Below are 113,848 nucleotides of genomic sequence, written 5' to 3' on the forward strand. Positions count from 1 at the left end.
GGCACGAGGGTCGTATTGCGGTGCAAACCAGTGATACGCGTTGGTGCTCGGACGGCTTTGAGTTCCGCTGTGAGGACGGCGCCAAACTGAGCGTGACCTTCGCCCTGGATTGCTGTGACCGCGAAGCCATCGGCTGGGTCGCGAGTCCGACCGGGTACAGCGGCGATGACATCCGCGACTTGATGCTGGAGAGCGTAGAGAAACGCTTCGGTGATCAACTGCCTGCAACGCCGGTTCAATGGCTAAGCGACAACGGCTCGGCGTACACCGCCGAACAGACACGCCTGTTTGCTCGACAGATCGGTTTGCAGCCGGTGACCACCCCGGTGCGCAGCCCGCAGAGCAACGGCATGGCCGAGAGCTTCGTGAAGACGATCAAACGTGACTACGTTGCGCACATGCCCAAGCCGGATCGAGAAACGGCGCTGCGCAACCTGGCAATTGCCTTCGAGCATTACAACGAGCAGCATCCGCACAGCGCCTTGAACTATCGCTCACCGAGGGAGTTCAGGCGCTTGGCAGCAGCATCAATTTGACGGGGAGTTGGTGTCCGGTTTTGTAGGGGCAAGTCCAGTGCGCCCTAAGGTTATGCATAACAAGTCTTATACCTATCCAAGCCGTTCTCATATGCTTGCGACTCGGGAAATATGCCAACTGAAAACGCTGGGATCTGTTCGCAATGCGAAGTACGGGATGCCAGACGGAGGCTACGTTGATTCAAGCTTTTATGGTTGATGTGGATGGTGTCGTCGTTGATGGTCGCCCCTCCGACGGTGAGGGCTGGGCTTCATCTCTTGAGGAAGATCTCGGGCTAGCAAGCTCAGATCTCCATAAGGCGCTCTTCGAGCCTTACTGGGATGCCATAGTTACAGGCAAGTTATGCCTAGAGGAGAGGCTTGAGTCAGTGCTGGCAGACATTGCTCCGAAACTTTCTCGGCATAGATTATTGAGTTATTGGTTTGAAAACGATGCTCGGCTCAACCTTGGGTTGCTGTCGGATCTGGCCCGTCATCGTCGTCGTGGTGTGAAAGTATTTCTCGCGTCCAATCAAGAACACCTACGCGCAAATTTTTTAATGAAATCGCTTGGTCTGGAGCACTACTGCGATGGCATCTTTTACTCGGCGGCGCTGTCTTGCCGAAAGCCAAGCCTTGATTTTTATAAAAAAATTACCGAACTGTCCGGATTTCTACCGGAAGAGTTACTCTTGATAGATGATACTCAAGCTAATGTTCAAGCCGCACGTGAGTCAGGGTGGAACGCTATTTATTGGACGAAGTCTAGCGACCTTGAAGCGCAGATTAGTGATCTACAAGTAATAGGCAAAGACACACAATGCCCCTCCACGGTATAGCGTGTTGAATAGAGACTGCTCTTAGCTACCTTGCTGTCGGGTAGCTAAGCAGGCGCCCAGCTATGTGGTAGCAGTCGCTCGATCTCGCTGGCCCGCTGCGTCGGCAGCTGCGTCAGCACATCCTTGAGATAAGCATACGGATCATGCCCGTTCATACGTGCCGACTGGATTAGGCTCATGATCGCCGCCGCCCGTTTGCCGCTGCGCAGCGACCCAGCAAACAACCAGTTCGACCGCCCAAGCGCCCACGGCCGGATCAAGTTCTCGATCTGGTTGTTGTCGATGGGCACAGCACCATCGTCCAGGTAGCGCGTCAGCGCTACCCAGCGTTTAAGGCTGTAATCCAGGGCCTTGGCCGTAGCAGAGCCCTCGGGCACAAGTTCGCGTTGGGCCAGCATCCACTCATGCAGTTTTTCAGCAATGGGCACCGCCGTCTCCTGGCGTAGTCGCCAACGGTCTTCATCGCTCATTTCCTTGGCGTGTCGCTCGACTTCGTACAGCCCACCAATCGAGTGAAGCGCCTGCTCCGCCAATTGGCTTTTGTTGGCTACATGCAAGTCAAAGAACTTACGGCGTGCATGGGCCATGCAGCCGATCTCGGTAATGCCCAGCTCAAAGCTGGCTTTGTAGCCGGCAAAGTCATCACAGACCAGCTTGCCGTTCCAGGTGCCCAAGAAATTACGCGCATGTTCGCCAGCACGGCTGGGGCTGAAGTCATAGACCACGGCCTTTAATGCCGAGAACGGCGTAGTGCTGTAGGCCCAGACATAAGCGCGGTGAGTTTTCCTCTCGCCGGGCGCCAGCATTTGTACCGGCGTTTCATCGGCGTGAACCACGCGCTGAGCCAGCACCACTTCGCGCAGCGCATCGACCAAGGGCTGGAGCTGCACGCCGGTTTGACCCACCCACTGCGCCAGTGTCGAGCGCGGTATGGCCAGGCCGGCACGGCCGAAGATCTTTTCCTGTCGATACAGCGGCAGATGGTCGGCGAACTTCGCCACCATCACATGCGCCAGCAGACCGGCAGTGGGGATGCCCTTGTCGATCACCTGCGCCGGTACCGGGGCCTGGATCAGTGTTTCGCACTGCCGGCAGGCCCATTTCCCGCGAACGTGCTGTTCGACGGTAAACACGCCCTGTGTGTAGTCCAGCTTTTCGCTGACGTCTTCACCGATGCGCTGAAGCTGGCAGCCGCACGCGCACTGGGTGTTGTCCGGCTCGTGATGGATCACAGTGCGTGGGAACTGCACTGGCAACGGCGCGCGCTTGGGTTGCTGGCGTGGCTCTGTCTGTGCAGGAGCGGGATGAAGAGTTTTTAACTCGGACTCGATGGCTTCGAGGTCGGTATTGAGCAGGTCGTCGAGCAAGCTGCCTTGCGCCGGGCTGATCTGCTCGCTGCGCTTGGCGAACTTGTGGCGTTTAAGGATGGCGATCTCGTGAGTGAGCTGCTCGATGATCGTTTCATCACGATGGATTTTTCGGCTCTGGGTGTCGACCTTGAACATCAACTGCGCAGCGAATGCACGCAGTTGGTCGGGAGTCATTTGATCGAGATTGGGCGAGGAAGTCATGCCGTGGATTTTACCAAAGCAGATCGCTTGCGGCGGTAGGTCAAGGCGCTAATTACAGCTTCTTAAAGCAGTGTGATTGCACCGCCTGCTCCAACGCGTTGCCAAGGTAGACCGAGCACCAATGCCTGAAGCTGTTCGGTATCCAACTGCATTTCGCTGCCTTGTCGAAGGCCAGGCCAATGAAATTTACCTTGGTTCAAGCGCCGTACAGCTAGCCAAACGCCAATGCCGTCATGTACCAGCACTTTCATGCGGGTAGCGCGGCGATTGGCAAACAGATAAGCGCAGTGCGGCCTCGCCGCACCGAACACCGCGATCACCCTGGCCAACGCCGTTTCAGTTCCGGCGCGCATATCCATGGGCTCGGTGGCGAGCCAGATGGCATCGATGCGGATCATCGCAACAGGTCTCGCAGAAAGGTCGAGCAGGCAGCGGCGCTTTCTGTTGGCCAGTTCACTTTTACGGTACCGCGTGGGTGTGGGATTTCGAGGCAGATCATGGACGGAATGATGTCCGATCGTGGCGCTGACGACGGCAAGGCCACGGGGATAAAGGCAGGTTGCAGGATGACAGTTCTCTGCGATTGCAGCCGAATCCATTTATGGACGAGGTTCGCGTTGAGACTGTGGCTCAGTGCGACGCTGGCAATCGACGCGCCGGGTTGGGCACACTCTTGAACGATTTGGGCCTTGAAGGATTTGGAGTAGGAACGGCGTTGTGGCTGCATGAAATACCCGCTTAGAAGGCTAGAACTGGTGCCCACTTAAATTTAAGTGCACACCATGTCTTGGCTTTGCGGGGCTGGGTAGATGACTTGGCCGGACGCTTACGTAATGTTTAGTCTGCTCCGTTGAGCATCAGCCTGAGGCATTTCAAAAAAAGGGGGCGATACTCCTCCGGTAGCGGTTCCAAGAGTCGTTGCTCCACCTCCGCATCTCTCGGCAGTACGCGTTCCAAAAGCCGAGCGCCTGCAGGCGCAAGGTGGAGTTGATACGCGCGTGCATCGCCGTGAGCGCTGGTGCGTGTGATTAGCTGGTTAGCGCAAAGGCGCTTGACCATATCCGCGATAGTGTTGCGATCCATGAATAGTTGCGAGGCCAGGGCATTCTGGGTCAGGCCGGGGGATTGTGAGATGACAATCAAGGCAGCCTTCTGTCGCGGTGTAATTGATTCAGCCTTAAAGGCTTCATGAAACATTTCTTCTGCCTTGAAATGTGCCCGCCGCAGGAGATGTGAGGGGATGTCCTGAAGGTGAAATGCATCTACAAGTTGCTGAACCTCAGAAGTGAGTGGAGCAGAAACTGAATCCTGTGGGGGCGCAATGGAACGGCTTGAGGACATAGACCGGGCCTTCTGTGGTGGTGCCTATGGCGCAGGCAGCCATTTATGAGGGGAGGCGTACTAATACGCTTTAAGTGGAAGCAGGGTAAGGACCTTCGACCCGTCTTGCAAGGCAGTACCGCCCGAATTGGTTATAAAAAAATACGTATACATACAAAAAATTGCTTTGACAGTTCATTTTTGTAGCAATAGGATCGATCTATATAGGATGTATACGTACATAGAGAGAACAAGAAAATGTCTATCGCTCACGCTCCTCTTAAAGCACCGTCTTGGTTGCCTGTCCCCGTGGAGTCTCTACCAGCACCGCACTTCAAATACAGCCCGATTGTACGTATAGGTTCATTACTTTTCGTTTCTGGCATGGTTGGGCTTGACCGTGAGCAAGGAGGCTTGGTTGCTGGTGGCCTTGAGGTCGAAGCGAGAACGATCTTCGAGAATCTCAAGAACGCTTGCGTGGAGCTTGAGGTGGGCTTTCACCAGTTGATGCTTGTGCGTGTGTACTGCAGCGACTTTACAAAATTCGGCGAATTCAATGCTGTGTGGAATGAATATTTTAAAGACCAACCGCCTCCGGCGCGAACGTCTATAGGAGTATCAGCGCTTCCCCTGAGCGCGCTGATTGAAATGGAGTTCCAATTCGCAATCGATTGATCCTGCCTTCAAAAAACAAATATTAGGAGAAGCGATATGGCAAACGGTGAAATCATCAGTGGCTTCATTGCCCCTCATCCACCTCACTTGGTTTATGGTGAAAACCCTCCGCAGAACGAGCCAAAGTCTACGGGCGGTTGGGAGCAGCTACGGTGGGCATATGAGCGTGCGCGGGCCAGTATCGAGGAACTGAAACCAGACGTTCTTCTGGTGCACTCGCCTCACTGGATCACTTCGGTAGGTCATCATTTCATCGGTGTCGACCATCTTCAGGGTCGGTCGGTCGATCCGATTTTTCCGAATCTGTTCCGTTTTGATTATTCGATCAATTTCGACGTCGAGCTTTCTGAGGCCTGTTGTGAGGAAGGCCGCAAAGCAGGGCTTGTTACGAAGATGATGCGTAACCCCAGATTCCGGCCTGATTATGGAACGATCACTACCCTGCACATGATACGCCCGCAATGGGATATCCCCGTCGTGTCGATTTCCGCGAACAATACGCCGTACTACCTGAGCATGGAGGAGGGGCTGGGGGAGATGGACGCGCTCGGTAAAGCTACTCGTGAAGCCATCCTGAAATCAGGAAAGCGTGCGGTTTTGCTCGCTTCCAATACCTTGTCTCATTGGCACTTCCATGAGGAGCCAGTACCCCCAGAGGATATGTCCAAAGAGCATCCCAAGAACAAGATTGGCTACGACTGGGACATGCGGATGATTGAGTTGATGCGGCAAGGGCGTATGGATGAGGTTTTCCAACTCCTCCCTCAGTTTATCGAGGAGGCTTTTGCTGAAGTCAAATCGGGGGCGTTCACTTGGATGCATGCTGCCATGCAGTATCCGAACCTCCCTGCGCAATTACATGGCTATGGAACGGTGATAGGTACAGGAAATGCCGTTGTGGAGTGGAATTTGGTCAAAGCGGGTCTGGCCAGAATGGCAGGAAAAGCAGCCTAACCGTCCCTTTTTTCAATCAGGTATTAATTCCATGACTATCGTCTCCGCATTTCTTGTACCCGGTAGCCCTTTGCCTCATTTGCGCCCAGATGTCGATAGCTGGAGGCAGTTCAAAGTCGCGATGGAAAACGTGGGCGAAAAGCTGCGTGCGTCGAAGCCCGATGTGGTTTTGATTTATTCAACTCAATGGTTTGCAGTGCTGGATGAAATATGGCTGACACGTCATCGCAGCTTAGACGTTCATGTCGATGAAAACTGGCATGAGTTCGGAGAGTTGCCTTACGACATTCATACTGATGTCGACCTTGCTAACGCTTGCATTGAAAGCTGCCGTGCGGCTGGTGTAAACGCCCGAGGTGCTGATTATGAGAGCTTCCCAATTGATACTGGAACAATCGTTGCCTGTAATGCACTCAAGGTCGGTACCCCGGAGCTGCCGGTTGTAGTAGCTTCTAACAATCTTTACGACAATCAAGCCGCTACTGAGAAACTCGCTGCTCTTGCAGTCGCCTGTATCTCGGAGAAAGGTAAGCGAATAGCTGTCATTGGTGTTGGTGGCCTATCCGGAAGTGTTTTCACTACCGCCGTAGACCCCGTTGAAGACCGCGTAGTGAAAAAAGTTGAAGATGATTGCAACAAGAAGATCCTCAGTTTGATGGAGTCTGGGAACATCCAAGCTTTGAGAGAAGCACTAAATTCTTACGCCAAAGAGGCCAGGGCGGAAATGGGTTTTAAACATTTTCACTGGTTGTTAGGTGCATTAGATGGGCACTTTAAAGGTGCAATAGTTCATCACTACGGTGCTATTTATGGAAGCGGTGCTGCGGTAGTTGAGTTTTCAATCTGATCAAGTTATGTCGATTAAATTTGGCGTAGTAATTCTTCGCTAGCTTTTTTGTTCTGATCTCCCCTTACAAGTCGGGATGACGGGCTCCTGCGCTTTTTTTTCGGCTCGACCCGTTATACCTGACAGCAAGCAATGATGTATGGGTGGTTTATTGAGGTAGTTTATGAAGCAATATCGAAATTTTGTTGATGGCAAGTGGATCGAGAGTACCAAGACCTTCCACGACGTCACGCCCATCGATGGGTCTGTCGTCGCGGTAGTCCATGAGGCTGACCGTGATCTCGTGGACACTGCCGTGAAAGCAGGCCACCAAGCGCTGGAAGGTGAATGGGGGCGCACTACAGCAGCGCAGCGGGTTGATTTGCTCCGCCGTATTGCAAACGAGATGGAACGCAGGCAGCAAGACTTCCTTGAAGCTGAGATGGCTGATACCGGTAAGCCGCTTTCCATGGCCTCTACCATTGATATCCCCAGGGGAATCGCGAATTTCCGCAATTTTGCGGACATTCTTGCAACTGCCCCTGTAGACAGTCATCGGCTGGATCTGCCTGACGGGGCTTATGCGCTCAATTACACTGCCCGCAAGCCATTGGGCGTAGTAGGTGTTATCTCACCGTGGAATTTGCCCCTACTTTTGCTGACTTGGAAGGTTGCTCCGGCTCTAGCGTGTGGTAACGCGGTAGTGATTAAGCCTTCTGAGGACACTCCAGGCACTGCAACCCTGCTGGCTGAGGTCATGGAAGCCGTTGGTGTTCCACCAGGAGTCTTCAATTTAGTACACGGTTTTGGGCCAAATTCTGCTGGGGAGTTCATATCCCAGCATCCTGATATCAGTGCGATCACCTTCACTGGTGAGTCTAAAACTGGCAGTACCATCATGCGAGCGGCAGCGGAGGGTGTGAAGCCTGTTTCGTTTGAATTGGGTGGTAAAAACGCTGCTGTGATTTTCGCGGACTGCGATTTCGAAAAAATGCTCGACGGGATGATGCGAGCCATTTTCCTCAATAGCGGGCAAGTATGTCTCTGTTCTGAGCGTGTTTACGTAGAGCGCCCTATCTTTGATCGGTTTTGCGCTGCATTGGCAGAGCGAATCAAGGCATTGAAAGTCGATTGGCCCCACGAGGCTGAAACCCAAATGGGCCCGCTGATTTCCGCTAAACATCGGGACAAGGTGCTCAGCTACTTCGAGCTAGCACGCCAAGAAGGCGCGACTTTCCTCGCAGGGGGGGGCGTGCCGAGGTTTGGAGACGATCGCGATAACGGCGCCTGGGTTGAGCCGACTGTTATCGCAGGTTTGAGTGATGACGCCCGGGTCATTCGGGAGGAAATCTTCGGGCCAATCTGCCATGTCGCGCCATTTGACTCCGAAAGCGAGGTCATTCGAAGGGCTAACGACACTCGCTACGGCCTTGCAGCAACGATCTGGACTACGAATTTGAGCCGTGCTCATCGTGTTAGCGAATCGATGCGTGTGGGTATCAGTTGGGTCAACACCTGGTTCTTACGTGACCTTCGCACACCTTTTGGTGGCGCAGGCTTGTCCGGTATAGGGCGTGAAGGTGGTATGCATTCCCTCAATTTCTACTCCGAGCTGACCAATGTCTGTGTCCGCATCGATAAGGAGAGCCCTGATGTCTGAGCAAAACGCGAAACTTGCCGCACTGCTGAATGAAGCCGAACTATCCGGGCAGCCCATCGAACCGCTCCGTGGCCATATCGAAGGAGGCGTCGCCCAGGCTTACGCGATTCAGCAAATCAACGTCCAACGTCAATTGGCGGCAGGGCGCAGGGTAACGGGACGTAAGATCGGCTTGACCTCCGCTGCTGTTCAGAAACAACTTGGTGTCGATCAACCTGATTTTGGCACATTGTTCGATTCCATGGCGGTCAACGACGGTGAGGAGATTGTCTGGTCTCGTACGTTGCAGCCCAAATGTGAAGCTGAAGTTGCCCTAGTGATCGAGCGTGATTTGGATCATGAAAACATCACGCTTATTGACTTGATAGGTGCAACTGCCTATGCACTGCCGGCCATTGAGGTTGTGGGTAGCCGGATCGCCAATTGGGATATCAACATTCTGGACACTGTCGCAGATAACGCTTCAGCTGGTCTTTATGTGCTCGGGAACACACCCGTGAAGCTAGAAGGTCTTGATTTGCGACTCGCCGGGATGGTTATGGAACGCGCAGGACAACAAGTTTCTCTAGGAGTCGGGGCCGCATGCCTTGGGCATCCACTGAACGCCGCTTTGTGGCTCGCGCGCACCTTGGTCAAGCAGGGCACCCCATTGAAGTCCGGAGATGTTGTGCTCAGCGGAGCGCTCGGCCCGTTGGTGGCAGCAAACCCCGGCGATGTCTTTGAAGCCCGCATCCATGGGCTTGGCAGTGTTCGCGCTTGCTTTAGTCCGGCCAGTTGAGGAGTCGTTATGAAAATTACCCGAATTGCACAACGCTTGGACGAAGCTGCTGTAAGTGGCAAAGCTACCCCGCAGCTAACTGGTGAGGATGCCGTGACGGTCAGAGAGGCCGCCGAGATTCAGCGTTTGCTGATCGCTCACCGAATCGAGCGCGGAGCTCGTCAGGTGGGACTGAAAATGGGTTTCACCAGTCGAGCGAAAATGGCCCAGATGGGGGTTTCCGACCTCATATGGGGGCGGTTGACTTCGGACATGTGGGTTGAAGAGGGTGGTGAAATCAATTTGGCGCACTATGTCCACCCCAGGGTAGAACCCGAGATTTGTTACCTCTTGGGCAAGCGCCTGGAGGGCAACGTAACACCGTTGGAGGCTTTGGCCGCTGTTGAGGCTGTTGCGCCAGCTATGGAAATCATTGACTCACGGTACCGGGACTTCAAGTTTTCACTGCCGGATGTTATCGCCGACAACGCGTCCTCCTCCGGCTTTGTGGTGGGGGCTTGGCACAAGCCTGAGACTGACGTGAGCAATCTGGGCATGATCATGAGCTTCGACGGGCGCGCTGTTGAACTGGGTACTTCTGCTGCCATTCTCGGATCGCCTATTCGCGCTTTGGTGGCCGCTGCGCGCCTAGCAGCCCAGCAGGGCGAGGCACTTGAAGCCGGCAGTCTAATTTTGGCTGGTGCTGCCACAGCTGCTGTGGCGTTGAAGCCAGGTATCTCAGTGCGTTGTGAAGTACAGAATCTGGGAAGCCTCTCATTCAGCACTACTGGCGAGCGATGAACGACATGGTTAGCAAAACTGATAACTCTGCGAAGCTGGTAGAAGGGAAAGCCAAGCCAATGGGTAGCTTCCCTCACGTAAAACGTGCCGGCGATTTTCTATTCGTTTCCGGAACCAGCTCACGTAGACCCGACAATACGTTTGTCGGAGCTGAGCCAGACGAGAACGGTAGGCCTAGGCCAGATATCGAAATTCAGACCCGTGAGGTAATTTCGAATATCCGAGACATTCTTCAAAGCGTGGACGCAGACCTTAGCGATGTTGTAGAGGTCTGCAGCTATCTTGTAAATATGAATGACTTCGCCGTTTACAATAAAGTGTATGCGGAGTTCTTTGACGCTACAGGCCCCGCGCGTACCACAGTCGCTGTTCATCAACTACCGCACCCTCAGTTGGTGATTGAAATTAAAGTGGTGGCCTATAAGCCGCTCTAATTGATTGTCTCCATTGACGTCGCATAGTTTGTCCCATGCAAATTCAAACTATGCGCGAGAGGATACTTTATGTCTAATGACCGCCTTTCAGTGGCAATTATTGGGTCGGGTAACATCGGAACCGATCTTATGATAAAAATCATGCGCAACTCTAAATTATTAGAGGTAGGTGCAATGGTTGGCATCGATCCGAACTCAGACGGGCTTGCGAGAGCTCAAAGGCTTGGAGTTCCTACAACAGCAGATGGGGTGGACGGACTCATCGATATGCCAGCTTTCCGGGACATTAAAATCGCCTTCGATGCGACTTCCGCTGGCGCGCACGCCGTGCATAACCAAAAACTTCAAGCCCATGGCATAAGGGTGATTGATCTCACGCCGGCAGCGATTGGCCCTTACGTAATCCCGGTAGTGAACTTCGACCGGCACGTGGACGCCCCAAATATCAACATGGTCACTTGTGGAGGGCAGGCCACGATTCCTATCGTGCATGCTGTTTCTCGAATCAGCCCAGTGCATTACGCAGAAATTGTCGCTTCAATTTCCAGCAAATCAGCTGGCCCGGGCACACGCGCCAACATTGATGAGTTTACCGAAACAACTTCCAAGGCAATCCTCGAAGTAGGCGGCGCTGCACAGGGGCGTGCAATCATTATCCTCAACCCCGCCGAGCCGCCATTGATCATGCGGGATACTGTCTACTGCTTCGTTTCAGCGGATGCCAAAATCGGCGCGATCACGGAGTCTGTCGAGCAGATGGTCAAGTCCGTTCAGGACTATGTTCCTGGATACAGGCTCAAGCAGAAAGTTCAGTTTGAGGAAATAGTTGAAGGCAACGAGCAAAATATTCCAGGGCTCGGCTGGACTACCGGTTTGAAGGTTTCTGTCTTCCTTGAAGTTGAGGGCGCTGGACATTACTTGCCATCGTACGCCGGAAACCTTGACATCATGACAAGCGCGGCATTAACCGTTGCCGAGAGAATCGCGGGCACCGACGCCCAAGCTAAAGGGGTCTGAAATGATAGAGCAAGCAAAGAAAATCTATATTTCCGACGTTACCTTGCGTGATGGCATGCACGCCATTCGCCATCGATACACATTGAAGCATGTGTCGCAAATTGCGCGGGCATTGGATGAGGCTGGTGTAGATAGTATTGAAGTCGCGCACGGTGACGGCCTCAAGGGGTCAAGCTTTAATTACGGATTTGGCGCTCATAGCGACTTGGAGTGGATCTCTGCTGCCGCAGATGCTGTTAAGCAAGCCAAGATCGCTACGCTGTTGCTTCCAGGTATCGGAACTGTTCACGATCTGCGAGAAGCCTACGATGCTGGCGCGCGAGTTGTCAGGGTTGCAACGCACTGCACCGAAGCGGACGTGTCTCGACAGCATATTGAGTATGCGCGTGACCTGGGCATGGACACGGTCGGCTTTCTGATGATGAGCCATATGCAAACCCCAATCGGCCTCGCTCAACAGGCGAAGCTGATGGAAAGTTACGGCGCTGAGTGCATTTATGTGGTCGACTCAGGTGGGGCGATGAACATGTGGGACATCGCCGAGCGATTCAAGGCCTTGAAAGATGTCTTAGATACTACGACCCAAACCGGCATGCATGCTCACCATAACTTGAGCCTGGGGGTAGCCAACAGTTTGGTCGCGCTTGAAAACGGTTGTGACAGGATCGATGCAAGTCTTACCGGAATGGGAGCGGGAGCTGGCAATGCCCCGCTCGAAGTGTTCATCGCCGCAGCAGAGCGGATGGGATTGAATCACGGCTGCGACGTTAAGAAATTGATCGATGCCGCTGAAGATATTGTACGTCCGTTGCAAGAACGCCCTGTGCGAGTAGACAGAGAAACTTTGGCTCTCGGTTATGCCGGTGTTTATTCAAGCTTCCTCCGACACGCGGAGACAGCCGCGAAGAAATATAACCTCTCTGCTTTCGACATTCTTGTTGAACTCGGGAAGCGCCGGATGATCGGCGGACAAGAAGATATGATCGTGGACGTGGCCCTCGATATGGTGAAGGCACGAGCGTTACCAACGTAACTGCGTCTGCACATGTTTGTAAGTTATTAAGCGAGTCTGATCAAGAGCCGGCTACAGCCGCAATGCGGCCGGCTCTATTAAATAAATATAAGATCGGTAGATAACCATGCGTGATTGCAAAAGCGTCATCGAAGTGGTGAATTCGTTTGGTTTCAAAAAAATTGTAGGGCCATCAGTTTTGGCATTTTCACAATGGGCAAGTGCAACCGAGGGCGGCGGTTCCATGTATCCCCCTGGTGTTGAATCATGGATGTCTGGAGCCATGCCACCACCAGGTTTTTATGGTGTTGTATACGCACAAAATTACCGGGCTGACGTGCTGCGAGGCAATGACGGGGGGAAATTGCCGGTTGATTTTGATCTGGAAGCAAATGTAGTCGCTCCTCGGTTTATCTGGGTCACCAATCATCAAGTGCTAGGCGGGCAATTAGCATTCCATACCATCATTCCTCTTGTGGATCTTCGGGTTTCGATGGCAGGTGTGAATGATCGCAAGCAGGGTCTAGGTGATATTACGTTCGGGCCGGGACTCGGCTATCACTACAGTCAAAATTTTCATGTTGTTTATGGAGTTGACTTCTACGCGCCCACTGGTCGTTACGATCGTAACGATCTCGCAAACTTCGGCAGAAATTATTGGACAGCTCAGGCAGTTATTGCAATGACCTACGCTGATCCTCACGGACTCAATGCCGATGCCAAAGTCATGTATGGTATTAATGCCAAAAACCGTGATACGGATTACAAATCTGGCCAAGAGTTCATTGTTGACTATGCAGTAGGCTGGGCCGTTGCACCTGGTTGGGTTGCTGGAGTCGGCGGATACTTCTATCAGCAGACAACAGATGATTACTTGGACGGTGATCGGGTCAGTGACAATAAAGGAAAATCTTTCGCAATCGGGCCTGCTGTGAAGTATTCAAACTCCAATGGTTGGTCGTTGACGGCAAAGTGGCAGCGTGAAGACTACGTAAAGAACAGGCCAGAGGGGGACGCATTCTGGTTGAAGTTTGCATTTGCCTATTGATTTATAGCTGTTTTTATTCAAATGGTGATCGCTATTATGTCCTTGCCTCTTTATCGAAACTTTACAACCCAGCAGCAACTCGATGAGCAGTATGATGTGGAGAGATCTGTTCCAGACTTTGGTATGTATGTAAAAAAGTATATTGAAACGAGTGCGCGCACTCGCAATAAAGTGCAATGTTTGTTGGATATTCCTTACGGCGCAAAGGCTGGTCAAACTCTGGATGTTTTCTATCCCGGAGCGCCCACCGATCCTAAACTGAAACCTGCTGTATTTTTTGTTCACGGAGGTTTTTGGAAGGCCACTACAAGCAAGGAATGGAGTTTCGTCGCGGCGGGTCTCAGCAAACTTGGCATCGTTACGGTGGTAGAAAACTATACGCTATGTCCGAACTGTTCTGTTGCAGAGATAGTTGAGGAGCACAAAGGTGCGTACTCGTTTCTTTGGAAAAATGCAGAGCACTTCGGTATAGATCGAAACAGGATCATGCTTGTTGGTCATTCAGTTGGAGGGCACGGAGTAGCAGAGCTATTGTCTACTGATTGGAGGAAACATGACATGCCACGATTGCCTTACGTTGGCGCTATTGCCGTGAGTGGGCTGTTTGATGTCCGTCCCATCCCCCACACATTTGCGGGCCCGACTCTGGGACTTACGGCTGATGCAGCTAAGTCACTCAGTACCAATCTTCGGGTAACAAAGAATTATGTGCCGCTTATGGTAGTGGTTGGTAATCAAGAACCCTCTGAATTTATTCGTCAGTCAGTTGACTATGCAGAAGTATGTTCTGAGAAAGGTTGGGGCGTAGAGATAAACATGGTTGAAAAAAATCACTTCGATATATTGGACGAGTTCTTCCACGGCGAAGGTAGCATGGTTGATTATCTTTGCCGGCGACTGGAGGTGCAGGGCGCGAAGTAGCGCCCAGTAGTCGAGCTTGATTGCATACGGAGTGGCGATCTCTCGAAGAGGACGGGCATACATGAGCCTCGCTGGAGGTTAAGGGTGCCGAGATATTTGACCGTCATTAATTACGCATCAGGTGAAAAAAATGAAAGCTATTCCTGCAACGCCACGCGATACAGATTGGTCGATTTGGTCATTGGCATATTGCCAAGTAGATATGGCAAAAGATTTTTTTGGTGGTGCTGGTATTTTCAGTAATTCCGGTACATGTATCAACCCGATGATTTACACCTTACTCGTCGGTGGGGAGGTCGGGGGAAAGCAACATGTTGTTCTCGTAGATTGCGGTTTTCAAAATGATCATTGGCTTACCCGGTATGCTTTTTCCAGCTGGGAAGATCCCAAGGATGTTCTGGGTCGCGTAGGGTTCTCACCAGAGGATGTGGATACTATTCTGGTAACCCACATGCACTTTGACCACATGGGGAATTTTGAAGCGTTTCCGAATGCTAAGCTTTACATTCAGTTGGATGAATATACGGGGTGGTCTAAAGCTGTATGTTCTTCGCACCAACACGAAACGGAGGAGGAGAAAGAGTGGGTCTTTACCTCATTCGATCCCGCCGACCTGATTCGTGCTGCCCAAGGTATATCAGATGGTCGAGTTAAATTTATTACTGGTGACGAGGAGATTCTTCCGGGGATCACTGCTCGGTTAGCGAAGGATAGTCATACCTTCGGATCGCAATGGTTTGAAGTCAATACTCACAACGGGCCCTTTATTGCCGCTGGAGACATTGTTTATTGGTATTCTAATATAGAACGGATGTGGCCTCCTGGATACCATCAAGGTAACGCCTTCAACCAGATTGATGTCTACCGACAGATGCGTAGCGTGGTAAAAAATAAGTTTGAGCGGATCATTCCGGGACACGATGCGGAGATCTGGAATCGTCACAATACATGGACAGCTCCGAATGGAAATCAAATTGCTGAACTGAATCTGAAGGACGGAGATACATCCCGTCGTCCGGATACCTCTAATCAAAAAATTCTCTTTACGTGAAATTCACCTAGCGACACGGGATTATGTGTCGCTAGGTGCTGACGCGTATCGTTGTCTTTAGGGATGCTCATATGCACCGTCGGAATTTTCTTAATTTTTCATTTCTCACGCTCTCAATGGGATCAATTGGGGCGTGTGTTTCATTTGCTTCAGATAAAAAAGTATTTATGGACTACACTCAGTCCGAGCTTGACGATGCTTATAATCAGGATGTATGGGCTCATCCAGGCTTTGAGCGCACCATTCAGTCCTATGGCGATATCAGCCAGCACGTGAAGAAAAAATATTCATTCAAAACGTTCTCGTATGGTAATAAACCTTCCGAGGTTCTGGATGTTTTTTCACCAAGTGATGCAGGTGTCGCTCCCATACATGTGTTTATTCATGGTGGTGCATGGCGGTTGCTCTCTAAAGATACCAGTTCCGGGCCGGCCCCCGTATTTGTTGAGCGTGGTGGGATTTACGTCGCACTGAATTTTGACAACATTCCTGCAACTACTTTAGCTGGAATGGTCGAGCAGTGTCGTTCTGCACTGTTGTGGGTGTACCGGAACGCAGAAAAAATAGGCGGGGATCCTAATCGTATCACCTTGTCCGGACACTCCTCCGGAGCCCACCTAGCGGGAGTGATGTTGACTACTGATTGGTCTCGATATGGTGTGCCAAAAAAGTTGATCCAAAGTGCAGTGTTAATCAGCGGATTGTGCGAGCTTGAAGCGCCAATGCTCTCCTTCCGTGCTAACTATCTCAGGCTCAGTCCTGCTGAGACGTATGCTTTCAGCCCGATTCATTTCGTGTCTGCCGTCTCCTGTCCGGTATTCATCGCTTGGGGGCAAGATGAAAGTCCAGAGTTCAAGCGTCAGTCGATCACTTTTGCGCAAGCCTTGCAGAGCGCGGGACGCTTGCAGGGCAGCCTTGAGTTGCAAGGTATCGATCATCTCCAGGCGGTGTTGGAGCTAAACGACCCTCAGTCGTCTGTAGCGAGAGTTGCCCTCAGGCAGATGGGGTTGGACTCAAGCCTGGCTGCTGATGATTCTCAGAGCAAGTCCTGAGCCCACTGTGGTATTCCGCTTCCTCAAACAACTGTTATTCATTGATGAGCAATCAACTGTTGTTCCAGCCGCCTCCCAGTGCTTTGTAGAGCCTCACGGCGGCAAGCGATTTAGACGCCTTGCTTGTCGCCAAATCTGACTCGTTAGCGAGTAACGAATTTTGTACAGACAGGACGTTCAGATAGTCTGTTGTTCCCTGCTTATATTGGCTCTGAGCACTGGCCAAGGCTTTTTGGCTTTGAACCACGGCTTCTTCAAGGTGCCGCTCTCTTCTCTGCTGATTTTCCAGCCCCGAGACGGCGTCATCCACCTCGTGCCACGCCGAAAGCACTGTCTTTTGATAGGCCAAGGCTGCCTCCTTTTGTTGACCCTCGCTGAGCTTCAGCATCGCCTTGAGCTTTCCACCTTCAAAAATTGGTATGTTGATTGATGGCCCAAACGCGAATTGGTGCGTGCTCCAGCTACCCAGATCTGACAGTTGATTGGCCTGAAAACCCATGCTCCCCGACAGTGTGATCGAAGGGTAGAAGTTCGCTTTCGCAATGCCGATCGACGCTGTTGCTGCATGTAGCTGCGCCTCTGCGCGGCGTATGTCGGGACGCCGTTGGGCCAGTTTGCTGGGGACTCCCATTGCAATCGTGCCGCTGAGGGAGGGAATTTGTGAACGATCGGCTAATAATGGGTTCAAGCTACTGGGCGGCTGCGCAGTCAATAAACTTAGTGCATTCATCGTTTCAGCTGCTTGTTGCTCCAAGCTCGGTATCCTGGCCTGAATGGATGCCAGCAGTGCTGAAGCCTCTGATACGTCCAGATCGGTTGCTACACCTTGTTGAAATTTGATCCTTGTCAAATTTACTGTTTTACGGGCCGTATCGAGGTTTTGCTCAGTTACCTCCAGTAGCTCTTGAATTCCCCGGAGTTTGATGTAATGAGAGGCAGTTTCCGCCCTTAATGACAGGTCAACCGCCTGCCAGTCAGATTGCGCTACGGTGACTTTCGCGTCTGCCGCTTCCACGGCTCGCTTGACCCGGCCCCACAGATCGATCTCCCAGGTGCTATCGATACCCGTATCCCAAACGTTGAAGTTCTTTTTTCCATCCAACCCTGCAATGTCAGCGAGGCCTTTCTGGCTGCTCCTCCCTCGGTTATAGGAAAGGCCCCCTTCTACCGAAGGTAGGCGATCTGAGGCAACGCTCTGGAAGATCGCTTTACTCTGACTTAAGCGTTCAGCGGCCATTTTTAAATCAAGGTTAGAAGTTGAAACCTGTTCGATGAGCTGCGTCAGGACGGGATCGTGAAACTGTTCCCACCAGTTATTGGCAACATGCTCTTCATTCATCAACTCGTGTGAATCTTGATCTTTCCACACTTGTGGCAGGCCGGTTTCTGGCCGCTTAAAGTCAGGCCCCACCATGCAGCCGCCCAGGGCGAGAAGGCTGGCGATCGCAATTGCCTTGGCTAATTGATCGATTTTATGATCGCGGTTCATTCGGCGCCCCCTCTAGACTCTGTAGCCTGAATGGATGCCTCTACCGACATGCCAACCTTGAGTTTGGAAATCAGTGGCTGATTTTCATCCAGCATGATTTTGACCGGAATGCGCTGTACTACTTTAGTGAAATTCCCTGTTGCGTTATCGGGAGCGATCGGTGCGAACGTGACCCCCGTAGCCGGTGCCAAGCTTTCAACCTCGCCGACAAGTTTATTCCCAGGGAAGGTGTCCACTGTGATCTCGGCGCGTTGGCCAGCATGGACATGGGTGAGTTGCACTTCACGGAAATTGGCTATCACGTAAAACTTTTGCTTTGGGACTACTGCCATCAGCATGTCGCCAGGCTTTACAAATGCGCCCTTGCGGACACTACGCCGTCCGACAATACCGTCGAAGGGAGCTTTAAGTACCGTGTAGGAGACATTGAGTTCAGCTTTTTCAAGCATTGCCTTTGCGTGCTCAAGCTCCGCGGCAGCCGACTGTTCGGTGGCTTCTAATACTTCCACTTGAGTGCGTGCTGAATCGAGCATCGCGTTACGGTTGTTGAGCTGCGCGGTGGCTTTTGCCAATTGTGTACTCGCTTGCTGCGCGTTTTGCAGTGTACCGGCGCCCTGAGCTGCAAGATTTTTGTAGCGCTCAAATTCATGCTTGGCAAATTTGAACTCCGCAGTGTCGGATTCGATGCCTGCTTCGACCTGACGGATCTCAGCTTTCTGGCGTTTCAGCAATGCTGAGGTGTGGTGCATTTCGGCTTCACTGGTCGCGACTTTTGCTCTAGCTGCCGTCAGTTCCACGTTGTAGTCGTCATCGTCAATTAGCGCGAGCACTTGGCCCGCGCTTACTGCCTGGTTATCTTCAACGAGCACATCACGGATGAATCCATTTACTTTAGGCGCGATTAGCGTGAAGTCAGCATTGATGAATGCGTCGTCAGTAGTTTCAACGTGGCTTGAAGATGCAAATGCATAGCCAGCGAAGGCTACCACCACAGCAAGCAGCGCAAACGCCACCGCAGGTGTGTGTGTGGGGAATTTTAAACTTTTCATTGATGTATCCAGAGCTATTTGATGATGGCAGGCGGATAAATACGGGTTGGCAAAATTGCGATCAGGGGAATCATCACAACGCATGCAATGCCTACGTATGTGTAAAGATCAGCAGAGGTAAGCGTCATAACTTGCTCGTGCACGCGGTGTGCAATCTCGCTGACGCTGATCGCCGAGTCGTGCAGCGGTCGGTTACCTAGCTGGTCGACCAAGACGGTCGAGTGGAAGTGCTCGCGGTGGATGGACAGCACCTCAATACCACAGGCTGCGGCAACTCCGGCGAAGCCCTTGAGAGTGTTGAACCAAGCAGACGCAAATGGGCCGTCTTTCGCATCCAGTCCCGTAACAGAGAGCATAATTACGGGAATCACAGCCATAGGTTGGGCGAAGGCTTGGATAATTTGAATCACATAGAAGTTGTCTCTGATCCATTCGCTTGTCATGTGCGAGCCCAAGTAACAGGCGAATGCAAGAAGGGCAAACCCTGCTGCCAGTACATACCTGCAGTCCACATACCTATTGTTCAGCACCGCAACGACCAATGGGATGATCAAAAACTGCGGTACCGCGACGATTAGTAAAGCAGGGGTAGTGTCCAAGGCTCTGTAACCTTGAACTGCAGCGAGATAACTCGATGGAATGTTGATCGTGGCGCCCATGATGAACAGGATGCCGCCTAACGTTATTAGCGAGTGAGCAAGGTTCCGCCTTTTCAACAGCTGCACCTTAAAAAACGGAAATGGGTGATTCCATTCGTTCGCGAGGAACAGTGTCAATAAAGTGAGGCCGCCCAAGATCAGAAACTTAATCAAGTCCGAGTTGAACCAATCCAGCCGCTGGCCTTGTTCCAAACCCAGTACAATCATGATGATCGCCGGTACGCCAAGGATGAAACCTCGCACGTTGAAATCCTTGAAGCGCTCAAGCTTCATCGGATCTTCCGGCATGCCCCAAGACACGAGTGCCATGCTCAACAAGCACATGGGTATTACCTGCCAGAATGCGAACTGCCAGCCTAAGTAATCGACACTCCAACCTGCCAACGGTATGCCGAAGCTTGGGCCGAATGTTGCCGTGAGGGCATAAGCGCCCAGGCCATACAATTTCACGTTCGGAGGCAGATAGCGCAGTGCGACAGACATGAGCATAGGGGGCATTGCTCCACCCATGAGACCCTGCACTGCTCTAAGGGTAAGCAAACTTTCATAGCTCGGGGCAAATGGGCACAAGAATGCAATGATCGAGTAGGTCGCCATCGCAAAAATCACAAACCGTCTGAACGTGAATGTGACTGCACACCAAGGGGCAAATGCCATAGCCGTAACAGAAGTGGCTGCGTAAGTCGCTATCAACCAAGTACCTTGGTCATAGTCGAAGCCCATCGCACCTCTAATATCAGCCATTGCAACTTTAGTAACGCTTTCGTTAAAACCAGCTATCAAAACGGCCAGCAAGATTCCGATCAGTCCTGTAGCAATTTGAATTCCGAATTTAAAGGCCGGAGGCGCGGCTGCTTGTGCGGGGAGAGGATGTGTTAGTGCGTCCATATGGCTACTCCCCAGGCAACTGGCCACATGAGTGCCGGGACATTCATCGCCGGAGTCTCCATTAGTGGTTATTAAGTGCTTCCCACTTTAACCACTTGGATGGAATAACAAAATTGCTAATGCTTTAAGGTTGGATTTCGCTAGGTGGAATCCACTGTCTACTCAGATTTCCGCGCTCACCTCCTTCACTAGCCTGCGGAACCATTGGTGTCCAGGATCGCTGTCTAATCGTGGGTGCCATGCCTGAACGATTTCAACAGCGTCAACGGGCACGGGCAGTTCGAATGTTTTCAGCTTCAGCCCCATACCCTGGATCATCGGCACCAAGTGTTTGGGAAATGTGGGTAGAATCAAATCCGTATTTACTAAGTAGAACAGGGATGCGAGAAGTGATGGCGACACAAATGACACATGGCGAGTCAGGCCTAGCGTCTGCAATTGCTGATCAATCGGGCCACGTGCTCGGCCACGTCTCGAAATGCTGATTTGACTGTATTTAGCAAAAGACTCAGGCGTAATTTCGTTTTTAAAGATGGGATGGTCTTCGCGTGCGATTCCAACGAAGTTCGCAAAAAATAGCTGCTGCAGCTTCGTGTTGGGTGAGAAGTCTCTTCTTCGACTCACGTACAGGTCGATTCTTCCTTCGGCCAAAGCATGATCATCCATGATGCCCTCCGGCACGATGCATAAGCTGCAGTTTGGTGCCTGAACCTGCAATGCAACATTGAGCTTGCGTACGATTTCGCCAAAAGAGAAATCGTTGGTGCGCACGTAAAAAGTTCGATTGAGTTTTGAAGGGTCAACCGGATCTGCAGGAGTGAAGACCTGCTGGGCTCTCTCAACCAATGCCTTAACTGATTCGTGAAGCTCCAAAGCCCTTGGGGTGGGTACGAGGTTGCGGCCAGACCTTACAAGCACAGGATCGCCGATCAACTCTCGAATCTTGGCCAGTGCGCGGCTCATCGCAGGAGGGCTCAGGTGTAAGCGTTCTGCAGCCTTAGTAACCGAGGATTCATCTAGCAAAATATCTAGCGCGATCAGCAGGTTCAGATCAGGTATCGCCATTTTACACTCCGAGGGGCAATTCAAGTTTCCGCCGTGGCCCGTTGGCTCAGCAGGGCGGGTGATCGTTTCTCCTGAGCGAACAGCTAGCTTTCATATGCTGACAGCAGAGGCTTGTGCGGGCTGAACGAGTGCGGCAATTACAAACCTTCAGGCGTGCTGCCAGTGAATCTGTACCAGCAGCGTCACCATAGACGCAAAGGTGGAATATCTACTCCGACGCAGCATAGCGCGCAAGCCAGTGCGCATAGGGCGCTGGCAATACCCAAGATGGACTGTCTTCATCCAGCGCTTTGGCGGCTTGGAAGGCCCAGTGCGGGTTAGCCAAGTGTGCTCTGCCGACCATCACCAAGTCGATCTGTTCATCCTCAAGAACCTTTTCGCAAAGGCGAGGTGAGTCGATTCCACCGGCTGCGGCTACTGGAAGTCCTGCTTCATTTCGCACGCGTTGAGCAATCGGGGCGAGGAATGCGGGCCCCCATGGAACTTGCGTGTCGGGAATGTTGAAGTTAACGCTCACGTTCAGCATGTCCAGCCCCCTCGTTTTCATCTTGCGAACGAGATCGATCGATTCATTGAGGGTCTTTTCGTCTAGGCCATCAAACTCGATCACTCCTAGCCGTGCTGTGAGCGGCAAATGAGGGGGCCAAACTTTGCGGACGGCCTCCAGAGTCTCTAGGATGAAGCGGTCACGTTGCGTGCCACCATATTCGTCGGATCGGGTATTTGCGTAATTTGAAAAGAAGCTCTGCGCCAAATAGCCGTGAGCGAAATGAAGCTCAAGCCATTCGAAGCCTGCAGCGAGTGCACGTTGGGCCGCTTCGATGAAGTCAGCTTGAACGCGTTGGATGTCGTCCTTGCTCATTTCTTTTGGCACCTTCGGCAGGTGGGCACCGAAAGGAACCGCAGAAGGAGCAATCGTAACCCAGCCTTCAGGGTCTTGTTCTTTAATATGGTCGTCCCCTTCCCACGGCCGATTGGCGCTTGCTTTCCTCCCCGCATGGCCAATCTGGATACCAGGAACTGCTCCACCTCGCTTAATTGCTGCAGAGACCCGCGCCATTCCGCGTACGTGGTCATCAGACCAGAGGCCTGTGCAGCCCGGCGTAATCCTGCCTTCAGGCGACACGGCTGTTGCCTCAACGATGACCAGGCCAGCCCCGCCTCGACCCAAAGCAGCATAGTGATTGGTGTGCCATTCGTTAGCGAATCCGTCTACTGCCATGTATTGGCACATGGGGGGGACGGCTATCCGATTTCGAAGTGTTACGGATGTCAGAGTGAAAGGGGAGAATAGTTTGGACATTGGGTTCACTTCGCTTGCTGCGATACTTAATAATGACAAGCCGAGATGAAGAGGCTTCGGCGTGGGTACGCGATCAATTAATAAGTTAACGGTATCCAAAAGGCGCCTGACGATCCTGCTGACCTCGTAGGCGTGCGACGGCATTGATAAACGCGCTAGTCTAAGTGCCAGCTTTAGCTAGTAAATGCCCACTGAAGAAAACCAGTCTTTCTCCAGATGGAATCGTCAATATGTACCACCGCGATCGAGGAGAACTCAGTGAGCGCTTACGTACTGGTAGAGCTTCAAGTAATCAATCCAGAGGCGAAAGCCAGGTACTCAAGTGTCGCAGGTGCGACCGTCAGGTCTCACGGTGGGGAGTTCATCGCGGGTGGTGAGTGGGAGATGCTAACAGGTGATGCTGGTTTGCCGGTCGGCATCATCATTCGATTCCCGGATCGCCAAAGCGCGATGAACTGGTACCACTCTAGCGAATATCAAGCGCTAGTTGCGGATAGGTCTACTGCAATGATCTGTCGATTCAGGCTTCTCAGCTAAGCCCTGCAGTCTGGTTGCCGTCATAGAGCGAAACACGAGGGTTTGACGGGATCATCTCAGACTGACGATAGCGGCAATCAAAAGCCCTCCAGACAGGGCAAAGTGCTCAAGCGCGATCTGCAGGTGCTGTGTCCGTTGCGGCTCCTCGAACTGCCAGAAGGGGTGACCGAACGGAATGCAGAGCAGCGTGAAAACTGCGAGCATAACCGCCCCTAACCAGCTAAGTCCCGCCACATTGGTGATGAGTAAAATGGAGCCGACCAGCTGAGTCGCGATGGTGGCTACCGCCATCAGCTTAGGCGCCATAAGGGATGCCGCGCTCATCTCCTGCACGACAGCAGGGAAGTTGAAAATCCCGAAGATCCCCGCGATCAGAAAGAAAGAAGCTAGCACCACCCGGGCGACAATCATCAGGATAGAACTACTCAAAAGTGATGCTGCAAATTCAGTCATTTACTCCTCCAAAGTGTTCAAGAAATGAACGGTAATATGTATTACCGTTGGTGATGATGTTACCTCACTTGACGGTAATTTGAAATACCATCCTCAAACGCGGCATCATATGGCTGTTGCCTACCCAAGAAATGAGAGCCGAATGACAAAGCCGAAACCCATACCAACACTCTGTAATGAGCGCACAGCCGAGATGCTCAAAGCAGCTACGGAGCTTTTTCTGGAAAAGGGTTACTCAGGTGCATCAATCGACGCCATCATGGGGCGAGCGGGCGGGTCGAAACGCGATCTCTACACTGCTTTTGGTGACAAGGAACGCCTCTTTCGGACGGTGATTGCCCAGATTTGCGACGAAATCATGACCCCTCTTCGTGCCATTCCGGCTCAGGGCACGACCCTTGAGGAAGCAATGCGATCCTTCGGTACGACCTTCCTCACGTTTTTGCTAAGACCGCAGGTTGTTGCTTTGCAGCGCTTGGTGATGAGCGAGGCACAGCGCTATCCTGACTTCGCCAAAGCGTTCGTCCGGTTGGGGCCGGGAGGGGCTTACGAGACCATGCAGCAATTGCTTGAAAGGCGAGCGAAATATGATCAACTCAATATTTCGTCTACTCGAGTGAGTGCCGCCATTTTTTGTGATTCGCTGATCTCAGACCTCCAGTTCAGAGTCGTTGCAGGCCTTGATGTGAGTGCTGAAGATATAAAACAGCGTGTGGACACTGCCGTTTCTATCTTTCTGACAGGGGTAATGGGTAATTGATAGAGCATCACAGCCAGCTCCATTTCTACACTAAGAATTGCTTTGTCAGAGAGGGCTCTGGCGGCCCGACGCTATGCTAAGGTGATGTCACCTGCCGCCCACTGAGTTTCAGGAATCTCCTGAGTGATCACTCGGATACTTTCGACTAGGACGTCAAGTGATTCAGCAATCGCATGAGTGGCATTGATCAACAGCGCGCGTTTTTTTCTTGGCTGCGACCTTCAGCGATTTGAAGCGTGCGAATAGGCATACTCTTTACTCAGCTACAGCATACGCGATATAGCCTTGAGTCCGGTTAGCGCTCTTTGGTTATGGTAAAAAATACTACCGATGTGACTCGAATGTACCTTTAGCCTACCCATCTCTCAAGTGGCGTACTTCAGATACCGGAAAATACATTGGCACTCCGGTAGCGTTCGTTTTAGCTGTCATTTGAATGACATTACCGTTCTGCCAGCCATCCCTGTGGGCCAAGGACTTCATCAGCGTATGGCCAGCAGATACAGGTATTTTCTGGAGCGACCAACTGCCTCGAGGAGAACTCATAGGCATTGCGTTCCCACATTACCTTCTTCCGACCTACCCGGTGGATTTACAGGCGACTTCCTTCCGGAAGCAGGGCAAGCCCATTGAAGGCTGCAGTCCATAAGAACAAAGATGTCCGACCCCAACCCCTATTGTTTGCGTTCTATGAGCAGGCCAGCGTGGGCTGTGGTGGAGCGCGCAGTCTATGGACTTATCCAGCAGATGCACGCCTGGCTACCAATACTTTTGATTTCTGGTCGAACCAATAACGCAGCGCCGACCATGCAAATCTCGACATGCTCTTTTTCTCCGGTGCCCTTAGCCTCTGGGGCGTGTTTGTTGGCAAGGCTGATCTGCCCGGCAATCATGAGGGTGTCTATATTGTTGCTTTCGGCGGCGTTAACCACGGTTCCGAATGTATTATTCGAAGGGTACAGGTTTATGTCATGTGCGTTGGTCAGGATTAGATCGGCCTGTTTATCAGGAGTAAGGCTGCCGATTTTTGTCCTGCAGGCCAGCAAAGGTGGCACCATCCACCGTGGCAGCTTTCAGAAGGCTGTGGGCGGGCAGTGTCGCCTGATGATGTTCTGATCCGCAGCATAGCTGCTGGTGTGTGCCCATGACGCATTGCAAATAAAACGCCGCGCGCATCTGCATGAGCATGTCACCACTTGCCTTTTTCTCACGAGAGGAGCTGTTGGATCAGCAGTGCTCTTTGCTTGAGAGCGAATTGGCTCTGATGGGTGAAGAGCTGGCGGCTTCCCGTGAGAAGATCGCGACCCTGGTCGCTACTGCAGTAACCGATCAAAGAGTATTGTGTGGAAGTGATTATTGAAAACAGCCTTCGAGATGCTGACGGTATCTGATGATGTCCTTCTCGATCTGTGGATTTTTCTCCACGTCATTCGCGATGAAGGAAGGCAACGGTTCTAGTCCTAGAAATTGGTTGGCCTTGTGAAAGTGCAGATAGACGCCCTCTACCCCTACACCATTGAAAAACTGCTTCGAGTCGTCAAAGGCTTCCAGGGGGGCATTCCAGGTTAGGGACAACATATACTTTTTGCCCTGCAAAAGTCCGCCACTGCCGTATTTTTTCGACGAGTCGGTGCGTGATCGGCCATCGTTCGCGTACAAGACGCCATGACCGGCAGTGAACACTTCATCGATATAGCGCTTGATTGTCCATGGCTCCCCCATCCACCAGCCGGGCATTTGGTAAATGATGACATCACTGTTGGCGATTTTCTGTACTTCTTCGTCAACCGAGTACGCGTTGTCGACCACTGTGGTTGTTACATTATGACCGAGTGCGATCAAGTGTTCGGAGGCAAGCGAGGCGAACATGTTGTTGAGTTCGCCTTTCGATATGAGAAATTGCTTGGCGCCGTTGATAATTAATACGTTGCTCATGAGGTTCTACTTTTTGCTCTGAATAATGGTTTATAAATGCGTGCTCATGCGAGGCTTATAATTTCGGTTAGGCGGCTACTAACTGTTTCACGCAGCGTATTGTGTTTTATCGTGGCCGTCTGATCGATGCGGCCCGCATACTCTCAAGGCATCGCGCCCACGCGGTTAGCCATCTGTATGGCTAACCGTTCGCTGCCAGCACCGTTAGGCGAACGCATAACGTGGCCTCTGGCCTGCAATCGGATCAGTCGCGGCTGATCCATGTCGGTGATATGGTCGAGCCTTGGCCCGCTCCGTAAGCAAAGTAGATATTCAGACCGGCCACCGGCTCCAGATATCGAGCGTTTTTCAGAGATCCTGCATCGATAGGTTTGAAACCGATGCTTTCCACGATCTCGCGTACGGTACTCTTGGCTTGCTGGTCATCTCCCGCATAGAAAACCGGCACGATCTGATCGTTGGCAAAGCTTGCTCCCTGAGTCAGAACCTGTGCCAGAACTGTGTTGAATGCTTTGACGACGTGCGCGCTGGGGATCGCATTCGCGATCTGTTCCGCCGCAGAGGTGTCATGACCAATGGTCAATCCCATGTAGTCCGCAGTCAGCGGATTGGTGATGTCAATGACCAGACGACCGTCGAGCGATCCAAGCGTTTTCAGCGCAGTCTCCGCGTCGGCGTACCCTGTCGCGATAATGATCACTGATGCGTCCTGCGCAACGTCTGCAGCGGATACGACGCTGGCCCCTGGGTGAGCGCTTGCAAGTGCTTGAGCTTTGGCCGGATCACGGGATGTTACCTGGACGCGATGTCCGGCGGCGGTAAGTTGCTTGACCAGTCCTGCGCCCATGTTGCCGGCGCCAATGATGCTGATAATCATAGGTAATATCCTCGAGGCTCAGTGTTGTAGAGGTTTGGAAGTTCGCGGATTAAGGCAAATCCGCGGTTGAGGTTCACTGTATTGGGATTGACTTGGTAGATAAATAGGGATCCTATAAACAAATTGTTCAGGAAATCGAGACTGTGGATGTTTTACACGCCATGAGAACCTTCACCGCTGTCGTCGAGGCGGGAAGCTTTGTTGGGGCAATGAAATCTGTGAAGCTGTCGAAGCCTGCTGTGTCACGGCACATCGCAGAGCTTGAGCAGCACTTGGGATGTCGCTTGATTCAGCGCACCACTCGGCGCCTTTCCTTAACGCGGGAGGGGCAGTCTTACTTCCAGCGCTGCAAGGATATCTTGTCAGCAGTACGTGAAGCCGAGGCGGAAGTAGGGGCCACCACGCTTGAGGTGCAGGGCGAGCTTAGAATTGGTGCACCGCAGACTTTCGGTGCCTTGCATCTCTCTGCGCTGTGGGGGCGGTTTGCAGCCTTGCATCCGCAGGTGACTCTCGATCTGGTGTTATCGGATCGAATCGTCGATGTCGTCGAGGAAGGTTATGACTTGGCCGTGCGGATCGCACGGCTCCCTGATTCAAGCCTGATCAGCAGGCCGTTAGCCTATACGCGCATGGTGCTCTGTTCATCACCGGGGTATCTGGCAAGTCGCGATTTGCCTACACGGCCTGAGGATCTCCTGAAGCATGAGATTATTTCCTACAGCTACTGGTCGTCCGGTAATACCTGGCATTTCCAAGGGCCGACCGGTGAAGTGAGCGTAAACCTACACTCGCGCATTCAGGCTAACAATGGTGATACCTGCCGGGCCGTGGCGCTGGCCCATCAGGGTGTTGTATTGCTCCCAGACTTCCTGATCTACGACGACTTACGAACGGGCAGGCTGATAGAGCTGATGCCAGAGTTTCGGGCCTTGGAGCTGGGGGTCTTCGCGGTATACCCGACGCGTAAGCAGTTGCCTTTGAAAGTCCGCAAGCTGGTCGATTTCCTTGTGGAGGAATTCCGGATCCCTCCGTGGAGGGCAAGCCGCGACGAGGAGCACAAGGAGCAGTGAGGACAGTGGCGCTCACTCCGCGGTCACTGCCACTGTTTACCTCTGGTGTTATTGCGGGCGCGGGGTTGATTCTTCTCTACAACATCTTGGCCGCCCTACGGCTCTCCTTCAATCAGCCGAACATCCGTTCGATGATATTGTACTGCCGCTATTTATGGCGGTCGAACATCTCAGCGATGCCATTGCGTACGGCCTCGATGTTATCGTCCAGGGTTGGCCAGTTTTCAATCAGCGCCGACAAGCCAGGAGTTGTGGCTGTCATTTGCTTGGCTGCTCGTGACGAGCGCACATCACTGCCGTACTGCCTGATGCACCTCTGGCCTGCAGCTCAAACGACTGCGGGTAGCCTTTGATGAGGCCGCTTAGCTTTTTGTAGCCATGAGTGCGTGGGTCAAAATCCGGACGTAGGTTCGTAATATTCGCGCCCAGCGCGCCTAAATGTGAGCAGCCATCCTCGTCAGCAATGTCATACATGATATTGGCTATAAAGCCTGCTTTAGGCTTTTTGGAAGGCTCAGCGACTGCTGGGCCCCACATCAGAGGCGCAACGGAAGCCGCACTAGGCTCACCATTGGTAGTCGCAACGACATCTTCACGGAGTAACTCGATGTAAATGAATTGGTCGCATGCGGCCATCAATCTCGACGATGCAACGGTTGGACTCGCTCAGTGCCCATCTCACGATCATGTCCGCAGCGGCTCTGTAGTGTTCTGCCATGACCATGCGATGGCCATTCACAAATCAGCCGCGCTCCGCTAGCTCATTGGTCGCGTGAATAATGTCAAGGAAAAGGATTTGAGATAAAAACTATCAGGACACGAGCTCCTTTCAGTAGCGGGCTGGTGAAGGGAAGGGCGGACGGTAAAACTTTGCTTAGGGGAGCAGTTGTTGCCCTGCTTGATTGGTGAGCGCGCCTTCGTAGGGCGGAACAGGAAGACGTTGTCCAGCCAGCTTTCTTCGTCGGTGCCAAAAGGACGAAAGCCGCCAGCACTGAATTTTATGGCGGGGCGCGCCAGGTGTTGCTTGATTTCTGAAGTGTCTATGGAAATGGTGCGTTTCCTTTTTTGTCATCCGGCGTAATGAATCGCCCCGGGTTTCGTAGACACCTCCATGCCTTAAATGAGGCCAATCAGGAGGTGCCATGAGCAACCCGCGTTATCCCGAAGAATTCAAAATCCAAGCAGTCAATCAAGTGACCGAAAAGAAGCTGCCTGTCGCTGAGGTAGCGGCCCGTCTCGGCGTGTCGACGCATAGCCTCTCTGCTTGGATAAAGCGCTACAGCAAACCTCAAGAAGAACGGCAGCAGGAGATGATCAGCACGCTGAGCTACGTCGTCTGCGAGCGGAACTCAAGCGCGTCACTGAAGAGCGAGACATATTAAAAAGCCCGCCGCGTACTTTGCCAAGGAGTGCGGCTGAAGTACGCCTTTATCAAGCAGCGCGCGGGCGACTATTCGATTCGACGGCTTTGCCTGACGCTGAAAGTCCATCCCCGCGGTTATTACGCCTGGCTGTCTGAGCCGCAATCTGTACGCGCCAAAGACGACCAGCGACTGCTGGGTTTGATCAAGCATTCCTGGCTGGAGAGCGGCGGCGTTTATGGCTATCGCAAAATCCACGACGATCTGCGCGAGGTCGGTGAGGATTGTGGTCGTCATCGTGTGGCGAGGCTGATGCGTCTTGAAGGTCTACGTTCTCAGACAGGTTATCGACGCCCCCTGGAAAGTACGGCGGTAAGCCAGCGGTCGTCTCACCCAATTTGCTGAAGCGCCAGTTCGATGTCGTGGAACCCAACAAGGTTTGGGTAACCGACATCACGTACATTCGTACGTATGAAGGCTGGTTGTATTTGGCGGTGGTACTGGATCTGTTTTCTCGGCAGGTCGTTGGCTGGTCAATGAAGTCGCAGATGACCAGTGATTTGGCTATTGATGCGTTGTTGATGGCGGTTTGGAGGCGTAAACCGAAGCAAGAGGTGATGGTTCATTCCGACCAAGGCAGCCAGTACAGCAGCTCCGATTGGCGCAGCTTTTTGAAGGCAAACAATTTGGTTGCCAGCATGAGTCGCCGAGGCAACTGTCATGACAACGCCGTGGCCGAGAGCTTTTTCCAGCCTCTGAAACGGGAACGGATCAAGCGAAAAATCTACACCACGCGGGAAGATGCTCGGAGTGATGTGTTTGATTACATCGAGATGTTCTACAACGTAAAACGCCGCCATGGTTTCAACAATCAGCTGTCACCGGTAGAGTTTGAAAAGCGTTACGCAATGAGCTTGCAAGGTGTCTAGAGAATCCGGGGCGATTCACAGTGCGTCCTGACCCTAAGGAAGAGTCCAATATGACGAGCGCATCGCTAGCCGAAGATCACGCCCGTCATCCGCTCGGACTGCGCCCACAGCTTTGAGGCGACCGCAGCGTCCAAAGCCTTCGGTTCGATCTTCCCCGGTCCCGGAGATCCCTTTAGCTCCATCCACCCTTGAGGGCCGAAGAACTGCCCACCTTGGGCGGCTGGCAGCGTCGCCGCCATCAGTGTCGGTAGCGCGCCAGCAGCGGCTGGATGACTGATGAGATTACCCAACAATTTGTAAGCCCCCGTCATGAATACATTCGCCCCAACGCCCGGCCCATTGTCGACCAGTTCGGTCCGCGCGAACCCCGGGTGTGCCGCCACGCTTGTCAGGCCCCAGCCGTTTGCCTTGCTTCGACGATCCAACTCGACCGCAAACATCAACATCGCAAGCTTTGACTGTCCGTAGACCGGGAAAGGTTTGTATCCCCGTTCGTAGTTCAAATCATCAACATGAATTTTGCCTGAGCGATGCGCAATGCTGGAGAGTTGCACGACGCGAGCCTGCCCTGATCTCAGGAGCGGAAGCAATCTGCCTGTTAGCGCGAAATGGGACAGATAGTTAGTGCCCAATTGTAGCTCAAACCCGTCCGGGGTAACCTTGCGCTCTCTCGGGGCCATCAGCCCCGCGTTGTTGACCAGCATGTTGATGGGTCGACCCATGGCGAGCAGGCGATTGGCGAAGCTGGCCACCGAATCCAGGCTTGCAAGGTCCACGCATTCGAACCTGACCTTTGCGTCATTCTGACGCTTACGGATTGTGACCTCGGCTGCGTTGCCCTTGGCGCGATTGCGTCCCGCCAAGATGACCTCGGCGCCCGCGCCCGCTAATCCCAGCGCCGTCTCCAGACCCAGCCCACCCGTTGCTCCGGTGACTATGGCAAGCTTTCCGGATTGATCGGGAATATCATGAGACGACCAGGCTGCCATAGTTGCTACCTTCAAAACTAGTTACGAGATTGCAAAGATATTGCAACGAGTGTAAATATGCAAGAAGTGCAAGAGAACAAACTTCCGCCTCCCGCTGGTCTGCGTGAGCGCAAGCGCGCGGACACACATGCTCGCATCCAAGCCGAGGCCATGCGACTTTTCATCGAGCGCGGGTTTGAGGCTACGACCTTGGATGACGTCGCCGAGGCCGCGTTCCTCTCGCGCCGCACCCTGTTCCACTACTTCGAGTCGAAGGAGGAAATCGTTCTCTCCCACACGGCGGCGCTCCCGGATGCCATCGCTGAGGCCGTCGCTCACCTCCCGGCCGACGCGCCGCTGCTTGAGTTGGTGGAGGGCGCGCTGGTCGAAATGGTCACACGGTATCAAACTCCACAGTTGCGAGCGCTTGCTCGCCTGATACGAGATACGCCGACTCTAAGTGCAGGGGACCAGGCGAAGTATGACAAGGTTGAGCGGGCCTTGGCCAAGGCCCTGGCCAACCGTAAGGATGTGCCTGAAGACGACATTGCTTGTCGCGTGGCCGCCGCGACCGCCATCGGCATTCTCAAGCTCGCGGTCGAAGCATGGCTGAGCGGGCCAGATGCTGGACCTGGGCCATTCTGCGAAGCGGCGTTCGCTGCGCTAAAGAACGTCGTAACAAAAGCCTGACATTGGCTTCAGCCCTCCAAGTTCTGAAGTGCTCTGATGCGGATCCCACACTCGTCTGACGGGCTGGTTTTCCCGAATGCGACTCGCCATTGCGTGCATCGCCAGACTACTGAGCGCCGGATCGTCCGCGGAAAAGCTGCTGATCCCGCGCAGAGATGAAATCTCTGCGACCGAGCCGTCCAGATCGTGACCACCGGGAACTGTGCCAGCGCAGTCCGGCAAGAAGAAACCGGATCTTCGGCGGTAAGGTCCAGGGCATAACCAGCACTCGTCGCGATGCGCGTCGGCGTTGATCGATGCCTGCACGCCCAGCCATTCCGCAGCGTCGAGCGCGATCAGCGTGCAGGTGTCCGGCGCGAGGATGTCGGCACAGCGCGCGATCTGGGCTAATCCGGCGGGGATCATCATCGCTGGATAGGTCATGGTGCCGCCGGCCGCGGCGACATCAGCGGGCGGGAGCGGATAGCCGGTGGTCAGTTGCATCCGTTGCAGATTGGCGGGCCGGCTGAGCTTGACGCGAAGATTGCGCAGGTTCGCGCATCTCGCCCCAGCGCTTCCAGCGATTGTAGAGCGTCTTGTGCGGGCCATACTCCTTTGGCGCATCCCGCCATCGCAAACCGTTGCGATTGACGAAAACGATGCCGCTCAACACCCGCCGATCATCGACGCGGGGCTTGCCGTGGCTCTTAGGAAAGTACGGTTGCAGGCGCGACATCTGCTCGTTCGTCAGCCAGTAAAGGTCGCTCATTCTCAGTCTCCTTTCGGAGCTTGAATCAGATCGCGCCGCTCACATCAATGGGTCCTGACCCTAAGCAGGGATCGTTGATCCAAGGTGCAAAACGGTCGCGGGGCCTGCCCTGAAGGTAGGGCTGAATGCGTCAGCTGCAATCATATGAGCAGTAATATCATGAGCTTCTAGGGCTGATTTCGACGCCCATCTCTCAATCAAAACAAATTGGTCTTCATCGTCGGTGACCCTATGAAGGTCGTATTGCAGGCATCCATCTTCATTTCTGACAAGTGGGGCAAGCTTTTCAAATGCATCAATTTGCTCTTGTCCTCGCCCCGCCTGGGTAGAAATCAAAATTACGAGCTTCACTTCATTAAACATAAACATGCTCCATGCTGGTGTTCAGAAATTTGATTGCACGTTGCTGTAGACCACCAGTGTGATGGTCATGGCAGGAAAGCATGATTTTTCGTCATGCCGCAAGCTACAGTATTTATCCGCCCATAGTCGTGCCAAGGCGTGTTCGCCAGCCGCTTACCATTGATGCCATCAGTTTGATGAACGCTTGTCCGGCTGGCTACGAAAGAAGCTCAATCGCTTGGTTTGGAACCGCTCCAATTGCCTCTTGATACGCTGTGAAAACAAGTCCAGAATTAAGTCTTTTCCTGCCCTGGCAAGAAAATAAACCCCTTACATTTCAATGAGTAGGACACCAGATACGAGTCTCGTTTCCCGCTCCATATATCGATCTACAGAGTTCCATGGAAGTCTGTAAGTCATTGAAAATAGACGCTTCGCAGACTGTGTGAAAACGCACTGAAGGCCGGCCAAACAAACGCCACGACTTGTTCGGGGCGTTTTTTTTATGCCGGCGACAGCCGAAAAAAGGTCTTTTAGCCCATTAGCGCCATCAGTTGGCGGGCCCCGAGCACGTTAATCGCTCGTTTCAGGTTGTAGGCATTCACCGCCAAGGCCATTTCAGCTTTTGTCCCCTCAAGTTGTCGCAGCAAGAAACGACCATTACCCAATAGCCACTGTTTGAGGTTGCCGAAGGGGTGCTCAACGATGGATCTTCGGTTGGCCATCATCTCAGGATGCGCCTGCATCCTTTGCTCCATCCGCTCGAAAGTCTCTTCATGGGCATGTCGTGAGACATAACGGCGCTGGGCTCCAGTGCATTGCGCTTTCAGCTCGCAGTTGGCGCAGTCGTCGACGGCGGCCTGATAGATCCGATCACCTTTGTTGTGCTGCTTGAGCGTTAACCATTTGCCTGCCGGACACTGGTAACGATCGTGTTCGGCCTCGTAGGTAAAGTCTTTTCGCTCAAAGAGCTGTTCTTCCTGACAGCCAGAGTTTTTCGAACGATTGGGCGGTACATAGGCCGTAATCGAAGCATCCTCGCAGGCCTGAAATTGTTTCCCGTTGGAGTAACCGGCATCGGCAGTGACCGTCAGTTCATCTTGCTGTAACTCTGTTTTGGCGGCCTTAGCCATCGGCTCCAGCTGTTTTCGGTCACCGCCATCCTGGGTGACTTCATGATGCAAAATCAGGCAATGCTCGGCGTCTACGACGGTTTGCACGTTGTAGGCCACACGTGGCCCTTTGGCCGTGCGCATCATTCGGGCATCGCTTTCATGGGTGTTGAACTGCTCAATGCCCATCGAATTCATCAGCGCCTGGCAGCTCTGGTTATCCTGCTGTCGAGCCTCAAGCTGCGCCAGCGCTGATTTGATCGCACTACGATCAACCACCGCAGTGATTTCAGCCTTGTCGGCGGCGTCCAGCTCGGCCAGATACTGAGCGATGCGCTTATCCAGCTTTTCTTCCTGGCGCTTGAGCTGCTTCAAGTTCACATGACGCCGTGAAGAGGCGACCGCCTGAAACTTGCTGCCGTCGATGGCTACCAGTTCACCGGCGATCAAGCCTGCCGTGCGGCAGAACCGCACGAAAGCACGGCAGGTCGCGATGAAGGCGGATTTGTTGTTCTTGCGAAAATCGGCGATGGTTTTGAAATCGGGTTTCAGCCGGTTGATCAGCCACATCACTTCGATGTTGCGCTGGCATTCCGCTTCGAGACGGCGCGATGAGCGAATCCGCTGGAAATAGCCGTAGAGATAGAGTTTTAGCTGATCGGCAGGATCATAAGAGGGGCGACCGGTGCCTTTGGGCAACGCCTTATCGAAGCCCAACTGCACCAGATCCAGCTTGGCCACGTAGAGGTGTATGACTCGAACGAGGTGATCCTCGGGGATCAGTTCTTCCAGCGAGACCGGGAACAGGCTGGTTTGGCTGCGAGATTCGCCCTGGATGTACGCCATAACGAAAATGCTCCGTATCTTTCGATACGGAGCATTTTCTTTGAGCTCTGCGCAGATTGCTAGGTTTTCACACAGTCTGTTCGGCGTCTTTTTTCGTTTCAGTGCGATCCATCAGAATCTGCCTTAAGCCACGGTTTTTATGTACATCTTTGAGTACATAGAATCCGGGCAGCGAGTACAGCGGTTTTTGGGTGGAACGCCCCGGTCCTGCATCGATATACATCTCCTAGGCACTACGAGACGAGAGATGTACTCATGGCCTTGACCGATACCGCCGTTCGCCAGGCGAAACCTTCCGGTAAAAATCACACCCTTACGCCCATCGGTATCGCCGTTCGTGACGGGACTTTAGCGGGCTCTTGAGTTTTTGAGGATTTCTCTGACATTTATCATGGTTGCTTTATATTTTAATGGCGCGACATGAAAGCGGTCCTCCTTTGCCCCGAATTAGGGTCTGGGGGCCGTGTATGGAGACTATGTCCAACGCGCGCAGAAGCTGGCCGAGCTTCTAATTCGTTGTCCGCGTCATTCGGAAAATACACATTTTCATCGGTTGGCAAGAGTGCCACCGGTGAACAACGAAAAGCACAGTTTTCTTTGGTGTATGAGCAGTGATTGGCGCACTCCATTCATTCAGATCTTGGTCTGATTGGCTGGATACCTATCAATAGGCTGGTGATGAACGATCCATTTTTGTTGTCCGTGATCGAGCTGGAAAAAACCGCTTCACTTCGTGAGCGTATGCTGAAAGCCGGTTGTGTTTTTGAGTTTGTAGTATTCGAGCCCCTAGCTGAAGTAGTCGTTGATGAGCATCTACATCGACAAGCTCTGCTGGGTATGGGGCACTACTTTGGAGTTGCCTACAAAAATCCCGAGTTAGCTCGTAGTGGTGGCTATCTTCCCGGTGTGTACAACCCCGATCCGGAGTTAGACACGGACATAGAGCGGGCAGTCGCGACTCAGCTAAGTCCGGATGAAATTCTCAATCTGACGGTGGTGCAAGACTGTAAGCAAGGGCCGTTGGAACTGTATGAGGCTTTTTGTAATCCACCTCACAGAGCAAGATTCAAAGGCGGCGAGGCGGAATCGCAAAGCGTTTTTGGTGAGTGGCTGCAGTTGCTAGGTATCGAATTGCAAGATGATATCGTTGTGATCAACTGGGTGTCGAACTACGAAACGAAATGGATGACTTACGACGGTAATCCACCCGTCGAATTACCTTGGGATGATTACTTTTCGTTTGGTTTGGAGCGGTGGGGCATCTGGTGTTTGACAGTCTGGAATCCAAGAAAGCGCACCTTGAGTGTGTTGACCGCGAGTACGTCTGACTAGCGCTTGTTTGATGAGGCGGTGCATGACAGGTTTTTTGCAGCGGGACGGATTCGATGAACACGGGCTTTGTTATGTACCCACGATGAAATAATTTACCTATCCAAACCTGTAACAGTTCTTACCCGCAGATTTTGCCTCATACATCGCTATATCCGCTCTGGATAAAACCTGATCAACACTCTCCGGCCTTGAGCGGGTGCTTTGTGTAATGCCTATGCTGACACCGAGACCTTGATAGTGTGCGTTTCCCTCCGTGTAATCTGCGAAGGCCTTGATAATGCGCTCGGCAATCCGTGAAGCGGTTACATTGTCGGTGTCCGGCATCAACACGATGAATTCGTCGCCGCCTATTCGTGCTATTGCATCACTCTTGCGTATGATGCCGGCGATCATTGCGCAGAAGGAAACGAGTACGCCGTCGCCTGTGGCGTGCCCGTATGCGTCGTTGATTTTTTTGAACCCATCCAAATCCAGGTAAAGGACGGAAAAAACACTGTGCTTTATGGTTTTCGTGCTGAGTGAAGCTGTCAGCATATTCAACATGCCCAAGCGGTTCAGCACGCCCGTCAGATTATCGTGGGTGGCTGAATGTGTGCTCTGCACTTCAGCAATGTAGGCGCTGGTAAGGTTGGCATTAAGGTGGTTCAGCAGCACCCACAATCCCGTCAGGTACATGGGTGCCTGTAAAATCAGGACACGCAACAGGGGTTCCGGCTGGAACAATGTGGCCAATTTCATCGGAATGTCTGTGAGCAGGATCTGGCTGAATGCGTAGCGGGGAATGCCTTGGTTTCTCATGGCGATCGCCCCGTTCATGCTCACCGCCGAGGTGCATGCCAGGACTTGAAGGACCGGGTCCTGACTGATAATGCATCCCGCCGTGCCAATGCCTATTTCGGCGGCCCAGATCAAACCGAAGAGCAAAGACAGGTCCATTGCGTAGGGGAGCCTGGATGTGCCACTGGCCGTAAACCTTTGCAGCACAAACCAGCGAATGATCCAAATCACCATGTCGACGACCAACCAACTGATGAAAAACAACGTGGGGTGAAGTATGGCTGCAACGCTGCACACAAGCAGTGTGTTCATCCCCGCTGCGATCAGCGCGGCACGGGAGGTAAAGGGGTCTTTGAGTAGCTTTAAGCGGATCTCCTGATCCAGGCTTTCGTTGTCTTTCACAAACCAGCGGATAAACGGTGTACTGGGAAAAGAATGAAGATTAGCCATAGTGCCAGTCCGCCATAAAGCGATCATGAGTGATGGCCTTTTAGCACTATTCAGTGGTTTGTGGTAGGCGCTGTTACATGCCGCCCTCGGAAAATAAATACGGTCGGGGTGGATGCCGTAGTCATCGGACTAACCCGTGATTGATCTCAGCCCTGATTTCAAACTATCTAAGGAGGTTGCCCTTGGCCGTTTCACGCAGCGTGAGAATCGCCAGCAAGGCACACACCGCAGCACCCGCCATGAAATAGCCCGGTACCAGTAGGTTGCCGGTCTTGGTGATAATCGAGGTGACCACGTAGGGAGTGATCCCGCCGCCCAGGATGGCGCCCAGGTTGATGCTGATCGCCATGGCCGTGTAGCGCACGCGTGTCGGAAATTGCTCGGCGTAAGTGGGGTAGCCCACCGATTGCACGATGGGCATGGGCAAGGTGGCGACAAACATCGCCAGTGCGGCGATCCAGAGGCTGCCGCTGTCCATCAGGATCATCATGGGAATTACCAGAATGGCGTAACCCAAAAAGCCGATGCTCAGCGCCTTCCGGCGACCGATACGGTCTGACAAGCCACCCCAGAAGGGCATCATCGCCGCCATGCACAGGCTGATCACCGCAATCACCCAGTAGACTTTGGATTTGTCGAAGTGCAGGTAGGTCGTGAGGTAGATGTTCATGAACACCATCCCGATGAAGTAGCCCGCATTCTGCGCAGACGCGAAGACGATGACCCGCAGCAGTGCCGGCAGGTTTTTGCTGAACACTTCTTTGACTGGTGCTACCGGTGGCTTTTCCTTCTCAAGAAAGGCTTTGAATTCCGGCGTTTCCTCGACGTTGTGCCGCATGTAAAACGAGAACATCACCAGCGGGATGGACAGGAAGAACGGAATACGCCAGCCCCATGCCTGCAGTTGCTCGGCACTGAGCAGTCCGGTGGTGATACCGCAGACAATCGCGCCGGTGGCGCCACCCACGGCAACGCCCAGCGGTGTGAATGAACCAAAGAAGCCGCGTCGGCCGTTGGGAGATGACTCCGCCACGAACGCTGCGGCGCCTACCACTTCGCCGCCGGCAAAGAAGCCTTGGGACAGTCGCAACAGCACCAGCAGGATCGGCGCGGCCAGGCCGATCTGGGCAGTGGTCGGAAGCACCCCTATGAGAGCGGTGGCGGTACCCATGCCGATCACGGTGCTGAGCAGCACTCGACGTCGGCCGACGCGGTCGGCAAGGCGGCCGAGCAGCACGCCGCCGATCGGGCGGATGACAAAGGCGATACCGAACACCGCCAATGTGGCGAGGAGGGCGGCGGCGGGGTTGTCACCGGGAAAGAACAGTGGCGCGATGATGGTCGCCATATAGCCGTAGATACTGAACTCATAGTATTCAACGGCGGTGCCGGTGGCCGACGCCATGGCTGCGCGCTTGGCAATGACGGCCGACTGCGTTGTGCCGCCGGTGGCGTGTGCCTCGATGTCGAGGTGCGGCGAGTGCGTATTTTCAGAGAGAACACGAGACATAAATACCTTCCACTCTGGCCAGTGGCCAAACGAGTTAAGTGGCAGATAGGCCTGCCTTGAAAGTGACGTCCTGAAAACCGACAGTGCACAGTTCATCCGGGCATTCAGGCGCCCAAATGCATCCGCTATTGACTGTTCAGCTCTCAGACGAGGTTTTAAGCTCGGCAGTTAAAACGGAGGGGTTGATTCGCTAGGCATGGCTGTGTCCTTTTTATTATGAGTAAACGTTCTAGGTGTCACTCAAGTACGCGCACGCGCGGGCTTTTGAAGGGTGATGCCTTCTTTGAGCAGGGCTTGCCTGATCGCACTCGCGAACGCTGCAGCGCCGGGCTGGTCGCCGTGCAGGCAAAGTGTGTGTGCCGTCACCGGTACCCAGGTCCCTTGGGCGGTACGTACCTCGCCTGAATGCAGCATGTTCATGACTTGATCAATGGCCTCGTGGAGGTTTTCGATCATTGCGCCAGGCTGGCTGCGGGGCGTCAGTGTGCCGTCCCCCTGGTAGCGGCGGTCGGCAAACACTTCCTGTGCCACGGTCAAGCCACAGGCTTGGGCGGCGGTGACCAAGGCGCTTCCTGACAAGCCGAAAAGAATCAGGCTCGGATCAATGTCTTTGACTGCCCGGCAGATCGCATCGGCAGTGGGGCGATGCACCGCCGCGAAGTTGTAAAGCGCACCATGGGGTTTGACGTGGCGCAGTTCGACCTTGGCCGCTTTGGTAAAGCCCAGCAAGGCGCCGACTTGGTAAACGATGAGTTCGTACACTTCGTCCTCGGACAGCGTCATCATTCGGCGACCGAAACCTTGCAGGTCGTCAAAGCCAGGATGGGCGCCAACGGCCACGCCGAACTTCGCGGCCAATGCGACGGTCGCTCGCATTGAGCGCGAATCTCCAGCGTGAAACCCGCAGGCGATATTGGCCGAGGTGAGGTGGGGAAGAATCGCCGCGTCGTCGCCCGCACGATATACGCTGAAGCCTTCGCCAAGGTCGCTGTTGAAATCTATTTCAGGCATTGAAGGCCTCCATCGTGTTGAGCGTGCGAGCGCGGGTTAGCAGCAAGGCTTCAGCAGCACTCAACGCTATAAGAGAGAATCGCAACGTATCGCCGGGCAACAACTGCGCGAGCCGGGGTAGATCGACGCTGGCTACCTGGGCAATCCGTGGGTAACCACCGGTCGTTTGGCGGTCGGCCATCAAGATCAGCGGCTTGCCGCTGGGAGGCACCTGGACGGTGCCGAACGTGACACTTTCCGATAGCATTTCTTTGGGTGAAGACAGCTTCAGTGGCGTGCCGTCGAGCCGGTAGCCCATGCGGTCCGAGTCACCGGTGAGGGTGTAGTCATGGTTTATGAAGTGCTCCCGAGACTGCGCAGAAAAGTCCTTCCATTCCCGCCCCGCGATCACTCTGATCGGTTCGCAGGCACCCGCTTCATACAGTCCAAAGTTGCAGCGTGGGCTGAGGCGAGGCGGGTTGGCAAACGATGAGCGGATGGGGATCAAATCCCCGGCTTGCAGCGCGCGGCCGTGCAGCCCGCCGAACCCGCCGCGGGAATATGTGCTGGTGCTGTTCATCAGCGGTTGCAGCAAAAAGCCGCCCGCTACCGCGAGGTAACTGCGGGCGCCCTGTCGGCGTTTGCCGAAACTCAAGGTACCGCCGGGAGACACCAGGGCGGCCACTCCGGGCTTGAGGGGGACAGCATCGAGCTCGGCGCCAAGGTCCGCACCGGCGAGCGCGATCACGGCTTTGGCCTGAAAATGCAGCGTCGGGCCCTGCAGGGTCATTTCCAGCGTGCTGAAAGTACGAGGATTGCCCACCAGCAGGTTGCACAGGGCATGTGCATCCTCATCCATCACGCCGGTCACGGGCACGCCCCAATGCTGGAACCCATTCCGCCCGGTGTCCTGGAAGGTTGAGAACATGCCGGGTTTGATTACCTTGATGGTCACTTCGTGTTCTCCCGAGCCAACAGATCAAATTCATGGCGGGTAATGGGGACAAACCGAATCTGGTCGCCGCCCTGTAAAAGACACGGCGGGTCACTCACGGGGCAAAACATGGTCAGGGGTGTACGTCCTATGAGGTTCCAGCCGCCGGGAAGATCAGCTGGATAAATCACACTTTGTCGGTTGGCGATGCCGATGCTGCCTTGCTTGACCCGCGTGCGCGGTGTCGCGCGACGCGGCAGCGACAGGGCGCTGTCGTGCATGCCGATATAGGGATGGCCTGGTGCGAAACCGACCATCAACACATCCAGCCAATCGGCTGTGTGAGCAGCGATAACCTCGTGGGTGGTCAGGCCGCAGGCCTGCGCGATGTCTTCAAGATCCGGGGCGTATTCCGGGTCGTAGCACACGGGAATATCGAGGCGGGTGCCGAGCGTTGCGCCCGTACTGTGCGAGTCCTTGAGACGCTCGGTCAGCAGTGTGCAGACCGATTCATAAGGCGACACGCCGGGGAACAGGCCGGCAATTGACTCAGGAGCGTAATGAACGCCGACGGTCACCATCGCAGAGACAACATCGGTGACACCCGGCAATTGGCCTTGCGCGGCCAGGGTGCGTAATTGGCTGCCGACCGAGGCGGCCTGGCGGTTGAGGTCACTGGAAAATACGCTGCCAAATATCAGGATCACGCAGCGATCACCGCACGGCTCAAACTGCCATTTAACGGTGGCGAGGGACGCCATTGGCGGCTCATCCAACATGCAACTGAGGTCGGACATCGGGTTCTCTATCCTCATGCGGCAGGCGAAGCATCGGCCAGGCGCGTGCAGCGAGACAGAGAAAGCACGGGCTTTCACAGGTATCCGGCGCAACACAGCAAGGCTTCACGGCTTGATAGTGCGCCGTCGCTCTAATGGCGACGGTCGCTGGAACTACGTATTACTTGGCGAACAGCTGGCTCATGTCCTTGAACGCCTTGAACTCCAACGCATTGCCACAAGGATCGAACAGGAACATGGTGGCCTGCTCGCCGACCTGGCCCTGGAAGCGGATGTAGGGTTCGATCACAAACTTGGTCTCACGCGCTCTCAAACGTTCGGCCAGGGCCTCCCATTGCGCCCACTCCAGGATGATGCCGAAGTGCGGAACCGGTACATCGTGGCCGTCGACCGGGTTGCTGTGCACGCTTTCCTGCGAAGCCGTCTTGGGGTGCTCGTGGATAACCAATTGATGGCCGTAGAAATCGAAGTCGACCCACTGATCGCTCGAGCGACCTTCGGAAAGACCGAACACCTCACCGTAGAAGTGACGGGTGGCGGCCAGATCGTAGACGGGAATTGCCAGATGGAAAGGAGAGAGGCTCACGGTGATTTCCTATTGATTTGTTTTGATCTGAATCAATTCTTGTCCGGAAACACGGTGAGGAAAAGCGCAAATTCTGTGTTCTGAGCACGAATAATTTCGATGATTGATTCGCTCATGCAGGCTTTTGCACCATTGTCGTTCGCGCTGCCCCGTGTTGGTTCGTATAGAGGCTGAAAACGTGCGGTAACGTGATTGATTCCAGAGGTGGCATGGGTCGCAAAGGCTTCACACCGCATCAAGGACGCAAGTCCGGAAGATGTTGAACAGCGGTGAATGCTTTTGCCGATACTTTGAGACCAGCACGATTTCCCGGAAGAACGTGAGTGTGCGCAACTCCAGCACCCTGACATCCTCCGCATGCTCGAGCCATAGACCCGCTTTGGGTACCAGCGAAACGCCGAGCCCACTGCGGACCATTTTCACAATGGCATCCAGTTCATCCAACTCCAGTGCCTGCTGCACATGGATTTTTTGCTGCTTGAGAAACTGGGTGACCAGCCGCCCGCCAAACGAGCCTCGGTCATACCGCACAAAGGGCTGTTCCGCCAGAATCGCCAGCGGGTCGTCACCCACCACCTCCTTGGAGGTGATCAATACGAAAGCCTCGCGCGCGATGACCTCGGCATGCAGATCCTTGGGCAGGGAAAACGGCGGTCTGATCATGATGGCCAGGTCCAACTCCCCGGCGTCCACCTGGCTGAGCAGGTTCAACGACACACCCGGCACAAGGTGGGTCTCGATGAAAGGCGCCTGTGATTTCAAGGCCACCAGCGCCTGCGGCAGGATCCCGGTCTGGACCGTGCCGATCGCGCCGATTCGCAGTGCGCCGTGGAAGTCATTGCCACTGTCTGCGGTGCCCATACGCCCGAAAAGCCGCAGAATTTCTTCAGCCAAAGGTATGGCACGTTCGCCAGCTGAATTAAGCGTGGCTGAGCGCCCGGTGCGATCAAACAGTTTGACGCCCAGGGTGTCTTCGAGACTCTTGATCTGCGCGCTGACGGCGGACTGCGTCAGCCCAACCTGCTGGCCGGCTGCTGCGAACGTGCCCCGCTGCGTAACGCAGATAAATGTCTTCAACTCTCGGATCATGTTGCACCTGGGTTGGTTATTGGAAGTTGGCGCAGAAGCTCGTCTGGTTCGCTGTGTGTATTGTTGAGTACTTTTTGCAGGCGCTCAACGAACACGCGCACTCGGTGCGGAACCTGTTGGCGTGTCGGCAGCATCGCCGTGATCGACAGCTGCTCGGGCAGCCCATCCTCAAGGTTCACCCTTACGAGTGAGCCTTCTGCAAGCTCATTGCGGATATCCCAATAGGTCAGCATGGCCAGCCCCAGACCTTGTTTGCTCGCGGTGCGCACGGCCTCGACACTGTTGGCGGAAAACGCGCCCTGAGCTCGAATGGCCACGGCGTTCTCGCCTTGGGTGAACGGCCAGTAGGGCATGCCGTGCAGGGCGATGCACTGATGATGGTTGAGGTCATCCAGCCTCGAGGGTGTGCCCCATTGCGCCAGGTAGGCCGGGCTCGCGCAGACCACGCGTGGGTTGGACGCCAGGTTGGTAGCCACCAGAGTCGAGTCGCGTAACGTGGCGATGCGAATGGCCACATCAATGCCGAGCCCGGCGATGTCGATGATGCTGTCCGATAACGTCAGGTCGACCTTGAGCGTTGGGTTGTCAGCCAACAGGGCTGGCAGCAGCGGCATGATGACGGTCTGGCCAAAGACGGTGGGCGCGGTAACCCTCAATGTGCCGCTGGCACTGCCCGCACTGGTTTTCAACGTAGCCCGCGCAGCCTGGTTCGCCTCGAGCATGGTCTTGGCGTAAGGCAGGTACATTTCGCCTTCCGGCGTGAGTGCGACGGCGCGCGTGGTGCGGTGTACCAGGCGCACGCCCAGCTCTTTTTCCAGGGCCGCCAAGCGCCGTGAGACGGTCATCGCTGACAACCCAAGCCGTCGCGCGGCCTCGGACAAGCTGCTGCTGACGGCGACGTTGGCGAACACCTCTATCTCGGGAATCTGCATGGCTATAACCGTTTGCGTTAAGGCGCCTTATTGCAAGCGTGCGCTTCTAATGAGCGATTGCCCGACTTATCGTCGTGGCTGGAATAAGTGAGGGCAAAACATGACAGCATTAAACCCGCGCATTGTAACTCCATTCGATATGGGCGCTCTTAAACTGAAAAATCGCATGGCGCTTGCACCCATGACGCGCGTCAGTGCGAGCGAGAGCGGCAATGCCACACCTGCAATGGCCCGATATTACGAGCGTTTTGCCCATGGCGGCTTTGGCCTGGTCATCACCGAAGGGATCTATACCGATCGACAGTATGCCCAAGGCTACCTGAACCAGCCCGGCATCACCGACAGCGAACAGGCGCAGGCCTGGCGCGCGGTGGTCGAGGCGATTCATCGTCATGAAAGCGCGGCAATCGCGCAGATCATGCACGCCGGCGCGTTGAGCCAGGCGAATCGTTTTGTCGATCAGTCTGCCGGGCCTTCGGCCATTCGCCCGAAAGGTGAGCAGATGAAGTTCTATCACGGCGCAGGCGCGTACCGGGTCCCCCGGGCCATGAGTGATGAAGCTATCGCGGATGCCATCGAGGGGTTTGCCCAGGCGGCTGAGCGGGCTGTTGAAATCGCAGGTTTCGATGGGGTCGAAATTCATGGCGCCAATGGCTATTTGCTCGATCAGTTCATGACGGACTACTCCAATCAACGCGATGACCGATGGGGCGGTGATGTTCGCCAGCGCTTGAGCCTGACGCTTGAGGTCATCGCCGCGGTGAAAAAGGTGGTCGGGCACTCGCCGGTGGGTGTGCGTATTTCCCAAGGCAAGGTCAATGATTTTGAGCACACGTGGGCGGGTGGGGCGGTCGATGCGCAGGCGATCTTCGGCAGCTTGAGTGACGCGGGGGTCGACTTCATCCATGTGACGGAACATCAAGCCTGGCAGCCGGCTTTCATCGGTAACGAGGCAAGCCTGGTCACGCTGGCTCGCCGTTATGCGCCCGATGTCGCGTTGATCGCCAATGGCGGGGTGCAGGATGCGCCCACCGTTGAACGAACCCTGCAGGCGGGTGCAGATATTATTGCTGTCGGTAAGGCTGCCCTGGCCAATCCGGACCTGGTACAGCGATTGATCGAGGGGCGTGCCCCGGAGCCCTTCGAGCCATCGCTTCTTGCACCGATTGCCCACATCAAGGACAGCGAGTTGAATCAGGCGCAGTGAGTTACAGATCGGCGAGTGGTTCGCTACTATGTAGGTCAACCACCGCCATCCGATCCAAGCCTGTGGAGCACCGAATGCCAAGCCAGAAGGACGTCGCCGCCGAAAGCGGCGCGCCGATGATTCCTGAACAGCGTCGCGAATTGATCTTGCGTCAGTTGCGCAAACAGCATGTGCTGAGTGTCCACCAGTTGATGGAGATGTTCGACTGCTCGCACATGACCGTGCGCCGTGATATTGCGCTGCTTGAGCAGGACGGCCTGGCTTACTCGGTAACGGGCGGTGTACGCATTGCCAGCCAGCTTCACAGTGAGCCGAGCCACCAGGTCAAGGCCGTGGTCGAGTTGCCGCAGAAGCAAGCGATGGCCAAACTTGCGGCGCGTCTGCTGCTGGCGGACATGACTATTTATCTGGATGCCGGCACCAGCACGCTGGAGATCGTGCCCTATATCAAGTTGCTCAGTGGCATGACCGTGGTGACCAATGACTTCGGCGTGGTGCAGGCGTTGATGGATGCGCCGCACGTAACGGTGATCCATACCGGTGGGCAGTTGGACCATTCCAATCATTCGTGCGTCGGCGGCCTGGCGGTGGCGACACTGCGTCAGGTGGTGACGGATATTGCTTTTATCTCGACCAGTTCCTGGGACCTGCGGCGCGGCATCACCACACCGTCGGCGCTGAAGGTGGAGGTCAAGCAGGTGGCCATGCAATCGGCGTCGCAAGCGGTGCTGGTGGCCAGTAGCTCCAAGTACGGCACGTTCAGCATGTACAAGATCGCCGGGCTGGAGCAGTTCGATGTGATCATCAGTGATGACGCGCTGGCGTCTGCGGCGGCGGACGGGATTCGCAAGCAAGGGGTCGAATTGATGTTGCCGTCCGACCCCCAGCCAGCCTAACGCGCCTTTTCCGTCTCTTGCATAAATTGCCCCAGCTCCTTGCGGTAAAACTTCGCCATGCTCGTGGTGCCATGGCCACGGGTGTCTGCACTGGCGGGGATCAGTAACAGCCGTGCCTGCTTGAGTTCTTTCATCGAAGCTTCCAGTCGCCCAGTTTCCGGTGGATTGCGCTCATCGTCCGCCGAGTTGATGACTAACATCGGCGCCTGGATTTTGCTCAGGCCGAGGGCGGCGTTGTAGTCGGCGGAGGATTGCCATTGGTAGATGAGGTCATTGGCGTCGGCGGTTTGCGCGGCATTCAGGCGCTCATCCACCAGTTTGTCGGCCAGCGCCCGGGTGGGTGCAGCCGCCTGATAGGCGAGGGTGCCGCCGCTGGTGCCGACGCTGAACATCGCGTTGGCCAAGCGCAGGGACGGCGGTTGTGCGCTGTAGCTACCGTTGTTCCAGGCCGGGTCTTGCTTGATCGACTCCACCAGCAAACGCCGCATCATCCAGTTGCGTGATGACATCTCGGTGGGTTGGGACGCCATGGGCACCAGCGCGTCCATCATCTGCGGCCAGGTCTGGCCCCACATCCAGGTTTGCATGCCGCCCATGGAGTTGCCGATGATCAGCCGCAGGTGCTTGATCCCCAGGCCTTCGGTCACCAGCCGATACTGGGCTTGAACCAGGTCGGTGTAGTTGTACGCGGGAAACTGTGCGCGCAGGCCGTCGGAGGGCTTACTGGATTGGCCCACGCCAATGCCGTCGGTGGAAATGATGTAGTACTTGCTCGCGTCCAGCGGCTGCCCGGGGCCGAACAGTTCGCCGCCAAAATCCTTGCTCAGCACATCACTGCCAGGCCGGTAGGTGCCGTGCAGATAGAGGATGGCGGGGTTTTTGGGGTTGCCGAGGGTGATGTAGTGCAGTGTGAGGTTGGCGAGTTTTTCACCGGTGTGAAAGGTGAACTGCGGGGCGATCCAATCGCCCTCGGTCGCGGCCGGTAACGACGCGGCGCTGACGGCCGAGCTGATAAACGCTAGCGACAGCAACAGCCCGAGCGCGGGGCGTGCAGCGAATTTATGCATGGTCCTATCCTGTTATTTTTGTTTTAGGAACCCCTGCGTTTCAAGGCGTGCAGGGGGCAGATCACTCAGCGCACTTTCCAGTCGCGCAACCATTGCAGCCCGGCTGATGTACCGTTTTTTGGGCGGTATTCGCAACCGACCCAGCCGTCGTAACCCAACTCGTCAATCAGCTCGAACAGGTAGGTGTAGTTCAGCTCCCCGAGGTTCGGCTCGTGCCGGTCGGGCACGCCTGCAATCTGAATATGGCCAATGCCGTCGATGTCGCGAAGCAACTTGACGGCTAGATCACCTTCGACGATCTGGCAGTGATAGCAATCGAACTGCACCTTCAAATTGCTTGCACCGACCTCCTTGCAGATCGCGTGAGCCTGGTCTTGCCGGTTGAGGAAAAACCCCGGCATGTCGCGGGTGTTGATCGGCTCCAGCAACACCGTCACGCCAGCCTGATGCGCTTGGGCCGTCGCGTAAGCCAGGTTCTCCAGGTACACGGCGTGATGGCGCGCCCGGTGCTGCTCCGAGGGCAGCAGGCCGGCCATCACATGGATGCGTGTATTGCCCAGCACGGCGGCGTATTCCAGTGCTTGGTCAAAGCCCGCGCGAAATTCGCTTTCGCGGCCCGGTAGGGTGGCAATGCCGCGTTCGCCCGCCGCCCAGTCGCCGGGCGGCGCGTTGAACAGGGCTTGTACCAGGCCGTTGTCGCTCAGGTGCTGTTTGAGCACCTGGGCGCTGTGCTCGTACGGAAACAGATACTCCACGGCATCAAAACCATCGGCCGCGGCCGCTGCGAAGCGCTCCAGAAACGCGTATTCGGGGTAAAGCATGCTCAGGTTGGCAGCAAAGCGGGGCATAGGAACTCCTGGTCGGAAACGATCAGACAAAAGGCCAGATCAACAGGGTTATAAGGAAGCCGAGCGTGCCGAGCAGGGTGGTGATCACTGTCCAGGTGCGCAGACCGTCTGCCACGTTGAGGCCAGCCAGCTTGGTGAAAATCCAGTAGCCGGCGTCGTTGATGTGCGACATCGCCAGCCCGCCACCGCCCATGGCCAGGCACAGCAGCGCCATATGGTTGGGCGTGAGGTTAAGCGTGGCGATCAACGGGCTGATGATGCCGGCGGTGGTCACCAGGGCCACGGTGGTGGAGCCTTGCACGGCGCGCAGCAACATGGTCAGCAAAAAGCCCAGGGCCAGCACCGGCAGCCCGGTGGTACGCAGCAGGTCGGAAACCACCGCGCCGATGCCGGTGTCCACCAGCACCTTGCCGAATACGCCACCGGCGCCGGCAATCAGAATCACCATGGCCACACCCGGCAGCGCCGAGCCGATCACATCGGAGACCTGGGTACGGCTCCAGCCGCGGCGGGAGCCGAGCAGCCAGGCACACAGCAAGGTATCGAGCAGCAGCGCCACCAGGGGCGCACCGAGCACGGTCATGATGCCGCGCAGCGTGGATTCGACCGGCAACAATGACGTCGCCAGGGTACCCAGCAGGATCAATACGATGGGCAGCAGGATCAGGCTGACGATCAAGCCGAAACCCGGCGCAGGGGCGGGCGGCAGCTTGGCCACGATGCTGCTGGTGGACGCCTCCAGGCCCATGTGCGAGACCGTTTCTGCACCGTGTTGCGCCTCCTGGGGTTTACCATCTTGCCAGGCGCGCAGGTCGTCGTTGGTGACGTGCGGGCCGTAGACTTCGGCGCGGATATCATCGGACATCGGGTAGAAGCGACGCGTCATGCGCCCCGCTACGCGATAGCCGACGTAGCACAGGAAGGCCGTGAGTGGCAGCCCGAACATCAGCACCCGACCCAGGTCGGCGCCCAATTGACTGGCGGCGGCGACCGCCCCCGGGTGCGGTGGCAGAAATGCATGCACGGTGAGCAGTGCCGCGCACATCGGCAGGGCAAACATCAGCAGTGGTTTACGCGCGCGACGCGCCACGCCGTAAGCCAGCGGCATGAGGATAATCACCCCCACTTCGAAGAACACCGGCACACCGATGATGAAACCGGCAATCGTCAAGGCCAGGGGCGTGCGTCGATTGCCGAAGCGCTCGATCAGGGTCTTGGCCAGCGCCTCGGCACCGCCCGACAACTCAATGATGCGGCCGATCATCGCGCCCAGCGCGATGATGATCGCAATGTGGCCGAGGGTCTTGCCCATGCCGCCTTCAATGGTGGCGACCAGATCGGCCGGTTTAACCCCCGCGATCAAGGCCACCATGATGCTAACCAGCATCAGCGCCACAAACGGTTGGAATTTGTATTTCAGTACCAGGAACAACAGCAAGGCTATGCCCAGGCCTGCGGTCGCCATCAGGATAAGCGGGCTCATGAGCGCGACCCTTCATGGCGAACGCAGGGCGTTTTTTTGTGGCTGCAAACGTCAACACGAAACTCGATAGTGGTCATGCTGGAAGGTCCTGTTGTTTTTATTGTTAAGGGGTTGCAGGGTGAAACCGGCGCCTACCAGTGGGCGCCGAAAACGCTTTTAAGCTCGGCCAGGGCTGCGGCATCCAGCGGCGCCGGACGCGGGTTGCTCATCAGCCACAGGCGTGCGGTTTCTTCGAGTTCTTCGAGGGCGTAACTGGCCTTGGAGACTGAGCTTTCCCAGACCACCGGGCCCAGGCGTTCGAGCATCACGCCGCGCACACTGTTGGCGAGGCGCGCGACCTGGTCCGCCACATCGGGCGCGCCGGGGCGTTGGTAGTTGATCAACGGGATGTGCCCGACCTTCATCACCTGGTACGGCGTCAGGGGGGGCAGGATGTCATCCTGACGCCACACACCGGCAAGCGTCAGGGCCACCAAATGCGTGGAATGGGTATGCACCACGCCACCCACGCCAGGGTTGCGATCGTAGACCTGGCGATGCAGGGCCAGGGTTTTCGACGGTTTGTCGCCGGACACCCATTTGCCGGTCAGGTCGACCTTGGCGATCAACGCGGGGTCAAGGCGGCCCAGGCACGCATCCGTTGGCGTAATCAGCCAGCCGTCATCCAGGCGCGCGCTGATGTTACCGGCGCTGCCGACGGTGTAGCCACGCTGATAAAGGCTGTGGCCGACGGTGCAGATCTCTTCGCGCAGGGCGTTTTCGTTGCTCATTGCGCGGCTCCCGCCAGTTGCTTGAGGGCCTTGTCGAAAAAGTCCCGGCCGCCGAAATTGCCCGACTTGAGGGCCAGCGCCAGCGGCTCGGCCGTGTTGCTCAGGGTCGCGGGAACGCCAGGATCAATCTGCGCGCCAATCTGCAGCAGGTGCACGCCAAGGGCGGTGACTACGGCGCCAGAGGTTTCACCGCCAGCGACCACGAAGCGTCTTACGCCGCCCTGGCGCAGGGCTTGGGCGATTTCTCCCAGGGCGTTCTCGACCAGCTCGCCCGCGCGCTCGGCGCCCAGTTGCTCTTGCACCGCCCTGAGTTCATGCGGCGGGCTGGTGGCATAGATCAGCACGGTGTGAGGGTTACCCAGGGCGAACGCCACGGCATCCGCCACCACCGGCTCGCCTGCCGCCAGGGCTAAAGGGTCGATGCGCAGCGCCGGTCGCCCGGCTTCGATCCACGCAGCCACCTGACCGTTGGTGGCAATCGAGGCACTGCCTGCCAGCACCACTTCGCCCCCGGGTACGGTTGGTAACGAGGCGGGGTCAAAGTCGCGAAGTTTGCCGGCGCGGCGGAAGTTGTCAGGAAGACCCAGGGCCAGGCCAGAACCGCCGGTCAGCAGGGGCAAATCACTGCAGGCGTTGCCGAGGGTGTGGAGGTCTTGATCGCTGAGAGCATCCGCGATGGCCATTCCGATGCCTTGGGCGCGCAGCTCAGCGATTCGCTCGCGCACTTTTGGCACGCCTTGGGCGATGGTGTCGTAGCGCAGCAGGCCCACCTTTTGTGCGGTTTGTGATTGCAGTACGCGGACCAGGTTGGCGTCGGTCATGGCGGTCAGCGGGTGGTGCTGCATGCCTGACTCATTGAGCAGTTGGTCTTGTACAAACAAATGCCCGCGAAAAATGGTCCGGCCATTTTCCGGAAATGCCGGGCAGGCCAGGGTGAAATCACTGTCCAGCGCATTGAGCAGGGCCTCGCTGACTTGGCCGATATTGCCGGCAGCCGTCGAGTCGAAGGTGGAGCAGTACTTGAAGAAAATCTGTTCGCACCCTTGTGCGCGCAGCCACTCAAGGGCCGCCAGCGAATCGGCCACCGCCTGTGCCGACGGGACGGTACGCGACTTCAGCGCGATCACGATCGCATCGGCATCCAGCGTCGCAGCGACTTCATCGCTGGGAATGCCGATGCTTTGCACAGTACGCATGCCGCCGCGTACCAGCATATTTGCCAGGTCTGTGGCACCGGTGAAGTCGTCGGCGATGCAGCCCAGCAAGGGCCGTGCGCTAGGTGGGTTCATGGGCAATCCTTATTCGGTTTTGGTCTTGGCAGTCGGGAGCTCAATGCCAGGGAAAATCTTGATCACCGCAGAATCGTCCTCACGCCCGAACCCGGCACTGGACGCCTGCATGAACATCTGGTGAGCGGTAGCTGACAGTGGCAACGGAAACTTGCTGGCCCGTGCGGTATCCAGCACCAGGCCCAGGTCCTTGACGAAAATATCCACGGCCGACAGCGGCGTGTAGTCAGCCTTGAGAATGTGTGGCACGCGGTTTTCGAACATCCAGGAATTGCCCGCGCTGTGGGTGATCACCTCATAGAGTGCATCGGCCTCGACGCCTTCACGCAGCCCCAGCGCCATGGCTTCTGCAGCAGCGGCGATGTGCACGCCGGCCAGCAGTTGGTTGATGATTTTCACCTTCGAGCCCAGGCCATGGACATCGCCCAGTCGATAGACCTTGCCCGCCATGCCCGCGAGCACGTCGTCAGCTTTTGCATAAGCCTCGGCTGGGCCGGAGGTCATCATGGTCATCTCACCAGCCGCCGCTTTGGCTGCGCCACCGGAGATGGGTGCATCCAGGTACAGCAACCCCGCATTGATCAAACGCTGGCCCAGGTCTACCGCGTAGGTAGGGGCCACCGTGGCGCAACCAATCACCAGGCTTGCAGGGCGCAATGCGGCGACAGCGCCACGCTCACCGAACAGTACCGTCTCGGTTTGTTCGGCATTGACCACGACAGTGATGATCACATTGCATGCGGCCGCCATCTCGGCAGGCGAGCTGCAGGCCATGCCACCTTCGCTGGCGAACTGCTGCGTAACGGTTTCACGCACATCACAGGCATACACGTTGAAGCCGCTGCGCAACAGCGAGCGGGCAATACCCAGCCCCATTGCGCCCAAGCCGATAACACCAACGTTCTTGTTATTCATGGAGGCTCCGTACAGAGGCTGCGGGTACGTGGGCGCCACAGAGGCGCAGGCCATCGTCCAGATACAGGGAGGGGGAGGGAAGCATCTTCGGGGAGGAGCGGATCATCGTTGCCATCCTGTTTTGTTTTTTTTCAGGGTTCAGGCGGGTTGAACAGATAATCCACCAATGATCAGATTATGTGAAGTTATTTTTTGATTTAACAATATTTAACATTGGTTGGCTCCTCACACGCAGGGCAACTGCAAAATGAGCACGGCTTTTAGCGGTGCTCACTCAGGGGTAATGGTTCAGGGTTAACGCGGGTAAATGCGGGCCGAGCACGCGAGCCTGAGATGCTGCAGGTCTCAAGCTGGCTCGATTGGGTGATGAACAACGCAAGCCGGCAAAAGACTTATCGGCCGACCGGGCCGCTTATCTGCGAGGGCGTCTGACGCTTGAACGTTTTTTTGCTAGCATGCGTCGCATTATGAAGAAACCCGCCCATGACATGCGCCAGCACATCATTGATGTCGCCAGGTTGCTGATGACTCAGAAAGGTTACACCGCCGTTGGTCTTAGCGAGTTGCTCGCGGCCGCGGGTGTACCGAAAGGGTCGTTCTACCACTACTTCCGTTCCAAGGAAGAATTTGGCCAAGCACTGCTTGAAGAGTACTTTGAGGAGTACCTCGCCAGAGTCGATTTGCAGTTGGCGAGCGAGGGCTCCGGCGCTGAACGTCTGTTGAGCTATCTACGCTATTGGTCCGAGACACAGGCGTTTGATCACACCGATCAAAAATGCCTGGTGGTCAAATTGGGTGCGGAAGTGTGTGATCTGTCCGAAAACATGCGCGGTGTGCTTGAAAAGGGGACGGCCCTTATCATCGAACGAATGATCCGGTGTGTTGAGCAGGGTAAAGCCGATGGCTCCATCAGTGCGCCCGCTGACTCATCCATATTGGCTGAAGCGCTTTACCAGATGTGGCTGGGCGCCTCGTTGCTGGTCAAGGTCAACAGAACACGCGCGCCTTTTGACGCCGCGCTGGATATGAGCCGACGCTTGTTGGCTTAGTCTTTGTTGGCAGGCCTGGTCATGCTGCTCGATGCCTGAGGGCAATCGCGCGCAACACGCTCGATAGCCTCGTTGACCGGCGTGCTGCCTTGGGTCAGTTCGATGATGACGCGATTCACACAGGGCTGTTCGATGATCTGCAACAAGGCTGTGGCGACATCGTCGCGTGGTACGTCACCATAGGGGATGGCCAGACCGGCGTGGACTTTGCCAGTGCCCGGCGAGTCCAGCAACGTGCCCGGGCGCAGGATGACCCAGTCGAGATCGGTTGCGGCCAAGTGCACGTCGGCGCGCTTTTTTACCGCCATATAATTTTCGAAGGTCTCGGAAACCGATTTTCCACGCGCTGCTTCTGGAAATGCCGACACCAAAATGAAGCGCCGGATACCCGCCAACTGAGCCGCGGCGACAGACAGCTCCAGGCCGTGACCGTCGATCGCATCCGTCATCTGCGCGCCGCCTTTGCCGCCGGCACCCGCCGCGAAGACCACGGCGTCACTGCCCGCCATCAGCTTGGCCAGAGATTCTTTATCGAGGTCAAGCAAGTTGCCGACAACGGGGCTGGCGCCGAGCGCTTTGAGCCCCTCGGCTTGTTGCGCATGCCTGTACAACGAACGTGGCTGATGGCCTCGTTCTGCCAACTGATGAGCGAGGCTTCGGGCCACTTTACCCGAACCACCGACGATAAAAACTGAGTGCATAGCTCCTCCAGATCAGGCGATGTTTCAACAATGGCCCGCTCTGGCGAACCTGCAAACGCTCTTGGCGAATGCACGCGGTGGGACATTCTATATTGACCGCTACATAAATTGTCAAGCGCGCGAGAAATGACCCCGGGCACCTTGGGTATTTTGCATCAGGGCTTCGCAGGGACCGGCGTTCCATCTCTTACCCGCCTGCTCGGCGCTCTTGGGCCAACAAAAGCCTGTGGGCGTGGTGCTTGTCAATAACGTGGAGCGTTTCCCGTCACGCTGAGAGGGAAGGGCTCAACATCGCCACAGCTGTTGCGCCGATGCCCTGCAGATCTTCCCGGCTGGCAGCGTCATGTGCCTGCAGGGACATGCCTTCAAGCAATGTATTGAGGGTGGCGGCGAGCAGGCGGGTGTTGGTGTGCGGTTTGAGCTGACCTTGCTCCACCGCGCGATCCAGACGCTGCTGTAAGTAGTCGCGGCCTTCCTGGCGCAAGGCCCTGAGGACGCCAGTAACTTCGCCAGCATCGTCGGAGACATTGACAGCCGCGAGGACCACCATGCATCCGCACGGGGCGTCGGGTTCGGTCAGGATCGAGGCCGAAGTGTGGAAGAAGTCGCTGATGGCACGCACGATGTCCGGTTCGGTGTCCATACGTTCCCACGTGGCATCCCAGAATGTCGCCTCGTAGTAGGCAACCGCTTCGAGAAACAACTTGGCCTTGTTGCCGAACGCCGCATACAGGCTGGGAGGGCTGATGTTCATGGCGGAACACAATTGCGCCACAGAAGCCGGCTCATAGCCACGCTTCCAAAACACTGCCAACGCATGCAGCAGAGCCTGGTTGCGATCGAATGCGCGCGGGCGTCCTTTTGCGCGAGGTACAGAGTGTGGGGCGGAGTGGGTCATCGAATGCAGCACCTTGGGGCGTATCGCCAGGCGAGCAGGCCTGGAAGAGAAGTTCTGCCCAATAATACACAAAATGAAATTTTCGGCTGCGCAGCGTGATTTTGATTAGCAGGCAAGAAGGAGGTTCATGGGCTCAATTTTGTCAGGTGTCTTTGTTCACCGTTGGTCGTAGAGCGTAACGTTATTCTAAAATTTACTAGACGACCGGTCTATTGATAACTAGGGTGGCCGCATTGATGACGAAGATCGGCAAGCGTGACGACGCTTTTGAAACTCCCTGACGTTGGCGAGACGACTGTTGTCATACCTATTTTTATTAAATCTATAGACGACCGGTCTATTTAATTGAGGTCCCTCATGACAGATAACACCACACGTACTGACCTATTCACCCCCATCAACCTGGGCGCGATGCAACTCGCCAACCGTATTTTGATGGCCCCGGTAACCCGTAGCCGCTACGCCGAAGATGGCATCCCCAATGAGCTGCACGCCGAGTATTACGCTCAGCGCGCCACGGCGGGCCTGATCGTTGCCGAAGCCACTAATATTTCCGCACAAGGTCGCGGTTACGCGGCCACCCCCGGTATCTGGAGCGAAGCGCAGGTTGCTGGCTGGAAGAAGGTCACAGACGCCGTGCATGCCGCCGGCGGCAAGATCGTCAGCCAGCTATGGCATGTGGGGCGGTTCTCCAGTGTTGAGCTGCAACCCGACGGTGCCGCACCGGTCGCGCCTTCCGCGATCAAGGCTGAAGGCGACACCTATACCACCAACGGCTTCGTCCCGGTGTCGATGCCACGGGCCCTTGAAACCGATGAGATCCCGGGGATCATCGAGCAGTACAAACGTGCTGCCGAGAATGCCAAACGCGCGGGTTTTGACGGGGTAGAGGTTCACTCGGCCAACAGCTACCTGCTGGACCAGTTCCTGCGGGACTCGACCAACCATCGCACCGACCCGTACGGCGGTTCCATCGAGAACCGTGCGCGTCTGACCCTGGAAGTGACCGACGCAATCGTCAAGATCTGGGGCAACGACCGTGTCGGCATCCGCCTGTCGCCGGTCACGCCCGACGCCGGCAACACGCCGCCCGACAGCAACGTGATGGCGATGTACGGCTACCTGATCCAGCAGTTGAACGCCTTCGATCTGGCTTACCTGCACTTCGTCGAAGGCGCTACCGCCACCTCGCGAGAAGTGCCGGAAGGCGTCGACATGGACGCATTGAGCGCGCAGTTCAACGGACCCTTCATCGGCAACAACAACTACGACCTGGACATGGCCATTGAGCGCCGCGCCCAAGGCAAGATAGACGCCGTTGCGTTTGGTCGCCTGTTTATCTCCAACCCGGACCTGGTCGAGCGCCTGCGTCGTGGGGCTGAACTGACCATCGCACCGCGCGAGTCGTATTACGGCGGCGGCGCCAAGGGCTACACCGACTGGCCGGTCGGCAATTACTGATCCCTGAAGATCCGCGATAACTCCAACAACTGCCTGCACAGACGGGCAGTCACATATGAGAGGAACGCCCATGAACCATCTGCAGAACAAAACCGCGATCATCACTGGCGCATCGTCCGGCCTGGGGGCTGCATCGACACGTGCCTTGTCCGAGAAAGGCGTTCGAATTGTCGCAGCAGCCTTGGACCAGCAAGGCCTGGATGCCATCGTCAGTGAGCTCAAAGGCAAGGGCGGTGAGGCAGTCGGTCGCGTCAGCGACGTGACAAACCCTGAGGATATGAAAGCGCTCGCGCAATTGGCCCAGGACTCTTTCGGTTCGGTGGATATCCTGATCAACAACGCCGGCTTGATGCTGTTTTCCAACTGGGTCGACCTGGCCACCGATGATTGGGAAAAGATGATCAACGTGAACATCAAAGGCTACCTGCATGGTATCGCTGCGGTGTTGCCGTTCATGCTGGAACAGAAGTCCGGCCAGATCCTGAATATGGACTCGGTCGCCGGTCACCAGGTCGGACCTGCTGCGGGTATCTACAGCGCCACCAAGTTCTTCGTACAGGCCATGACGGAGTCGATGCGCAAAGAGCTGGGCGTGCAGCACGGCATCCGTGTCAACACGGTCAGCCCGGGTGTGATCAACACCGGCTGGGCCGATAAAGTCACCGATCCGGCAGGCCGTAAAGCGGCTCAAGAGCTGAATAAAATCGCGATCTCGCCGGACGATATCGGTCGCGCAGTGGTGTATGCACTGAATCAGCCTGAAAACGTCACCGTCAACGACCTGATCATTTCGCCGACCCGTCAGGATTGGTAAGTCATAACCGTTGAAATCACCCCGCCCAGGCACCGACGCAACGCCGTGTGCCTGGGCGCTACAGGATCCGGCGCCGGGGCCGTGGTTGATCAGCCGAAGGGCTTTTTTCAAGCGGCACTGCGGCAATGTCGTCTCGCATCATCACGCCAGAAAAATCAAATCCCGCATCCATTGCTGGAGCGGGGGTAGGGCACACGGTTCAGGCGAGTGGGTCAGGGAGCAACGTGGGTGTGGTAGATCTTGCTGATGACGGTCCACTTTCCATCAACCTTCAGCAGGTTGAAAAAATCGGTGAAGCAGAAGCCAGAGATGTCATTGGTATCGATACGTGCGCTGGCAGCGGTGCCCACGATATCGACGTTGACGATGGCGCCTCTGGCTTGCGGGGATGGGCGGAAGGCGCTGTCGATGATGTCGAACAGACCCTGAATCGGGCCTCCAGTCAACTTGCCATCGCCATCTACACCAAAGAGGGTGGCCTGCTCGCTGAAGGCAGGCTTCATCACGCTGCTTTTGGCTTGCTTGCCGCCTTCGTTGTAAAGGTTCAGCACAGCGATGATGGCGTTGTAGTCTTCGACGTAGGTTGGCTTGCTCATGGTGATACTCCTATTTAAATAGCGGTCGCTACATATTTCTCCATTCTATAGTGGTCACTACGGTTTGTGTCAAGGCACAGGCTGTGGGTTTGTCAGGCGCTGCGATGGATAAACACTGACCCGCTTGAACGTGGCGGACGACAAACGTGTCTGCACGTAGGTCAGGGCTGGCGTTGTTGGCGTGCAGGTCAGGATTGACAGTTCAAGTAAGTCGATCTTCAAATCCAGCGTGCCGCACAGCGACACTACGCCGGTTTCCTGCGAAGCAGCGATCGCTGTCGATTGCAGTGAAAGCCCACTTTCCACAGCACAGATGTCGGTGAACCCGGACACCTCCATCGACCCTGCGGAGCCTGACAGCTTGCCAGTCACGCGGCCAAGGCGGCCTTGGCTCTGCGCCTGCACAGTCAGCGTCAGCACCGTTCCATCCGTGGTCACCCAATCGCCGGTCAATGGGTTATCGGTCTTTGGCTGAAGGACGCGGTCTGCGTCCAGAGGGTGCGTCACGCCGGAGCTGCTCCGACGATAGCGCAGCTTGTCGACGTAGGTACCCTGTTGCGCCAATCCCGGAAAGTCACTGCTGGCCACCAGCAGGTGCGAGAGTTCCAGCACCTCTTCATGTTCCACAAGGCTGATTTGGCCACAGAGGCCGGATGTCCAGTTCCAACTGGGGTCCGCCGGTTCTTTACCCAAGGAATGCCATTCAACGGCGAGTGCGACGGGCTGCCCTTGATTCGACGTCGCCGCAGCGCTTGACTGGTAGCCGGTGACGGCGTACTTGCCGGTGGACCCGGTGGACGATTGATAAACCCCTGAAATCCGGTTACCCGTGACGGTCAGCGTCATGACTGACCCATAGTCATTTTTCCAGGTGCCTTCTACAGACGTCGAACGCAGCGGTTGAACGGTGGGAGCAGGAAGGGTGACCTTGCCGGTCGCCACTGCGCGTGGGCTCGCAATAAAACCACGCGAAGAAGATCGCGTGATGATCTGCGGCCCGTCCGGCCGGTTGAACAACCAGATGCCCACCGGGGCCAACGCGTACACCTCATGCCCGCATTTCACCACCTGGTATTCATACACGGTATAGCAGTGCTCCATGACCAGCGAGCCGACCAGCACCAGGTCCGGCAATCCCAACGGCGCAAACTGTGGCAGCGTCCTGCCCTTGTCGGGGCCTTCTTCGATCAGCACGTTGTACAACTCGGCACCCAGGGTGATTTCACCTTCGGCAAATTCCAGCACTACCTGAGGACGTCCTCCTCGGGCAATCCGCGCCAGGGTTTGCTGCATGATGCGGTCATCCCCCTTGAACTGCGACGAGCCAGAATCCAGGGCGAACGTGACGTCGGTGGCCAGCGCTTCGCCGCCCACCGAATAGGACTTCAGGTCAGCGGACCAGATGTATTCCACGCCAGGCACTTTGCTGTATACCGACCACGGCAGAAACACATGTGGCCCGTGGGTTTTGCCGTCATCGACCGCGCCCAGTTGGCAGGTACCCTCTCGATCAGTTGCGTTCCAATCGAAGGCTGCGTAGGGATGGGCCGGGTCGAGCTGTCCGCTGCGCAACAGCGCCTGAAACAGGAACGAGCTGCGGCCCTCGACATAAGCGCTGCTGCACGGCAGGCCAATACCGCCATCCCAGTCCAGCTGCTTGAACGATGCACCGCCATAGCTCGCCGCGAGGAAGAGCTTCATTGGCAGCATAGCCCCGCTAGGGGTGCTCAGTACGTCCGAGGCAGATTCAATCTGCATGGTGCCCCAGGGGCCAAAACTGTAGGGGCGTTGCAAGCAATCGGTGAAGGTAAAGCTGCTCGACGCCTGATAGTCGAACCGACCTGTGCCAAAGTGCGCGCATTGATCGGGCGGGCAGAGCGTCGACGTCACCCAGGTGATATTGGTCCCGCTGTCGATGGCCAGCTTTAACGGCTGCCCCGGTGTGCCCAGCGCGATGGTCGAGTACCACGGTGTGGCGCCGTTATTCTGGAAGGGGCCGCGCTGCATTGGAAATACCAGCCCTTTGCCCGGTAAATAGGTGTTCATGATGAATTCCGTTTCTAAAGTGAGCGCTCTATTCAAACGGACCGGCCAGCAGTGCGCTGTCGGGCGAAGGCGCGCTGTCGATTTGGAAACAGCGCTAACTGCCTGCCGATCAACGCAATGCCTCACCCTCGGTTTCCGGGATAAACACCACCAGCAGTACAGACACCAACATAAAGGCATTGATGAGCGTGGTGGTCACGTTGAACGACGCGCCATAGGCCACCAGCGCGCCGATCAGGGAGGGCGCGAGAATATTGGCCAAGCGTTGGGCAAAGATCGCCCAACCATAGCCAAGCGTGCGCAAGGGCGTCGGGTACAGTTCCGACACCCACGTCCCCCAGACCCCCCAGGCACCGAGGCTGAAAAACGCCAGTGCGAAGTTGCTCAGATAGAGCATCTCCAGAGACTGCGAGTTGGCAAAACCATAACCCGCCAGCACTGCGGCGCTGATAAACGCAATCAGGACCTTTTTGCGCCCCAGGCGATGGGTCAGCCACGAAGCGGCCATGTAGCCCGGGATCATGCACACCGCCGACAACGCGATAAAACCATAACTTTGCGGCAGGCTCAGGCCGCGCTGCTGCAGCAGGGTCGGCAGCCAGGTTTGCAGGCCCCAGTAACCCCAGGAAAACGTGAAATTGACGAATATCTGCAGGGTGCTGATCTTCAGCATCGGCGAAGTGAACAGGTCCCGCTGCCGGCCCTGGGTTGTCTGGTCGACCCGTAGCTGACAGTCCTCGGGTACTTGCACCGCGCCACGGCTAAGACGTTCGATCACCTTTCGCGCCTGGGCTTGACGGCCAACCCTGGCCAGCCAGTACGGCGACTCCGGCACCCAGTAGGCGATCACCAGCGCCCATACGCTGCCCAATGAGCTCAACACGATGATTGCGCGCCATCCCCAAGGCATCAGCCAGACGGTTGCCCCAAGTGCCAGCAGCATACCGATCGGCCAGCCCGAGGCCAGGTAGACGGTCAGCGAGCCGCGATGGCGCACGGGCAACAGCTCCTGATAGTGGGCAAAAATGACCACCATCATGCCCACCACGGCGACGCCGGATAGCAAGCGCAATGCGTACAGGCTGATGTAGTCGGGCGCAAAAGCACTGGCCAACGAAATCATTCCGTAGAGCACCAGGCTCCAAAGGATCGCTTTTTTGCGGCCAATCCGTTCAGCGACATTGCCCCAGGGCAGCGCACCCAGCAGCATGCCGATAAACATGGCGCCGATCAGGTTACCCACGGCGATTGCATCCAGGGCAAAGTCCTGGGCGATCAACGGCGCGGTGTAGACGATGATCATCATCTCCCAGGCCTCTATCGCCAGCAGAAAGAACAGCGCCAGGCAACACTTCAGGTGTTCGCGGGTCAGGGGCACATCTCTGAAGACATCGCCCACCTGGCGGTTAGACGTATAGCTATCGGTCAAAGGCGTCGAAGCAGTGGTGTTCATGGTGGATTATCCCAGTGAGAGAGGGTTACGCCTTGACTCGATTGCCAATCGGCACAGGCCCTTGAAACAGCCCGAACTTCTTGATTTCGGCTTCCGGCGGCGGCTCGCAGCTACCCACCCGGCTGGGTGACCAGCCAAACCGGCGCTTCATGCCGGCCATGGCTTCTGCCATCTTGAACGCCGCCACCACTGGGTCGATCACCGGAACACCGACTTCGCGCTGCACCTGTTCGAAGAAGCCGAATTCGATGGTGCAACCGAGCACGATCGCTTCGGCGCCATCTTCCTCGACGGCGAGCATGGCCTGCTCAATGATCCCGCGACGGGTGACGGCCGGGTCTTTCTGGAATTCGTCGACGCCCATACCCAGCGGCCTCATCGACGCCAGCCGATCCGCCGCGCCATAGCGGCGCACCCTGTCGTGCATCTGTTCCATCCATTTGGTGCGGCCAACGATGATCGAAAATCGATTGGCCAGGTGCTCGACCACTTGCAGGCTGGCCTGGCAAGGCGCGACCACAATCGTGTCGCCGGAGATTTCCCGCGCATCTTCCAGGGCCGGGTCGTAGAAGCAACCGATCACCAGCGCATCGATGTGCTGTTGGCCACAGTCGCGCGCAATGCGCAGGGTGCGCTCGCAGGTGAGTGCTTCATACGCGCGATACTCCAAGTGTGTCGGGCTGTGTGGCATGTCCAACGACACCACCTCGATGTGGGTCGACGGTTGCTTGATGCCACGCAGCAAGTCGGCAATCGGCGCGTCGAAGGTCGGGCAGCCGATGGGGTTGAGCCAACGCACGGTGACGGGAACATCCTGTGGCTGGGCGGCAAAGGTAGGAGTGTCCATGCTGTATTCCTTGTAAAAATAAACTTAGAAAAACTTCACCAGCGCCATGGTCAGCTCATTGGAGCGAGGCAGGTTGGCGCTGCGGTAGTAGTCGAAGTTCAGATTGGCGGACAGGTAGAACCCTTGTTGGGCAAACCCGGTGTACGTCATGGACGGGCCGATTTTTCCAACCCGCGTTTCATCGAAGTCAGACGCGGCGGTGTTGTTGATGTGATAAACGTGATGCACGCCCAGCCATAAATCGTCGGTGACCAGGTAGCCGGCCGCGACATTGGCCAGCCACAGGCTGACGCCGCCACGCAGGCGTTGCGGATCGCCCGTGCCAAAGTCGGTGGCATTGCGGTTACGCGCGGCGTAATGAATGCCGGCAGGTGTGAAGGTGACCGCAAAGCGCCCGACGCGCAGATAGTTGGCGAGGCTGAAGCTCACGGCATAGCGGTTGGCGAAGGCGCCGTAGCCGGCAATCTCGTCATTGCCATTGGGGAATTCGACCATCAGGGTCGGGTTGGTCCAAAAGGTGGTGTAGTCGTCTGATCCGTACGCGCTGGTCGGTTCGACTACGTTGTAGTAATAGGAAAATCCAAGATTGGGAGAAGCAATCCCCCAGGGGCTGGCTTCCCGGGCGTTCTTGTTGCTGGCATAGCCCGGAATCGCGCCGACCCAGAACTGCAACTGGTCACGCGTTGTGTCGGTGAAGCCGGTTTCGGAGAAGTACGCCAGCACGGTATTGCCACCGGCGCGCACGTTGCCTTCGGCGGTACGGTTGAACACCGGAAATGATTCCAGCGCCCACTTGCCCGGCAGTCCCGGTTGGCCGAAGCCGATGAATTGTTCGGCATGGGCGGTGGCCCCGAGGGTCAGACTGAAGGCGAAGAAAAGCCCTGCGCCGAGGCGCGGCAGAGGATGTGTCAACATGATGAGTCTCTCTTGTTGTTATGTGCGATGAACGATCACGCCAGGGTGCTTTCGATCGCTTCGGCCTGGCGGCGTTGGGTATAAACCGTGGCTGCAGACAGGGGTTGACTCTGCAACGGTTACCGGGTCAAAGCGGCAGGCCATAGACCGAGCGCGCGGTGTCGACATCGACGTAGCCATTTTTCACGTCGTCCCGTACGGCCTGCGGATCGCGGTCTGCCGGCAAGCCATAACCACCGCCGGCGCCGGTGCGTACCTGCACCAGATCACCTGCGTCGAGGCTGATGCTGCTGGCCATCGCATAGCGTTCGCGGGCGCCATCCTGGCGCACCACTACGATGTAGTTGTGCGTGCCCTCCAGGCCTTGCTCCAGGCCCCAGGGCGCAATGACAGCGCGGGTATAGCCGCAGGTCAGAAAGCTGGCATCGGCGCGAATGCGGTAGTCGATACAGATCCCGCGACCGCCGCGGAACTGTCCATGCCCACCCGGCTCGTCATTCAGAGCCATGCGTTCGACGTAGAGGCCATAACGGGCTTCACACACCTCAACAGGGCAGTTGAAGGTTTCCCCATGCAGGCCCGAGTACACGGCGTTATTACCGTCACGTCCGCGCTCTGCGCCCCAGCCACCGATCTCGGGTTCCACCAGAGTGAAGGCCCGCCCGGTGTCGGGGTGCACGCCGCCAATGATGGTGGCGCACACCGAGGCGAAGTTGCCGGCGGGCAGGCGTTCTGGAAAGCGCTCGGCCAGGCAACGCAGGATCAAGTCGTGGACGCGGATCAGGTTCTCGAAATAGAACCCTTCGGCGGCGGGTGGCCGTGCATCGAACAGCGAGCCGGGACGGGTCAGTACGCGCAACGGGCGAAACGTGCCGCCGTTGGTCACGCCTTGCGGCGCAGTCAGCGCCTTGAACGCCATCTGTGCGGCGACCACCGTTCCATCGCGACTCAGGTTGGTAGGGCCCGCGCACTGGTCGGGGTTGTCCCGCAGGTCGATGATCAACTCGCGTTCTGTGATCTGAATGGCAACCTTGAACACGCTGCCGTCGTCCTGTCGTTCCTCTTTTTGCAGGTGCCCGGGCGGCAAGCTGAGTAGCGCGCTCAGCGAGGTTTTTTCGCCCAGTTCCATAAAGGCCCGCATCGCCGCCAGGAACACCTCGATGCCGTATTTCTCACTCAGTGCCTGCAAGCGTGTGGCGCCACCGCGTACGGCAGCAATGCCGGCCCACAGGTCGCCCTCCATGAAATCCGGCATCCGCGTGTTGCAGCGCAGAATCTGCAGCACCGAACGAATCGGCTGGCCTCGGCTGATCAGCTTCACTGATGCCAGGCGCAGCCCCTCCTGGAATATTTCCGTGGCCTCGGTCGACAGCGAGCCTGGCACCATGCCGCTGACGTCGTTCCAGTGGGCTATGTTTGCGGTCCAGGCCAGCAAGCGACCCTTGGCAAACACCGGCATGGCCAACACCACATCATTGAGGTGGGTGACGCCGCCGCTATGGGGATCGTTGGTGATAAACACATCGCCTTCCTCGATCTCGCCAGGCGCTGGATGTTGCAGCAGGATCTGCTTGACCGCTTTATCGAGCACCCCGACAAACGCCGGAATACCCGCGCCGGAACTGGCGATATCACCTTGGGCGTCGGTGATGCCGGTGCCCATGTCCAGCACTTCATAGATGATCGGGCTCATGGCTGCCTTGCGCATGGCGGTGAACATTTCGTCGGCGATGGCCTGCAAGGAGTTCTGAATAATATCCAGGGTGAACACATCAAGGTTGCTCATGAAGCCGCTCCTTCCTGAGTGAGGGTGATATGCAGGTTGCCAAGCCGATCGACCAACACCTGATTGCCCGGATGCACCACCACGGTAGAGCCGGCATCTTCGATAATGGCCGGGCCGCTGAAGTGCATCTGTGGCTCAAGCAGGGCGTAGTCGTAAATCGCCGTGTCATGGATCCCTTCCAGGGCAAAGTCCACCGGGCGTTGGCCTTTGTGCGCCTCGACAAGCGGGCGGCCCGTGATGGGCAGCGCTTGCAGGTTCAACTTGCCGATCTGCGCAACGGCCACCAGGTGGAAACCAATCACCTCCAGTGGCGCCTGCAGTCGGTAGGTGTAGTGCTGCTCATAGAGGCTATGGAAGCGCTGCGCGATCACAGGCCAATGTTCGGTCAGTGACTCGTCGGAGTTCAGCGCAACTTCGACGGCATGCTCCTGGTTCTGATAGCGCAACTTGCAATACACCTGCAGGTCGACCTGTTCCGGGGCGATGGCTTCGCTGATGAATTGCGCGCGAGCGTTGTGCATCAACTCGTCAAGAAAAGCCTGGGTCTGCGCCAATGCACCGTCGCGTTCAGCCTCGACAAAACGATTGATAAACAAATCGCGGCGCAGGTCTGACATGGTCATGCCCCACGCGGAGAACACCGAGGCACCGCGCGGTACGATGACTTTCCTGACGCCCAGCTCCTGGCCGAGCGCCACCGCATGCATCGCGCCGCCGCCGCCAAAAGCGACCAGGGTCAACTCGCGGGGGTCATGGCCACGGCTCAGCGAGACCAGCTTCAATGCATTGACCATATTGTCGTTGGCGATGCGCACAATGCCGCGTGCCACTTCATCTACGGGCAGTTGCAGACGCTCGCTCAACTGAACGAACGCCCGCCGCACCGCCGCCATGTCGGCAACCAGTTCGCCGCCGCAAAAGTAATCGGGGTTGATTCGACCCAAGGCCAGGTTGGCGTCGGTCGTCGTGACCCGCGTGCCGCCGTTGCCATAGGCGGCAGGGCCGGGCAGGGCACCGGCAGACTCGGGGCCGACATGCAATTTGTCGAATTCATCGACCCAGGCGATGGAGCCACCGCCGTTGCCGATTTCCACCAGATCAACCACGGGCACCATGATTGGGTAGCCGGCATTCAGGCGGTTGCGTTCGATCCAGTAGTCGGTCTTGATCGACACCTGGCCGTTGCGCACCAGCGAACACTTTGCCGTGGTGCCGCCGATGTCGAGGGCCAGCAGGTTGGGTTCGTCGAGTAGCCGCCCGAGTTCGGCGGCGGCCCAGAACCCACTGGCCGGGCCCGACTCGACCATGGTGATGGGGATATCACGGGCATGCTTGACGCTGTCGACGCCGCAGTTGGATTGCATGATGTACAGCGGTGGTTCGTAGCCGCCTTCTCGCAGGCCTGCCTCCAGGTTGTCCAGATAGCGCGCGGCGATAGGTTGCACATAGGCCGAGAGTACGGTGGTGCTGGAGCGTTCGTATTCACGCCATTCGCGGGTGATTTGGTGAGAGGCGACGACTGACACTTCTGGCCAAAGACGCTGTACCTCGCTTAGCACGGCTTGCTCATGGGCCGGATTGGCGTAGGCGTGCAACAGGCAGATGGCGATGGCTTGCACGCCATCTGCGCGGAAGGTACGCAGCATGTCAGGCAGGTGTGACAAATCCAGCGCCTCGCGCTCGCTGCCATCGGTATGCAGCCGGCCACTGACCTCCTGGCGAAGATAGCGCGGTACAAAGGGAGCCGGTTTGACCCACTTCAGGTTGAAATAGTCCGGGCGGTTGGCGCGGGCGATTTCCAGGATGTCGCGAAAGCCCTGGGTGGTAATCAAGGCAGTCTTTACCCCGCGCCGCTCGGTCAGCGCGTTGATCACCACTGTGGTGCCGTGGACCAGAAAATCGACGGTGTTCAAATCCACCGCAGCCTTCTGGATCACATTCAGCACCCCCTGTGCAAAGTTCGGTGGCGTGGTATCGACCTTGGCCGTACGAATGATTTGATCGCCGGTGGCCGCATCGCTTTCGAAATAGACCAGATCGGTAAATGTCCCACCGACATCGGTCGCTACGCGTACAGTTTTGCCGTCCTTTCCCATGGGCATCTCCTGGAATAATTGTTGTTATGGAAGGCCGCCGACAGTGAAGGCCTGCGCTGCCAGGACCGATGCTAGGTGCGCACAGGCGTGCGTCGCCACGGGCGGTGAGGGTAGGTCGCAGGGGTTTTGTCTTGCGGCCTACCCGGATGGGTAGCGGGGTGGCTCAGAGCGGCGGATCAAGCACGCCAAGACGCAAGGCCGCGCTGATCGCGGCGGTGCGGTTGTCCACTGAAAGTTTGGAAAATATATGCTTGAGATGAAATTTTACGGTGTTTTCCGAGATGTCCAGGGCCTGTGCAATGGCTTTGTTGGATTGCCCGTTGCCCAGCAATGTGAGCAGATGGGTTTCCTTGCCGCTAAGGTGCAGGCGCGGGCGTGCCGGGTGCGCCCGCCAACCGCGCAAGCGCGTGAGGATGGCGGCCTGGCCGGGGAAACGATCCGGACAGGCTTCCAGGGCGGGCAGCAGGCAGGGGCCGGCTTCAAGCAGCAGGCCCGGGATGGCGTGTTGAATGACGGGCGCCAGCGGTGGCATCAGGTCGCTGAGCGGTTCTACTGGCTGACCATTGCGATAAGCCGCCAGGGTCAGTATTTGCAGGCGCCAGGTGGGCAAGCATAAGCCTTTTTCCTGCAGAATCTCGCTTGCGCGTTTGAGGCGGCTCAATGCGGCGCTTGAACTCCCGGTAGCCAGTTGCAACCGGGCCAGCGCCAGGGTGGCGGCTTCGTGATTGCGCCAATCCGCCCTGTTGCTCGCCACGCCTTCCAGGTCGGTACGCAATGCTTCCTGGCGACCCTGCACCAGCGATCCGCCCTGCACCAGCACATCCACCCGCCAGGCGCTGACCAGGCGTATCAGTCGCTGCCAGTTGCGCGCGGTGGCCAGCTGATTGACCTTTTCCAGTTCACCCAACGCCGCATGCACGCCTTGCGCCCGCAACGCCGTGCGCCACGCGACTTCGGCGGTCACCGCAGCAATGTCCAGCCAACCGTCGGTGTGTTCGACAGCGGCCCAGCCGTCACGCAGCCACGGTGTGGTTTCAGCCCAGGCGCCCTGCAAATACAGGTGCTGTGCCTTGAGGCAGCCCGCCAGCGCCCTGACGGAGCTTTCACTGCCAAAATGGTCGTTCGTCAGCGCCAGGGCCTCGTCGACCATCCGGCTTGACGGTTGAATGTTCCCCGCCAGGGTGAGCGCCTGGGCCTCATGCACACGACAATAGTTTTCGCCGCGTGGATTGTTGATCAGGCGCATCTTGTCATGCGCTGCGCGGATTGTGTCCAGCGCGCCGGGCAGATCGCCGCGTGTCAGGGCTTTCAGGGTGTGCACGCATTCGAGCGTGGCCTGGGTCAGGACCTCGTCTGCGCGCAGCTGCTGTAGATCAAACGCCTCGGCCGAGTCGTCTGCAAAATAATCGGAGTAAGCGTTTACCAGCGTCTGGACGACATAAAAGTCCCGCGCCAGGCGTCGATTGTTATCGATGAGCCCACGCGCCAGCTGCAGCAAGTGCGCTGCCAGCACATGATCGCCGAGTTTGGCGTGCAGATAGGCCTGTAACAGTAGAAGGTCGGGATCGTCGCGCAGGGTGGGTTTGTCGAACTGCTGCAGCAGGCTTTGCGTGTAGCGGATGCCGTGGTGCAGAACGGTCTCCCATCCCCCCGCACGCACCACCAGGCTGACCGCGAGCGCGCTGTCGTCGGCGCGTAATGCATGGCTGACGGCCTGTACCCAGTCGCGTTCCCGGGCCAGCCATTGGGCGGCGCAGCGGTGAATCCGCCGGGCATCCCGGGCGTCAATCCTCAGGCTCAGGAAGTCACGCAACAAGCGATGGTAACGAAACCACTGGCGCCCGGCGTCCAACGGTACCAGCAGCGCGTCCAGGTGGCTCAATTGCGCCAGCAACTGCGCGCTGTCCCCACGCGACCGAACCGCATCGGCGAATCCTGCATTGAAGCGTTCAAGCAGCGCGGTGTCGAGCAGAAAGGATTGGCAGTCCAACGGCAAGCGTTCAACCACTTGTTCGGTCAGGTACGCGGCCATATCGCTCACCCGTCCGGAGAACTCTTTCAAGGTGCACAGCGAGCCGTTATCGCTGGCTCGCCATAGCCGGGCCAATTGCACGGCTACAGCCCAGCCTTCGGTGGTTTCATGCAGATGCTGCAGGTCGGGTTGTGAAAGGTCTGAGCCAAAAATACTGTGAGTTTCTGCCTGCGAAAGGGTCAACTCGCGCGCTGACACTTCATGCACCCAGCCCATGGTTTTCCAGCGCGCCAGCGGCCATCTGGGTCGTGTACGACTGGCCACTACCCACTGCAGCCAGGGGGCGGCCTGCTCCAGCAGGGTTTGCACCAGATGATCGAGCTGCGCGTTTGCCGCACTGTGGTAATCGTCCAGCAGCAGCGTGACCTGCCGGTTTTCTCGCGCCAGGGCATGGAGCAGGGCGGTGATAGTGCGGTGTGGCTGGGTATCCAGCGACTGGCACTCAGCCAGTGTGCGCAAATGGCCTAGATCAATACCCGCGTGGTCAAGTGCAAGGATCAAATACGCGAGAAAACGATTGGGTTCCGTATCCGCCTCATCGAGGGATAACCAGGCGACTGGCGTGGCGCAAGAAAGGCGCAGCAGCTGCTGACGCCATTGCATCAATAGCGTGGTTTTTCCATAACCGGGCGGCGCGATCACCAGCACCAGCGGGCCCTGAATCCGGGATTTTAACGAGGCCAACAGGGCCTGACGCGGCATTGAGGTCAATAACGTCAGCGGCGGCGTCAGTTTGCCGACCCAGCGCCAATCCTGGGGCAAGGTGCAAGAGGAGTCATACGTCATGACGAACAGGCTCGTGCAGAAAGTAGCTGAAGGAGTTATCAGCAATAGCCTGGTAGCGGGGATCTGATGGGTTACGGAATGTTTATTCTTTCAAGGCGTCTGTGGCATCCAGGAAAATGCTGGTGGGCATGTGCAGGCGCGATGCTCAGTCATAGAGCGGTTTGTATGCATGTCCTACGCACGGTGAAGGAATTTTCTGAATCTTTATGGAGGGGCGTTTTGTTCAATTGGTTTTCCAGGAGGCACTGGAGGTTGATCGTTGTGGTAATGCGGGAAAAGCGCTGTGAGCCATGGGCGCCATGGCGGACGATAGCGGTCTCATGAACACGATGAAGCGCTGCAGCCGCTGGCTGAGAACACCAATCCCGCGTAGGCGATGGTCAAGATAACGCTCACTGCCGACTCTCGAAATTCGCGCGTAACAGCTTCGTACTCAAATCCTCCCAGTGCTCGACGAAGGCTGCCCGAGCCGTCTCGAAATCCCGGCTGCGCAAGCACTCTATCAAGTGCTCGTGGTCGGCGACGATATCCTTGGGGTCTTCATAGCAGGGTTGTTGCAGCACCAGCAGCAATTCGATCTCGCTCTCCAGCATGGCGTAGCTTCGCTGCAATCGCGGGCTGCCGCTGGCACGGATAATTGCCCGGTGAAAGTCGCCATCGGCCATCACCACTTCTGAACGGGGTGCATCCGCCGAGGTTTGCCGCAACTTTTCCACGGCATCCAGTGCGTCGGGTGGGATCACGCCGCTCAGAATAATCATGCGCACCGCTTCGGTTTCCAGCACTCCCCGCAACCTGGCGATGTCCACGATTTCGTTCGGCCCGAACTCGGGTATGCAAAAGCCGCGATGCGGCACCTTCAGCAGCAAGCCGAATGACACAAGCAACTGGGCAGCGCTGCGGAACGTGTTGCGAGCGACTTCGTATTCCTCCGCCATTTTGATGTCCCGCAGAAACTCACCTGGCTCGAAATCACCGTTCAGGATCCTGGCTTTGAGCTTGGCAGCCAACACCTCTACCGCCGACAGGGTGGCGGTGGACGTTTCGATGTGCGTGTTAAGAAAATTCATTTTATGCAAGACCAGGGTGGAGGCTCGGCTGAAGGCGATTCTAATACGTGATGGGGATAGCGCACCAGTGATGTCATGGGTGGATCGGATAATTGTTCAACAATTACTAAATCCATAAAAATATTAATTTAATTATTTCTGTTTAAATACAATTAGTTATAGGTTTTTCAAGTCTTTATTTCAGGGCGTTCGTATTTTTACCCCTTTAAAATTAAAAAGTTGTAGCACAATATTGCTCCATCGAAGGCTGCTGCACATCGCCTTCCAAGGCCTGGAGTTCAGCGATGCAAAAGATGCGAAAGGGTGTGGATACTGACGGCCTTGCGGCATTGCAGGGCGATCTGGCGGCCCCTTTTACCCCGATTTCGTTAGAGGAGGGCGGGCGGATTCTGCAGGATCATTTCGGGATCAACGCCGCTCTGACGCGCTTTTCGACCGAAAAAGACGACACATTCCGCTGTGACACGGCTGACGGAACATCCTGCGTTCTTAAAATCTCCAACCCCCGGGAAGTGCCGGTTGAGCTCTCGCTGCAAATTGAAGTCATGCGTCACATAGGGCATGTGGCTCCTGAGCTTCCGGTTCCCAGGGTGCATCAGTCGCTGCAGGGGGAGTACCTGACGCCCATTGCGGCGGCCAATGGCGATGTCCGGCACGTGAGGCTGATGAGTTTTCTGCCGGGCATGCCCCTGGATAAAACCTGTGCGAACGCTGAAGTTCGCGAGCACATCGGCGAAATGCTTGCACGCCTCAGGTTGGCCACTGCCGGCTTTGCCCACCCGGGCGAGTCGCGAACAGTGTGCTGGGATGTTCAGCATCTGGGCACGCTTGAGCCCTTGATGCGCTACGTGCCCGAGCTCGCGCTTCGGCAGTTGCTGGGAAACGCACTCAATCGGTTCCTGGACATCGAGGGCCTGATTGGCGGTTGTCGCAAGCAGGTGCTGCATAACGACTTCAATGCCTCAAACATCGTCATTGACCCGCACAACCCGAAGTCTGTCAGCGGCATTATCGATTTCGGTGACACCGTCAAAACGGCCATTGCCATTGATGTTTCCACCGCAATGATGAACCAGCTGGGCGTGGTGGGCGCAGGCAACGACGTGGATATCTTCGCCCCGGCAAACGATGTGCTGAGAGGGTATCTGCGTGTCGCCGATCTGACCGCCGAAGAACTCTCCCTTATCCCCCATCTGGTCATGGCGCGCCTGGTCACCAGGGCGTTACTGACGACCTGGAGATCGCAGCTTTTTCCGCACAACAGCGCCTACATCCTCAGGAATGCTGCGCCAGGCCTGGCTCAGCTTGACTGGATACTTCGCCATTCACCGTCACACCTGTCAGAGCTTCTGCTGTCCTTCGCCGATTGATTCGTCCTTGCGAGTGAGGATTCAAATGAGTAATTCAAAAATCGAGGCTGTCCGTGGTGATATGCCCAATGGCTTCAACCCGGCCCATACCGAGCACCTGGACGCTGCGGCGCGTGAGCATATACAGCGGCGCTCCAACCTGCTGGGGCCGGGCTATCGGTTGTTCTATAACGAGCCGGTAGGCGTTGTCCGCGCCAAGGGCGCCTACCTTTACGACAAGGACGGTAACGATTACCTGGACGCCTACAATAATGTGGTGTCGGTAGGGCATTGCCATCCGCGCGTTGTCGCCGCAATCACCCAGCAAATGACGACCTTGTGCAGCCACACCCGGTACATGCAGGAAGGGATTCTTGATTATGCCGAGCAGCTGCGCGCTACCGCAGACGGCGAGATGGCGGCCGACGGTCAGATGATGTTTACCTGCAGCGGTTCGGAAGCCAACGATCTGGCCATCCGCATTGCACGCCATCACACTGGGCATACGGGCGTCATCGTCACCTCCGAGGCGTACCACGGCAATTCGGCAACGGTGGCCGCCTTTTCGCCGTCGCTGGGGGCCAATGCCAAACTCGACCCCTATGTGCGACGCGTGCCCGCACCGGATTCCTACCGTATCCCGCGTGAAGCATTGGGTCGTTATATGGCCGACCAGGTCAGTGCACAGATTCAGGATATTCAGCGCCATGGCGGTGGCGTCGCTGCCTTCATTGCCGACTGCCTGTTTTCGTCCGATGGCCTGTTCTGTGACCCGGTGGACGTGTTCGGGCCGATTGCCGACGTGGTGCGCAAGGCCGGCGGCCTGTTTATCGCCGATGAGGTTCAGTCGGGATTTGGTCGCAGCGGCACGCATTTTTGGGGCCATCAGCGCCACGGCGTTGCACCGGACATCATCACCATGGGCAAACCCATGGGTAACGGCTACCCCGTTGCCGGGTTGATGGTGCGCCCGCAGGTGGTCGAAAGCTTTGGCCGTGACATGCGTTATTTCAACACCTTTGGCGGTAACAGCGTGGCCATTGCTGCCGCCCAGGCCACCCTCGACGTCATCCAGCAAGAGCAGCTCATGCTCAACGCCAACCGCATCGGCGGACTGATCCTGGCAGGTCTCAGAGACCTGGCCGCGCGCTATGAGCAGATTGGCGATGTACGCGGCACGGGCATGTACTTCGCCGTTGAGTTGGTCACAGACCGGAGCAGCAAAACCCCCGATATGAAAACCGCACTGCGGCTGGTCAACCATTTACGTGAAAAGCGTGTGCTCATCTCCGCCACGGGACCCGACGCCAGCATCCTCAAAATTCGCCCACCCCTGATCTGGACTGACAGGGAGGTGGGACGGCTGCTTGACGCTCTGGAGAGCGCGTTCGCTGCGTTGTAAAAAGCGCACGCCGGCTGCCTCGGCAAAGTCTGCCGGAGCAGGCCTCTCAAACAGTGTTTTGTACCAGTTAAACGTTACTTTCAATCGGTTTGCAGGGCGTCGTGGTGTTCCAATAAATCCATCACAAACCGCCGTGTGCACCGAGTAAAGGCTTGACCCGTTGCGACCTCATTACTCATTCAGGACTGCATTCATGAGCTTTCTTCGCCCCAAGTACATTACTTTCGACTGCTACGGCACGTTGACCAATTTCAAAACCGCCGCCTTGACCCGCGAGTTTTTCGCCGATCGCGTCCCCACCGAGCGGATGGATCAGTTCATCAAAGACTTCGCTGCCCATCGGCTGGACCAGGTGATGGGCGACTGGCGTCCCTATGACGAGATTCTCAAGACGGCCCTGGCGCATACGTGCAAGCGCTGGGGCATTGAATATCGCGACGAAGGCCAGCTGTACTACGACGCCGTGCCGACCTGGGGCCCACACGCTGACGTACCCGCAGGGCTGGCCAAGATTGCCGACAAGATCCCCCTGGTGATTTTTTCCAACGCCATGGACGAGCAGATCATGCACAACGTCGACAAACTCGGCGCCCCCTTCCATAAAGTCTTTACCGCCCAACAGGCGCAGGCCTATAAGCCTCGCCTGGCTGCATTCGAATTCATGCTCGATAACCTGGGCTGTGGGCCGGAGGACGTGTTGCATGTGTCCTCAAGTTTTCGCTACGACCTGATGTCTGCCCATGACATGAAGATCAAGCACAAGGCATTCGTTGCCCGTGGCCATGAACAGCCGGCGAACGCTGCCTTTGGCTACCACCAGATCCCGGATATTGGCGGGCTGCCTGGCCTGGTCGGACTCTAGCCCATGAAAACCCTGCATGCCGCATCAGCGGACCCTCAATTGATGCCCTTGCGCGCAGATCATCTGTCGCAGGCGGTCGATCTGTCACGCGCCTTGGCGTGGCCGTACCGTGAGGCTGACTGGCGCTTTGCCTTTGAGCTCGGCACCGGTCTCGCCGTGGAGGCCGAGGGCCGACTGGTGGGCACTGCACTGTGGTGGCCGCAAGGCGAAAGCCACGCCACGGTAGGCATGATCATTGTGTCGTCAGCCATGCAGGGCAAGGGCATCGGGCGCGCGCTGATGGACGGTCTGCTGCAGCGCACCGGTGAGCGAACGCTGATACTCAACTCCACTCAAGAGGGCCTGGCGCTGTATACCCGGCTGGGGTTCATCGCCCATGGGCAGATTTATCAGCATCAGGCGTTGCTGGAGCAGGCGTCTCAGTTTGCCGCCCATGATGGGGCGCATGTCAGGGTCATGCAGGTCGAGGATGAGCCGTCGGTGCGACAGCTGGACCGGGCTGCCACCGGCAGGGATCGCAGCGCATTGTTAAGTCACTTGTTCGACATCGGTATCCTCCTCGTCGTTGATTACGGTGATGGCGTGGCGGCTTATGCCTGCGCGCGCGAATGGGGCCGTGGTGTGGTGATCGGTCCGGTGATCGCCAGTGGGCCAGCGGCAGTGCCGGATGCCAAAGCGCTAATCGCCGCACTCGCGCAGGCTCATCGAGATCGTTTCATTCGCATCGACGTGACCGAAGACAGCGGCTTGTCACCCTGGTTGAGCGAGAACGGCTTGCCCTGCGTGGGTCATGCGAAACCCATGGTGCGCACCACGCACACTTTCCCGAACACGGCTGAAACGGATGCGCATTTGTTTGCCCTGTCCAACCAGTCGATTGGCTGACCCCGGTAACTGCTGCAAAGCCTGCATGGCGCGAATGGCTCACTTACCCTCAGAGGATGGATGTTGCGTATGAAGATGATGCCCTATTGGCTGGATACCGCTCCCAGGTTTGCCGCGGGTGAACGTGACGCGCCCAGTGGTGAGGTTGACGTGGCAATCGTTGGTGCCGGGTTTACCGGCCTGTCTGCAGCTATCGCGCTGGCCAAAAAGGGCGCAAAAGTCGCGGTGTTCGAGGCCGGCCTGGTCGGCAACGCAGCCTCCGGACGCAATGGCGGCATGTGTAACAACGGCTTTGCGCAGGACTACCACGCGTTATCGACCGCTATTGGCCGCGAGCGCGCGAACCTGCTGTACCGCGCCTTTGACGCCGGCGTCAGTAAAGTGGAGTCACTGATCACAGAGGAGAACATTGACTGCAGCTTCAAGCGCGTCGGCAAGCTAAAACTGGCGGCAAAGCCTGAGCACTTCGACAAGCTGGCCCGATCCCAGGCGCTCATGGAACAGGAGTGCGACCCCGATACCTCCATGCTGACGCGCGAGCAGTTGAGCGGCGAAGTCGGTACCGACCGTTATTTTGGCGGCCTGCTCTTCGGTAAAAGTGCCGGCATGCATGTGGGTCGCTATGGTCAGGGGCTCGCCGAGGCTGCCGCCCGGCGTGGCGTGCGCATCTACGAGCAGGCGCCGGTGCTTGGCCTGTCGCGTCAGACAGGCACCGTGCATCAGGTGAAGACGCCACGCGGCGAGGTGCGTGCCAAGCAGGTGCTGCTGGCGACCGGCACGTCGGCGGTGGGGCCGCTTTCCTGGTTTCGGCGACGCATCGTACCGGTGGGGGCCTTCATCATTGTCACCGAGCCCTTGTCCGCCGAGTTGCTCCACCGTCTGGTGCCGAGCCGGCGCATGTACACCGATACGAAAAACTTCGTTAACTACTTTCGGATCACGCCCGACAATCGTTTGTTGTTCGGTGGCCGTGCGCGCTTTGCCACGTCCAACCCTGCCTCCGATGCGAAAAGCGGCGTCATCCTGCAAAAAGCGCTGATCGATATCTTCCCTGAGCTGAGCGGTACGCGCATTGACTACTGCTGGGGAGGCATGGTGGACATGACCCGCGACCGGCTGCCCCGCGCCGGTGAGCACGACGGGTTGTTCTATTCCATGGGTTACAGCGGCCACGGCACGCATATGGCGACCTACATGGGCGCGATCATGGCCGAGGTGCTCGATGGCCGCGCCGACCTCAATCCATGGCGGGACTTCAACTGGCCTGCCATTCCCGGTCACTTCGGCAACCCATGGTTTCTGCCGTTGGTGGGGGCCTATTACCGGTTTCAGGATCTGGTGCGCTGAGCCGCGACCTGAATTGTTGCACGCTGCACGCTAGTTACATTGATGTTGGCATCACCGTCGTTCGCGTTTGAAAGGACGTTCCGCTCCGTCGGGACACGCCGTTTTTCTCATTTTTCGACAGGTACAACTGAAATGACCGACACCGAAATCGACTCCCAACTGATCAGTGGCCAGGAAAGTCTGCGCGTCTTCGAAAGTCTGAATCGTGATGTCTCTCGACGCAGAACGCTGCAGATGCTGGGACTCGCCGGTGTCGCCGCCGCCGGGGCCGGTAGCCTTTTCGGCGCCGCCGGCAAGCTGTTCGCCGATGAGGCAGCAGCCCCGGTCAAAGGCAAGCCCGGTGGACGGATCCGCGTCGCCGGCATGAACAGCTCCACCGCCGACACCCTCGACCCGGCCAAGGGCTCCGGCTCTACCGACTACACGCGCCATTACATGTTCTATAACGGGCTGACGCGTTTCGACAGCCACATGGTGCCGCAGCTGGAGTTGGCCGAGCGCTTTGAGACAACCGATGCCACGCTCTGGGTGATCACCCTGAGAAAAGAGGTGACCTTCCACAACGGCAAGCCTCTTACCGCGGCCGACGTGGTGTTTTCGTTGTTGCGGCACAAAGACCCTATCTCGGGCTCCAAAGTTTTGTCGCTGGCAGAGCAGTTCAGCGAGATCAAGGCGGTCGGTCAGAACGAAGTGCAGATCCGCCTCAGTGGCCCGAACGCCGAGCTGATGTCGATTCTTGCGGTGTCGCACTTCCTGATCGTGCCTGAAGGCACCACCGACTTTAACCTAGGGATCGGCACGGGGCCGTTCAAGGTCAAGGAGTTCAAGCCCGGCGTGCGCTCGATTGCCGTGCGCAATACCCAATACTGGAAACCGGGTTTGCCCTACCTGGATGAAATCGAATTCATCGGCATTGCCGACGAGCCTTCAAGGATCAACGCGTTGCTTTCGGGCGATGTGCATATCACCAACGAAGTCGACCCGCGCTCCACCGTACGCATCAAGGCCAGCAACACGCATAAAGTCATTTCATCACCGTCGGGCAACTACACCGACCTGATCATCCGGCAGGATCAACTGCCAGGTCAGAATCCGGACTTCACCCTGGCGATGAAATACCTGCTGGACCGAGAGCAGGTCGTATCCGCCGTGTTCAGGGGCTTCGCCGTGGTCGGCAACGATCATCCGATTGCGCCCAGCGCGCGTTACTTCAATACCGCGCTGCCGCAACGCGCCTACGACCCGGAAAAAGCCAAATTCCTGCTGAAGAAAGCCGGCATGGAGAGCATCACCATGCCGCTGTTCGCATCGCCCGCAGCCACCGGCTCGGTGGAGATGGCGGTGCTGCTGCAACAATCGGCGAAACAGGCCGGGCTCAAGCTCGACGTCAACCGCATGCCAAGTGATGGTTACTGGAGCAACCACTGGGCCAAGCACCCGCTGACGTTCGGCAACATCAACCCACGGCCGAACGCCGACGTGATGTTTTCGCAGTTCTTCAAGTCGAACGCCCCATGGAACGAGTCCGCCTGGAAGAACGAGCAATTCGACCAGTTACTGCTGCTGGCCCGTGCCGAAACCGACGACGCCAAGCGCGGCAACATGTACGCGGACATGCAGACACTGGTGCACGATCATTGCGGCATTGGCGTACCGGTGTTCATCAGCAACATTGACGGTGTCGACCAGCGCGTCAAAGGCTATGGCGCCAATCCGCTGGGCGGCTTCATGGGCTATATGTTCGCCGAGCAAGTCTGGCTGGATGCCTGATCGCGGCAGCGATATCGGTATAACCGCTGTGCGTGAGCGCCTGTGGCGATTGAGATGGCTGCGGGCGTGACCCTGAACGTCGACTCGGCGTCGTCCAGGAAGCGGTAATCCGATAGTGCATCTGGGCTGATCGAGCATGAAAAGATGCGCCGACCAGATACCCACTATGGAGCGCAGAGATGAGTTGTGAAGAGTCGAACAATCGGGAAAATGCACGCGGCATTGATGTCTCGCGCTGGCAGGGCAACGTCGACTGGTTGCGTGTGGCGGGCGCCGGTATCACCCATGCGATAGCGAAAATGACCGAGGGCGGCGACTACACCGATCCCAAATTTGTCGAGAACTTCCAGGGGATGAAGGCGAACGGCTTGAAGGCCGGGGTTTACCACTATTTCCGTGCGTTGAGCAGCACGCCCTGTGAGCAACTGGCCAATATCAAGGCGCGCCTTGCCGAGGTGGACTTCAAGCTCGGGCAGGACATTTTGGCCATTGATGTCGAGACCAATCGCAACGAAGGCGCCACTGCGGATCAGATGGCGGATGCCCTGTACCAGTTGGTTACGCTTGTTCGGGTTTCGCTGCTGGAGGGGGCTTATCCGCATATTTATGCCTCGCCCAACATCTGGAACAGCCACGTGGCCTGGCACAGATACGACTTTAGCGAATGCCCGCTGTGGATCGCCAACTGGAACGTCGCCGAACCTACAGTTCCGTCAACATGGAGCAAGCAGGGCAAGAGCTGGCAATGGTGGCAGCACAGCAGCAAGGGGCAGGTTGACGGGATCCATGGGGCAGTGGATCTGAATTGGGTCAGGCTTTGATCGCAAGCAGCACAACGGCGCTTATGTGGGCCGTTGTCTGCTGCGGGAAGATTAGCGCCTGTTGCCCTCCTTGCCAGCGCTCTATCGACCGCTAAGCAGCAGGCCTGACCCGAAAGGCCAGAAACACCGGGCCTGCGGGGAAGGTGCTGATTTCCAGTTCGTCCAGCGGATTGAGCGTGTTCATACGGCTGCCGGCATTGCTGTACAGCGTATGATCGCCCGCGGCGGCGAGGTTGATCTTGCCGGCGGCGGCCTGGATCAGCGTCACCTTGAACCCTTCGGTCACTTCCTCACCTATCGTCAGGGTGACGTCGGTGTTGCTGATGACCAGAATCGATTTGCCTGAATCGGCCATGGTCAGGGAGCGGCTGCCGGTGATCGAGGTATTGGTGTGCACGTGGCCACCGGCGTGGTAGGTCACCATCCTGGGGTCGGCGAACACGCGGGCGAAGGCGCCCACGTAATTGACGCTGGCGCGCATGTCATCAAATTGTTCGACCACATAGGTGCCGATGCTGCCGGCGGTGTCGGCATCGGAGTCAAACACCCATTTGCGACCGACCATCAGCCCGATCTGGGTGTTGGTGCGTACGCCCGTGCGCAGTTCTTCGAGATACAGCGTACCGATCTGGCCGCCGCCGTTGCCCTGCACATAGGTAAGCCGCGCAATGGAGTGGCTGTTGCCCGTCGGGCTGCCCTGGGAGGTGTCGACCCGATAGTCGACACAGTCCGCCGAGAGGATGGTGGTGGTGGTGTTGGCGTTGGGGGCCCAGGTGAACTCCAGCACCCTGCCGGCCTTGGCCTGTTCCAGTGAGACGGTGGTCTGCGATGTGGTACTGGAGCCTGACTGCTTCAGATCGTCGGTCATGATACTTATCCTTAAGTGAGGTGTTTTTTGCTGTTCATTCATACAGTAGTCGTAGTGTGGTCATCGCGCGAGATGAGGCGACGAACTGCACGGATGAGCCGCAGTTGCCCGCAACACTGGCACGCTGACGGAACTTCAACGGTGCAACCGTCCTCCACAGGGAATACTTCACAACCCGCCGCCAGAGCCGCCCATGACCCAATCCCCCAGTCGCTCCAAACCGTCCCTGCGCCGGGCCATTACCGGTCCGATGCTGTTTCTGTTCATCCTGGGTGACGTGCTCGGCGCCGGTGTCTATGCGCTGGCCGGCACCATTGCGGGGGAGGTGGGCGGGGCGATCTGGGTGCCGCTGCTGGTGGCGCTGTTTTTTGCCATGCTCACGGCCGGCTCCTACGCGGAGCTGGTGACCAAGTACCCGCACGCGGGCGCCGCGTCGGTGTTCGCCGAGAAGGCCTTCAAGTCGCCGCTGATTTCCTTTCTGGTGGGCTTCAGCATGCTCGCCGCAGCGGTGACCAGCGCCGCCGGGCTTTCGCTGGCGTTTGCCGGCGACTACCTGGCAGCGTTCATCGATATCTCGCCGCATCTGGCTGCGTTGATTTTTCTGCTGGTGATTGCGTTGCTCAATGCGCGCGGCATCAAGGAGTCGCTGGGCGCCAACATGCTCATGACGGCGATTGAACTGTCCGGGCTATTGCTGGTGGTGGTCGCGGCCGCCTGGTGTTTCCAGTCGGGCGAAGCCAACCTGGGCCGCGCCTTCGAGTTCAAGCCCGGCATCAACCCGATGCTTGCCGTGCTTGGCGCGGCGCTGCTGGCGTTCTACTCGTTCGTTGGCTTTGAGACATCGGCCAACCTCGCCGAAGAAATCCGTGACGTGCGCAAGGTCTATCCGCGTGCGCTGTTCGGCGCGCTGGTGACGGCCGGCATCGTTTACATGGCGGTAGGTGTCGCCGCGTCCACCGTGCTGCCGATGGACAGGCTGATGGCAACCTCGGCGCCGTTGCTGGAAGTGGTGCGCGCGTCAGGCTTGAACATCCCGCCCAAACTGTTTGCGTTCATTGCCCTGGTGGCGGTGGCCAACGGCGCGCTGTTGACCATGATCATGGCCAGCCGCCTGACCTACGGCATGGCGCGCCTGGGCCTGCTGCCCGAGCCGCTGTCGCGGGTGCTGCCCAAGCGGCGTACGCCGTGGGTGGCAATCATCGCCAGCAGCCTGGTGGCTATCGCACTGACGTTGACCGGCACCCTGGCGGCGCTGGCGCAGACGGTGGTGCTGTTGCTGCTCTTTGTGTTTCTGAGCACTAATCTGGCGGTGCTGGTGCTGCGCCGTGACACCCTCGACGTCGACCACTTCCGCGTGCCCACCTGGGTGCCGGTGCTGGCGATCGTGTCGTGCCTGCTTCTCCTAAGCCAGCAGAGCCTCGACACCTGGTTGCGGGGCGGGGCGCTGCTGCTGTTGGGCATGCTGTTGTACGGCTGCAACCGGCTGGCGGCCCGGCCTAAAGCTTGAACTGGCGGGTCAACTGATTGAGGTCGGTCGCCAGCTTGGTCAGCTCGGCCGTGGCAATCGCCGTCTGGTTCGAACCTTCGGAAGCTTCGCTGGACAGGTCGCGGATACTCACTAGGTTGCGATCCACTTCCCGCGCGACCTGGGCCTGTTCCTCGGCGGCGGTGGCGATCATCATGTTGCGCTCGTTGATCTGGCTCAGCGAGTCGGTGATGTCGCCCAGCACTTTACCGGCACCGTTGGCCATTTCCAGGGTTTGACTGGCCTGAGCGCTGGTCTGGTTCATCGACGACACCGCATTGCCCGTGCCCGCCTGGATCGAGCTCACCATCTGCTCGATTTCCTGGGTGGATTTCTGCGTGCGATGGGCCAGCGCCCTGACTTCATCGGCCACCACCGCGAAGCCACGACCGGCTTCACCGGCGCGCGCAGCTTCAATGGCGGCGTTCAAGGCCAGCAAGTTGGTTTGCTCGGCAATCGCCCGGATCACGTCCAGCACCTTGCTGATGTCATTGGCCATGGTTGCCAGCGCTTGCACTTCACCGGAGGTGGACTGCACGTTGGCGACCATCAGATTAATGGCAGCGACGGTGTCGTTTACCTGATTACGCCCGGCGATGGCGGCCGAGCTGGAGTGCGCGGTCAGCTCGGAGGTGGTGGCCGCATTGCCGGCGACTTCTTCCACGGCGGCGGTCATTTCGGTCACCGCGGTGGCCGCCATTTCGATTTCATGGTTCTGCCGCTGGATCGTGCGCGAGGCGCCCTCGGTCACGGCGTGCATTTCTTCGGAAGTGGCCGCCAGTTGCGTGGAGGAGTCGCCGATCAGCGCCAGGGCATCACGCAGATTGGACTGCATGGTGGCAATGGCTTTTGACAGCTGCGCCGCTTCGTCGGAGCCCTCCACATCAATGCGCTGGCTTAAGTCATTGGCGGCGATGCGTTGGGCCATCAGCAGGGATTGATTGATCGGCGCTGTGAGGCTGCGGGTATAAAGCCAGGCCAACAGTAAGGAGGCGGTTATCGACAGGAGCAGGAACACACCGACGATCAGCAGTGTTTGCTGATAAACGTCATCGGCGTCTTGTCCGGCTTTTTTCGCCTTGTCCTGGTTAATGCTGATAAGGTTTTTCAGCGCGGTTTCGACTTTGTCTGCCGCTTCTTTCATGGGCCCGTTGGAGATGGCGACTGCACCTTCCAATTGTTGTGCGCTAACTAGAGAGAGGTAATTGTCCTGGGTTTTAAAGTAATCAGCTTGAAACTCGCGCAACCTTGCAAACGCTTCCTGACCTCGAGGCGTGACAATAAAGTTTTTCAGGGATTGTGAATATTGATCGATCAACTGCCGCGATTGCTGGATATCGCTGATGGCCTTGGTCCGGCGCTCCTGAGGCTCGATCGGATTGCGCACCCTGGCGTTGTTGCCCCGGATGGTGACAAACTCGCGATCCAGTTGGCCCAATAGTTGTACGCTGGGCAATACGTTGGTTTCGACATACTTCTCTGCTGTTTTAAGCAGCCCGGCTTGCCTGAGAGCGAGTACTCCCATCGCAATAATGATCAGGCAGAAAAAACCGAAACAAACAGCCGAACGCGGCGCGAGATTTAGTTTACGCAAAAACATGTTAATTCCTCAGGTGTGGGCGCTTGCACCCGTGGAATTAATATCGACACGGTTGTTCGAAACTTTACGTACTCACGCAATTATAGTTTCGTTAGTTTGTATTTTTAATTAGTCAATAATAATTAGATGTCCAATTGTTTCGGTATTCCCCGGCGTCATTCCTGCACCCATTGCGCGCTGTCAAACACAAAGCCCGGGCTCAGAAAACCCTGGCCGGTTTTGCCTGATGCAACGCCAATCTCCAGTGTATTGAGCCCCGCATGCAAAGCCGCTGCCGGAACACTGACGTCGAACACCGTGTTGTTGCCCCGATAAGTCCCACGGGTAATGCCACGGCTGTCAGGCTGGCTGGACGCCTGGGGCACGGGCGCTGTCCACTGCTGGTTGACGCTCACCGTGGGACGCCCGCCAGCTTGGGCCAGTGAGATGAACAGGCGCAGGCGGTAGGCGCGCAGCTCGTTGGCGGCCAGTACGAACTGGATGCGCGTGGGGCTGTTGACGTCGCGCCACTGCGCGGCGGGGAAGGCGTCGGGCCTGCTGCTGCCGACGCTGTAGGTGACGGGCGCCCATGGCGTCATGCGTGTATCGCTGGGGTGCGCAGAGGCCAGCAGATGGGCATTGAGAAACCCGGCAGGTGTGCCATCGGGTGTGCCGATCTGCCATTTCACCTGGCCGGCCAGAGCATGAGCCTGCACGCGCGCGCGCGTGGTTGCGCCCGCGTTGATATTCACCGTGCTCTGCGCCACCTCAAGCTCACCCTGATAAAGCGTCAGGCGGTACTGCCCCGGCCGAACCCCCGTCAACGTAAACCGCCCGCTGCCGTCGGCCCGCGACCAGTATTGGGCGTTGGCATTGCTCAAGCCCACCACCGCTGGCAGTCCATAGGCCACGCCGCCCACCTGGCCGACAACGGCGCCGCGTTCTGTGCTGCCCACAAAGCCGGCCAGTCCCAGACGGTTGTCGACGAACCCCAGGTCGGTCAATGCCGCGTCGGGCGCGTCACCGTCGGTGAACAGCAGCCCGTAGACACCGTGCAGGCCGCCGCGATAAGGCTCGGTCTGGGTATGGTTGGAGAACATGTAGTTGTACAGCTCGTGGGTGATCGGGGTTTTCTGCGTGGCGATGTCCTTGAAGAACGGGCCGCCCGCGCTCAGCTCGCGGTTGCCCATCAGCATGTACACCGCTACACCTGGGCCTTTGACGCCGTGCAGCGGGTCATCGATCATCGCTTGCGCCGAATAGAACTTGGAACTGGTGCGCCCATCGGCGAGCAAAAACACATCCTTGCCTTCGATGGCCGTGCCGACATTGGAATCGGTGCCACGCTCGGCCTTGGGCAGCTTGTTGACATTCAGCCGCGCCACAAAGCGCAGCTCGCCCACCGGCAGCAAGGCCGGCGCATAGGTCGCCATGTAGATCGCCGCGCGTCCTTTTTTGGCCAGGTAGTAGTGGATCAGCTCACCCGCCCGCGCGCTGATCACAATCACATCGCCCACGGTGTGCGCCTCCACCTGTGCGCTGCCGAGTCCAGAAGCAATCTGCGAGGCCTTGGGTTCGGTGGTCTGCAGTTCGTTGCCGCGATAGCGCATCGAGACCAGGTCGCCGTTGCGCGTGTCCACGCTGAAAACCAGGTTGGCGTCGGTGTCGACCACGATGCGCGCGTCACTGCGGGTGAAGCTGAAACCGGCGGCGTGAGCCTGAACCGCCAGGGTGCACAGCACGATCAGCATGAGACGTCGCATCAGCCTTTCTCCAGAGTCATATGGCCGGCGCCAGCATCGCGGGGCACATGCAGGCGTACCCTGTCGGGCGGCTGCGGCGCCACAAGGTACTGGCGGTATTGACTGAACGCTTGCAGGGCCGCCGCGTCCTGAGGGCGATAATCATCGCCACTCTGGCGCTGCTGGTTCGGCACACAGGGCCGGCCGATGGCGGCCTGGCAAGTGTTATCGGCGGCGGGGGCGAAGAGGGCGAAGGCGGTGCCGGGCTGGCGGGTGTCGTTGAACAGCGGGTGGGACACGTCATCGAAGACATTGCCTTCCACCAGCAGATGGGCGCTGGTGGTGCGCGACATGATCGCGCCCTGATACGTCAGGTGGGCGAACACATTGTTGACCAGCTGCGCACGCACCTCGGCACCGCCCATGCCGCCGGCATGAGGCGCACGCCCCGAGGTGTCGTGCACGTAGTTGCCCGCCAGCGTCAGGGTGTCGTGGTGACCGAGAAACAGCCAGACCCAGTAGTGGTGACCGTCACAAGTCGCCGAATAGGGCGTGCGGCCGTCGAATTCGTTGTTGGAAATCGTCACATGGGTGGCGCTGCCCCAGCCGCTCACGATCATCTGCCGGCCGATCCGCGCGAAGGTGTCATGGTCGATCCACACGCCATCGGCATCGTCCAGCGTCAGCGCATCGCCGCCCCAGACCACACGGGGGTTGATGTCCGAGAGGGTCAGGTTACGCACGATGACATTGTGCGCGCCGCCGCCAATCAACAAGCCCATGCCCTGGATCCCGGCATGGGCGCCCACGCCCAGCAGCGTTTTGTTCGAGCCGACCTTCAGACGCTGCAGGCCGGCCTTGTCATAGCTCACCGTGGCCGGCGGTTTGGACTGGCAAAAATGGTTGGCGCCGTCGATGGCCCACTGGCCGCCGCCTTTGGGGCAGGCGTTGGCCATGCAGCCGGCCTCGGTTACCCGGGCGCTGCCATCGGTGACCACTGAGCCGCGAAAATCGAAAGTATGGTCAAGGGCGATCACGCGCGGCGTGGTGTCGGTGCAGTTGCCTCGCGCATCGAAGCGGTCACACAGAGCGTTTTTCAACTCGGCCGGGGTGGCGGGGTGCACGGCGACAGCCTGTCCGCCGCCGCTGACTCCTTGGGCAAAACCCTGAGGCGTCGCAGCGGCGTGGCACAGCGGCACCGCCAGCAAACACAGGCAGAGCACAAACGAATTTCGACGCATCATCGGCATGTTCCTGAGTGGCCTACCGCAGGCCGGCCATCATCTAAATACCCGGGGGGATTTATCAAATGGTTTGAAACCGATTGCGATGTTCTTCAGCTGTTGTTCAGTTGCGGGCAAACTGGCGCTGTGGCGAGCGGGTTTTTTGTGCTGAACAGACTTGTCGTGGCGAGCAGGCTTGCCCAATGCCGTTCAGTTAAGCGCTGATTCCCTGTGGCGAGCAGGCTTGTCCTGCGTTGGGCTGCGCAGCAGCCCCAAAACCAGGCCCTGAGCCGTATCAGGTACACCGCGTTTTGCTGGATTGGGGGCGCTTCGCACCCCAACGCGGGGCAAGCCCGCTCGCCACACCAAGCCCGCTCGCCACAAAAAGCCTGCTCCCTACAACAGCCCGATTGCCACAACGCCCGCCTCACGGCACCAGTTCAGCCTTGCTCAAACCATACTCCCCCAGCGAATACAGCAGGGTCCCATACCCCAACTGATCGTACCCGCCGCTGTTGGGGCCGTAATCGCCGCCGCCGCCCTCGGGCTGGACCTTTTGCACGAACGCTTTCACATAGGGTGCATTCAGGCCCTTGAGCACCACGTAGTGGTTGTAGAGCAATTCCCAGATCGGACGGACTTCGCCACGCTTGTCGGGCGAGATCACCTTCTGCTTGAACGCGCTGTTGGTAAACGTGGTGAACGGCACCTCATGGTTCAGGTTGTACTTGGCCACATACTCGGCGCCTTGCAGCACGCGGTTGTTCTGGTAGCCGAACAGGTCGTCGCCCTGGCTCCAGGCCATCTGGCAGAAGCTGCCGAGCAGGGCGATGTCGAGCATGGTGTGGGCCTGGTCGCGGCCGCTTTCCTGGACCTGGCCCAGGCCCTCGGGGTAGAGCTTCCATACCGCGTGTTCGATAGCGCCGTTGCCGGCCCCGTGCTTGAAGTAGTCGACGGCTTCGTTATAGAGATCGCGCCGGTCGGTCAGCACGCCGATGGCCAGGATCGAGTTCATGTTGGCCAGGTCCCAGTTGGCCCAGTGGTGATCCGGCAGCATGCCGTCCTGGTGCACCAGAAAGTCATGGTTGATGGGGTAGAACACCGTGAGCATCATGTGTTGGAACCGATGAAAGTCTTCAGCCTTCCACTTCGGGTAGCCGCGCAGGATTTCCCCCGCATTGGCCAACTGGTAACCGTACAAGCCTGCCGCCAGGGACCTGCCGTTTTCGCCCTCGATGCCGGTGAGGGTGGACGCCCACTGGTCGAGGATACTCACGGCCTTGGCGGCATAGGCCGTATCACCCGAGATCTGCCAGCGCAGGGCCAGGGCATAGGCCGCGGCGGCATCGTTGAACAGTTTGTTGTAGTTGTTCGGGCCGTTCGCCGTGCGATAAACCACCGGCACCGGGTTGGCTTGCCAGGTCAGTGAGGCATGCTTGTTGTCGATCAACTTCTGCCAGCCCTCCAGCCAGGGATGGTTACGGTTGACGATTTTTTCGCGGATGCGCATGAAGTCCTGCTGGGTTTGCAGCAGGCCTGGATGCACGAACGCGCCGGTGTGCAGGGTGGAGGCGGGGGCGCCGAGGCTCACCGACAGCGCGCCGAGCAGCACGGCCCCTTTGGATAATTGCTGGATACCGCGCGTTGCCTTGAGCAGAACGTTCATCGTGTTGTCGTCTCCGTGGTTGGAATGCTGCGCTGTGTGAACAGCGCTACGTAAAGCACCGGGATCAGTCCCAGCGTGACCAGGGTGCCGAGCGCCAGGCCGCCCATCAGGGTGATTGCCATGCCTTCCCATAGCGGCCCGGCAAACAGCATCAGCGGGACGAGCCCGATGATGCAGGTCAGTTTGGTCATGACGATGGGGCGCAGGCGTTTGACGGCGGCATTCACCACCGCGTCGTGCACCGCCAGGCCGTCATGCAGTTCCGCTTCGATGCGTTCGAGCAGCAGCACCGCGTTGTTCACGATAATCCCCGCCAGTGACAGCAGACCGAAGGTGGCCATGAAGCCGAACGGGTAGCCGGTAATCAGCAACGCGACCGCCACGCCGATCAGCACGAAGGGGATCGCCGACACCACGATCAGCACTTTGCGCAGCGAATTGAATTGCCAGACAAACAGCAACAGCATGGCCACCAGCGCATGGGGCAGGTATTGCAGGAGCGCCTGGTTGGCCTCTGCCGAATCTTCAATCTCACCGCCCAGCTCAATCCGGTAGCCGGGCGGCAGGCGCAGGGCGGCCACTTGCGGCGCTAGCCGTTTGACGAGGGAGGTGGCCGTCAAGCCAGGGTTCTGCCCGACCACGGTGATTGCCCGCTCCTGATTGCGACGCACCAGGGTCGACGGCTCGCTGGACGCACGAATCTGTGCAATCGCCGTCAACGGCACGGGGGGCGATCCATCGGCCGGATACACCAGAATGCCGCGCAGGTCGGGCGCGGCCCCGCCCACTGGCGCCGGCTCGCGCACCACCAGCGGCACGCGGGTTTCACCGTCCTGCAGGGACGAAACCTGGAGGCCGCCAAAGTGCAATTGCAGGGCCTGGGCGATGGCTTGGGTGTCCACGCCAGCACGACGCGCGCCGGGCTGATCGACCTCGACGGTGTAGCGTGTGAGCCGCGTGCTCCAGTCGTTGCGCACGTCCAGGGTGCCCGGCACCTGCCGCAGGGCGGCTTCGATCTGTGCGGCAAGGGTGCGCAATACGTTTTCATCCGGGCCGATGATGCGATAGATCGCCACGCCAGCCTCGGTGGTGCCTAGGGAGAATCGCTTGGGCTCGGCGCGCAGCTCCGGGTGTTGCTTGAGCAAGTAGCGGCGCACGTTGGCGATCACCGCGTCGATGTCGCTGCCGGCCTTGACGCTGACGGTGAAGTACGCGGTTTCCGGCGCTGGCAGCGGTGGGTTGAGGCCCAGCACGATGCGCGGCCCGCCGTCGCCGACGTAGCCGATGCTGTCGACCACCGCCGGCTCCTTGCTCAGCCACAGGCTGATCTCGCGCACGCTTTGCAAGGTGTTGCGCGAACCGCTGCCCGGCTCCAGGGTGATCGGCACCTGAAACTGCAGGCGGTCCGACGGCGGCAAAAAGTCATAGGGCACGCGCATCAGCTCGAACACAGCGGCGGCCAGCAGCACCAGCATTGCCATCAGGAACAGCAGCTTGTGCCGCAACACCCGGCTGATCACGGCGCGATAGCCACGGTAAAAGCCGCTGTCGTAAGCCGCGTCCGCGGCCTCGTCGTGCGCGGCCCTGCTGAAATACAGGCACAGCAGCGGCGTTACCGTGATGCTCAGCAGCCACGAGCCGAGCAGCGTCAGCGCCAGCACGATGGCCAGCGAGCGCAGGTATTCGTTGGTGCTGGTCTGGCCCAGAAAGAACGGCGAGAACGCCAGCACGATCACCAGCGAGGACGTCAGCAACGGAATCGCCAGGGTGCGCCCGGCCTCCACGCAGGCCTGGCGCCGCGCCTCGCCGGCATGCAGGCGGCGTTCGATGTCCTCGGCGATCACGATGCCGTTGTCCACCAGCAATCCGAGGGCGAGGATGATGGCCGCCATCGACACCGTCTGCAGTTCGACCCCGAGCAGGCGCATGGCAATCAAGGTGCCGAGAATGGTCAACGGCACAATGGCGCCCACCACCAGCCCGGTGCGCCAGCCGAGAAACAGCATCACCACCGCCATCACGATGACCACTGTTTCGATCATCACGTGTTTCATCTTGCTCATCTGCTGAGCGACCACATCCGCCTGGAACGTCACCACGTGGGTGGCGAACCCCAGCGGCAATTGCTGTTCCAGTTGGGCCAGGCGACTGCGCAGCGCGGCGCCGAACTGCTGGATGTTCTGCCCGGCAGCCATGGACACCGCCAGCACCACCGCGTCCTGGCCCTGATAGATCGCGGCAGTCTGCGGCGGGTCGACGGCCATCACCGACACCTGGGCGATGGTGCCCAGCGCGACCGACCGCGTACTGCCGGCGGCGCCCGGCAACTGGATCGGCAACTGGCGCAGTTGCTCCACGCCGAGCAGTTCGCCAGTGACCGTGAGGGTGGTGCTCTGCCCGCCGATCTCGGCGACGCCGCCGGGCGCCAGCACGTTTTGTTGCTGCAACTGCTGGAACAGCTGCTGCGGCGACAGGCCCAATCCCGCCAGGCGCTGCGGGTTGAAGTCGATGGACAGTTGCTGCTCTTGCACGCCGTGCAACGTCACCTGGCCGATGCCGGGCAAGCCGCCCAATTGGTCGCGCAGGCGTTTGAGCGGCCCGCGCATCTCGCTCATGCTGTAGCCGGGCGCGGTGACGGCAATGGAGGCCACGGCGACGCGGCCGAAATTGTCATCCACAAAGGGACCCTGGGTGCCAGGCGGAAAACCCGCGCCGGCCTCGCTCGCCTTGTTGCGCACCTGCTGCCACAGCACGCCGAGGTCCTTGATGTCGTCGCGGGCGGTCACCTGAATGACCACGCTGCCGGGGTGGATCGTGGTGACGATGGTTTTGATCTGCGGCAATTCACGCAGTTTTTCTTCGGTGGGCCGCGCCAGCAGTTCTTCCACGCGCTCGCTGGGCAGCCCGGGAAACTGGATGCTCACCAGCGCATCGCGGATGGTCACCGACGGTTCCTCCTGGGTGGGGAAACCGAGGAAAGTGGCCACCCCCGCCAGCAGAATCAGCAGGGCGCTGAATAACGTCAGGCGGCTGCCATTCAAGGCATGCAGGGTCAGGTTGCTCATTGGGTGACGCTCAAGCGGCTGGAAGATTGCAGCAGGTTGACGGGCTGGCCGTCATCGAGAAATGCAACGCCGGTGGTCACCACCTGTTCGCCCTCCGCAAGGCCCGCGTCGATGGCAACGCGACCCTGGTCGATCAGGCCGATGCGGATGTCGCGCAACGCGACCTTGCCGTGGGCTGCGTCATACACGAATACCTGCACCCGCCCGGGGGCGGCGCCGATGCGCAGCGCCTGGGTTGCAATGCTCAGCGGCTGCGGGGCGCCACTGACCAACTTCACCGTGAGGTTCACGCCGCTGGGCAGCGCGAGGTCGCTGGCGAGCAGGCGAAAGCGTGCGCTTTGCACCACACCGTTCTGCGCGCGCATCGACAGGCCCTCCAGCACCAGCGGCAGGCTGGAGCCGGGCGCACTCGGGTCGGTGGCGACGGCGCGGTCTCCCGGTTTGAGGCCGATGGCCTGTTCCACCGGGATGGGTACGATGACCTGCGCGGCATCGGTGGCCTCCAGCTCCATCACTACCTGGCCCGGCGACAGCTCGCTGTACAACTGCGCCGTGCGCGCCACGATGCGACCGTTGAACGGCGCAATGAGCCGGCCCTGGCGCTGATCGCGGCGCAGCAGATCCAGCGCGGTTTCATCCGCCGCCTGTTGCGCGACGGCCGCTTGCCAGGCCGTTTCGGCTTGCTCCACGGCGCTGGCCGCGACGCTGCCCTGGGCAAACAGCTGTTGCTGGCGCAGCCGGTTGCGCTTGCGTTCGCCGGTCTGCGCGACGCTGGCGAACAGGGTGGCCTGGGCCTGTTTCAGGCGCAGTTGCACCACCGTGCTGTCCAGGCTTGCCAGGACCTGGCCCTGTTTCACGGCATCGCCCACATCGGCATTCAACGCCACCAGGCGTCCCGCGCTTTCGAAGGCCAGCTCGGCGCGCTGGCGCTGGCGCACCACGCCGGTCAGCGGCAGGCCGTCGGCGTCTGCTGCCTGCACGCGAGCGACTTTCACCGACCTCAAGGCTGGCTCCGGCAGCGGTTCTTCCCGTGAACAGGCCGCCATTGCCAGGCAGGTCAGGCCCAGCAACAGGTAATGGCCCCAGGGGCGAAGCGGGGAGGTGATCACGTTCATGGGGAAACCCTGTTTGCGGAGGAGGCCAACGGTGCGCCCGACAGCGCGCGATACAACGCCAGTCGGTTGAACGACACGGAGTAGGCGGCGCTGCGCAGCTGGAGCGTGGACTCGGCGAGGCGAATCGCGGCGACCGGCTGCTCCATCTGCGCCGCCGCGCCGACGGCAATCTGCTGCTCGACACGCTTTGCCTGCGCTGCCGTCAGGGCCGCCAGCTCGACCTGCGTGGCGGCATCGGCCAGCGCTTGCCGACGCTGGCTTAACAGGTCGGCGATGTCGCGGAAGGCGTCTTGCACGGTTTTTTCGTACTGGGCGACGGCCGCTTGTTGGCGCACGTGGGCCAGGTCAAGGTTGGCCTGGTTGCGCCCGCCGTCGAACAGCGGCAGGTTCAGTTGCGGCGTGAACAGCCAGGCGCCACTGCCGGAGGCGAACAGGCTGCTCAAGTGCGGGCTGGCGATGCCGGCACCGGTGCTCAGGGTGATCGACGGAAAGAACGCCGCACGCGCGGCACCGATGTTCGCATTGGCGGCGCGCAGCGCCTCTTCGCATTGGCGCACATCCAGGCGCTGCAACAGCCGTTGCGAGGGCAGGTCGACCAGCCATGCCGGGGTGCCCAGGTCCACCGAGGGATCGAGGGTGGCCTGCGTCGAAGGTGCAACCTGATAGCCGCTGACCCACGACAGCGCCTGCACCGCGCGTTCATGCTCGGCGCGCGCATCCTGCGCTTGCAGCGCGGCGCGGTGCACCTGCAGGCGCTGCGTGTCGACCGTGTCCTGGGCCACCAGGCCTGCCTGTTGCTGCCCGTCGAGCAGGTGCAGCAGCTGGTTCTGGTGGTCGAGGATGGACTGGGTGTCGAGCTGGATGCCGGCCTGCAAACGTTCCTGCAAATACAACCGCGCCACCTCGACGATCAAGGCCTTGCGCGCGGCCAGGGCGCCGTAGCGTGTGGCCAGGTAATCATGCCGGGCCGCGTCGGACAGGTTGCGGACACGGCCGAAAAAGTCCAGTTCGAAGTCCGAAATGCCCACGGACGCCACCGCGATGTCCTGCCCGTAGCGCTCGTCGGCGGCCTCGTCGTGCAGGTGCTGGCGGTTGCGTTGCAGCCCCAGGCCGACGGTGGGCAGGCGCGCTGCTCGGGACATGCCGTATTCGGCGCGCGCCTGTTCGACGCGCAAGATCGCCAGGCGCAGGTCGCGGTTGTAGGCCAGCGCCTGCTCAACCCGATGGGGCAACTGCGCCGACGCATCCAGTCCGGCCAGCAGCTGTGTTTCTTCGTCGGACAGCGGCTCCACGGCGGTTTGCGCGGTGGGCGCCGAGGCCGCCGAGGCCGCTGCCGGTGCGTGTGTCCAACTGCCCGGCACCGGCAGCGCCGGCGTCTGGTACGCGGGCGCCAGTGAACAGCCGGTCAGCACGCTGCTCAGCAGCAAAACCGCACAGAGGCGTTCAGGCAGCTTGATAGGCTTGGACAGCGGTGCGGTGGTCGGCATAGCATCGGTTCGCGAAAGTCGGTGTAGGGCGATACTGACAGCGGACTTTCAATAAACCGTTCGTGAATTATCAAGGTTTCATCAAGAGGCTTCTTTGTGTCAGGAAAACGTATCCTCATCGTCGAAGACGACGCCGACAGCGCCAATATTCTCGAAGCCTACCTGCGCCGCGACGGCTTTGAAGTGGCCCTGGCCGAGGATGGTCGACGCGCGCTCGAACTGCACAAAAGCTGGCAACCGGACCTGATACTGCTCGACGTGATGCTGCCGTACCTGAGCGGCACCGACGTGTTGTCCGCCGTGCGCCGCAGCAGCGACACGCCGGTGATCATGGTCACGGCCATGGGCGACGAACCGGAAAAACTCGGCGCCCTGCGCTATGGCGCCGACGACTACGTGGTCAAGCCCTACAGCCCGCGCGAGGTGGTGGCGCGGGTGCATGCGGTGCTGCGCCGTACCGGCGCCAGCCAGCCGCTGGAGCAGGTGTTGCGTCATCAGAACCTGTTGGTGGACCTGGGCGCCTTCACCGCCGCGATAGAACAGCGCGATGCGCCGCCACAGTGGCTGGACCTGACGCCCACCGAATTCAAGTTGCTGGCGACCCTGCTCAAGACCCCGTCCAAGGCCTTCACCCGCGACGAGCTGCTGGAAATCTGCCTGCCCGACAGCGAGGCGCTGGCCCGCGTGGTCGATGCCCACGTGCATAACCTGCGGCGCAAGCTGGAAAGCCATGGCATCGCCGGCGTGCTGGTGACGGTGCGCTCCATTGGCTATCGGTTCCGGTAATCGCCATGACCCAGACCTCTCGCGTCAACGACAAGCCCCTGTGGCGCTGGGTGGGCATGCGCATGAGCCTGCTGGCGATTGGCGCGGTGGTGGTGATCGCGCTGTGCATGTGGATCAACTTCTGGGTGTCGGACTGGTATTTTATCCAGCATCTGCCACCCCAGGCGCGCGAGGAATTGCTGCAACTGCGCGCCGAGCCGCAACTCAACGAGGTGCGCTTGCGTCAGCTGGTGGCTGAATATTACCCGGTGGAGTTCTTCCAGCCGGACATCGCCAATCGCGACTGGTTGATTCTTGCCGGCCTGGTGCTGGCGACCATTCCGGTGATCATTTTCTTTGGGCTGTGGTTTTCGCGGCCCTTGTCCAGCCAGTTCTCGGCGATTGCCCAGGGGGCGCAACGGGTCGCCGGTGGGGATTTTCTGACGCGCCTGCCGATCCAGCCGCACACGCCGGACGAGCTGCGGCGCCTGATCGGCGACTTCAACAGCATGACCACCCAGTTGCAGCGCTACGAGCGCGATGTGCGCGAGTCCAGCGCGGTGATCGCCCACGAACTGCGCACCCCGCTGAACGCCGCCATGGGCCGCGTCCAGGGCATGCTCGATGAGGTGTTCCCCAGCGATGCGGTGCAACTGAGCATGGTCAAGCGCCAGCTTGATCAATTGCGCAAACTGGTGGATGACCTGCACCTGTTGTCGATGGCCAGGGCCGGCCGGTTGGTGCTCGAACGCAGCGATTTCTCGCTGGCGGCGCTGGTGAGCGAACGCCTGGCGTGGTTCCAGCCGCAACTGGACGAGGCCGCCATCGCGACCCAAGTCAACATTGCCCCGGCGCTGTCGATCAACGCCGATCGCGACCGTCTGGGCCAGGTGCTCAATATCCTCATCGACAACCTGCTGCGCTACGCGGCCAGTGGCGGCGAGTTGACCATCACCGCGCGGCAGGTCCAGGCGCACATCGTGATCGAGATCGGAGATCGAGGGCCGGGCATCGAAGCCGAGCATCTGGACAGCGTATTCGATCGATTCTGGCGCGCGGAGCACTCCCGCGCACGTTACTCGGGCGGCAGCGGGCTGGGCCTGTCCATCGCCCGCGCGATCTGCCAGGCCCATCGCGGGTCGATCACCGCCAGCCACCGCGATGGGGGCGGCACGCTGATCAGGGCAGAGTTTGTGCTGTAGCGAGCGGCCATATATCTATGTGTAGATAACTATTTAAATATAGGTAAATATACCGTCGGTGGCGCTCATCCGAGCGCCTGCGCAGCATCGACGGAGCACGGGCATGGCGAATGAACATCAACGACTGCAGCGCATTCTTCTCACCAATGACGACGGCATCGATGCCCCCGGCCTCAAGGTGCTGGAGCGTATCGCCTGGCAACTGGCGGATGAAGTCTGGGTGGTCGCGCCATTGCTCGACCAGAGCGGCACTTCCCACTCCGTGAGTCTGCACGCGCCGTTGCGCATGAGCTCCCACGGCGTGCGGCGGTTCGCTGTCACCGGCACGCCGGGTGATTGCATTGCGCTGGCGCTGGGGCATCTGCTCAGCCACGACAAGCCGGACCTGATCCTGTCAGGCGTCAATCGAGGGGCCAACCTGGGCACGGAAACCGTATTCTCCGGCACCGTTGGCGCAGCGATGACGGCTCTGTTGTTCGGCATTCCGTCCATCGCCTTGAGCCAAGGCTTCATCGACCGCAGCGCTGTGCCGTGGGTCAACGCGCTCCACCATGGGCCGCAGGTGATTGCGCAACTGCTGGCCGTGGGATGGCCGCGCGAGGTGTGCCTGAACGTGAATTTCCCCGGCTGCGCGCCCGAGGCGGTGCTGCCGCTGAAAATCACCCGCCAGGGCAGGGGCCGTCTGCAAGGCTTGAGTGTGCGCTCGGCCCATGACCCGCGCGGCCTGCAATACCACTGGCTACAACTGCAACGGCATGCCGAAGCCGATGCGCCGGGCACGGAAACGTTCGAGCATGTGGCCGGGCATATCACCGCCACACCGTTGCGGTTCGAGCGCACTGACACCGGGGCGAGCATGCTGGCGCAGCGATTGATTCAGGACTGCGCGGAACCGCTGTAACGGCTGAGCTTTTCCATCAGCAGCCCGGCGGCCTCCAACTGCTCGCGTTCACTGACGCTCAGGCAGGCTTGCACCGCCTCGGCCAGCCATTCGTCCCGGCGTGCACGGCTGGCCTGCAACACCTCGCGACCTGCTGCCGACAAGCCGATCCAGCTGCGTCTGCGGTCCTCGGTGTCGGGTGTGCGGGTGATCAGGTCCCGCGCCTCAAGATCCTTCAGCAGGGCCGCCAGGTTGGACGAGCGTATATTTTCCGCCTCGGCGATTTTCGAGGGCGTGGCCATGCCGTCCATGTGATCGATTGCGCTCAACACCAACATCTGCGACCACGTCTCGGGATGATTCTGCGCTTGCTGGCGCAAGCGTTTGTTCAAGTGCGTGAAGCGCCCGCGAAATAACGAAATATCCATGCAACGACACCTTGGAAAAAACCTGGGTGATTGTAGCCAAATCGGCCGCAGCGCGTTGGGGTTTGGCCGTGCTCTTTCGATGACTTAATGATGAGTTATAACACGCGTTATATACGGATGATTATGCGTAGTTGCTCAAGGCCATCAACTTGCCATGTATTAAGTAGTGGCCTTTGACTCCTTAAATAATTATTCATAATTCAAGTTTCAAGTTCTGTGTTAAACCTTGTTTTGCACTAGTAACGCTCTTCGCCTGAATGCCATTTATCATTCGAAGTGCACGTGCGACTTGAATTCACTTATCGCTTGTCACTTAAGCGTCAGTAAAAGGACATCAACATGAAACCTGCGAATCACACACCCACACGCTGGACCCGGGCTGATGCGCTGAAAGTCAATGAAAATGACCCGACTACCACGCAACCGTTAGTACGGCCTGACTTCCCCGTCATGAGTGACACCGTGTTTATCTGGGACACCATGCCCCTGCGCGACCTCGACGGCGCGGTGGTTTCCGTCGATGGCTGGTCGGTGATCTTCACGCTTACCGCTGACCGCCGCCCCCACGACCCGCAATTCATCAATGCCGACGGGCGCTATGACATCAAGCGTGACTGGGAGGATCGACACGGGCACGCGCGCATCTGCTACTGGTATTCACGTACCGGCAAGGACTGGATTTTCGGCGGCCGTGTGATGGCTGAAGGCGTGTCGCCCACCACGCGAGAATGGGCAGGCACGCCTATTCTGTTAAATAACAACGGTGATATCGATCTGTATTACACCTGCGTTACGCCCGGCGCGACGATTGCCAAGGTAAAGGGCCAGATCGTGACAAGTGAAGACGGCGTGCAACTTATAAACTTCAATACAGTGACGTCGTTATTTTCGGCGGACGGCACTTACTATCAAACCGAATCACAAAATGCGACTTGGAACTTTCGTGACCCCAGCCCGTTTATCGATCCCAACGACGGCAAGTTATATATGGTGTTCGAGGGTAATGTCGCGGGCGAGCGCGGCACCCATGCGGTCGGCCCGGAAGAAGTGGGCCTGGTCCCGCCAGGGCACGAAGATGTCGGCGGCGCGCGTTATCAAGTGGGCTGCATCGGCATCGCCGTGGCCAAGGACCTGAGCGGCGAGGAATGGGAAATACTGCCGCCCCTGGTGACGGCCGTCGGCGTCAACGACCAGACCGAGCGCCCGCACTATGTGTTTCAGGACAATAAATATTACCTGTTCACCATCAGCCACAAGTTCACCTACGCCGACGGCGTGACCGGCCCGGATGGCGTGTACGGCTTTGTCAGCGAACACCTGTTCGGCCCGTACCGTCCGATGAACGCGTCCGGGCTGGTGCTGGGCAATCCACCCGCGCAGCCGTTTCAGACCTACTCACATTGCGTGATGCCCAATGGTCTGGTGACCTCGTTCATCGACAGCGTGCCCACCGAGAACGGCGACTTCCGCATCGGCGGCACTGAAGCGCCCACGGTCAGAATCGAGCTGCACGGCGACCGCTCGTTTGTGCGCGAGGCCTATGACTACGGCTATATTCCGCCGATGCGCGATGTCGTACTGAGCTGAGGCCGCAAGCCGCTTGCCTGCGCCTGGCAGGCAAGCGGCTTGATCGTTCAGTGACCTTCCAACCGAAAAAATGAACCCCCGCGCGTCCTTCAGAACCTAAATGAACATGACCTGAAGGAGGTGCACCATGCAAAACACCTATCTGTGGATTTTCCTGGCCGTTATCGCGCTGTTGCTCGACCTGTGGGTGATCAACAGCGTCTGGCGCAGCGACAAGGCGTCGGGCAGCAAGGCCGGCTGGACGGCGTTGGTGGTGCTGCTGCCATTCGTCGGCGCGGCCATCTGGGGCGTCGCCGGCCCGCGCGGCGTGGCCAAGGCGCCGTCCTCGCCGGAACACAGCAAGGGATGACCCCATGGCGCGGCCCGACCACAGCGACCTGCACAACCGCCACTACCCGGTCGAGGAAGACATGGCCCTGCAACGCCGGGTCTGGCGCTTTGAGCGCATCGGCTGGTACGCGCTGTTGCTGTTGATCGGCCTGAGCTTGGCCGGCCTGTTTTCCAAGGGCCCCTTGAGCAATGCCCAGGCACGCAGTGCCGATGGGCACCTGTGGGTCGAATACCAGCGCTTCATGCGCAATGGCGCCTCCGATGCGCTGATCATCCACCTGCAGGGCAAACCCGGTAAGCCCCTTGAAGTGGCGATCGAGGGGGAGCTGCTCAACGGTTTCAACGTTGAAATGCTGCAGCCCCAACCGCTCAAGGCCAGCACGGCGGGCGAGGGAGTCAGGCTGTGGGCGCTCAGCGACACCGATGGGCGGGCCGCGCTGCATGTGACCCTGCGCAGCGACGGCGTGGGCCGTTTTGCCACACGCGTGACATCGACGAACGGCGCGTCCGTGCAGTTCTCACAATTTATTTATCCCTGAGGGGGCATCATGGATTCGGTGCTGCGCGCAGCCGCGATCTACCTGGCGTTGATGGTGCTGTTCAAGATCGCCGGCAGGCGCTCGCTTGCCGAACTCACCACCTTTGACCTGGTGTTGCTGATGGTCATCGGCGAAGCCACCCAGCAGGCGCTGCTGGGCGATGATTTTTCGCTGACCAATGCACTGCTGGTCATCGCCACGTTAATCGCCATCGATATCGGGTTGTCCCTGATCAAGCAACGCTCGCGCTGGTTTTCGCGGTTGCTTGATGGCGGGCCGACCATCGTGGTCGAGAACGGTCAACTGCTGCACGAACGGCTCAAGCGGGCGCGCCTGGATGAAGGCGATATTCTGGAAGCCGCGCGTTCCGCCCAGGGCATCGTTGAGATCAGGCAGATCAAGTTCGCCATTCTTGAGCGCAATGGCAAACTGTCGGTGATCCCCTATGAATAACGCTATCGATGCGAGCGACACAGCTTTTCAATTACCTTGATCAGCGCGTCATGGGCCACCGGTTTGCTGACATGGGTATCAAAGCCCGACTCGGCGGTTTTCTTCTGATCGTTGCCGGCACCGTAGCCGGTCAGGGCGATGGCTGGCACCCGCCGCAGATGGCCGATCGTGCGCAGCTTTTGCATCAGCTCATGGCCATTCATCTTCGGCATGCCGATGTCTGAAATGATCAGGTCGTAACGGGTGTCGCGCGCCGTTTCCAGGGCGACCAGCGGATCACTGAACGCGCTGACCTGGGCACCTTCCATGTCCAGCAGCATGTTCAGCACTTCAAGCACTTCCTCGGAATCATCCACCAGCAGCACCTTGACGCCGTTGAGGCGCTCGTTCTCGCTCTGGCCGGCGGCAGGGTTCGGCAGTGGCGCCTGCTCTTCGCACAGCGGCAGCATAATCGAGAAGGTGCAGCCAAGGCCCAGGCCTGGGGAGTGCACATTGACCGAACCGCCGTGGGCCTCCACCAACTGACGAACCAGAGACAAGCCAATGCCCAGACCTTCGCGCTGATGGGCCTGATGCTGGTTGTCGGCTTGCCCGAACAGATCGAAGATTTTCTCCAGGCTGTCTTCGGCGAGCCCCGCGCCGCTGTCGATCACATCCAACTGCACGCACCGGTCCGTGCGGCTGATCACCAGCTGCACCTGCCCGTCCTGCGAGGTGAACTTGAGCGCGTTGTTGACCAGGTTCCAGATCACCTGCTCGATGCGTGTAGGGTCGTCGTCGACGAACAGCGGTTCGGCCGGCGAAGGCAGTTGCAGGGTGACCTGGCAATGATGCCCGTCGGCCACGATCACCCGGTGAATATCCTCAAGCGTGCGGATCAGGTCGATCCGTTGTTTTTTCAGTTTGAGCTTGCCGGTGCGCACCCGGGCTACGTCCAGCAGGTCGTCGATGATGCGCGCCTGGCTCGATACCGCCTCGCAGATGGTGTTCACCGCCTTGATTGCCGGCGCTGCGGCCTTGGTCGCGGGCAGGCGCCGCAGCAGCTCGGCGTGCAGCTGGATCAGGTTCAACGGGTGCTTGAGCTCGTGGGACATCACCGCAAAGAACTCATCCTTGAGGTGACTGCTGGTCTGGGTTTCCATCAGCCGCTGGCTCTGCTCATCCTGAGTACGCTTGTGGCCGGTGAGGTCGCGGGCAATCTTGACGTAGCCCTGCAGGCTGGCGCTCTTGAGCAGGGTGACTTCACCGCTGCAATAAAACCGGCTGCCATCCTTGCGCACATGCCAGCGCTCGTCCTCGCCGCGCCCGTGTTCGCGAGCGGCACGCAGCTCATCTTCCGGCACACCGGTGGTGCGGTCCTCCGGCGAAAAGATCAGGTCGTAATAAGCGCCGAGCACTTCATCCTTGGTGTAGCCGAAGATCAGCTCGGCACCGGTGTTCCAGTCGGTGATGGCGCCATGGTTATCCAGAATGATGATGGCAAAGTCATGAGTGCTTTCGGCCACCAGACGCATGCGCTCTTCGCCCAGGCGCAGTTCATCCTCGGCCTGGCGTCGCTTGGTGATGTCGATAAACGTCAGCACCGTGCCGTCGATGTGATCTTCGCTGGAGCGGTAGGGCAGCAACCGCGCGATGTACCAGCGCTGGTCGTTGCTGCTGACCTCCCGTTCGATCAGGCTGAGGGACTCAAATACCGTCGTGGCGTCCTCGGTGATCTGCGGGTAATCGAGGCGGTGCGTGATATCCATCAGCGAGCGTCCGGTGTCCACCGGCAGCATGCTGAAAATATCGGTGGCGCGCGGGGTGAACCAGCGGATGCGCATGTTGCGGTCGACGAACACCGTGGCAATGTCGGTGGAGGCAATCAGGTTGGTCAGGTAGTCGTTGACCTTGTCGGTTTCCTCGACCTTGGTCTTGAGTTCGTAATTGACCGTCAACAATTCTTCATTGATCGATTGCAGCTCTTCCTTGCTGGTTTCCAGCTCCTCGGTGGCTGACCGCAGTTCCTCGTTGACCGCCTGCATTTCCTCGTTGGAAGCCTTGAGTTCCTCGCTGGAGACTTCCGCCTGTTCGATGGTGTCCTGAAGGTGCAGCTTGGTGCGTTGCAGCTCTCGCTCCAGGTTGCTCAGGATGGCATGCTCGGCCTGGTTCACAGCGCTTGCGTCGGCGTACTGCGGGTCGGCGGCGGTTTCCTGGAAAATCACCAGCACGTAGTCGCTTTCGGTGGCGTCGTCGCGATAGGGCTGGGCGGTGATGTCCACCAGGAAGCGGCCGTTGTCGCGCTGGATCTGCACCTTGCGCGAGGTCACGGCGGTATTCGATTGCTGGACCTGGAACACGGTGGTGCGGATGTCCAGGCGCAGGTCGGGATGCACCAGTGCCAGCAGGTTATGGGTGACATTACCGGCCACGTAGCGCAGGAAGCGTCCCGCGCCTTCGCTGATGTGCAGGATATCGCCCTGTATATCCACGATCACGCTGGGCGGGGCGGCCTTTTCGAGGGCGCGCAGGTGGATATCCGCGAACGAAATCTTGTTCGGCGCCTTGCTTTCACTCACCGCTTGCGGGGTGCTCGGGCGCAGGAAGCCGCTGCGCGGCATGGTGGGCGCGCGGCGCGCTGCGGAGGAACCGGCGCGCACACGGAAGATGCGGTTGCGCTTGTCCACCGGTACAAACAGGTCCAGGCAGCCGTCAGCCGATTCGGACGAGCCCAAAAACAGATAACCGCCGGGGCGCAGGGCGAAGTGGAACATTTGCAGGATGTCGCGCTGCACCTCGCGGTCGAGGTAGATCAGCAGGTTGCGGCATACGATCAGGTCGATCTGGGAAAACGGCGGGTCGGTGAGGAGGCTGTGCTTGGCGAACAGCACCTTCTCGCGGATTTCCTTGCGCACCCGATAGTGCTGGTTTTTTTCCTTGGCGAAGTACTGGCGCAGGCGTGACGGCGGCACGTCAGTGATGATCGCTTCGGGGTATACACCGTTGCGACCGTGGGTGATTGCGCGCTCATCGATATCGGTGGCGAACACCTGCATCTTGGCGCCGCTGGCATCCAGCGCCAGCTGTTCATTGACCAGCATCGCCAGGCTGTAGGCTTCCTCGCCGGTGGAGCAGCCAGCGGACCACACGCGCACTTCCTGGCGATGGGGCACACTGTCTTCCAGGGACTTGACCAGGTTGGGAATCACGTCACGCTCAAGCGCCTCGAACGCTTCGCGGTCACGAAAGAAGTTGGTGACGCCGATCAGCATGTCGCCGAGCAAGGCCTTGGTTTCTTCCGGGTGTGACTGGAGAAATGCGTAGTAGCTGGTCAGGTCCGGTTGGGCTGTGACCTGCAGGCGCCGCTCGATACGCCGCAACACGGTGGCGCGCTTGTAATGTTTGAAGTCGTGCCCGGTACTGGCACGCAGTTGCACCAGAATGTCCAGCAGCACCTGTTCCGCCACGGCGGCATCGCGCTCCGTCGCCGGCGGGACGGCAGGAATCTCAAGATCATGGATGGGCAGGGTGATCGACTGCGCGTTCTGCCACAGGTCCAACAGCTTTTGCGGCATCTCCACCACCGGCAGCACCAGGTCGACCATCTGCGTTTCGATCGCTGCCAGGGGCATGCCGTCGAACTCGGCATCTTCCGGGGTTTGCACCAGCGTGATGCCCCCTTGTTCCTTGATTCGCGAAAGCCCCACCGCGCCGTCCGAGCCGGTACCCGACAGGATCAGGCAAAACGCGCGGGCTTTATGCGCGTCGGCCAGATCGCGGAAAAACAGGTCGATGGCCGTATGCGTTCCGCCTTCGCGCACGGATGGCGAGACTCTCAGGTAGCCATCATTCATCAGCAAATGCTGGGCGGGCGAAATCACATAGACGTGATTTTTTTCGATGGGGGTGGCATCGGTGACCTGCTTGACCGGCATGCCAGTGGAGGTCTGGATGATGGTGTCCGCCACGCTTTGGTGATCGGGGGACAGGTGCAGGATCACCACGAATGCCATGCCGCTGTCCTTGGGCATGTGCTCGAAAAACGCCTTTACCGCTTGCAGTCCGCCTGCCGACGCACCGATACCCACCACCGGGAAAGTCAGATGACTAGGGGACACATCCTTGCGTTGCGGAACGTCGGGCGACCGCGGGGAGGCAGACTTCATAAATACCAACCTTGGTTAACTGCGCACGAAAGGAACGTGTGCAGGGCACGCATTCGATCGAGGGGAAGCGTTGAACGGGAAACGAAATATAACTGAAAAGCTACCTTTAACAGAATGCCTCGAAACCCACCGGTCATTTCTGGACTGTATGTGCGGTTGAGGCACTCAGCCTGAAGAAGGTTTATCCAGACCGACGAATGGCAACGCGGAGCCTGCGCTGAGCCGTACCGGCACCGATTTGGCGGCAGGCACCTTGCTGCGTTCGGCGTGGTGCCATAGCGGCAGCAGCGGGTTGCACTCGGGGTAATACGCGGCTGCGCAGCCTTCGGGAATGTCGTAGGCGATGATCTCGAACGGGCCCACCTGGCGTTTCACCGCGGGCTCGATGGCCGTGGTCAGCATGACCTGCTGGCCCGGCGTAAAGCCCAGGCGCACGATGTCGTTACCGTGCATGAAAATCACCTCGCGCGTGCCGCTCACGCCGCGAAAACGGTCATCGAATCCATAGATGGTGGTGTTGAACTGATCGTTGCTGCGCAGCGTCATCAGTTGCAGCACGTCGCGGGGAGGTTCGGCGAGGTTGACGTTATCGTCCTCGGCCAGGGTCACGGGCGTGACGAACTGCGCCTTGCCACTGGGCGTTTCCCACTGGCGCTGCGCGGCGGCAATCGGGCGATGGAAGCCGCCTGGCTCGGCCATGCGGGTTTCCATGTGGTGGAAAATCTTCGGGTAGATCGTGCCGATGGCCGTCCTGACCCTGGAGTAGTCATCGCTCCAGGCCTGCCAATCGATGGTGCAGCCGTTGGAGAGGGTGGCCATGGCCAGCCCGGCGACGATGCTGGCTTCAGCGCGCACGTGCGGGCCGACCGGTTCCGCGCTACCGCGCCAGCCGTGGATGCAGCCGGTGCTGTCCTCGGTGGTGTACATCTGCGGCACGCCATTCTGCCGATCGATTTCGATGCGGCCCAGGCAGGGCAGCAGCCACATGGCGCGTGCGGGCAGCAGGTGAGTGCGGTTGAGCTTGGTCGCCACCTGCACGTTCAACTGCAGATTTTGCCAGGCCGGCTCCATGCGTGAGGTGTCAGGAACCGCGCGCAGGAAATTACCGCCCAGGCCGATGAAGCCGCGTACGCGGCCGTCAAGAATGCCTTCACAGGCATCCACGGTGCACAGGCCCATGTGCGGCGGCACCGTGAAGCCGAAGTGCTGTTGGATCAGGTCCGCCGGCACTTTCTTCGGGTCTTCGGTAATGCCCACGGTACGCTGGCCCTGCACGTTGGAATGGCCGCGTACCGGGCAGATTCCCGCGCCCGGCTTGCCGATATTACCGCGCATCAGCAGCAGGTTGACCAGCATCTGCACGTTCGCCACGCCCTGGCGATGTTGGGTAATGCCCATGCCATACACCAGCATCACGCGCTGGCTGCGCGCATACACGGTGGCGGCGGCTTCCAGCGCACTGCGGCTAAGTCCGCTCTGGCGTTCCAGTTGTGTCCAGTCGCAGCCGCGTACGTAAGTGGTGAACGCTTCGAAGCCGTCGGTGTGGCTGGCGATGAAGTCGTAGTCCAGCACCGCGGGCGTGCCGTGCTCGGTGGCCTGGTCATCCAGGTCCAGCAATGCCTTGGCGATGCCGGTGATGGCGGCGGTATCGCCACCAATGGCGACCTGGTGGTATTGAGTGCTGATCAGCGTCGACTCGGGCGTGAGCATCTCCTTGGGCGACTGCGGGTTGACGAAGCGCTCCAGCCCGCGTTCGCGCAAGGGGTTGAAGGTGATGATCGGCACGTCGCGTCGACGCACTTCCTGCAATTGGTGGAGCATGCGCGGGCTGTTGCTGCCCACATTCTGGCCGAAAAAAAACAGGCAATCGGTGTGTTCGAAGTCGTCCAGGGTCACGGTGCCGACCGGCACGCCAATGCTTTCCTGCAGGCCCACCGAGGTACTTTCGTGGCACATGTTGGAGCTGTCGGGCAGGTTGTTGCTGCCATAAGCGCGGGCGAACAGCTGGTACATGAACGAGGTTTCCAGCGACGCGCGCCCCGAGGCGTAAAAGACCACACTGTCCGGCTCCATGGCGTTGAGCTGCACGCCGATGTCGCGGTAGGCCTCTGCCCAGGAGGTTTCGCGGTAGCGGTCCGTGACGGGGTCGTAGCGCATCGGGTGGGTCAGACGACCCTGTTGTTCCAGCGCATAGTCCGACCATTCGCGCAGCTCGCTGAGACTATGCTCGGCGAAGAAGGCCGGGTCGGTTTTGAGTGAGGTGAGTTCCCAGGCGGTCGCCTTGGCGCCGTTCTCGCAAAATTCCAGCGCATGGGGTCGGCCGGGTTTGGCCCAGGCGCAACTCACGCAGGCAAAGCCATCCGGCTTGTTCTGTTTGAGCAGGGCCGCTGGCGCTTTGCCTAGCGCCTGTTCGCGCCACAGGATGTGCATCACCGACTGTGCTGAACCCCATCCGCCACTGGCGTGGGTGTAGGGCTGGAAATGGCTTTTGGGGTAGATAAGCATCCGTCACTCCCAGGCATCGGTTGGAACCGATCAAGGTTCCCGTTCAGCGCAAGACTCGCGCTTTATTTACGCATCGCACGCTGAATGCGCATCCACTCGCGATACGCCGCAGTGCGCTGCGTATCGGCGAGCTTCTTCGCTTCGGTAAAGCGCGTCCAGGTCACGGAATCGCCGCTGTAGGACTCGATCAGTTGATACGCCAGGGCGTCCAGTCGATCAGCCTCGAAGAACATGGCGGTATTGCGGGCGATCTCGTCATCCCAGGTATGGCTGGGGTCGGTGCTGTAATCGAATGTGCGACTGTTCATGATGTAACGCTCTCCGCCCACTTTATCTCTGTCGCGCTGCTCCACTGCACATCGGTAATGCCGTATTTCTCGGCCATGGGTCTGGAGACACGCTTGAGGTTCTGTTGCCCGAATTTGGGAATCACCGCCACGCCGGCATCACAGCTCGCCCAATGCCAGGCTTCGGCATTGTTCATCTGGGGTGCACGCACGATGAAGGACTTGGGTTCACCGTGCAGCTGGTAGTGAATAGTGAATAAATCGTTGCGTTTCATGAGACCTCCCTATGCTCATGAGTAACAGATAATTGACGTCAAAAAAGATTCAAAAAAGTTGAGACATCAATCGTCGACGGTAAATCTGACAAAGCCTGGCCCCTCACTTGGCCGTTCAACTTCAACCGTCACGCCGCTGACTGAAGTGCCATCGGGCAGATTCACGGTGACGTAGTTGGGGTGACCGGGCCATTGCAGCGGTGTCTGGAAATTCAGGCTCACGATGGTTGGTTTACCGCTGCTGGTCATCTTGATATCCACCGATTCATTCAAGACTTCCTCGGGCTCTGTACCGAGGTGGCGGCGAGCGGTGATCACACTGGCAGGACCTTGATAGTCGTAAGACATGCGGAGTTACCTCAGGCGATGGGGGACAAGCTTGCAGTGCGGTAGAGCCCTGGGCGTAAACGATCGTTCAATGCAAATGAACGAGCGGCGCTGTCAGTGCCGATGGGGCGTTGCCGTGGGATCGCCGATCTGGATGATCTCGCCCTGCTGCCACGCATCCGCGCCGGGGGCAACCGCTGGCGCGGGAATGTCGGCCCGTGCGGCTTTCTTTTGGTTGCTGTCGATTCCCAGCCGCTGATCGCGTTCGGCAACCATGCGCGGGTCTGCCTGGCCATCGGCGGTGAAGCCCATCATCAGTTGGGGCACGCCCAGGGGCAGACGCTTGTCGAGGTCGGTGTGCCAGGTATGCCAGGTCTTGCCATAGGTGTGCACCAGTTTCTCCATCAGCGCGTGCTCGGCCACCTCGGGAATACCGGGCGCCACCAGCTGTCCCGACTTCACCTCGTGCACATGGCTGTGCCACAGCGCTTTTTCCGCAGGCGGCAGTGCGTTGAACAACTGCTCGCTGATGATGTATTCCACGCCCATCAGCTTTGCCTCCTTGCGATTGCCGTCATAGATCACGCACTGGATCACCTCTTCGTTGAGGATGGCGCAGTAGTGGTGCGCTTCCATCTGTACATCGGGGTGGCCGTTGTAGAAGTGGAAGCCATCCAGGTAGGCGTTCAGCGCATCTATCGGCGGGCGTGACTGGAGCAACGCGGCGCCGGTGTCGAGTGCGCGTGTGCTCGCGGCCTTGGTCTTGCCGGGCGCCTCGACATTGGAGGGCGAGTCATTGCCGGCGCAGGCGCCTAGCAGGGCGAAGGCGGTTGCCAGGGACAATGCCTTGGCCGTGCGGTGGGGGGCGGTGTCAGTCATCAGAGAGTCCTTCCTGTGGGGTGTTTTCAGGCTGGAGCGTCAACGCCGTCTTCAGCCCTGCGAAGGTTGGAAAACCTGAGGGCGCGCGCGTTCAAAATCTCTTTGGCATTGAAAAAGCTCGGGGCTCGTCATAAGAATCGAGTGGAAAACAACGCATGCGCAGGGAGTCATCATCATGTCGGTTGCCGCTTCAACCCTTGATTACCTTAAGCACCATCAACTGAAAATCACCACGGCCGAGTCTTGCACGGCCGGCAAGATCATCACTTTGCTCTCGCAGGTCGACGGCGGCGGTGCATGCATCGAAAGCGGTTACGTGGTGTATTCGCCGCAGGCCAAACAGCGTTTGTTGAACGTGCGCGCCTATACGATAGAGACCTTCAATCTCACCAGTTGCGAGGTTGCACGAGAGATGGTCCACGGCGCGCTGCACGATAGCCCGGCCAATGTGGCGGTCGCCACCACCGGGCTGCTGGGGCCGGACGCCCTCGACGGCATACCGCCGGGCACCGTCTGTTTTGCCTGGGCCTTTCGTATCGGGCAGGTTGTCAGCGTGTTCAGTCGCAAAGAGCATTTCAGCGGGTCGCGCGAGCAGGTTCAACTGGCGGCCTCTGTCCACGCCTTGCAATGGTTGCCGCACTTTCACCAGCGAGCAGTGGCAGGGGAGCGTGGCTAAAGGATGGCTCAGATACTTTAAACCTTCTGCGCGTGCGCAGTGTCGATTGCTCAGGACACGTCGGAGGGAATGTAATGATAGGGATCGTGATACCTGCCCATAACGAAGAGCGCTACATCGGCGAATGCCTCGACTCCGTGTTGCGCGCCACTGAACACCCGGCCCTCAAGGGTCAAACGCTGGAGGTGCTGGTGGTGCTGGATGACTGTTCGGATGGCACGCCGGCGTTGGTGTCGGCCAGGCAGGTACAGCGGCTGGACGTGTGCTTTCGCAATGTCGGCCAGGCCAGGGCCACAGGCGCTGAACAGCTATTGAAGCGCGGCGCTCGCTGGCTGGCCTTCACGGATGCCGACACAGTGGTGCCACCAGACTGGCTGGCGCGGCAGATCGGATTTGGTGCCGACGCGGTGTGCGGCACCGTCGACGTGGATGGCTGGAGTGAACACGACGCCGCCGTGCGTTCGCGGTATCTGTCGCTGTACCAGTTCATTGAAAACCATCGGCATATCCATGGCGCCAACATGGGCCTGAGCGCTGAGGCCTATCGCACCGCTGGCGGCTTTCAGCATTTGGCGGCTCACGAGGATGTGCGGTTGGTGGCAGACCTGGAAAGGACCGGTGCGCGCATCGTCTGGACCGCCACCAATCCGGTGATCACCAGTGCGCGCCGCGACTACAAGTGTCGCGGCGGGTTCGGCGAATACCTGGCCACGCTGGTGCCCGGCCGTCTTGGCGCAGACGCGTGCCTGGGGGCGGGCGCTGCGCTCGGCGTCGAGTAACCGTGGACCTGGTTGACTGGGTGCAATGGCCCGCCATGGCCGTGACCGTGCTCTCGGCATGGTTCATCGGTTCGCAGCGCCCGCGTCGGCGCATGCTCGCGTTTTGGGGTTTCATCCTCAGCAACACGTTATGGGTGGCCTGGGGCTGGCACACCAATGCCTACGGTTTGATCGTGCTCGAATGCGTTCTATTGGGCATGAATGCGCGGGGCTTCACAAAGAATCTGCGCGCGCAGCGCAATGCCGGATGATCGCGCTCAGCGATTTCGCACGTTCTTTTTGAAACCGCGCAGGTTCATCAGACACAGGCATACCTGTAGCACGATCAGCGCATACGCATGGGCATGAACGCCCCAGATGACCCACAGAATATTGCTCAGTATGAAACAGAAAAACCCCGCCATCCGCCTCGCCGGGCGCTGAGACCCGATCAGCCAGGCCGCCAGTACCGTGACGGCCATGGCAGGCCATTGCACCCAATCCACATCACTCAAGCCGACATCCTCAATCATCACTTCGTTTAAAACACAGAGGGTCGCCTGGGTGAATGATTCAGATTTTTTCCTAGCCCTCGCCTTAACCGCTTGTCAGCCAGGCAGACGATTTGTTGAACAGGCGCGGGGGTGTTCGAGCCACATACAACAAGGGCTGCCGGCCCGACTTTTAATCCGCCTGGAGATAATCATGAAAAAGCTTTCGATGTGCCTGGGCCTTTGCAGTGTGTTCATGCTGCAGGGGTGCTTCGACAATGCCGACAACAACACCAAAGGCAATACCGATGGGAGCAAGTCGTCGGTGCAGATGCAGGAGGGTAAGGGGGAGGGGGGCAAGTGATTGAGAACTGGCTCAACCATGGCGCGCCGCCTGAAGAGCCTAATGGTCTGAGGACACAGGTCATGACATGTTTCGGGTGGCACGCGCTGAAATGCCGAGGCACGATGCGCGGGTCTTTTGTAAACGCAGCCTCAGGGCTATGATCCGATGAACATGGGCAAAAATCAGGAGCGCTTCAATGAAAAGTGCAGATAAGCAAGTTTCAGACCGCGAGATCGACGCCTTGGAACTATTAGTGCCTGCCCAGGCGCGCAAGGCCACGCTGTCTGCTTATTTTCGTGCATTATCGGTGAGCCAGCGCGGCGTGCTGTGCATGGATGAAGGTAGTCTGGTGCGTGTTTCGCAGGACGGCAGTAAAACACTCGTTGCTCAAGGGAAGCCTCGTCGCAAGGTCAAGACTGGAGAGGTCATTACCGTGCGTCGAGTTGAAGAGCAAACGGTAGGTGGGCGTGCCTAGGCTGCGTATTTTTGCGGGACCCAACGGGTCCGGTAAAAGCACAATCAAGGGTGAGTTGGATCCCGCGTTAACCAAGTTGTATGTCAATGCGGATGAATTGGAAAAAGAGGCCAGGGCAACTGGCTTTATTGATTTATCGGTTTTTGATATCGCGACCACATTGGATGAGTTGCTCAGGTTTCATGCCGAACACCATCTACTCATTAATAAGAGCCTGACTGATCATGTCAGTAAGCTTGGTTTGCAAGGCGCCCGGATTGATTATCGAGCTATTCTGGTCGACTCCTATTTTGCGTCCGTGATTTCTGACTTCATTCGTCAGCGCTTGTTGGAAAAAAGGGCGAGCTTTACGTTTGAAACGGTGATGTCACATCCCGGCAAAGTTGAGTTCATGCAATTGGCCCAAGCGCGGGGCTACCGCACCTATCTTTATTTCGTATCGACAGAAAACCCCGCAATCAATATAGATCGAGTGGAAATTCGCGTTAAAGAGGGTGGGCATCCCGTCGAGCCTGAAAAGGTTCGCGAGCGATACTACAAGTCGCTCGACCTATTGCCTGGAGCAATTGCTGCAAGTGATCGTGCCTTCATTTTTGACAACTCCGCAGATCGCTCGGTCTTGCTTGCAGAAATTACATCCGGTGTTCAGCTTCAATATCACACGGAAGATGTTGCTGATTGGTTCTTTGAGGCTTACGCCGACAAGGTGGGTGGGTGACGGGGAGCGGGCTCCCTTGCATGGCGAGAATCTGATACGCCCCGTCGAATTGCCGGGAGCGGCCAGACCTCTGCGACGATTATTGTTCCCGCACCTTAGCAGGAACGATCACCATGCAGCCGCCCCCGAGCATCGTCAGTCGCTACGATAACCACGTTCACTTCTACACGGCAGCCGACCTTCAGCGCGTGTCGGGCCCGCTGCCCTACAGCTTGCCGGCACCGCATCCGTTGACGGCGTACCTGGACAGGCTGATCGATGCCGGGACGCTCCCCGCGGTCATCAACCATGTTCACCTGAGCATCCTGCCGGACTCGCACAATGTGTTCGCCTCTTTCGACGAGTTGAAGGTGCTTCAGGCCGCCAACCCCCGGCGGTATGGCGGCGTGAGGCTGGTCGGCACGATCAAGGCGCACCCGGTCTACGCCACTCACGAACGCCTTGCCCATCCGCAGGTCATCGGCGCGCGTATCGTGCTGCACGATGCGCCGCCTGAAAGCGTGCACGGGACGCGTTTTTGCACCGCGCAGTGGTTGGCCTTCTACGCTCGGCTACTGCCGCACCAGCACGTGCATATTTATGCAAAAGAAGCCGCGACCACACTGCGCGTGCTGCGTCAGGTGCCGGAATCCGTGCGGGTCATCATCGATCACCTGGGCAGTTGCCACGGTGAACGCGGTGCGACGGAGCCTGCCTATCTTGCGCTGCTCGCTGAAGCGCAACGGCGCGGCACCGTGTGGTTCAAGGGGCCGGGCTATCGCACCGCGGTCGACCCGCACACGGTTGCCCAATTCGTCACGCAGATTGTGCGGACCCTCGGTGCCGACAGGCTGCTGCTGCAAGCCAGCGATGCGCCGCATGTGGGGGTCGACCACCAAGGTGTGGCGTATGCCCGCGAGTTTGATGTGACCCGTGCCTTTGAGTTTGTCGACGCTGTTGCGCGGCATGTGTGTGAGGCGACTCGCCTGCCGGTCAGCCAGTTGCTGCGAGGCGCTTGCTGATCTTCCCTTTGTACCGTCCGGGATATCCATTGATGACCAGTATCCGTAGCAAAGAAATCACCTTCGCCGTCCACTACGGCGACGCAACATTGAACCTCAAAGGCTGGCTGTTCGAGCCC

The 113,848-nt window shown here is 58.2% G+C and carries 108 protein-coding genes and 4 pseudogenes (1 of these 112 cut by a window edge); 51 read left to right on the forward strand and 61 right to left on the reverse strand.

Annotated elements, in window-relative coordinates; all coding sequences use genetic code 11:
- Together TU75_RS10080 and TU75_RS10085 are read left to right on the forward strand one after the other, a co-directional pair.
- A partial coding sequence (locus TU75_RS10080) for an integrase core domain-containing protein (protein ID WP_156422780.1) occupies window positions 1-536 on the forward strand: 536 nt, incomplete at its 5' end.
- A 176-nt stretch (window positions 537-712) separates the two neighbouring features.
- Window positions 713-1,354 carry an HAD-IA family hydrolase gene (locus tag TU75_RS10085; RefSeq protein WP_197676838.1) on the forward strand — a complete coding sequence of 214 codons (642 nt, stop codon included), beginning with the start codon at window positions 713-715 and terminating at the stop codon, window positions 1,352-1,354.
- A gap of 44 nt (window positions 1,355-1,398) precedes the next feature.
- On the opposite strand, the gene tnpC is transcribed toward TU75_RS10085, so the two are convergent.
- The 4 genes from tnpC to TU75_RS10100 form a co-directional block, all read right to left on the reverse strand.
- On the reverse strand, window positions 1,399-2,925 hold the full coding sequence (gene tnpC, locus TU75_RS10090; protein WP_060548834.1) for an IS66 family transposase: 1,527 nt from the start codon (window positions 2,923-2,925) through the stop codon (window positions 1,399-1,401).
- A 62-nt stretch (window positions 2,926-2,987) separates the two neighbouring features.
- Window positions 2,988-3,323: an IS66 family insertion sequence element accessory protein TnpB gene (gene tnpB / locus TU75_RS28510; protein ID WP_060548835.1), complete on the reverse strand. Its 336-nt coding sequence runs from the start codon at window positions 3,321-3,323 to the stop codon at window positions 2,988-2,990.
- Complete coding sequence (gene tnpA / locus TU75_RS28515; protein ID WP_082630339.1) at window positions 3,320-3,652, reverse strand: IS66-like element accessory protein TnpA; 333 nt, start codon at window positions 3,650-3,652, stop codon at window positions 3,320-3,322. Before tnpA ends, tnpB begins: the two co-directional genes overlap by 4 nt.
- Before the next feature lie 110 nt (window positions 3,653-3,762).
- A complete protein-coding gene (locus TU75_RS10100; protein ID WP_069665433.1) occupies window positions 3,763-4,266 on the reverse strand; it encodes a MarR family winged helix-turn-helix transcriptional regulator in 504 nt (167 codons plus the stop codon).
- 237 nt (window positions 4,267-4,503) lie between these two features.
- Here TU75_RS10100 and TU75_RS10105 point away from each other — a divergent pair, with 237 nt between their 5' ends.
- From TU75_RS10105 to TU75_RS10165, 13 genes are all read left to right on the forward strand, one after another.
- The gene (locus tag TU75_RS10105; protein ID WP_082630341.1) at window positions 4,504-4,920 is read left to right on the forward strand and encodes a RidA family protein; all 417 of its coding nucleotides are present in this window, start codon (window positions 4,504-4,506) and stop codon (window positions 4,918-4,920) included.
- A gap of 36 nt (window positions 4,921-4,956) precedes the next feature.
- Window positions 4,957-5,874: a DODA-type extradiol aromatic ring-opening family dioxygenase gene (locus tag TU75_RS10110; RefSeq protein WP_060548837.1), complete on the forward strand. Its 918-nt coding sequence runs from the start codon at window positions 4,957-4,959 to the stop codon at window positions 5,872-5,874.
- 31 nt (window positions 5,875-5,905) lie between these two features.
- Window positions 5,906-6,721, forward strand: a complete 816-nt coding sequence (locus TU75_RS10115) for a DODA-type extradiol aromatic ring-opening family dioxygenase (protein ID WP_060548838.1) — start codon at window positions 5,906-5,908, stop codon at window positions 6,719-6,721.
- A 163-nt stretch (window positions 6,722-6,884) separates the two neighbouring features.
- Window positions 6,885-8,360 (forward strand): 2-hydroxymuconic semialdehyde dehydrogenase, encoded by a 1,476-nt coding sequence (locus tag TU75_RS10120; protein WP_060548839.1) that lies wholly within the window; start codon window positions 6,885-6,887, stop codon window positions 8,358-8,360.
- Window positions 8,353-9,138: a 2-keto-4-pentenoate hydratase gene (mhpD, locus tag TU75_RS10125; protein WP_060548840.1), complete on the forward strand. Its 786-nt coding sequence runs from the start codon at window positions 8,353-8,355 to the stop codon at window positions 9,136-9,138. Before TU75_RS10120 ends, mhpD begins: the two co-directional genes overlap by 8 nt.
- 9 nt (window positions 9,139-9,147) lie before the next feature.
- Window positions 9,148-9,918 (forward strand): 2-keto-4-pentenoate hydratase, encoded by a 771-nt coding sequence (locus tag TU75_RS10130; RefSeq protein WP_060548841.1) that lies wholly within the window; start codon window positions 9,148-9,150, stop codon window positions 9,916-9,918.
- Window positions 9,915-10,352: a RidA family protein gene (locus tag TU75_RS10135; RefSeq protein ID WP_231982002.1), complete on the forward strand. Its 438-nt coding sequence runs from the start codon at window positions 9,915-9,917 to the stop codon at window positions 10,350-10,352. Before TU75_RS10130 ends, TU75_RS10135 begins: the two co-directional genes overlap by 4 nt.
- A gap of 69 nt (window positions 10,353-10,421) precedes the next feature.
- Complete coding sequence (locus TU75_RS10140; RefSeq protein WP_060548842.1) at window positions 10,422-11,369, forward strand: acetaldehyde dehydrogenase (acetylating); 948 nt, start codon at window positions 10,422-10,424, stop codon at window positions 11,367-11,369.
- A 1-nt stretch (window position 11,370) separates the two neighbouring features.
- The gene (gene dmpG, locus TU75_RS10145; RefSeq protein WP_060548843.1) at window positions 11,371-12,402 is read left to right on the forward strand and encodes a 4-hydroxy-2-oxovalerate aldolase; all 1,032 of its coding nucleotides are present in this window, start codon (window positions 11,371-11,373) and stop codon (window positions 12,400-12,402) included.
- Window positions 12,403-12,625: 223 nt separating this feature from the next.
- Window positions 12,626-13,429 carry a SphA family protein gene (locus TU75_RS10150; RefSeq protein WP_231982035.1) on the forward strand — a complete coding sequence of 268 codons (804 nt, stop codon included), beginning with the start codon at window positions 12,626-12,628 and terminating at the stop codon, window positions 13,427-13,429.
- A 36-nt stretch (window positions 13,430-13,465) separates the two neighbouring features.
- The gene (locus tag TU75_RS10155; protein ID WP_162276114.1) at window positions 13,466-14,350 is read left to right on the forward strand and encodes an alpha/beta hydrolase; all 885 of its coding nucleotides are present in this window, start codon (window positions 13,466-13,468) and stop codon (window positions 14,348-14,350) included.
- 130 nt (window positions 14,351-14,480) lie between these two features.
- A complete protein-coding gene (locus tag TU75_RS10160) occupies window positions 14,481-15,401 on the forward strand; it encodes an N-acyl homoserine lactonase family protein (protein ID WP_082630345.1) in 921 nt (306 codons plus the stop codon).
- Window positions 15,402-15,436: 35 nt separating this feature from the next.
- Entirely contained in the window at window positions 15,437-16,453 is a 1,017-nt protein-coding gene (locus tag TU75_RS10165) for an alpha/beta hydrolase (RefSeq protein ID WP_197676837.1), read from the forward strand.
- Window positions 16,454-16,505: 52 nt separating this feature from the next.
- Here TU75_RS10165 and TU75_RS10170 read toward each other — a convergent pair whose 3' ends face one another.
- The 5 genes from TU75_RS10170 to TU75_RS10190 form a co-directional block, all read right to left on the reverse strand.
- On the reverse strand, window positions 16,506-17,942 hold the full coding sequence (locus TU75_RS10170; protein ID WP_060548846.1) for an efflux transporter outer membrane subunit: 1,437 nt from the start codon (window positions 17,940-17,942) through the stop codon (window positions 16,506-16,508).
- The gene (locus TU75_RS10175; RefSeq protein WP_060548847.1) at window positions 17,939-18,991 is read right to left on the reverse strand and encodes an HlyD family secretion protein; all 1,053 of its coding nucleotides are present in this window, start codon (window positions 18,989-18,991) and stop codon (window positions 17,939-17,941) included. Before TU75_RS10175 ends, TU75_RS10170 begins: the two co-directional genes overlap by 4 nt.
- Window positions 18,992-19,005: 14 nt before the next feature.
- Complete coding sequence (locus TU75_RS10180; RefSeq protein ID WP_060548848.1) at window positions 19,006-20,538, reverse strand: MFS transporter; 1,533 nt, start codon at window positions 20,536-20,538, stop codon at window positions 19,006-19,008.
- Window positions 20,539-20,700: 162 nt separating this feature from the next.
- On the reverse strand, window positions 20,701-21,603 hold the full coding sequence (locus tag TU75_RS10185) for a LysR family transcriptional regulator (protein WP_060548849.1): 903 nt from the start codon (window positions 21,601-21,603) through the stop codon (window positions 20,701-20,703).
- A gap of 208 nt (window positions 21,604-21,811) precedes the next feature.
- The gene (locus TU75_RS10190) at window positions 21,812-22,906 is read right to left on the reverse strand and encodes an NADH:flavin oxidoreductase/NADH oxidase (RefSeq protein WP_060548961.1); all 1,095 of its coding nucleotides are present in this window, start codon (window positions 22,904-22,906) and stop codon (window positions 21,812-21,814) included.
- Between the two features lie 216 nt (window positions 22,907-23,122).
- Between TU75_RS10190 and TU75_RS28520 the strand changes: the two genes are divergently transcribed.
- Entirely contained in the window at window positions 23,123-23,443 is a 321-nt protein-coding gene (locus TU75_RS28520) for a DUF1330 domain-containing protein (RefSeq protein WP_060548850.1), read from the forward strand.
- Window positions 23,444-23,494: 51 nt separating this feature from the next.
- Here TU75_RS28520 and TU75_RS10200 read toward each other — a convergent pair whose 3' ends face one another.
- Window positions 23,495-23,896, reverse strand: a complete 402-nt coding sequence (locus tag TU75_RS10200) for a DoxX family protein (protein ID WP_060548851.1) — start codon at window positions 23,894-23,896, stop codon at window positions 23,495-23,497.
- Window positions 23,897-24,038: 142 nt separating this feature from the next.
- On the opposite strand from TU75_RS10200, the gene TU75_RS10205 reads away from it, so the two are divergent.
- Complete coding sequence (locus TU75_RS10205) at window positions 24,039-24,656, forward strand: TetR/AcrR family transcriptional regulator (protein WP_060548852.1); 618 nt, start codon at window positions 24,039-24,041, stop codon at window positions 24,654-24,656.
- A 71-nt stretch (window positions 24,657-24,727) separates the two neighbouring features.
- Here TU75_RS10205 and TU75_RS28525 read toward each other — a convergent pair whose 3' ends face one another.
- A complete protein-coding gene (locus tag TU75_RS28525; RefSeq protein ID WP_231981999.1) occupies window positions 24,728-24,847 on the reverse strand; it encodes a tautomerase family protein in 120 nt (39 codons plus the stop codon).
- 438 nt (window positions 24,848-25,285) lie between these two features.
- Here TU75_RS28525 and TU75_RS28530 point away from each other — a divergent pair.
- Window positions 25,286-25,534: pseudogene (locus TU75_RS28530) on the forward strand (hypothetical protein); the annotation flags it as partial.
- Window positions 25,535-25,661: 127 nt separating this feature from the next.
- Here the strand turns inward: TU75_RS28530 and TU75_RS28010 are convergent.
- Window positions 25,662-25,844 carry a hypothetical protein gene (locus TU75_RS28010; protein WP_231981996.1) on the reverse strand — a complete coding sequence of 61 codons (183 nt, stop codon included), beginning with the start codon at window positions 25,842-25,844 and terminating at the stop codon, window positions 25,662-25,664.
- Here TU75_RS28010 and TU75_RS26415 point away from each other — a divergent pair.
- Window positions 25,837-26,016: a hypothetical protein gene (locus TU75_RS26415; protein ID WP_082630347.1), complete on the forward strand. Its 180-nt coding sequence runs from the start codon at window positions 25,837-25,839 to the stop codon at window positions 26,014-26,016. The two genes, TU75_RS28010 and TU75_RS26415, sit on opposite strands and share 8 nt — an antisense overlap.
- Here TU75_RS26415 and TU75_RS10215 read toward each other — a convergent pair.
- The gene (locus tag TU75_RS10215; RefSeq protein ID WP_060548854.1) at window positions 26,010-26,591 is read right to left on the reverse strand and encodes an NAD(P)H-dependent oxidoreductase; all 582 of its coding nucleotides are present in this window, start codon (window positions 26,589-26,591) and stop codon (window positions 26,010-26,012) included. The two genes, TU75_RS26415 and TU75_RS10215, sit on opposite strands and share 7 nt — an antisense overlap.
- A 244-nt stretch (window positions 26,592-26,835) precedes the next feature.
- Window positions 26,836-27,468 (reverse strand): NADPH-dependent F420 reductase, encoded by a 633-nt coding sequence (locus TU75_RS10220; RefSeq protein ID WP_060548855.1) that lies wholly within the window; start codon window positions 27,466-27,468, stop codon window positions 26,836-26,838.
- Window positions 27,469-27,629: 161 nt separating this feature from the next.
- Here TU75_RS10220 and TU75_RS10225 point away from each other — a divergent pair, with 161 nt between their 5' ends.
- Window positions 27,630-28,538 (forward strand): LysR family transcriptional regulator, encoded by a 909-nt coding sequence (locus TU75_RS10225; protein ID WP_060548856.1) that lies wholly within the window; start codon window positions 27,630-27,632, stop codon window positions 28,536-28,538.
- 258 nt (window positions 28,539-28,796) lie between these two features.
- On the opposite strand, the pseudogene TU75_RS10230 reads toward TU75_RS10225, so the two are convergent.
- Window positions 28,797-29,060, reverse strand: a pseudogene (locus TU75_RS10230) (OST-HTH/LOTUS domain-containing protein); the annotation flags it as partial.
- Window positions 29,061-29,680: 620 nt separating this feature from the next.
- Here TU75_RS10230 and TU75_RS10240 point away from each other — a divergent pair.
- Window positions 29,681-30,828, forward strand: a pseudogene (locus tag TU75_RS10240) (IS3 family transposase).
- A gap of 65 nt (window positions 30,829-30,893) precedes the next feature.
- Here TU75_RS10240 and TU75_RS10245 read toward each other — a convergent pair.
- Window positions 30,894-31,817, reverse strand: a complete 924-nt coding sequence (locus TU75_RS10245) for an SDR family oxidoreductase (protein ID WP_060548857.1) — start codon at window positions 31,815-31,817, stop codon at window positions 30,894-30,896.
- Between the two features lie 57 nt (window positions 31,818-31,874).
- Here TU75_RS10245 and TU75_RS10250 point away from each other — a divergent pair, with 57 nt between their 5' ends.
- Entirely contained in the window at window positions 31,875-32,486 is a 612-nt protein-coding gene (locus TU75_RS10250; protein WP_069665447.1) for a TetR family transcriptional regulator, read from the forward strand.
- Here TU75_RS10250 and TU75_RS27325 read toward each other — a convergent pair.
- The 4 genes and pseudogenes from TU75_RS27325 to TU75_RS10265 form a co-directional block, all read right to left on the reverse strand.
- Complete coding sequence (locus TU75_RS27325; RefSeq protein WP_141719185.1) at window positions 32,460-32,969, reverse strand: hypothetical protein; 510 nt, start codon at window positions 32,967-32,969, stop codon at window positions 32,460-32,462. The genes TU75_RS10250 and TU75_RS27325 overlap by 27 nt on opposite strands.
- Window positions 32,970-33,027: 58 nt before the next feature.
- Window positions 33,028-33,234: pseudogene (locus tag TU75_RS10255) on the reverse strand (transposase); the annotation flags it as partial.
- 60 nt (window positions 33,235-33,294) lie between these two features.
- On the reverse strand, window positions 33,295-33,597 hold the full coding sequence (locus tag TU75_RS10260; protein ID WP_060548859.1) for a putative quinol monooxygenase: 303 nt from the start codon (window positions 33,595-33,597) through the stop codon (window positions 33,295-33,297).
- Window positions 33,598-34,109: 512 nt separating this feature from the next.
- Window positions 34,110-35,534: an IS1182 family transposase gene (locus TU75_RS10265; protein ID WP_060548860.1), complete on the reverse strand. Its 1,425-nt coding sequence runs from the start codon at window positions 35,532-35,534 to the stop codon at window positions 34,110-34,112.
- Window positions 35,535-36,149: 615 nt separating this feature from the next.
- Here TU75_RS10265 and TU75_RS10270 point away from each other — a divergent pair.
- Complete coding sequence (locus TU75_RS10270) at window positions 36,150-36,866, forward strand: hypothetical protein (protein ID WP_231981994.1); 717 nt, start codon at window positions 36,150-36,152, stop codon at window positions 36,864-36,866.
- Window positions 36,867-36,962: 96 nt separating this feature from the next.
- Here TU75_RS10270 and TU75_RS10275 read toward each other — a convergent pair whose 3' ends face one another.
- The 8 genes from TU75_RS10275 to TU75_RS10310 form a co-directional block, all read right to left on the reverse strand.
- Window positions 36,963-38,093 carry a GGDEF domain-containing protein gene (locus tag TU75_RS10275; protein WP_231981992.1) on the reverse strand — a complete coding sequence of 377 codons (1,131 nt, stop codon included), beginning with the start codon at window positions 38,091-38,093 and terminating at the stop codon, window positions 36,963-36,965.
- Window positions 38,094-38,256: 163 nt separating this feature from the next.
- Window positions 38,257-39,603, reverse strand: a complete 1,347-nt coding sequence (locus TU75_RS10280) for an MFS transporter (RefSeq protein ID WP_141719184.1) — start codon at window positions 39,601-39,603, stop codon at window positions 38,257-38,259.
- A gap of 240 nt (window positions 39,604-39,843) precedes the next feature.
- The gene (locus tag TU75_RS10285; protein WP_060548862.1) at window positions 39,844-40,614 is read right to left on the reverse strand and encodes a LamB/YcsF family protein; all 771 of its coding nucleotides are present in this window, start codon (window positions 40,612-40,614) and stop codon (window positions 39,844-39,846) included.
- On the reverse strand, window positions 40,607-41,548 hold the full coding sequence (locus tag TU75_RS10290) for a 5-oxoprolinase subunit C family protein (RefSeq protein ID WP_060548863.1): 942 nt from the start codon (window positions 41,546-41,548) through the stop codon (window positions 40,607-40,609). Before TU75_RS10290 ends, TU75_RS10285 begins: the two co-directional genes overlap by 8 nt.
- The gene (locus tag TU75_RS10295; RefSeq protein ID WP_060548864.1) at window positions 41,545-42,324 is read right to left on the reverse strand and encodes a 5-oxoprolinase subunit B family protein; all 780 of its coding nucleotides are present in this window, start codon (window positions 42,322-42,324) and stop codon (window positions 41,545-41,547) included. Before TU75_RS10295 ends, TU75_RS10290 begins: the two co-directional genes overlap by 4 nt.
- 160 nt (window positions 42,325-42,484) lie before the next feature.
- Complete coding sequence (locus TU75_RS10300) at window positions 42,485-42,910, reverse strand: VOC family protein (protein WP_003235773.1); 426 nt, start codon at window positions 42,908-42,910, stop codon at window positions 42,485-42,487.
- A gap of 225 nt (window positions 42,911-43,135) precedes the next feature.
- On the reverse strand, window positions 43,136-43,999 hold the full coding sequence (locus tag TU75_RS10305; RefSeq protein ID WP_003235771.1) for a LysR family transcriptional regulator: 864 nt from the start codon (window positions 43,997-43,999) through the stop codon (window positions 43,136-43,138).
- Window positions 43,996-44,931 carry a LysR family transcriptional regulator gene (locus TU75_RS10310; protein ID WP_060548865.1) on the reverse strand — a complete coding sequence of 312 codons (936 nt, stop codon included), beginning with the start codon at window positions 44,929-44,931 and terminating at the stop codon, window positions 43,996-43,998. Before TU75_RS10310 ends, TU75_RS10305 begins: the two co-directional genes overlap by 4 nt.
- A gap of 100 nt (window positions 44,932-45,031) precedes the next feature.
- On the opposite strand from TU75_RS10310, the gene TU75_RS10315 reads away from it, so the two are divergent.
- Window positions 45,032-46,138 (forward strand): oxidoreductase, encoded by a 1,107-nt coding sequence (locus TU75_RS10315; protein ID WP_003235767.1) that lies wholly within the window; start codon window positions 45,032-45,034, stop codon window positions 46,136-46,138.
- A 74-nt stretch (window positions 46,139-46,212) separates the two neighbouring features.
- Complete coding sequence (locus TU75_RS10320; protein ID WP_003235765.1) at window positions 46,213-47,034, forward strand: DeoR/GlpR family DNA-binding transcription regulator; 822 nt, start codon at window positions 46,213-46,215, stop codon at window positions 47,032-47,034.
- Here TU75_RS10320 and TU75_RS10325 read toward each other — a convergent pair.
- The 6 genes from TU75_RS10325 to ltnD form a co-directional block, all read right to left on the reverse strand.
- A complete protein-coding gene (locus tag TU75_RS10325) occupies window positions 47,031-48,101 on the reverse strand; it encodes an alpha/beta fold hydrolase (protein ID WP_060548866.1) in 1,071 nt (356 codons plus the stop codon). The two genes, TU75_RS10320 and TU75_RS10325, sit on opposite strands and share 4 nt — an antisense overlap.
- Before the next feature lie 65 nt (window positions 48,102-48,166).
- Window positions 48,167-48,949, reverse strand: a complete 783-nt coding sequence (gene otnI, locus TU75_RS10330; protein ID WP_060548867.1) for a 2-oxo-tetronate isomerase — start codon at window positions 48,947-48,949, stop codon at window positions 48,167-48,169.
- A 22-nt stretch (window positions 48,950-48,971) separates the two neighbouring features.
- Window positions 48,972-50,432: a GntT/GntP/DsdX family permease gene (locus TU75_RS10335; protein WP_060548868.1), complete on the reverse strand. Its 1,461-nt coding sequence runs from the start codon at window positions 50,430-50,432 to the stop codon at window positions 48,972-48,974.
- A 131-nt stretch (window positions 50,433-50,563) separates the two neighbouring features.
- Entirely contained in the window at window positions 50,564-51,202 is a 639-nt protein-coding gene (otnC, locus tag TU75_RS10340) for a 3-oxo-tetronate 4-phosphate decarboxylase (protein ID WP_003235757.1), read from the reverse strand.
- Complete coding sequence (gene otnK / locus TU75_RS10345) at window positions 51,199-52,491, reverse strand: 3-oxo-tetronate kinase (protein WP_060548869.1); 1,293 nt, start codon at window positions 52,489-52,491, stop codon at window positions 51,199-51,201. Before otnK ends, otnC begins: the two co-directional genes overlap by 4 nt.
- 9 nt (window positions 52,492-52,500) lie before the next feature.
- Window positions 52,501-53,460 carry an L-threonate dehydrogenase gene (gene ltnD / locus TU75_RS10350; RefSeq protein ID WP_080627551.1) on the reverse strand — a complete coding sequence of 320 codons (960 nt, stop codon included), beginning with the start codon at window positions 53,458-53,460 and terminating at the stop codon, window positions 52,501-52,503.
- Window positions 53,461-53,873: 413 nt separating this feature from the next.
- Between ltnD and TU75_RS10355 the strand changes: the two genes are divergently transcribed.
- Complete coding sequence (locus tag TU75_RS10355; protein WP_060548870.1) at window positions 53,874-54,455, forward strand: TetR/AcrR family transcriptional regulator; 582 nt, start codon at window positions 53,874-53,876, stop codon at window positions 54,453-54,455.
- Here TU75_RS10355 and TU75_RS10360 read toward each other — a convergent pair.
- Together TU75_RS10360 and TU75_RS10365 are read right to left on the reverse strand one after the other, a co-directional pair.
- Window positions 54,452-55,156, reverse strand: coding sequence for an SDR family oxidoreductase (locus tag TU75_RS10360; protein WP_003235749.1), 705 nt, complete (start codon window positions 55,154-55,156; stop codon window positions 54,452-54,454). The two genes, TU75_RS10355 and TU75_RS10360, sit on opposite strands and share 4 nt — an antisense overlap.
- A 265-nt stretch (window positions 55,157-55,421) precedes the next feature.
- Window positions 55,422-56,054, reverse strand: coding sequence for a TetR/AcrR family transcriptional regulator (locus tag TU75_RS10365; RefSeq protein WP_060548871.1), 633 nt, complete (start codon window positions 56,052-56,054; stop codon window positions 55,422-55,424).
- A gap of 357 nt (window positions 56,055-56,411) precedes the next feature.
- Here TU75_RS10365 and TU75_RS10370 point away from each other — a divergent pair, with 357 nt between their 5' ends.
- On the forward strand, window positions 56,412-57,515 hold the full coding sequence (locus TU75_RS10370; RefSeq protein WP_003235744.1) for an alkene reductase: 1,104 nt from the start codon (window positions 56,412-56,414) through the stop codon (window positions 57,513-57,515).
- A 70-nt stretch (window positions 57,516-57,585) separates the two neighbouring features.
- Complete coding sequence (locus tag TU75_RS10375) at window positions 57,586-58,329, forward strand: SDR family oxidoreductase (RefSeq protein ID WP_060548872.1); 744 nt, start codon at window positions 57,586-57,588, stop codon at window positions 58,327-58,329.
- Between the two features lie 212 nt (window positions 58,330-58,541).
- Here TU75_RS10375 and TU75_RS10380 read toward each other — a convergent pair whose 3' ends face one another.
- The 9 genes from TU75_RS10380 to TU75_RS10420 form a co-directional block, all read right to left on the reverse strand.
- A complete protein-coding gene (locus TU75_RS10380) occupies window positions 58,542-58,925 on the reverse strand; it encodes a nuclear transport factor 2 family protein (RefSeq protein WP_003235740.1) in 384 nt (127 codons plus the stop codon).
- Window positions 58,926-58,994: 69 nt separating this feature from the next.
- The gene (locus tag TU75_RS10385; RefSeq protein ID WP_060548873.1) at window positions 58,995-60,971 is read right to left on the reverse strand and encodes an avidin/streptavidin family protein; all 1,977 of its coding nucleotides are present in this window, start codon (window positions 60,969-60,971) and stop codon (window positions 58,995-58,997) included.
- A gap of 109 nt (window positions 60,972-61,080) precedes the next feature.
- On the reverse strand, window positions 61,081-62,424 hold the full coding sequence (locus tag TU75_RS10390) for an MFS transporter (protein ID WP_060548874.1): 1,344 nt from the start codon (window positions 62,422-62,424) through the stop codon (window positions 61,081-61,083).
- A 25-nt stretch (window positions 62,425-62,449) separates the two neighbouring features.
- Window positions 62,450-63,271 (reverse strand): aspartate/glutamate racemase family protein, encoded by an 822-nt coding sequence (locus tag TU75_RS10395; protein ID WP_003235733.1) that lies wholly within the window; start codon window positions 63,269-63,271, stop codon window positions 62,450-62,452.
- A 24-nt stretch (window positions 63,272-63,295) separates the two neighbouring features.
- Window positions 63,296-64,186 (reverse strand): hypothetical protein, encoded by an 891-nt coding sequence (locus tag TU75_RS10400; protein WP_003235731.1) that lies wholly within the window; start codon window positions 64,184-64,186, stop codon window positions 63,296-63,298.
- Window positions 64,187-64,313: 127 nt separating this feature from the next.
- A complete protein-coding gene (locus TU75_RS10405; RefSeq protein ID WP_060548875.1) occupies window positions 64,314-65,972 on the reverse strand; it encodes a hydantoinase B/oxoprolinase family protein in 1,659 nt (552 codons plus the stop codon).
- Window positions 65,969-68,068, reverse strand: coding sequence for a hydantoinase/oxoprolinase family protein (locus TU75_RS10410; protein WP_003235727.1), 2,100 nt, complete (start codon window positions 68,066-68,068; stop codon window positions 65,969-65,971). Before TU75_RS10410 ends, TU75_RS10405 begins: the two co-directional genes overlap by 4 nt.
- Window positions 68,069-68,231: 163 nt before the next feature.
- On the reverse strand, window positions 68,232-70,886 hold the full coding sequence (locus tag TU75_RS10415) for a winged helix-turn-helix domain-containing protein (RefSeq protein ID WP_060548876.1): 2,655 nt from the start codon (window positions 70,884-70,886) through the stop codon (window positions 68,232-68,234).
- A 392-nt stretch (window positions 70,887-71,278) separates the two neighbouring features.
- Complete coding sequence (locus TU75_RS10420) at window positions 71,279-71,956, reverse strand: GntR family transcriptional regulator (RefSeq protein ID WP_060548877.1); 678 nt, start codon at window positions 71,954-71,956, stop codon at window positions 71,279-71,281.
- Window positions 71,957-72,240: 284 nt separating this feature from the next.
- Between TU75_RS10420 and TU75_RS10425 the strand changes: the two genes are divergently transcribed.
- The 7 genes from TU75_RS10425 (at window position 72,241) to TU75_RS10455 (ending at window position 80,392) form a co-directional block, all read left to right on the forward strand.
- Window positions 72,241-73,326: a phosphotransferase gene (locus TU75_RS10425; protein WP_060548878.1), complete on the forward strand. Its 1,086-nt coding sequence runs from the start codon at window positions 72,241-72,243 to the stop codon at window positions 73,324-73,326.
- A 25-nt stretch (window positions 73,327-73,351) separates the two neighbouring features.
- Window positions 73,352-74,707: an aspartate aminotransferase family protein gene (locus tag TU75_RS10430; RefSeq protein ID WP_060548879.1), complete on the forward strand. Its 1,356-nt coding sequence runs from the start codon at window positions 73,352-73,354 to the stop codon at window positions 74,705-74,707.
- Window positions 74,708-74,900: 193 nt separating this feature from the next.
- Complete coding sequence (locus TU75_RS10435) at window positions 74,901-75,569, forward strand: haloacid dehalogenase type II (RefSeq protein ID WP_003235716.1); 669 nt, start codon at window positions 74,901-74,903, stop codon at window positions 75,567-75,569.
- Between the two features lie 3 nt (window positions 75,570-75,572).
- Window positions 75,573-76,454, forward strand: a complete 882-nt coding sequence (locus TU75_RS10440) for a GNAT family N-acetyltransferase (RefSeq protein WP_060548880.1) — start codon at window positions 75,573-75,575, stop codon at window positions 76,452-76,454.
- 69 nt (window positions 76,455-76,523) lie between these two features.
- On the forward strand, window positions 76,524-77,801 hold the full coding sequence (locus TU75_RS10445; protein ID WP_060548881.1) for an NAD(P)/FAD-dependent oxidoreductase: 1,278 nt from the start codon (window positions 76,524-76,526) through the stop codon (window positions 77,799-77,801).
- 132 nt (window positions 77,802-77,933) lie between these two features.
- The gene (locus tag TU75_RS10450; RefSeq protein WP_060548882.1) at window positions 77,934-79,571 is read left to right on the forward strand and encodes an ABC transporter substrate-binding protein; all 1,638 of its coding nucleotides are present in this window, start codon (window positions 77,934-77,936) and stop codon (window positions 79,569-79,571) included.
- A gap of 179 nt (window positions 79,572-79,750) precedes the next feature.
- Complete coding sequence (locus tag TU75_RS10455; protein WP_060548883.1) at window positions 79,751-80,392, forward strand: glycoside hydrolase family 25 protein; 642 nt, start codon at window positions 79,751-79,753, stop codon at window positions 80,390-80,392.
- A 91-nt stretch (window positions 80,393-80,483) separates the two neighbouring features.
- Here the strand turns inward: TU75_RS10455 and TU75_RS10460 are convergent, their stop codons facing one another.
- The gene (locus TU75_RS10460) at window positions 80,484-81,260 is read right to left on the reverse strand and encodes a hypothetical protein (protein ID WP_003235705.1); all 777 of its coding nucleotides are present in this window, start codon (window positions 81,258-81,260) and stop codon (window positions 80,484-80,486) included.
- Window positions 81,261-81,453: 193 nt separating this feature from the next.
- On the opposite strand from TU75_RS10460, the gene TU75_RS10465 reads away from it, so the two are divergent.
- Window positions 81,454-82,767, forward strand: coding sequence for an APC family permease (locus TU75_RS10465; RefSeq protein ID WP_060548885.1), 1,314 nt, complete (start codon window positions 81,454-81,456; stop codon window positions 82,765-82,767).
- Here TU75_RS10465 and TU75_RS10470 read toward each other — a convergent pair.
- From TU75_RS10470 to TU75_RS10500, 7 genes are all read right to left on the reverse strand, one after another.
- Window positions 82,757-84,385, reverse strand: a complete 1,629-nt coding sequence (locus tag TU75_RS10470) for a methyl-accepting chemotaxis protein (protein WP_060548886.1) — start codon at window positions 84,383-84,385, stop codon at window positions 82,757-82,759. The two genes, TU75_RS10465 and TU75_RS10470, sit on opposite strands and share 11 nt — an antisense overlap.
- Window positions 84,386-84,540: 155 nt before the next feature.
- Window positions 84,541-86,127 carry a rhamnogalacturonan lyase B N-terminal domain-containing protein gene (locus TU75_RS10475; protein ID WP_060548887.1) on the reverse strand — a complete coding sequence of 529 codons (1,587 nt, stop codon included), beginning with the start codon at window positions 86,125-86,127 and terminating at the stop codon, window positions 84,541-84,543.
- Window positions 86,127-87,350 carry a pectate lyase family protein gene (locus TU75_RS10480; protein ID WP_060548888.1) on the reverse strand — a complete coding sequence of 408 codons (1,224 nt, stop codon included), beginning with the start codon at window positions 87,348-87,350 and terminating at the stop codon, window positions 86,127-86,129. The genes TU75_RS10475 and TU75_RS10480 overlap by 1 nt, the downstream gene beginning before the upstream one ends.
- A 406-nt stretch (window positions 87,351-87,756) precedes the next feature.
- A complete protein-coding gene (locus TU75_RS10485) occupies window positions 87,757-88,995 on the reverse strand; it encodes an alginate lyase family protein (protein WP_015371789.1) in 1,239 nt (412 codons plus the stop codon).
- Window positions 88,992-92,060, reverse strand: coding sequence for an efflux RND transporter permease subunit (locus TU75_RS10490; RefSeq protein ID WP_060548889.1), 3,069 nt, complete (start codon window positions 92,058-92,060; stop codon window positions 88,992-88,994). The genes TU75_RS10485 and TU75_RS10490 overlap by 4 nt, the downstream gene beginning before the upstream one ends.
- The gene (locus TU75_RS10495; protein ID WP_060548890.1) at window positions 92,057-93,175 is read right to left on the reverse strand and encodes an efflux RND transporter periplasmic adaptor subunit; all 1,119 of its coding nucleotides are present in this window, start codon (window positions 93,173-93,175) and stop codon (window positions 92,057-92,059) included. The genes TU75_RS10490 and TU75_RS10495 overlap by 4 nt, the downstream gene beginning before the upstream one ends.
- Window positions 93,172-94,662: an efflux transporter outer membrane subunit gene (locus tag TU75_RS10500; protein ID WP_060548891.1), complete on the reverse strand. Its 1,491-nt coding sequence runs from the start codon at window positions 94,660-94,662 to the stop codon at window positions 93,172-93,174. The genes TU75_RS10495 and TU75_RS10500 overlap by 4 nt, the downstream gene beginning before the upstream one ends.
- Before the next feature lie 96 nt (window positions 94,663-94,758).
- Between TU75_RS10500 and TU75_RS10505 the strand changes: the two genes are divergently transcribed.
- The 3 genes from TU75_RS10505 (at window position 94,759) to surE (ending at window position 97,530) form a co-directional block, all read left to right on the forward strand.
- Window positions 94,759-95,448, forward strand: a complete 690-nt coding sequence (locus TU75_RS10505) for a response regulator (RefSeq protein WP_060548892.1) — start codon at window positions 94,759-94,761, stop codon at window positions 95,446-95,448.
- Between the two features lie 5 nt (window positions 95,449-95,453).
- Window positions 95,454-96,629, forward strand: coding sequence for a sensor histidine kinase (locus tag TU75_RS10510; RefSeq protein ID WP_060548893.1), 1,176 nt, complete (start codon window positions 95,454-95,456; stop codon window positions 96,627-96,629).
- A 103-nt stretch (window positions 96,630-96,732) separates the two neighbouring features.
- Window positions 96,733-97,530, forward strand: a complete 798-nt coding sequence (surE, locus tag TU75_RS10515) for a 5'/3'-nucleotidase SurE (RefSeq protein WP_060548894.1) — start codon at window positions 96,733-96,735, stop codon at window positions 97,528-97,530.
- Here surE and TU75_RS10520 read toward each other — a convergent pair.
- A complete protein-coding gene (locus tag TU75_RS10520; RefSeq protein ID WP_015371794.1) occupies window positions 97,506-97,937 on the reverse strand; it encodes a MarR family winged helix-turn-helix transcriptional regulator in 432 nt (143 codons plus the stop codon). The two genes, surE and TU75_RS10520, sit on opposite strands and share 25 nt — an antisense overlap.
- Before the next feature lie 339 nt (window positions 97,938-98,276).
- Between TU75_RS10520 and TU75_RS10525 the strand changes: the two genes are divergently transcribed.
- From TU75_RS10525 to TU75_RS10540, 4 genes are all read left to right on the forward strand, one after another.
- Window positions 98,277-99,524 carry a glycoside hydrolase family 68 protein gene (locus TU75_RS10525; RefSeq protein ID WP_003235678.1) on the forward strand — a complete coding sequence of 416 codons (1,248 nt, stop codon included), beginning with the start codon at window positions 98,277-98,279 and terminating at the stop codon, window positions 99,522-99,524.
- Between the two features lie 127 nt (window positions 99,525-99,651).
- Window positions 99,652-99,873 carry a PLD nuclease N-terminal domain-containing protein gene (locus tag TU75_RS10530; protein WP_060548895.1) on the forward strand — a complete coding sequence of 74 codons (222 nt, stop codon included), beginning with the start codon at window positions 99,652-99,654 and terminating at the stop codon, window positions 99,871-99,873.
- Between the two features lie 4 nt (window positions 99,874-99,877).
- Window positions 99,878-100,393, forward strand: coding sequence for a hypothetical protein (locus tag TU75_RS10535; RefSeq protein ID WP_060548896.1), 516 nt, complete (start codon window positions 99,878-99,880; stop codon window positions 100,391-100,393).
- A gap of 9 nt (window positions 100,394-100,402) precedes the next feature.
- Complete coding sequence (locus TU75_RS10540) at window positions 100,403-100,846, forward strand: DUF421 domain-containing protein (protein ID WP_060548897.1); 444 nt, start codon at window positions 100,403-100,405, stop codon at window positions 100,844-100,846.
- A gap of 2 nt (window positions 100,847-100,848) precedes the next feature.
- Here TU75_RS10540 and TU75_RS10545 read toward each other — a convergent pair whose 3' ends face one another.
- The 6 genes from TU75_RS10545 to TU75_RS10570 form a co-directional block, all read right to left on the reverse strand.
- Window positions 100,849-104,991 carry a CheR family methyltransferase gene (locus TU75_RS10545; protein WP_060548898.1) on the reverse strand — a complete coding sequence of 1,381 codons (4,143 nt, stop codon included), beginning with the start codon at window positions 104,989-104,991 and terminating at the stop codon, window positions 100,849-100,851.
- A 165-nt stretch (window positions 104,992-105,156) separates the two neighbouring features.
- Window positions 105,157-107,496, reverse strand: coding sequence for an FdhF/YdeP family oxidoreductase (locus tag TU75_RS10550; RefSeq protein ID WP_060548899.1), 2,340 nt, complete (start codon window positions 107,494-107,496; stop codon window positions 105,157-105,159).
- 62 nt (window positions 107,497-107,558) lie between these two features.
- Window positions 107,559-107,804, reverse strand: coding sequence for a hypothetical protein (locus TU75_RS10555; protein ID WP_060548900.1), 246 nt, complete (start codon window positions 107,802-107,804; stop codon window positions 107,559-107,561).
- Complete coding sequence (locus TU75_RS10560; protein WP_003235666.1) at window positions 107,801-108,058, reverse strand: DUF6555 family protein; 258 nt, start codon at window positions 108,056-108,058, stop codon at window positions 107,801-107,803. The genes TU75_RS10555 and TU75_RS10560 overlap by 4 nt, the downstream gene beginning before the upstream one ends.
- A 66-nt stretch (window positions 108,059-108,124) precedes the next feature.
- Window positions 108,125-108,406, reverse strand: coding sequence for a hypothetical protein (locus TU75_RS10565; protein ID WP_015371800.1), 282 nt, complete (start codon window positions 108,404-108,406; stop codon window positions 108,125-108,127).
- Between the two features lie 93 nt (window positions 108,407-108,499).
- Window positions 108,500-109,264 (reverse strand): OBAP family protein, encoded by a 765-nt coding sequence (locus TU75_RS10570; RefSeq protein WP_060548901.1) that lies wholly within the window; start codon window positions 109,262-109,264, stop codon window positions 108,500-108,502.
- Window positions 109,265-109,439: 175 nt separating this feature from the next.
- Between TU75_RS10570 and TU75_RS10575 the strand changes: the two genes are divergently transcribed.
- The 3 genes from TU75_RS10575 (at window position 109,440) to TU75_RS10585 (ending at window position 110,970) form a co-directional block, all read left to right on the forward strand.
- Window positions 109,440-109,940 (forward strand): CinA family protein, encoded by a 501-nt coding sequence (locus TU75_RS10575; RefSeq protein ID WP_003235661.1) that lies wholly within the window; start codon window positions 109,440-109,442, stop codon window positions 109,938-109,940.
- A 74-nt stretch (window positions 109,941-110,014) separates the two neighbouring features.
- On the forward strand, window positions 110,015-110,719 hold the full coding sequence (locus TU75_RS10580) for a glycosyltransferase family 2 protein (protein WP_060548902.1): 705 nt from the start codon (window positions 110,015-110,017) through the stop codon (window positions 110,717-110,719).
- A 2-nt stretch (window positions 110,720-110,721) separates the two neighbouring features.
- On the forward strand, window positions 110,722-110,970 hold the full coding sequence (locus TU75_RS10585; RefSeq protein ID WP_003235658.1) for a hypothetical protein: 249 nt from the start codon (window positions 110,722-110,724) through the stop codon (window positions 110,968-110,970).
- A gap of 6 nt (window positions 110,971-110,976) precedes the next feature.
- On the opposite strand, the gene TU75_RS10590 is transcribed toward TU75_RS10585, so the two are convergent.
- Window positions 110,977-111,231 (reverse strand): hypothetical protein, encoded by a 255-nt coding sequence (locus tag TU75_RS10590; RefSeq protein ID WP_015371804.1) that lies wholly within the window; start codon window positions 111,229-111,231, stop codon window positions 110,977-110,979.
- Window positions 111,232-111,403: 172 nt separating this feature from the next.
- Between TU75_RS10590 and TU75_RS27635 the strand changes: the two genes are divergently transcribed.
- The 5 genes from TU75_RS27635 to TU75_RS10610 all read left to right on the forward strand — a co-directional run.
- Window positions 111,404-111,553, forward strand: a complete 150-nt coding sequence (locus tag TU75_RS27635; protein WP_015371805.1) for a hypothetical protein — start codon at window positions 111,404-111,406, stop codon at window positions 111,551-111,553.
- 178 nt (window positions 111,554-111,731) lie between these two features.
- A complete protein-coding gene (locus TU75_RS10595; protein ID WP_015371806.1) occupies window positions 111,732-112,010 on the forward strand; it encodes a hypothetical protein in 279 nt (92 codons plus the stop codon).
- On the forward strand, window positions 111,997-112,728 hold the full coding sequence (locus TU75_RS10600; RefSeq protein ID WP_015371807.1) for an ATPase: 732 nt from the start codon (window positions 111,997-111,999) through the stop codon (window positions 112,726-112,728). The genes TU75_RS10595 and TU75_RS10600 overlap by 14 nt, the downstream gene beginning before the upstream one ends.
- A 113-nt stretch (window positions 112,729-112,841) precedes the next feature.
- Window positions 112,842-113,729 carry an amidohydrolase family protein gene (locus TU75_RS10605; RefSeq protein WP_060548903.1) on the forward strand — a complete coding sequence of 296 codons (888 nt, stop codon included), beginning with the start codon at window positions 112,842-112,844 and terminating at the stop codon, window positions 113,727-113,729.
- Between the two features lie 32 nt (window positions 113,730-113,761).
- Window positions 113,762-113,848, forward strand: partial view of an alpha/beta hydrolase family protein gene (locus tag TU75_RS10610; RefSeq protein WP_003235650.1) — the 5' portion only. 882 nt of this gene lie beyond the right edge of the window; the window shows 87 of its 969 coding nt (coding positions 1-87); the start codon lies at window positions 113,762-113,764; its stop codon lies off the right edge, out of view.

It is taken from the genome of Pseudomonas poae, assembly GCF_001439785.1.
GTDB classification, from domain to species: domain Bacteria; phylum Pseudomonadota; class Gammaproteobacteria; order Pseudomonadales; family Pseudomonadaceae; genus Aquipseudomonas; species Aquipseudomonas poae.

Coding starts and splice junctions, on each gene's coding strand:
- TU75_RS10545 (WP_060548898.1), bottom strand. CDS start 104,991: ATGAAGTCTGCCTCCCCGCGGTCGCCCGACGTTCCGCAACGCAAGGAT.
- TU75_RS10245 (WP_060548857.1), bottom strand. CDS start 31,817: ATGGCAGCCTGGTCGTCTCATGATATTCCCGATCAATCCGGAAAGCTT.
- TU75_RS10275 (WP_231981992.1), bottom strand. CDS start 38,093: ATGGCTAATCTTCATTCTTTTCCCAGTACACCGTTTATCCGCTGGTTT.
- TU75_RS27635 (WP_015371805.1), top strand. CDS start 111,404: ATGAAAAAGCTTTCGATGTGCCTGGGCCTTTGCAGTGTGTTCATGCTG.
- TU75_RS10425 (WP_060548878.1), top strand. CDS start 72,241: ATGCAAAAGATGCGAAAGGGTGTGGATACTGACGGCCTTGCGGCATTG.
- TU75_RS10110 (WP_060548837.1), top strand. CDS start 4,957: ATGGCAAACGGTGAAATCATCAGTGGCTTCATTGCCCCTCATCCACCT.
- TU75_RS10225 (WP_060548856.1), top strand. CDS start 27,630: ATGAGAACCTTCACCGCTGTCGTCGAGGCGGGAAGCTTTGTTGGGGCA.
- TU75_RS10140 (WP_060548842.1), top strand. CDS start 10,422: ATGTCTAATGACCGCCTTTCAGTGGCAATTATTGGGTCGGGTAACATC.
- tnpA (WP_082630339.1), bottom strand. CDS start 3,652: ATGCAGCCACAACGCCGTTCCTACTCCAAATCCTTCAAGGCCCAAATC.
- TU75_RS10130 (WP_060548841.1), top strand. CDS start 9,148: ATGAAAATTACCCGAATTGCACAACGCTTGGACGAAGCTGCTGTAAGT.
- TU75_RS10150 (WP_231982035.1), top strand. CDS start 12,626: ATGTATCCCCCTGGTGTTGAATCATGGATGTCTGGAGCCATGCCACCA.
- ltnD (WP_080627551.1), bottom strand. CDS start 53,460: ATGGCCTGCGCCTCTGTGGCGCCCACGTACCCGCAGCCTCTGTACGGA.
- TU75_RS10135 (WP_231982002.1), top strand. CDS start 9,915: ATGAACGACATGGTTAGCAAAACTGATAACTCTGCGAAGCTGGTAGAA.
- TU75_RS10435 (WP_003235716.1), top strand. CDS start 74,901: ATGAGCTTTCTTCGCCCCAAGTACATTACTTTCGACTGCTACGGCACG.
- TU75_RS10285 (WP_060548862.1), bottom strand. CDS start 40,614: ATGCCTGAAATAGATTTCAACAGCGACCTTGGCGAAGGCTTCAGCGTA.
- TU75_RS10100 (WP_069665433.1), bottom strand. CDS start 4,266: ATGTCCTCAAGCCGTTCCATTGCGCCCCCACAGGATTCAGTTTCTGCT.
- TU75_RS10510 (WP_060548893.1), top strand. CDS start 95,454: ATGACCCAGACCTCTCGCGTCAACGACAAGCCCCTGTGGCGCTGGGTG.
- tnpC (WP_060548834.1), bottom strand. CDS start 2,925: ATGACTTCCTCGCCCAATCTCGATCAAATGACTCCCGACCAACTGCGT.
- tnpB (WP_060548835.1), bottom strand. CDS start 3,323: ATGATCCGCATCGATGCCATCTGGCTCGCCACCGAGCCCATGGATATG.
- TU75_RS10390 (WP_060548874.1), bottom strand. CDS start 62,424: ATGAACACCACTGCTTCGACGCCTTTGACCGATAGCTATACGTCTAAC.
- TU75_RS10395 (WP_003235733.1), bottom strand. CDS start 63,271: ATGGACACTCCTACCTTTGCCGCCCAGCCACAGGATGTTCCCGTCACC.
- TU75_RS10280 (WP_141719184.1), bottom strand. CDS start 39,603: ATGTCTCGTGTTCTCTCTGAAAATACGCACTCGCCGCACCTCGACATC.
- TU75_RS10500 (WP_060548891.1), bottom strand. CDS start 94,662: ATGCCGACCACCGCACCGCTGTCCAAGCCTATCAAGCTGCCTGAACGC.
- TU75_RS10170 (WP_060548846.1), bottom strand. CDS start 17,942: ATGAACCGCGATCATAAAATCGATCAATTAGCCAAGGCAATTGCGATC.
- TU75_RS10455 (WP_060548883.1), top strand. CDS start 79,751: ATGAGTTGTGAAGAGTCGAACAATCGGGAAAATGCACGCGGCATTGAT.
- TU75_RS10295 (WP_060548864.1), bottom strand. CDS start 42,324: ATGTCCGACCTCAGTTGCATGTTGGATGAGCCGCCAATGGCGTCCCTC.
- TU75_RS10260 (WP_060548859.1), bottom strand. CDS start 33,597: ATGTTTAATGAAGTGAAGCTCGTAATTTTGATTTCTACCCAGGCGGGG.
- TU75_RS10320 (WP_003235765.1), top strand. CDS start 46,213: ATGCCAAGCCAGAAGGACGTCGCCGCCGAAAGCGGCGCGCCGATGATT.
- otnC (WP_003235757.1), bottom strand. CDS start 51,202: ATGAGCAACGAAAACGCCCTGCGCGAAGAGATCTGCACCGTCGGCCAC.
- TU75_RS10410 (WP_003235727.1), bottom strand. CDS start 68,068: ATGGGAAAGGACGGCAAAACTGTACGCGTAGCGACCGATGTCGGTGGG.
- TU75_RS10335 (WP_060548868.1), bottom strand. CDS start 50,432: ATGAGCCCGCTTATCCTGATGGCGACCGCAGGCCTGGGCATAGCCTTG.
- TU75_RS27325 (WP_141719185.1), bottom strand. CDS start 32,969: ATGCAACTGACCACCGGCTATCCGCTCCCGCCCGCTGATGTCGCCGCG.
- TU75_RS10120 (WP_060548839.1), top strand. CDS start 6,885: ATGAAGCAATATCGAAATTTTGTTGATGGCAAGTGGATCGAGAGTACC.
- TU75_RS10475 (WP_060548887.1), bottom strand. CDS start 86,127: ATGCGACGTCTCATGCTGATCGTGCTGTGCACCCTGGCGGTTCAGGCT.
- TU75_RS10185 (WP_060548849.1), bottom strand. CDS start 21,603: ATGGCGATACCTGATCTGAACCTGCTGATCGCGCTAGATATTTTGCTA.
- TU75_RS10105 (WP_082630341.1), top strand. CDS start 4,504: ATGTCTATCGCTCACGCTCCTCTTAAAGCACCGTCTTGGTTGCCTGTC.
- TU75_RS10415 (WP_060548876.1), bottom strand. CDS start 70,886: ATGACGTATGACTCCTCTTGCACCTTGCCCCAGGATTGGCGCTGGGTC.
- TU75_RS10250 (WP_069665447.1), top strand. CDS start 31,875: ATGCAAGAAGTGCAAGAGAACAAACTTCCGCCTCCCGCTGGTCTGCGT.
- surE (WP_060548894.1), top strand. CDS start 96,733: ATGGCGAATGAACATCAACGACTGCAGCGCATTCTTCTCACCAATGAC.
- TU75_RS10575 (WP_003235661.1), top strand. CDS start 109,440: ATGTCGGTTGCCGCTTCAACCCTTGATTACCTTAAGCACCATCAACTG.
- TU75_RS10160 (WP_082630345.1), top strand. CDS start 14,481: ATGAAAGCTATTCCTGCAACGCCACGCGATACAGATTGGTCGATTTGG.
- TU75_RS10560 (WP_003235666.1), bottom strand. CDS start 108,058: ATGAAACGCAACGATTTATTCACTATTCACTACCAGCTGCACGGTGAA.
- TU75_RS10555 (WP_060548900.1), bottom strand. CDS start 107,804: ATGAACAGTCGCACATTCGATTACAGCACCGACCCCAGCCATACCTGG.
- TU75_RS10445 (WP_060548881.1), top strand. CDS start 76,524: ATGAAGATGATGCCCTATTGGCTGGATACCGCTCCCAGGTTTGCCGCG.
- TU75_RS10420 (WP_060548877.1), bottom strand. CDS start 71,956: ATGAATTTTCTTAACACGCACATCGAAACGTCCACCGCCACCCTGTCG.
- otnK (WP_060548869.1), bottom strand. CDS start 52,491: ATGAACCCACCTAGCGCACGGCCCTTGCTGGGCTGCATCGCCGACGAC.
- TU75_RS10400 (WP_003235731.1), bottom strand. CDS start 64,186: ATGTTGACACATCCTCTGCCGCGCCTCGGCGCAGGGCTTTTCTTCGCC.
- TU75_RS10465 (WP_060548885.1), top strand. CDS start 81,454: ATGACCCAATCCCCCAGTCGCTCCAAACCGTCCCTGCGCCGGGCCATT.
- TU75_RS10540 (WP_060548897.1), top strand. CDS start 100,403: ATGGATTCGGTGCTGCGCGCAGCCGCGATCTACCTGGCGTTGATGGTG.
- TU75_RS10430 (WP_060548879.1), top strand. CDS start 73,352: ATGAGTAATTCAAAAATCGAGGCTGTCCGTGGTGATATGCCCAATGGC.
- TU75_RS10115 (WP_060548838.1), top strand. CDS start 5,906: ATGACTATCGTCTCCGCATTTCTTGTACCCGGTAGCCCTTTGCCTCAT.
- TU75_RS10190 (WP_060548961.1), bottom strand. CDS start 22,906: ATGTCCAAACTATTCTCCCCTTTCACTCTGACATCCGTAACACTTCGA.
- TU75_RS10570 (WP_060548901.1), bottom strand. CDS start 109,264: ATGACTGACACCGCCCCCCACCGCACGGCCAAGGCATTGTCCCTGGCA.
- TU75_RS10370 (WP_003235744.1), top strand. CDS start 56,412: ATGACAGATAACACCACACGTACTGACCTATTCACCCCCATCAACCTG.
- TU75_RS10325 (WP_060548866.1), bottom strand. CDS start 48,101: ATGCATAAATTCGCTGCACGCCCCGCGCTCGGGCTGTTGCTGTCGCTA.
- mhpD (WP_060548840.1), top strand. CDS start 8,353: ATGTCTGAGCAAAACGCGAAACTTGCCGCACTGCTGAATGAAGCCGAA.
- TU75_RS10155 (WP_162276114.1), top strand. CDS start 13,466: ATGTCCTTGCCTCTTTATCGAAACTTTACAACCCAGCAGCAACTCGAT.
- TU75_RS10215 (WP_060548854.1), bottom strand. CDS start 26,591: ATGAGCAACGTATTAATTATCAACGGCGCCAAGCAATTTCTCATATCG.
- TU75_RS10205 (WP_060548852.1), top strand. CDS start 24,039: ATGACAAAGCCGAAACCCATACCAACACTCTGTAATGAGCGCACAGCC.
- TU75_RS10175 (WP_060548847.1), bottom strand. CDS start 18,991: ATGAAAAGTTTAAAATTCCCCACACACACACCTGCGGTGGCGTTTGCG.
- TU75_RS10220 (WP_060548855.1), bottom strand. CDS start 27,468: ATGATTATCAGCATCATTGGCGCCGGCAACATGGGCGCAGGACTGGTC.
- TU75_RS10565 (WP_015371800.1), bottom strand. CDS start 108,406: ATGTCTTACGACTATCAAGGTCCTGCCAGTGTGATCACCGCTCGCCGC.
- TU75_RS10355 (WP_060548870.1), top strand. CDS start 53,874: ATGAAGAAACCCGCCCATGACATGCGCCAGCACATCATTGATGTCGCC.
- TU75_RS10265 (WP_060548860.1), bottom strand. CDS start 35,534: ATGGCGTACATCCAGGGCGAATCTCGCAGCCAAACCAGCCTGTTCCCG.
- TU75_RS10490 (WP_060548889.1), bottom strand. CDS start 92,060: ATGAGCAACCTGACCCTGCATGCCTTGAATGGCAGCCGCCTGACGTTA.
- TU75_RS28010 (WP_231981996.1), bottom strand. CDS start 25,844: ATGCTCATGCAGATGCGCGCGGCGTTTTATTTGCAATGCGTCATGGGC.
- TU75_RS10590 (WP_015371804.1), bottom strand. CDS start 111,231: ATGATTGAGGATGTCGGCTTGAGTGATGTGGATTGGGTGCAATGGCCT.
- TU75_RS10380 (WP_003235740.1), bottom strand. CDS start 58,925: ATGAGCAAGCCAACCTACGTCGAAGACTACAACGCCATCATCGCTGTG.
- TU75_RS10315 (WP_003235767.1), top strand. CDS start 45,032: ATGACAGCATTAAACCCGCGCATTGTAACTCCATTCGATATGGGCGCT.
- TU75_RS10525 (WP_003235678.1), top strand. CDS start 98,277: ATGAAACCTGCGAATCACACACCCACACGCTGGACCCGGGCTGATGCG.
- TU75_RS10385 (WP_060548873.1), bottom strand. CDS start 60,971: ATGAACACCTATTTACCGGGCAAAGGGCTGGTATTTCCAATGCAGCGC.
- TU75_RS10460 (WP_003235705.1), bottom strand. CDS start 81,260: ATGACCGACGATCTGAAGCAGTCAGGCTCCAGTACCACATCGCAGACC.
- TU75_RS10450 (WP_060548882.1), top strand. CDS start 77,934: ATGACCGACACCGAAATCGACTCCCAACTGATCAGTGGCCAGGAAAGT.
- TU75_RS10470 (WP_060548886.1), bottom strand. CDS start 84,385: ATGTTTTTGCGTAAACTAAATCTCGCGCCGCGTTCGGCTGTTTGTTTC.
- TU75_RS10375 (WP_060548872.1), top strand. CDS start 57,586: ATGAACCATCTGCAGAACAAAACCGCGATCATCACTGGCGCATCGTCC.
- TU75_RS10580 (WP_060548902.1), top strand. CDS start 110,015: ATGATAGGGATCGTGATACCTGCCCATAACGAAGAGCGCTACATCGGC.
- TU75_RS10605 (WP_060548903.1), top strand. CDS start 112,842: ATGCAGCCGCCCCCGAGCATCGTCAGTCGCTACGATAACCACGTTCAC.
- TU75_RS10365 (WP_060548871.1), bottom strand. CDS start 56,054: ATGACCCACTCCGCCCCACACTCTGTACCTCGCGCAAAAGGACGCCCG.
- TU75_RS10405 (WP_060548875.1), bottom strand. CDS start 65,972: ATGAGCAACCTTGATGTGTTCACCCTGGATATTATTCAGAACTCCTTG.
- otnI (WP_060548867.1), bottom strand. CDS start 48,949: ATGCCCCGCTTTGCTGCCAACCTGAGCATGCTTTACCCCGAATACGCG.
- TU75_RS10310 (WP_060548865.1), bottom strand. CDS start 44,931: ATGCAGATTCCCGAGATAGAGGTGTTCGCCAACGTCGCCGTCAGCAGC.
- TU75_RS28520 (WP_060548850.1), top strand. CDS start 23,123: ATGGAATCGTCAATATGTACCACCGCGATCGAGGAGAACTCAGTGAGC.
- TU75_RS10200 (WP_060548851.1), bottom strand. CDS start 23,896: ATGACTGAATTTGCAGCATCACTTTTGAGTAGTTCTATCCTGATGATT.
- TU75_RS10595 (WP_015371806.1), top strand. CDS start 111,732: ATGAAAAGTGCAGATAAGCAAGTTTCAGACCGCGAGATCGACGCCTTG.
- TU75_RS10180 (WP_060548848.1), bottom strand. CDS start 20,538: ATGGACGCACTAACACATCCTCTCCCCGCACAAGCAGCCGCGCCTCCG.
- TU75_RS26415 (WP_082630347.1), top strand. CDS start 25,837: ATGAGCATGTCACCACTTGCCTTTTTCTCACGAGAGGAGCTGTTGGAT.
- TU75_RS10530 (WP_060548895.1), top strand. CDS start 99,652: ATGCAAAACACCTATCTGTGGATTTTCCTGGCCGTTATCGCGCTGTTG.
- TU75_RS10550 (WP_060548899.1), bottom strand. CDS start 107,496: ATGCTTATCTACCCCAAAAGCCATTTCCAGCCCTACACCCACGCCAGT.
- TU75_RS10495 (WP_060548890.1), bottom strand. CDS start 93,175: ATGAACGTGATCACCTCCCCGCTTCGCCCCTGGGGCCATTACCTGTTG.
- TU75_RS10360 (WP_003235749.1), bottom strand. CDS start 55,156: ATGCACTCAGTTTTTATCGTCGGTGGTTCGGGTAAAGTGGCCCGAAGC.
- TU75_RS10520 (WP_015371794.1), bottom strand. CDS start 97,937: ATGGATATTTCGTTATTTCGCGGGCGCTTCACGCACTTGAACAAACGC.
- TU75_RS10480 (WP_060548888.1), bottom strand. CDS start 87,350: ATGATGCGTCGAAATTCGTTTGTGCTCTGCCTGTGTTTGCTGGCGGTG.
- TU75_RS10485 (WP_015371789.1), bottom strand. CDS start 88,995: ATGAACGTTCTGCTCAAGGCAACGCGCGGTATCCAGCAATTATCCAAA.
- TU75_RS10535 (WP_060548896.1), top strand. CDS start 99,878: ATGGCGCGGCCCGACCACAGCGACCTGCACAACCGCCACTACCCGGTC.
- TU75_RS10305 (WP_003235771.1), bottom strand. CDS start 43,999: ATGATCCGAGAGTTGAAGACATTTATCTGCGTTACGCAGCGGGGCACG.
- TU75_RS10440 (WP_060548880.1), top strand. CDS start 75,573: ATGAAAACCCTGCATGCCGCATCAGCGGACCCTCAATTGATGCCCTTG.
- dmpG (WP_060548843.1), top strand. CDS start 11,371: ATGATAGAGCAAGCAAAGAAAATCTATATTTCCGACGTTACCTTGCGT.